Here is a 115,343-nt window from a genome sequence, read left to right on the forward strand (position 1 = left end):
GGACTTGCGCTCGATCACGCCCGGCGCGATCTTTTCGATGGGGGAGCTGTGCTTGGTCTCGATGGCACCCTTGCCGTCGATGGCCACGCCCAGGGAGTTCACCACGCGACCCAGCAGGGCCTCGCCCACCGGGACTTCAAGAATGCGACCGGTGCAGCGGGCGGTGTCGCCTTCCGTGATGTGCTTGTAGTCACCCAGCACCACGGCGCCCACGGAGTCGCGCTCCAGGTTCAGGGCCATGCCGAAGGTGTTGCCGGGGAACTCGATCATTTCACCCTGCATGACATCGGCCAGACCGTGCAGGCGGACGATACCATCGGACAGGCTGACCACGGTGCCCTCGGTGCGTGCTTCCGCCGCGGACTCGTAGTTCTTGATGCGCTGGCTGATCAGTTCACTGATTTCAGACGGGTTGAGTTGCATATTTCGAATCCTCTTAGCGGCTCAGATTGGAGGCCAGGCGCGTCAGGCGCCCACGGACTGAGCCATCGATGACCAGATCTCCCGCGCGGATGATGGCGCCGCCGATGAGGCTGTCGTCCACTTCGCAGACCAAATCCACTTCCTTGCCGAGCCGCTTTTTCAGGGCTGCGGCGATGGACTTCTGCTGCTCCGCGTCCACCGCCTGGGCGGAGATCACGGTGGCTTCCACCTTGTTCTCGGCATCGGCACGCATCACCTCGAACAGGGCGGTGATCTCCGGCAGCAACGCAAGCCGGCCATTCTCAGCCAGCAGACGGATGAAGTTGCGTCCGCCATCATCCACCTTGCCCTCGCACACTTCGGTGAAGGCCTTGGCGATCGTCTCGCGGGTGAGTTTGGGGCTGTCGAGTAAGGCACGCATGTTCGGATCGTGCGCAACCGCCGACATGAAGGCCAGCTGGTCAGACCAGCCGGCCAGATTACCGGCATCACGAGCGACTTCGAACACCGCCTTGGCATAAGGCCTTGCGGCCGTCGTGTTTTCAGACATGGCGGCTCACCTAGATCTGGCTCACCAGGTCTTTGATCACCTGATTGTGGGCCTTGGCGTCGATTTCCTTCTTCAGGATGCGTTCAGCACCGGAGATGGCCAGGGTACCCACCTGCTTGCGCAGTTCTTCGCGCGCACGGGTGACTTCCTGTTCGATCTCGGACTGGGCAGCCGCCTTGATGCGATCACCTTCCTGACGCGCGGTGTCCTTGGAGGACTCCACGATCTCGTTGGCCCGCTTCTGGGCCATGGCGACGATATCTGCGGCCTGCTGCTTGGCCTCCTGAAGAACCTTTTTGGCTCTTTCTTCGGCAAGCTGTTGCTCATGCTTGCCACGCTCGGCAGCGGCGAGGCCATCGGCAATCTGCTTCTGACGCTCCTGCATCGCCTTGATGATGGGGGGCCACACATATTTCATGGTGACCCACACCAGCAGGGCGAAGGTGATCATCTGGCCGAGCAGCGTGAGATTGATATTCACGTTGCTACCTCCCCTTGAGACGGTTTAACGGATGGCATGTGCGGGAAAGATCCGCGCCTTAACCGGTCACCGCACCCAGGAAGGGGTTCGCAAAGGTGAAGAACAGGGCCAGACCCACACCGATCATGGTCACGGCGTCGAGCAGACCGGCCACGATGAACATCTTGACCTGCAGCATCGGCACCATTTCCGGCTGACGGGCTGCGCCTTCCAGGAAACGACCACCCAGCAGACCGAAGCCGATGGCGGTACCCAGAGCACCCATACCCAGGATCAGGCCAACAGCGATGGCGGTCATACCCTGAACGTTAGCGACAGCAAGTGCGAGTTCCATAACTTCCTCCAAATGTGAAAGGTCAAAACAATGCAAGAACAACTTGGTTTGAATGAACCCCGGCCGGTTCAGCACCGACCGGGAAGGCATCATTCATCAGTGGTCTTCGTGGGCCATGCTCAGATAGACGATGGTCAGCACCATGAAGATGAAGGCCTGCAGGGTGATGATCAGCAACTTGAACAGGGACCAGGACAGCCCCAGGGTCCACTGGATGTACCAGGGCAACAGGGCGATCAGGGTGAAGATCAGGCCGCCGGCGTACATGTTCCCGAACAGTCGCAGGGACAGGGAGACGGGCTTGGCAATCTCTTCGACCACCTTGAGGACCAGGTTGAAGGGCAGCAACCACTTGCCGAAGGGATGGAACATCATCTCCTTGGCAAAGCCGGCACCACCCTTGATCTTGATGCTGTAGAAAATGATCAGGAAGAACACCGCGATGGACATGCCGAAGGTGGCATTGATGTCCGACGTGGGATTGATGCGCAGGTATTCGATGCCGATGGCGTGCGCAAGATAGGGGAGCAGGTCATAGGGCAGCAGCTTGAGCGAGTTCATGAGGAAAATCCACACGAACAGGGTCAGCGCCAGCGGGGCGATCAGATCGGAGCGACCGTGGAAGGTGTCCTTCACCTGCTGGTCCACGAAGCCGACGATGATCTCGACGAAATTCTGCAGGGCGCCGGGGACACCGGTGGTGACGCTCTTGGCCACCTGCATAAAAATGTATAGGAACACCCCGCCTGCAAGCAGGGAGAAAAGCATGGTATCCACATGGATCGACCAGAACGACTCGGGATTACCCAGCGTCAGGTGCCCCAGATGGTGCTTGATGTAATCCCCAGCAGATTCGTATTCCATTGACATGGTGTTCGCTCGCTTTTACTCGTTCGCGCCGGACAGCATCGGCAGCAGTGCCAGCCAGAAGGCCAAGAGACCGGCCATGTAAGTCAGGAACATGGGCAGGAAGTCCACTTTCAGCCACACGATTGCAACCACAAACAGGATGACGGTCAGGAGGATCTTCTGTGCCTCCCCGACATAAAAACTTCTCACGATGATCTTCGCCGGCTTCCCTCTCCGGCCAGAAAAGACGCGCAGGGCAAAATAGGCCGTCGAAATAAAACTGATCATGCCCCCCGTCAGTGCAGCCCAGGCGGCCTGTGGTCCGGCCAGCCCGTAGGCGATCAGCCATCCGGCGATCGCCACGATCATCTGCAGCCCGAGGACCGTTCCGGCAGTCCGATTAATCATGACTGCTCCGGGCGAACTGATTGTCTGACTCGCTGATGAAGTTCACCCATTCTTCCCGGCGCCGGACAGGCGCCCACGGTCGACGGCAGCCGCGGATTATAAGAGTCCATGGACGGGGGGTCAATGTATCAGTGACTGTTAATGATCTCATATGGAAGTCCGGGGTCAGCGGATGTGGCCTAGAATCCCGTCCAACTCGTCCAGGCTGTTGTACTGGATCACCAGCCGCCCTTTGCCCTTGGTGTTGTACTGAATATTCACCCGCGCCCCCAGCCGATCAGATAGATCGCTCTCCAACCGGGCCACATCCGGGTTGCGCGGCGGCGGAGGCGCTGCCTCCTGCTGCGCGCTTTTCTGCAGCGACTGCACCAGGCGCTCCGTCTCCCGTACCGACAAGCCCTTCTCCGCCACCTCCCGGGCCGCCGTCACCTGCTCACCCTCAACCAAGGCCAGTAGTGCACGGGCATGGCCCATCTCCAGACGCCCCTCGTCCAGCAGCGCCTTCACGGGCCCTTCCAGGTCCAGCAAACGCAGCAGATTGGTGACGCCGACCCGGGAACGCCCCACCGCCTCGGCGGCCTGCTGGTGGGTCATGCCGAATTCGTGAATCAGCCGCTGCAGGGCATTGGCCTCTTCCAAGGGATTGAGATCCTCCCGCTGGATGTTTTCGATCAGGGCCATGGCGGCGGCCGCCTGATCCGGCACCTCCCGCACCACGGCCGGGATCTCCCGCAACCCGGCCATCTGCGCCGCCCGCCAGCGCCGCTCACCGGCCACCAGCTCGTAGCCGCCGGCCACCGAGCGTACCACCACCGGCTGCACCACGCCCTGAGCACGAATGGACTCGGCCAATTCCTCCAGTGCCTCGGGGCGCATGTTCATCCGGGGCTGATAACGCCCGCGGCTGACCTGCTCCACGGGAATATGACGCAGGCCGTTACCGCCCTCTTCGCGGGCCTCCGACTCGGACCGGGTGCCGGCGGCACCGGCACTGGACAGCAGGACGTCCAGACCACGCCCCAGCCCTGTCTTTCTCTTTGTCATGACTTACTGCTCTCCAGAAACGGACACTGCCTCGACCGCCCCTTCCGGTGCGGCTCCGCGACCCTCGCGGCGCAGGATCTCCCCCGCCAGCGCCAGGTAGGCCAGGGCGCCCCGGGAGGATTTGTCATAAAGGATCACCGGCAGACCATGACTGGGCGCCTCGGCCAGGCGGATATTGCGGGGAATGACGGTGCGATAGACCTTGTCACCGAAATGGCGGGTGAGCTGCTCGGACACCTCGGTGGTCAGGTTGTTGCGCGGATCGAACATGGTGCGCAGCAGACCGTGGATGTGCAACTCGTGATTGACCGACTCACGGATGCTGTCGACGGTCTGCACCAGGGCCGACAGCCCCTCCAGGGCGTAGTACTCGCACTGCATGGGGATGATCACCCCATGGGCCGCCACCAGGGCGTTCACCGTGAGCATGTTCAGGGCGGGAGGGCAGTCAATGAAGATGAAATCGTACTGATCCCGGATCGGCGCCAAGGCCTCCTGCAGCCGGTATTCCCGGCGCAGGGCCGTCATCAGGCTCACCTCCGCCACTGTCAGATCCCCGTTGGCGGGCATCAGGCTGTAACCCACCGGGTCCAGCTTCAGAATGGCCTGTTCCGCGCTGACGCGTTTCATGAGCACATCGCAGGCGCTGTGGGTGAGGTCGTACTTGTCGGCCCCGCTGCCCATGGTGGCATTGCCCTGGGGATCCAGATCGATCAGGAGAACGCGGCGTCGGGTAGCGGCCAGGGAGGCGGCCAGATTGATGCTGGTGGTGGTCTTGCCCACCCCGCCTTTCTGGTTGGCCACGGCGATGATTCTGACCATGTGTGCTAGTCCTTGGTGATCTCGACGAGATGCCGCACGGCCTCAAGGCCCGGCACCCGGAGCGAATGGGTGGCCACCACGCGCCAGCCGGCAGGCAGCGCCTCGGGATCGTCGTCCGCATCCCGCCCCTTCATGGCCAGCAGCTGGCCCCCGGGGGCGCACAGGTGCCCGGCCAGACGGGTAAAGGTGGTGGTAGCGGCGAACGCACGGCTGACGACTGTATCAAAGCCCCCGTCGGGGCGATAGCTTTCCACCCGCGCCTGGACCACGACGGCGTTGGACAGCCCCAGTTCCATCACCGCCTGGCGCAGGAAGCGGGTCTTCTTGCCGCCGGAGTCCAGCAACACCACCTGCCAGTCGGGACGCGCCAGGGCCAGGGGAATCCCGGGCAGACCGGGGCCGGTCCCGATATCGGCGATGCGCGGCCCCTTCACCCGGGGCAGGGCCGCCAGACTGTCCAGCAGATGCAGCCGGACCATGTCCTCGAAATCCCGGACCGCCGTGAGATTGTAGGCCCGGTTCCAGCGCTCCATCAGGCGCAGGTAGCGGCTCAAAGGCCCGGCCAGGGTCAGATCCAGGGACAGTTCGTTCAGGCCACGGTGAAGCAGATCGGCCGCGCCGAACGGCAGGGTATGGGACATGGTGTCGGACATCCGGGGATCAAGCACTGCGCTTCAGGCTCAGGGCCTGCTTCTTCAGGTGCACCAGCAACAGGGAAACGGCGGCGGGGGTCACACCGGGGATGCGGAAAGCCTGCCCCACGGTATGGGGGCGATGGTCCGCCAGCTTCTGACGGACCTCGTGGGACAGGCCACTGACGGCACCGTAGTCCAGATCATCGGGCAGCACTGTGTCTTCCAGGCGCCGGGTCCGGTCCACCTCGTCCTGCTGGCGTTGGATATAGCCGGCATACTTGGCCTGGATCTCCACCTGCTCCGCCACCCGGCCATCCGCCACGGCCGGCCCCGCACCGGGCAGGGACATGAGGTCTTCGTAGCCCACCCCGGGGCGCCGCAGCAGATCCATCAGGGCATAATCCCGACTCAGGGGACCGCCGAACAGGCGCTCGCCATCCTCCGGCGCCAGATCACCGGGGCGCATCGTCACGGTCTCAAGACGCAGGGTTTCCTGCTCGATCGCTTCCCGCTTACGTTCGAAGGCCGTCCAGCGTGCGTCATCCACCACACCCAGCTCCCGGCCCACGGGGGTCAGGCGCAGGTCGGCGTTATCTTCCCGCAAGGTGAGGCGATACTCGGCCCGGCTGGTGAACATGCGGTAGGGTTCCCGGGTGCCCTGGGTGATGAGATCGTCGATCATCACGCCCAGGTAGGACGTCTCCCGACGCGGATGCCAGGGTTCGCGCCCCTGCACCCGCAGGGCGGCATTGATCCCGGCCACCAGGCCCTGGGCCGCGGCCTCTTCGTAGCCGGTGGTGCCGTTGATCTGGCCGGCGAAGAACAGGCCCTGCAGAGGACGGGTCTCCAGGCTGGGGCGCAGGTCCCGGGGGTCGAAGAAATCGTATTCGATGGCGTAGCCAGGCCGGGTGATATGGGCCTGCTCGAAGCCTTCGATGGAACGCACCACCGCCACCTGCACGTCAAAGGGCAGGCTGGTGGAGATGCCGTTGGGGTAGACCTCGTGGGTGCTGAGCCCCTCCGGCTCGATGAAGATCTGGTGGCGTTCCTTGTCGGCAAAGCGCACCACCTTGTCCTCAATGGAGGGGCAGTAGCGCGGCCCCACCCCTTCGATCACGCCGCTGTACATGGGAGACCGGTGCAGGTTGGTGCGGATCACCTCCAGGGTACGGGGCGTGGTCCAGGTGATGTGACAGCTCACCTGGGACGGGTGATCGGAAGGCTTGCCCAGGAAAGAGAACACCGGCACGGGGGTATCCCCGGGCTGCTCGGTCAGGCGGGAATAATCGATGCTGCGGGCATCGATGCGGGGCGGCGTGCCGGTCTTCAGACGCCCGACCCGCAAGGGCAGCTCCCGCAGCCGCTGGGCCAGACGGATGGCCGGTGGGTCACCGGCGCGACCACCGGCGTAGTTGGCCTCGCCCACATGGATGAGCCCGCCCAGGAAGGTGCCCACGGTGAGCACCACACAGGGGGCATCAAAGCGCAGGCCGGCCTGGGTGACGACGCCGGTAACCCGGTCCCCGTCCACGATCAGATCGTCCACCGCCTGCTGGAACAGCTCAAGGCCCGGCTGGTTTTCCACCGCGTGGCGCACGGCGGCCTTGTAGAGGGCGCGGTCGGCCTGGGCGCGGGTGGCGCGCACGGCGGGACCCTTGCGGCTGTTGAGGGTGCGAAACTGGATGCCGCCCAGATCGGCGGCACGGGCCATGAGGCCGCCCAGGGCATCAATCTCCTTGACCAGATGGCCCTTGCCGATGCCGCCGATGGCGGGGTTGCAGCTCATCTGGCCGATGGTGTCGATGTTATGGGTCAGGAGCAGGATCCTGCAGCCCATGCGGGCCGCCGCCAGGGCGGCCTCGGTGCCGGCGTGGCCGCCGCCCACGACGATGACGTCGTATTGTGCCTGGTATTGCATAGTCAAGAGCCGGGCCGGAAGTGAGGAAAACCCCGTTAGTGTAGCGCGGATCAGTCCTCCTCGGGCACTATCAGCGCGGCATCCAGTCCGTCCAGCCCCTGCCGCCCCACCTTGTAACCCGCCAGGCGGGTGGCCGTGGCCAGGGCCTCCGGCACCGAACTGCCGGTGGCCAGGGCATGGATCAGGCCGGCATTGAACACGTCCCCGGCCCCCAGGGTGTCCACCACCCGGGGTGGGCGCCAGGCCGGGGCATGGAACAGACCGTCCCGACTGGCCCAGGCCCAGGAGCCCTCCTCCCCCCAGGTGCAGATCAGCACGGCGCCGGGCACGCGCTTATGCACGCTGCGCAGGAACGGCTCCGGCTCCTCGTAGCCCCGCCCGAGCACGAAGGGGCGGGAAAAGATGATCACATCGGGCTGTCCGAACAACATGTCCACCCCGTCCCGGTCCTTTTCCACCTCCAGGGAGATAGGCTGATGGGACTTCTGCTGGCTGCGCAGGGCCTGGAGCATGCGGCTGGTGGTGTGGGTATCCCGGGCCTGCACGTGCACCCATTGGTACTTGTCCAGGTTCAGCTTGGCCACATGAGGGGCGTCCAGTTCCGGCAGGTTGCGGTAGTGGACGATGGTGCGGGAACCGTTGGCGGCATTGAGGGTGATGTAGGAACAGGGGGTGCGCCCGGTGCGACGGCGGCAGGTTTCCACGTTGATCCCCCGCTCCCCCAGCAAGGACAGGAGGTATTCGCCGTCCGGATCATCGGCCACCACGGCGGCCAGGTCGCACTGGTGACCCAGTTGCTGCAATACATACAGGCTGTTGGCGGTATTGCCGCCGGGACAGGCGCGCTGTTCTCGGGCGCGGATCTCCTCATCCTCCACCGGATAGTGGTCAACGATGTTGATGATGTCCAGGGTGGCGACGCCGATGCCGAGAATATGGGCCATGGTGGATGATGCCCTACGGGCCTGTGATGATGTTGCACACAGGATAGTGAAAGGGAGGCAGCGGGGTAAAGGTATTGCAGCGCAAAAACGTGGACGGGAAGCGGCAGGCCGGCACCCGTGGGAGCCGGCCTGCCGACGAAAGGGTCCATCAGAAGTCGAAACGCACGCCGGCGGCGAAGACCTGGCCGCCGCGAACATCGCCCAGGGTACCCTCGCTGCTGTCATAAGGCTGCTGCCGTCCACCCCGCTTCTCGGTAATCGCGGCGGTTTCCTGCTCGAAATAGTACTCGGCAAAGAACGTCAGGCTGGGATTGAACTGATGATCCACGCCCACGTGGACGATGCTCTCACCGTAGTTTTCCACCTCGGCCACCATCAGCTTGAAGGTGTTCTTGCCCAGGGTGTAGCCGGCATAGACATTGACGGCATTGTTCCCGTCAGTCGCATCATCATCGCTGCTGATACGCTCGAACTTGCCTGCCAGATACAGATTACCGATGGCATGAGCGGCAGAAACACCCACGATTCGAGTATTGTCATTTCCATTCAGCTCATCCATGCCGATGGCCAAGGTGGTATCACCGAAGTTGTAGCTGCCGGTCAGCTGAACGCGATTATCATCATTGTCGCCGTTGTCCTCACTCCAGGCGAAGGCGAAGGACAGGCCGCTCATGTCCGGGCTGTAGTAACTGACAGTGTCACCCTGGCGAAAGGCCGTATAGGTGGCAAACCCGCTGTAGTAGGTGCTGAACATGTCCACCGGGGCGGCAATGGCATTGTAGTAGGGCAGCCACATCTGGCCATAGAGCAGGGTCCCCATCTCGCCCTGGACACCGATCTGGGCCACGCGCACATCCTGCTCCTGGTCCCACGGGTCCTGAACGGCCTTGTTGGCCAGATCCAGGGGCAGTTCCAGCTGACCGATCAGGGTCAGGCCTTCCATCAGGGGATAGTCCGCATTGAAACCGATGTTGGAATAGGCATCCCGCACGCCGGTATAGGAGTCCAGATGCTCCCGGTTATCGGGCCGCACGGACTCCACCTGCACCCGGGCGGAGCCGTAGAAATCAAAGTTGAGGTCACTCGCCTGTACGGCCGCCGGCACGGCCATGGCTGCGGCAACGGATGAGGCGATCAGGGTCTTTCTGTTCATGGGTCAATTTCCAGTCAAGTATATCGATGGTTACACGGGTAGCGAGCGGCCGGAAAAACAGGGGCCACCCGCCACCAAAAACAATCAGGGCAACCAGGTCTCCACCAGATCCCGGTTCTGTTCCACCCAGCGCTTCGCATTCTGGTAGGGATCACCACCCTCCTCATTCATGATCATCAGCGCCGCCATCTGGGCGGGGGTCCAGCTGAAGTTGTCGAGGATGGCGTAGGCCTCGGGCATCTCGTCTTTCAACCCGGCACGCACGATGGTGTGAATGGCTTCCTCGCCGCCATAGATACCCTTGGGATCATCCAGGTATTTCAGCTCCCAGCGGCCTTCCTTCCAGTGGGGGGTCCAGCCGGTGACCACCACCCAGTCATTGTTGCGGACGGCATTGGCCAGCACGCCGGTCATGGTGGCATCGGAACCTTCGATCAGGCGCAGTCTCAGGCCGTATTCGTCGATCACCCGCTCGGTGCTGCTCATCAGGCCCGCGCCGGGGTCGATGCCGATGATGCGACGGTCAAAACGGCGTGCGTGGTCGTTCAGCTCTTCGATGGAGTCAATTTCCACATAGGTCGGGACCATCAGACCGATACGGGTACCCACCAGGCTGGGACCCAGGTCTTCCACCCGATCCTTCACCCGCTCCAGGTAATGCTCATGGGTGGTAGGCAGCCAGGCAGCCACGAAGGCATCCTGGTCACCGGTGCCGACGGACTGCCACATGGCTGCGGCACTGACGGACGTCAGCCGCACGTCGTAACCGGCCTCTTCCAGTACCACCCGGATCACATTGGTACTGGCCACTTCACTGGCCCACTCCACATAGGGGATGTTGATCCGGCCCTTGTCGCCGGCCATGGCCGACAGGGGAGCGAATACCAGGGTTGCCACCAGGATCAGACTGGTGATCGCCGGGATTCCCGGCCTTGTTGTTGAAGTCATCATCTTCCTCCGGAAAATTGCATGGATACTCATAAAGTCCTGAAAAAGCCTCTTGCCGTCACTTCCGCGAAGGGTCCCTATCGCGACCCCCGATGAAGGCCCTCCCGCCGTCATTCCCGATACTTCCAAGTCGTCATTCCCGCCCCAAGTCGTCACGCCCCCCCCAGGTCGTCACTCCCGCGAAAGCGGGAGCCCAGGGTTTTGAACCCGCGACTGGATTCCCGCCTTCGCGGGAATGACGGGCTCAACTGTCGGCCCATGACCGGATTCCCGCCTTCGCGGGAATGACTTATTCAGGACCTCCCTCAAGAACCGTTCCCTGGAAAGGACTGCTCTCTATGAATCCTGAAGAGAGCCCCCCCCGAACTCGAGCCGGGGGAAATATGGCGACGGCTATGCCCCGGGCTTCTGCCCGATGCGCTGGGTCACCCGGTCCAGGATCATCGCCAGGATGACGATGGCAATACCGGCCTCGAAGCCGTTGCCCGGCTGCAGCCGCTGGATTGCCCGCCACACTTCGCCACCCAGACCGCCGGCGCCGATCATGGCGGCAATCACCACCATGGACAGGGCGAGCATGATGGTTTGATTGATGCCCGCCATGATGGTGGGTACCGCCAGCGGCAGCTGGACCTTGAACAACTTCTGCTTCCAGCTGGCGCCGAAGGCATCCGCGGCTTCCACCAGCTCCCGAGGCACCTGACGGATACCCAGAATGGTGAGACGGATGGCCGGTGGCATGGAAAAGATCACGGTGGCGAACATGGCCGACACCTGCCCCAGACCGAAGAAGGGAATCGCCGGAATCAGATAGACGAAGGCGGGCATGGTCTGCATGAAGTCCAGTACCGGCATGGTGGCCCGATGGAAGCGCTCCGACAGACCGCCCAGAATGCCGATAGGCAACGCGATGGCCACCGCGACCGCAGTCGCAAACAGCACCAGGGTGAGGGTCTCGATGGTGGCCTGCCAGAGTTGCAGGTTCCACAGGAACAGCAGGCCGGCCACGGTCCCGATGGCCACCCGACGCCCCGCCGCCCACCAGGCAATGCCGGCAAAGGCCAGGATCACCACCCAGGGGGGCGGAAAACTCAGCAGCATCACCACGCCGTCCACTCCGTCACTCAGGACGGTGCTGATGGCCCGGGTCAGACCGGAGAAGGTATCGGTCAGCCAGTCCAGGCCATCGTCGATATAGTCCGACAGGGGAAACTTGCCAAAGAAAGGAAAATCATGATTCATGACAGTGCTTCACTGGTTCGGTCCGCGGCGGTTTCCGGTGCCGTCGCTACATGATCCGACTGACCGGCCGACAGGGCCGCCAGCACGTTGCTCTTGACGATGGTGCCCAGCAGACGCCCACCGTCGTCCACCACCGCCGCTGGAATACGACTGTCCGCCAACAACCCGATCAGGGTGCTGACCGGCTCATCCGGCCCCACCGTCTGATGGTCCCGCTGGATGTGGGCCGCAATCTGCTTGTCTCCCTGCTCGATCGCCCGCCCCATGTCATCCGCCCACACGTAGCCCTCCAGGGTGCCGTCCCGCTGCACCACGAAGAGGCTGTAGAAACTCTCCTTCTCCATCTTGTGCAGGGCCGTGCGGGGGCCGTCCGAGGGAAGGGCCAACACCCTTGCATCGCGCATGATCCCGCCGGCGGTGAGGATCTGGGTCTTGTCCACATCTTCCACAAAGCGCTCCACATAGCGGCTGGCCGGAGAACTCAGGATCTCTTCCGGGGTCCCGATCTGGACCACCCGCCCATCCTTCATCAGCACGATGCGATCACCAAGCCTGAGGGCCTCATCCAGATCGTGGGTAATGAACACGATGGTCTTCTTCACCCGCGCCTGGAGATTGATCAGCTCCTGCTGCATGTCCCGGCGTATCAGCGGGTCCAGCGCACTGAAGGCTTCGTCCATGAGCAGGATGTCCGGGTCCACGGCCAGTGCCCGGGCCAGCCCCACCCGCTGCTGCATGCCCCCGGAGAGCTGCGCGGGCCAGGCCTGCTCCCAGCCGTCCAGACCCACCAGCTGCAGGGCCTGGTCTGCCCGCTCCTCACGCTCGGCCTGCTCCATGCCGCAGATCTCCAGTCCGAAGGCGGTGTTCTGCAGGATGTTCCGGTGGGGGAACAGGGCAAAGTTCTGGAACACCATGCCGAACTTGCTGCGCCGTAACGCCAGCAGATCCTTGTTGCTCAATACGGTGATGTCTTCCCCATCGATGAGCACCTGGCCCGCCGTCGGCTCGATCAGGCGGTTGAGACAGCGGATCAGGGTGGATTTGCCACATCCGCTCAGGCCCATGACCACCAGGATCTCCCCTTGCGCCACATCAAAACCGACGTCGGCGACACCCAGGGTGAGCCCGGTACGTTGCTGGATCTCCTTACGGTCGTATCCCTCCTCCATGAGCTTCAAGGCCGGGGCCGGCGGGTCGCCGAAGACCTTGGTGAGGTTTTTGACTGCTATTTTGGGTTGCAAGGCTACTGTCCTGTCTTCCCCCCGTAAGGGGTGGGTCGGTGTCAGTGTCTGACGACGGGCATCATCGGATGCCGGAAAAAGAAAAAGGCCGCGGATCAGACCGATCCACGGCCCGCGATATCAAGCAAGGGTCAACGCACGGCGCTGAGAAAATGCATGTGACGCTCGTAGTGCTCCAGAACGTCGTTGATGATGGCGTCCTTGCTCCAGCCCATGACGTCATAGTCCTGGCCGCCTTCGCTCAGATGCACTTCCGCATGGAAATACTTGAGTGCCTCGGCGCGCTGGCTGCGGGTATCGCGCATGACGAAGGTGGGGGGCTCATAGGCACGGGGACGCACTGAGTAAAAGAAGTCGATCTCCTCGCCGTGGCGGACCTCTACCCAGCAGCGTCCATCCTCGCCCACCCCGGTGTGAGCATCCCGATTCTGCTTGCGCAGTTCCTCGGCCACCGCCTCCAGGGCCGGTTTCACGGCCTCCTGGATATAGCGCATGACCTCGTTGCGCCGGGGCTGATGGACGATGGCGCGCAGGCGCGACTGCCAGCTCAGGGGTGAGTGGGGGCCGATGGGCAAGACCCGAGCCTGCAGGCTGATCCGCTTCATGGTGTCGATGCGCAGTGCCCTGAGCAGCCCCCAGCACATGAAGCACATGATGATGGCGAACGGCAGGGCGCTGGCGATGGTGGCCGTCTGCAGGGCCGCCAGGCCGCCGGCGATGAGCAGGGCCGCCGCCACGACACCTTCGATCACGGCCCAGAAGATTCGCTGCCAGGTGGGCGACTCTTCCCGGCCACCGGAGGTGAGGATGTCCACAACCAGAGAGCCGGAGTCCGAAGAAGTCACAAAGAAGGTCACTACCAGGAGTGTGGCCACCATGGCCATGATGGAGGACAGGGGCAGATGCTCGAAGAACTGAAACAGGGCCACCGAGGTATCCGCCGCCACCGCATCCGCCAGCTCGGTGATGCCCTGCTCCATGATCATGTGCAGGGCGGTATTGCCGAAGAAGGTCATCCACATGATGGTGAAGCCCACCGGCACCAGCAACACCCCGAAGGTGAACTCACGAATGGTGCGCCCCCGGGAGACACGGGCGATGAACATGCCCACGAAGGGCGCCCAGGCGATCCACCAGCCCCAGTAGAACAGGGTCCAGCCACCGATCCATGAGGTGGGTTCGTAGGCGTACAGATTGAAGGTCATGGAGAACAGGTTGGACATGTAATTGCCCGTGTTCTGCACCAGGGTCTGCAACAGATAGACGGTGGGTCCGGCCACCAGCACGAAGGCCAGCAGCCCCCCGGCCAGAATCATGTTCAGCACCGAAATCCGGCGGATGCCGCCATCCAGGCCCAGGGCCACGGACAGGGTGGCGATGGCGGTGATGACCACGATCAGGATGACCTGCACCGAGAGGGTATTGGGAATATCGAACAGATAGTTCAGGCCGGAGTTGATCTGCATGACGCCGAACCCCAGGGAGGTGGCGACGCCGAAGATGGTGCCCAGCACGGCAAAGGTGTCCACGGTGTGGCCGATACCCCCATGGATGCGGTCACCGATCAGCGGATACAGGGAGGAGCGGATGGTCAGCGGCAGATCATGGCGGAAGGCAAAATAAGCCAGGGACAGGGCCACCACGCCATAGATGGCCCAGGCATGCACCCCCCAGTGGAAGAGGGTGATACGCATGGACTGGCGGGCCGCCTCGACGGTTTCCGGGTCTCCCACCGGCGGGGTGACGTAGTGCATGACCGGCTCGGCCACGCCGAAGAACATGAGACCGATGCCCATGCCGGCGGAAAACAGCATGGCAAACCAGGAGGCATAACTGTAATCGGGCCGGCTGTGATCCGGACCCAGCTTGATGGTGCCGTAACTGGAAACCGCCACCCCGACCATGAAGACCACGAACCCGGCCACCGCCAGCACATAGAACCAGCCCACAGACTCGGAAATCCAGCCCTGCACGGCACTGAAGACGGTACCGGCCGTCTCGGTGAAGATGGCCGCAAACAGCACGAAGACCAGAGTGAGTACTGCCGAGGTGATGAACACCGGCGGGTTCATGAGGATGCGTGGAGCACGGGCTGAAGATGCACTCTGTTCGGTCATGTAACCTCCCTTCGTGGGTTTGATCGCCGGAATTCAGCGGAAAGCAAACCTCCCGCAAGCCTTTTTTACGCTAACATGAACCTTTGACATAATGCGAACTGGTTAAAAAATAGCCAGCAAGGCCGGCCTTGGCACCGCATTCACCTGGGATTTTGAAGGCATACCCTGTTGAAGGTGCTGAATCAGCGCCCCTATCGTCACTCCCGATACTCTCAGGTCCTCACTCCCGATACTCTCAGGTCGTCACTCCCGCGAAAGCGGGAGACCAGAATACCGACCCCTGCCTGGATTCCCGCCTGCGCGGGAATGACCTGCCAGGGATATCCCTATGGGAACGGCCAGTCGTAGTCGGTGATGACCGGGGCATGGTCCGAGAAGCGCTCGTCCTTGTAGATGCTCACCCCACGGGCCGATGCCGCCACCCCCGGCGTGGCAATCTGGTAATCCAGTCGCCACCCCACGTTCCTCGCCCAGGCCTGCCCCCGGTTGGCCCACCAGGTGTACTGTTCCGGCGCCTGATTCAGGCACCGGAAGGTGTCCACCCAGCCTACCTCATCAAATAGCACATCCAGCCAGGCCCGCTCTTCAGGCAGGAAGCCGGAGTTCTTCTGGTTGCTGCGCCAGTTGCGCAAGTCGATGGGCTTGTGGGCGATGTTCCAGTCCCCGCACAGGATGTATTCGCGCCCATCGGCCCGCTTTTGTCGCATTTGCCCCATGAACGTGTCCATGAAACGGTACTTGGCCGCCTGGCGCGGTTCGCCGGAAGATCCGGACGGCACATAAACGGATGCAATACTCAAGTTACCGAAACGCGCCTCGATATAGCGGCCTTCAGGATCGAACTCCTCGGAATCCATCCCCATCACAATTTCATCGGGTTTGCGCCGGGCATACAGGGCCACCCCGCTGTAACCCTTCTTTCGGGCATCCAGGTAACAGGTGAAATAGCCGGCGGGATGAAAGGCCTCATCGGTCAGTTGATGGATCTGGGCCTTGGTCTCCTGGAGGCAGACCACATCCGCATCCCGGGCCTTGAGCCATGCATAAAAGCCCTTGCGGGCGGCGGCACGAATGCCGTTGGCATTGAGTGTGATGATTCGCATCGGATCGGCAGGGCAGTATTCACGAGGTCCGGGTACAATCCGACAACTTAACACAGCCCCCCGACAGGGGGCGCCCGGCCCTGCTTGTGCCCTCCCACAGGAACTTGTAATTTCTCAATCATGAATACCTATCGCACCCAGTTTCTCCAGTTCTGCCTGGAACGCGGCGTCCTGCGCTTTGGTTCCTTCACCCTCAAATCCGGCCGCACCAGCCCCTATTTCTTCAATGCAGGCCTATTCAACACCGGCCGGGACCTGGCCCGCCTGGGGGCCTTCTATGCCCGCACCCTGGTGGAATCGAACGCCCAAGTGGACATGTTGTTCGGCCCCGCCTACAAGGGCATTCCCCTGGTGGCCGCCACCGCGGTGTCCCTGGCCCAGGAACACGACCACGACTATCCCTACTGTTTCAATCGCAAGGAAGCCAAGGATCACGGCGAAGGCGGCACCCTGGTGGGCGCCCCTTTGTCCGGGCGCGTCATGATCGTGGACGATGTCATCACCGCAGGCACCGCCATCCGTGAATCCGTGGAGATCATCAAGGCCGCCGGCGCGGAACCGGCGGGCGTACTGATCGCGCTGGATCGCCAGGAACGGGGGCGCGGCGCACTGTCCGCCATCCAGGAAGTGGAACGGGATTACGGTCTGCAGGTCCATGCTATTGCGTCCCTGTCGGACCTGATCGTCTTTCTGGAAGACCTGCCGGACATGGCACAGCATCGTGCCGCCGTGCAGGCCTATCGGGAAGAGTTCGGCATCTAGCCGTATAGCCGTGCCGGAGACGCACGGGCAACGGCACCCCTGAACCCCGATGGGAAGAGGCATGCCCAGGATCTCTCCAGCAGCAGGAACCACACTGATACTGACGGCCTTGCTGGCCGCCGGGGTCAGTGGCATTGCCTCCGGCCAGGTCTATCGCTGGGTGGATGAATCCGGCCAGCTCCACTTGAGCGACACCCCTCCCCCGGACAGCGCCCGCTATGACCGCGAAGTCCTCGATCGCCGGGGGCTGGTGATCCAGCGCCTGGAGCGGGCACGGACATCGGAAGAACTGGCGGCCGAACAAGCGGAACGGGAGCGCCTGGAGGCCCTGGAACAACAACGAGCGGAGCAGGAGCGGATCGACCGGATTCTGCTGCAGTCCTTCGGCTCGGAGCGAGAACTGCTGCACGCACGGGATGACCGGGTGGCCCTGATCGAGGCCAACATGAACCTCACCCGGGACAAGCTGGTTAATCTGCGCGAGCAGCTGACACAGACCGAGACCCGCATTGCCGGTCTTGAGGCGGGTGGCAGACCGGTACCGGAAGGCCTGCGGGAACAAACCGATTCCCTGCGCCGCCAGATCCGGGGGCAGGAGGAGTACCTGGAAGAACGCCGACAGGAGCGGGATGCCGTGCTGGACCGATTCGCCCGGGACCTGGCGCGATTTCGGGAGCTGCGTCGGCGACAGGCCGACCCACAGCCCCCGCGCTGAAGACCGTCAGCCCCGGATCAGAGTGCCAACCCCCTTGTCGGTGAGCAGTTCCAGCATCACCGCATGCGGCACCCGGCCATCAATGATATGGGCCGTCTTGACGCCGGACTTCACCGCGTCCAGGGCACACTGGATCTTGGGGATCATGCCGCCGTGAATCACCCCGGCGGCGATCAGTTCGTCCACCTGACGCGCCGTCAGGCCGGTGAGCAGGTTGCCCTCCCCATCCAGCACCCCGGCGGTGTTGGTGAGCAGGATCAGCTTTTCCGCCCCCAGCACCGTGGCCATTTTGCCCGCCACCAGATCGGCATTGATGTTATAGGCCGCCCCATCCTCGCCCACGCCCACGGGGGCGATCACGGGAATGAAGGCCCCCGAATCCAACATGTGCACCACGGCGGGATCGATGGAGGCCACCTCCCCCACGTGGCCCAGGTCGATGATCTCCGAGGCCTCCGGGTCCTCCCCGGCACGGCGATGGGTCAGGCGCCGGGCCCGGATCAGCCCGCCGTCCTTGCCCGTCAGGCCCACTGCGCGGCCACCGAACTGGTTGATGAGACTGACGATCTCCTTGTTCACCAGGCCGCCCAGCACCATCTGCACCACGTCCATGGTCTCCCGGTCCGTCACCCGCAGACCGTCCACGAAACGGGATTCCTTGCCCAGCTGGCTGAGCATCTTGCCGATCTGAGGCCCTCCGCCGTGGACCACCACGGGATTCAGGCCCACCTGTTTGAGCAGGACGATATCTCGCGCAAAGCCACGCTTGAGCGCCTCATCCACCATGGCGTTGCCGCCATACTTGATGACCAGTGTCTTGCCGGAAAAGCGCTGGATATAAGGCAGCGCCTCGGTCAGGACCCGAGCGATGGTCTGAGGGCTGGTGTGGTCCATGGCAGTGTTTTCGGACATTCAGGAAGTCTCCGGTTTCAGACCGGGCTGGTGTTGAAGAAATTCTGAAACAACCCGTTGCCGTCACTCCCGCGCAGGCGGGAATCAAGGGGTTTCAGTATGCTACTGGATTCCCGCCTGCGCGGGAATGACGGCGACGAGAGAGCTCTAGAACGGCAGTTCCAGTTCCGGATCCACCGCCAGCAGGCGGTCACGGAACAATGCCTGGATCCGGGCCAGGGCCTCTGGACTGCTCCCTTCGAAGCGCAGGGTCAGGCAGGGGGTGGTGTTGGAAGCCCGCACCAGCCCCCAGCCATCGTCGAAATCCGCCCGCAATCCGTCGATGCGATTCACCCGGGCACCGTCCGGGTCCGGTTCGGACAAGAAGCGGGCCATGAAGGCGGCATGCCCCTCTTCTCCCCCGGGCGCCACCAGCAGTTCGGGGGTGTGACAGCCCTGGGGCAACTCATCGAACACCCGGGACGGTGGACGAGGGTCACGGGCCAGAAACTCCAGCAGCCGCGCCCCCGCATAGATGGCATCATCCACTCCGAGCCAGCGATCGCGAAAAAAGATGTGACCGCTCATCTCTCCAGCCAGCAGGGCGTCGGTCTCTTCCATGCGTGCCTTGAGCAAGGAGTGGCCGGTGCGCCACATGTCCGGCACGCCGCCAAGTTCCTGCACCCGGGCGGCCAGATGGTGAGAGCATTTCACATCAAACACCACGGTACTGCCGGGGTGATGGGCCAGGACATCGGCGGCAAAGCACATCATCAGGCGATCCGGCCACTGGATGCGCCCCCGACCATCCACCACGCCGAGCCGATCCCCATCACCGTCAAAGGCCAACCCCAGATCCAGGCCGCCGGATTCCACCGCCTGCCGCAGATCCTCTAGATTCTCGGGGCGGGACGGGTCAGGATGGTGGTGAGGGAAATGCCCATCCACCTCGCAGTAGAGGGGCACCACCTCGCAACCCAGCCGCCGGAACACCTCCGGCGCCACCACCGCGGCGGCGCCGTTGCCGCAATCCACCGCCACCCGCAGGGGGCGGACCAGGTGAATGTCGGCGCAGAGCTCATCCAGGTACCGGCCGCAAACATCCGCGGTCTCCAGGGTGCCGCCGGGGGCGGTGGGCAGGCGCCCCTCGTCAATCCGGCGACGCAAACGCTGCACCGTTTCCTGGTGCAGGGTGCGCCCCGCCAGCATGAGCTTGAAGCCGTTGTAGGCAGGAGGATTGTGACTGCCGGTGACCATGATACCGTTGCCGCCGGCCTCCTTGAGTGCGGCGTAATAAGTCACCGGCGTGGGCAGGCAACCCACCTGAATCACCCGCAACCCCGCCGCCAGCAACCCCTCTATCAGCGCAGACTCCAGCTCGAGACTCGACAGTCGGCCGTCACGTCCGACCGCCACCTCCCGCACCTCCAGCTCGCGGGCCTCAGCACCGTAGGCCCGGCCGATGGCCCGGGCGGTATCCGGATTGAGGCGTTCACCCACCACGCCGCGGATGTCATAGGCCCGGAAGATGCCGGGGTCCACATTCATGCTCATGATCTGTTCCTCGGCATGTGCCTGCGCTCCCGGTGTTTGGTCATGTCTGGCCCGGGCTAACCCCTGCCCGAGGACCCAAACCCACCGGTGCCCCGGTGGCTCGCCTCGAAATCATCCACCACCTGGAAACGGGCCTGTACCACCGGCACCACCACCAACTGGGCAATGCGCTCGCCGGGCTGGACGACGAACGGCTCCGCCCCCCGGTTCCAGCAGGAGACCATGAGCGGGCCCTGATAGTCGGAGTCGATGAGGCCGACGAGATTCCCCAGGACGATGCCGTGTTTATGGCCCAGCCCGGACCGGGGCAGAATCATCGCCGCCAGCCCGGGGTCCGCCAGATGCATGGCAATGCCGGTGGGGATGAGATGGGTTTCCCCGGGCTGCAGGGTCAGGGGTCCGTCCAGGCAGGCCCGCAGGTCCATGCCGGCGGAGCCCGGGGTGGCCGGTTCCGGCAAGGGAAAGTCCGTGCCGGCACGGGGGTCAAGGATCTTGATCTGGATGGCGCGCATGATGTCGATGATCGATTGTCAGATGGAAACAGGAATTGTAGGGAAGACAGCCCCCATGAGCATCCCGCAACCGTGGGAGCCGGCCTGCCGGCGAACGGCAACGCCGGGCAAAACCTTCGCAGCCGAGGGCCGCTCCCACGGGGTCAGCCGCCCCCATGCTGTCGGGCAATCAATGCCACCAGCTCACGGGCCAGTTGCAATTTGGACTGTTGCGGCAAAGACAGGGAACCACCTCGCCAGAAGACCGTCAGGGCATTGTCCGCCACATCGAACCCCCGCCCGCCGGAGACATCATTGGCGGCGATCATGTCCAGCCCCTTGGCCTCAAGCTTGCCCCGGGCGTAGGTCTCCAGATCATCGGTTTCCGCCGCAAAACCCACCGTGAACGGCCCGTCCGGCAGGGCCGCCACCGCTGCGAGGATGTCCGGATTCTTCACCAGGGTCAGTTGCAGCTCATCCGCCTGTTTCTTGATCTTGCGCTCCGCCGGCGCCGCCATCCGGTAATCCGCCACCGCCGCCGTGGCAATGAACAGATCCGTCTCACCGGCTCTCGCCATCACTGCCTCATGCATCTGCAAGGCCGTCTCCACCTCGACACGGGTCACCCCGCGAGGGGTATCCAGATGGACCGGGCCACTCACCAGACACACCTGCGCCCCGGCCTCGGCCGCCGCCGCCGCCACCGCAAACCCCATGCGCCCGGAACTTCGGTTGGTGAGATAGCGCACCGGGTCCAGAGGCTCACGGGTCGGACCGGCGGTCACCATCACCCGCACCCCCGCCAGCGCACCGCCGGCAAACAGATCCTCCACCGCCGTGACGATCTGCCCCGGCTCCAGCATGCGCCCCTCCCCCACCTCACCGCAGGCCTGGTAACCGGCACCGGGGCCGAACAGGCGGACGCCCCGTTCCAACAGGGTGCGAACATTGGCCTGGGTGGCGGCATTGGCCCACATGACCCGGTTCATGGCCGGGGCCAGGCAGACGGGGGCCTCAGCGGCCAGACACAGGGTGGTCAGCAGGTCATCGGCCATACCCTGGGCCAGCCGGGCCGTGAGGCCGGCGGTGGCCGGGGCAATGAGAATGACATCGGCCCAGCGGGCCAGACTGATGTGATCCATGCCCGCCTCGGCCTCGGCGTCGAACAGGGCCGTGCGCACGGGATGGCCGGACAGGGCCTGGAAGGTGAGCGGGGCCACGAACTCGGTGGCGTGGGGGGTCATCACCACCCGGACCTCGGCACCGGCATCCATCAGCCGCCGGGTGAGCTCGCAGGCCTTGTAGGCGGCAATGCCGCCGGAAACGCCCAGAAGGATATGTTTGCCTGTCAGTGACATGGGAAGAGTCTACGGAAAAACCCGGCAATCCAGAAGCATTTTGCCGTGTTCCCGGCGCACGAGAGTACCCAGCCTCATATCCACCAAACAGCCCCCCTGATCCGTGCTATACGGGTAGGGGATTCCTTATCGCTTCCGTGAGCCGGGAAGATGCACCATCCGTCCGTTCCGTTCCGACTTTTTGAGCGTCTACGCCGTCATGCCGGGCTGCTCGGCTGCCTGATGGCTTTGCCCCTGCTGTCCTGTGGTTCTTCCAGGGATCAGACCGGTGAGTTCTATACCGACTGGGATCGTGCCGGTGGCTGTGCCGCTGTTCCATTGGTAGCCGACGAGCGTGTGGATGGAACGGGGCGCCGGGTAGATGTGTGCGACAAGGTGGAGGAAGGCTGGATCTGGGTGACCTACGCGGCGGCCTGGTGCGGGGCTAGTCAGACCCAGGCTGCCGCCATTCGTGAACTGCTCCGGTCGGCCGGGCCTTCACTGCAGGTCTACACCGTGCTGACCAGTGCCGATGAACCGTTTCAGCCGGCGGGGGTCGCTGAGGCCCGCCGTTGGGCCGGCCGCTTTGGCCTTCCCCCCGAACGGGTACTGGCAGAAGGGCACAGCATCCGCACCCTGCCACAACACCTGCTGATCGGTCCCGATGGGCGGACTTGGTACCGTTACATCGGTTATCTGCAAGCCACGGAGATGCAGACCATCATCCATGGCTTCGCCACCAGCGAGCGGTTTCCGTTCATACCGCCAAGATGAGCGCAACCCGATGCCCACCGACACCCGCCTGGATTCAGCTTCCTACCACGAAAACATCACGCCCATTCTGGCGGTACTGCGGGATGCCTTCCAGGATCTGGAAGGCCACGCCCTGGAAGTCGGTAGCGGGACCGGTCAGCATGTGGTTGACTTTGCGCGCGAATTCCCCGGGATCACCTGGTGGCCCACCGATATTGACCCGCATCACCTGAAAAGCATCGAGGCCTGGCGGCAGTATGTCTCCCTGCCCAACCTGAACGCACCGGTGCGGCTGGATGCGAGTCAGACTGACTGGGAACTGGGACAATCCAATCGGCCGCCCGGCGATGGCTTTGTAGTCATGGTGTGTATCAACGTGGTGCACATCTCCCCATGGGCCACCACGGCGGGCCTGCTCAGGAATGCCGGCAAGTATTTGATGCCGGGCGGCCTGCTCTACCTCTATGGCCCCTACTCCCGCGATGGGAGGCATACCGCGCCCAGCAACCAGCGGTTTGACCAGTATTTGCGGACGCAGAACCCGGCCTGGGGCGTGCGGGACATCGCCGACATCGAAACTGCGGGGCGGGAACATGGGCTTTCCCTGCAATCCGTGATCGACATGCCGGTGAACAATGTCTCCATCATCCTGGAGCGAGTGTATGACGGAGGGCCGTAAAATCCATCTCTCGGCTCCCTCACCACGGCCATGGATTCCCGCGTGCGCGGGAATGGCGCTCCTGGTGACCACATTGCGGGAGCTGGCCTGATCAACGTGCCATAAGGTCGCCCTGAACACCACCCGGCATGGTTGAACATCCGGTGGCAATCGTGCATACCTTAGCTTTCGCTTATTTTGCCCAAGTTTACAGGAAGCGCCAGCATGCCCCCCCATTACGATCCGGCCCGTTTCGAACGGATCCGCTGGACCATCTACAGCGTCCTCATCGCCGCCTACATGCTGGTGTTCTTCCACCGCTTTGCACCGGCGATGGTCTCCAGCGAACTGAGTGCCGCGTTCGGCGTGACGGCGGCGGCCCTGGGATCGTTATCGGCCATGTATTTCTACATCTATACCGCCATGCAGATCCCCGCCGGGGTGCTGGCGGACACCCTGGGATCCCGCTATGCCGTCACCCTGGGCAACCTGGTGGCCGGCAGCGGTTCCATCGTCTTCGGGCTGGCGGATACCCTGGCCACCGCCAGCGTGGGCCGTTTCCTGGTGGGCCTGGGGGTCTCGGTGGTCTTCGTCGGTCTCATGAAGAGCAACACCGTCTGGTTCAGCGAGCGCAAGTACGGCAGCATCAGCGGACTCACCCTGCTGCTGGGCAATCTGGGCGCCATTGCCGCCACCGGCCCCCTGGCCCTGATGCTGCTCTACGTGGAATGGCGCAGCCTGTTCGTGGCTCTGGGGATCGTCGCCATTGTCCTCGCCCTGCTCTCCTGGTGGCTGGTCAGGGACCGTCCCGAACAACTGGGCTTTCCCTCGGTGCGGGAGATGGAAGGCTTGCCGCCCCATGCCCCCAGAAAACAGCACTGGATCAAGGATCTGCGGGCCGTGCTGGCCAACCGCCGGCTGTGGCCGGGGTTTGTCTATGACTTCGGCATCACCGGCAGCCTGTTCGGCATGCTGGGACTCTGGGCCATCCCCCTGTTGCGGGACGTGCACGGCCTGAGCCGGGGAGATGCCTCGGTCTACACCACCGTGGCCACGGTCGCCTTTGCCGTCGGCTGCCTGCTGGCGGGCAGTTTCTCCGACCGCCTGGGTCGGCGCCGTCCCGTGCTGCAGGCCGGTGCCCTGGTCTACCTGACCGTCTGCCTGGGGCTGCTGTTCCTGCCCTGGGGTCCGGGGGCCTCCGGGCTGACCCTGTTCACCCTCATGGGTCTGAGCGCCGGCTGTTTCGTGGTGGCCTACGCCCATGCCAAGGAAGTGGCGGACCCGGCCCTCTCGGGCATGGCCATCGCCCTGGTCAATACCGGCCTGTTCCTGGGAGCCGCCCTGTTCCAGCCCCTGTTCGGCTGGGCCATGGACCTGGGCTGGGAGGGCCTGGTGAGCGGCGGTGTCCCCGTGTACACGGCGGCCGATTACCAGCGCGGGCTGTGGCTGCTCACCGGCTTTGCCGCCCTGGCTGTCATCGCCTCCTGGCGACTGGTGGAAACCGGCTGTCGGAACATGACCCTGGCCGCGCCGCGCACCTGATCCGGAGATCGACATTCCAGTGCTCATGGAAATACTGCGCGGGCCACCTTCCGTCACGTCATTCCCGCTTGCGCGGGAATGACGTGATCGAAACATCTTGAAGAACAACTGACGGCGAGACACACCCACCCCCGAACCAAAGGAAACCACCATGCTCAAGCGGATTGCAATCATTGCCAGTGTATTCTTCCTGCTGGCAGGCCAGGCCCTGGCGATGAACATCACCTCATCGGACATGGAGCGGTTCATCAGCACCTTTGAACAGCTCATACCCCATATCGATGACCATGAGTTTGATGACGATGATGACGATGATGACGACGATGACGATCTGAATTTCCTGGACATCGACACCATGAAAAGCGAGTTCATGGAAATCCTTGCCGACAACCGGGAAGCCGAGAACATCATCCGTCGCAACGGCTATGCCTCGGTGTCTACCTTCGCGGAACAGTCCGCCTATATCACGCGGGCCTACATCGCCCATATCGGCATGATCAGTATTGACGAGTTCCAGACCGCCCTGCAGGACATGCCCGCCGAAGAGCGCAAGGCCCTGATGGCCATGCCCTTCTTCCAGACCTTCCATGACACCCGGGCACGCTTCGCTGCGGTGCCCGCCGCCCAGATCCGCGCCATCCTGCCCTACCTGGATCAACTCAACGCGCTGTTTGAAATGGAAGAGGACGACCTGGACTGAGCACCCTGGCCTGAAACCGAACACTATCGCCCCGACCGAACCGCACCCGGCGCCGGGTGCCAAGGGACGATAATGCTCAGCGCCCTCTATCTGCCACCGCCTTCAGGACTCATGGCGTCCGACCCGGGCAGCACTCGCACCGGCCGAAACCCGTCTTCCCCCATGCCCATCATGCCCCCCGAGCTTCTGGCGGCTGAACGAACATCCGCTTCAGACCTGAGCCAACTACCTCCACGGGATATCATCAGCGTGCAGGAAGCGCTCTCCCTCAGCGGGCTGCCATCCGTCGGCATCAGCTCAACATTGCCGGAGGAGCAATCGCGGGTCCATTCCATGACATTGCCACTCATGTCATACAGGCCGAAGGTGTTGGCGGCCTTGGCCGCAACGGGATGCGTTCGACCGTCACTGTTGCATCGATACCAGGCCACCTCGTCGACTTGATTGCTCCCGCAGTAGCGCAACTCGGTACCGGCTCGGCAGGCGTATTCCCACTCCGCGGAACTGGGTAGCCGATACTCGTGGCCGGTCTTCCTGCTCAGGTGATAGAGAAACACCTCGGCATCACGATGCGAAACACTATCGACCGGACAATCGGGGCAATCCTTGAAGCGGGAACGCTCCTCATCCATCAAGGCAGACCATTGCGCCTGGGTGATCGGCGTTTTAGCCATGGCAAAGGGTCGCGCGATGGTGATCCTGATCCGTGGCCAGTCGTGCTCCGTGCGGCCGGGATCGGACTCGGGAGCACCCATGAGGAAACTGCCGGCCGGAATCACCACCATCTCCGGACATTCCGGGCAATCCCGGAAATATTCGAAATTGGTTCCCGCCTGACTGGAGGGCGACGGACTGGCCTTCTGCTGGGCTTCCAACTGCCCGCTGAACGCCGGCGAACGCAGCAGATTGGGGTGATACTCATAGACCCAGGTCACGGTGCCGCGACCAGACCAGCCATTGGCCCGTATTTCAACGGTGAACTGATCACCCGGGCAGCCCTGGTCAGGCCACCGAATCGTGGCTTCTCCCTGGGGGTTGCCGATGGAATCCGGGTTGTCTGGAGAAAACCTGCCGGTCGCCGCGCGACCACGATCCGAGACCGGCCGGCTACCGGACCGGTATTGAGCGCTAACGGCGAAACCGCCCGACCGAGGGTCCGTCCCTGGCGACGCCCCGCTCAGGTATTCCACGCCGCTACCGGCGTCGATCACCCGAATTCGACCGTCCCAGGCGCTTCCGTTGAAGACATAACGCGGCGGTTCGTCCCAGTTCATGTCGAAGGCGAGGCCAACCTGACGCAAGTAGCCTTGACTGGACTGTTTAACCTGCGCCCGATCAACAGCACCATCAGATCGAAGACTGAAAGAGAATGTCCTTTGATGGCTATCGCGATTCTGTCCCGAGCGTTCTTCGGCGGAAACCATCACCCAGCCCGGAACGCCGTCGAGCGTGAGCGTTTCACCGTGCTGCGTTGCCCGCTCGGAAATCGACGCGGCCAAGGAAGTTTCCGCCGGATCAAAGCTCGCCAGCAGTTGCGCCAGGGCGCGAAGTTCATTGATACGGGAGGACAGGTAAGGCGCCTCACTCGAACGGGCGACAAGCGCTTCCACCATGATCCGATCGGCACCGAGCAGGTCGATATCATAAGATCGCAACTCCAGTGCCAACTGACTGAAACGCTCCGGCAGCCGATCCCAACCACGGAGGGCTCTGACGGTAAGTTGACCCCTGGCTGCAAGGCCCACCAGCTCTGCCGGCAGATCGGCCTGTCGGGTCTCGGCGCCTTTTTCCCTCGCCGTCACTTCGGCTCGCTCCGTACCGACAGCAGTTTCAATTTCCTGCCCGAATGCACTTGCGGCCAGCCACAACATAGCCAGCGTGATAGCCATCATCATTCGGCAACGGGCGCGATGGCATGCCTTGAACCGGGTCATCATTGATTCTCCCTACGTATGCCGATACTGGGCGAGCAAATCTCGTGCCCTGTCAGTGCCGAAGCCCCTGCCCCAGGGCCTGTATGGCCCCACCCACCAGTTCCACCGCGCCCAGCGTATCCATGCCGGTCATCTGTCGTACCTCCTTGTCGGCGGCGATGGGATCCATCACCGCCCGGTTCATCGCCCGAGACAAACCCCGGTAAAAATCCAGCGACTCCTGGGCGGCCTGACGTTGCCCCGCATCGGGCGCTTGCCGCACCCGTGACTGCAGCAACGGGACCACCTTGGAATCGATATCCTTGGCGGTGCCGCGGTAGATCTCGAAGTTCTGGTTGTCCGTCCCCATGCCGGTGAAACGGCGCATCTCGTGTGCCTTGTGCACGGTCACGCCGCCTGCCTGGGCCGCATGCCGTGGGTTGATGACCGAATTCGGGTCCACCCCGGAACGCACGATGTCACGCACATGCAGCCATGCCGTGTCCTGGTAGGCCTCGGCATGGGCACTGCTGGTGACCATCTGCCAGGACCCCTGCGCGGTTCTCCCTCCGGCATTGCGGGCGTAGACCCGATTGAAACGTCCCTGTACGAAGGCGTTGGCCTCGGCCAGGCTCAGTTGCTGTGCCTGCCCGGTGGCGGGATCGACCCGCCGCAGATGGCTGGCATCGCCCGTGAAACGCATCGCCAGGTCCAGGTCCATGCCTGGCGAGCTATTGCCCGCGTTGCGGATGGGTCGAAACTGCAGGGCATCGGGGGCAATCCCCTGGGCCTGCAGGTCGGCACGCAGATCCCTGACCACCTGGCGGGTGTGCAACCGATCGGTGAAGTTGTAGTCCCTTTGGGCCAGTGGATCGGCGCCCCGCTTCATCCAGAGCTTGGCGTGGGGGGCGTGCTTGATGGCGGCAGTGGTGTCCATTAGCGCCCGGTTGGCGTCGGTCCAGGTGCGGGTCCGCCACATCAGGTCACCGCTGTAGCGCACGCCATCCACTTCGATGTAACCCTGCTGTCGCATGCTCCGTTCAAGGCGGCGGACTTGCGCGAACTGGGCCTGGTGCTGCTCCGCCAGGGCGCGGCCCGCGGCCCGCTCCTCGCGGAAATTCACCTTGCGCTGGGCCTCGCGCCAGGCCTCCCGGCGGGCCTGCCGATGGGAAGCCTGGATCTGCCCCTGTACGTTCAGGGCGGCCTGGGTGGCGGTCTGGACCACCTTGCGTTGCACATAGGTGGAGGCCACGCGCCGGGCGGCGCCCTCGACGCCACCGGCCTGGTAGCCTTCATAGGCGGTCAGGGCATAGTCCGCCTTGGGCGACCAGTAACGCAGGGAGGTGAGCGCCGCGCCCCGGATGGCGCCGTGAACATCACCCTGCTCCGCATAACCGGCGATGCCGCCGCTGGTGATGCCATAGGCCACCGACAGCACGCCGCCTCCGCTGACGAAGGGCGTGGCATACATGGCGTAGGTGGCTGCCTGCTGATAATTCTCCAGGATGTCCACCGCCAGTTGAGCCCAGGCCTCATCCTCCCGGGCGGCGGCACGCTGCTGTTCCGCCCGCGCCTGCAGGTTCCTGGCCACCACATGCCCCACCTGCACCTGCCGCTCCAGATCCATCCCGGTATCCCGCAACTGGCGATCCACCCAGTCCCTCAGGTCGCGGCGTTCTTCCGGCGGCAGGGTATCCACCATGTGCTCGATGCGGTCCAGATTGCGCCGTGACCGCTCCACCCGGGCCGCCATCTCCCGCCCCTGCGCCAGCATCTGCTCCTTGACCAGCTGATCCCAGGCAGTGGGAGTGCGGACGAAATTGCCCGTCCGCAGGGTGGTGATGGCATCCCGCTCTCCCTGCAGATCGGCCCGCTTGATGGTGAGTTGATGGGCCAGAAACCGGCGTTCATCCTCATTGCCGCTGCCGCGCATGGCCTGTTCCAGGCGCTGGATGTCGCCCTGCAGCCAGCCGATGTTGTTCTCGTGAAAGCGCACCCGGGCCTGCAGCGGATCATCCTCCGCCGGGGCCGATGATCCCTCCGGCGCCACCGGGATGTCGATACGCGCCACATCCAGATCACCCACGCCGAAGAGATTGCCCACCGGCAGGCTGTGATCCGTTGGTAACAGGCGCAGGCGGCCCGCCGCCACCAATTCACGCACCGTGAGATATTCGTTCTCATTGTTCGAGGGGAATCCTGGTATCACCTCGGGCATGAGCACACGGCACTCGATACAAGGCGCCACTTCTCCCACCTCATCAATGGGCTGGGGCAGCAGATCCAGGGGTGCGCCGGGCTCCAGCACGACCCTTGCCGTGGGCAGCCAGGATGCCGGGGCCTGCTCAAGACGGGCATCGCGCAGGCCGTATTCACCATGACTGCCGTATCCGTGCTCGGCCCAGCGCTCGTGCATGAAGGTGGGCGTCCAGTGATAACGCCCGCTGCGCAGGATCTCCATCAGATCCCGTAACTCGTGTAATCCGGCTTCCTGTATCCGCCGTATGTCGTGGCGACGTTCCACCTCCAGCACGCCTTGCAGGCCGGCCATCTGCTCTGCAAGCCATTCCAGGGTCTGCTGCCGGTATTGGGTGTATTCCAGCGCGATATCGGGAAAACGTGAATCCGTACCGTCCCCACCCCCATCGGGGCCGAGGCGTAGATGCCCCATCATCGCCTCCAGTTCAAACAGCTGATGGCGCTGAATCTGATCACGCAATCCCCCCGCATTGCCGATCACCGCCCAGTTCGGCACCTGGATCAGGAGGATGCGCGGATCTTCATCCCCACCCGGCTGGATCAGATAGTTCACCAGCTCAATGCCGTACAGCCACGGATAGGGCCAGCGCAGGGCGGGACGGCCATCCACCGTGGTCTGCGTCAGCCCGGTCATGGCATCGTCATACCGCCCCTGCATCCGGTGGGTCCGGACCCAGTCACCGGCGTCCGGGCTCATGAAATGGGGAATCATCCATTCATCAATCCACTGCCATCCGGCCCAGCGCCCCTGCACGATTGTCTCCGCCGGCACCGGATCGTGGATCACGAAGGCCAGCATCAGCGGCGCGGTGATCTGGTCCCGGGAAATGGAACCATCCCATCGCAAATGGCGATGTTCAAAGGCGTAGTGAAACACCGTCTTCAGTTCACCGAAGTCCTCGTGACGGGGGCAACCGCCGGCAAACCCACAGGCCGTCTCCGCCGACCAGCCGGGACGGGGGACGTGACGGACCTCGGCGGGCGGGGCCAGGGATTTCACCAGCTCGACAGCCTGCCGGGTTCTGGCCCGGGCACGCGCCTGTTCCCGCCGCACATCGGGTGGATCGCCCAGGGCATCAATGGCCGCCACCAGCTGTTCCATGTGCCGCTTCACGTCACCGATACGGGCGTTGAGCAACCCCACCCGATGCATGGCTGCGGCAATGTCTGCGTCCTCGCCGTAGGCCATGGCCAGTTCCACGGCAAAATCTGCCTCGTCCAGGCCCTCCAGCAGCGCCGCCATTTCCTGCTGCGCGGCCAGAAACTCCATCAGCAAGGGGTTGAGGGCCTGCAGCCAGGCCAGCACGGTCTCACTGGGATGCTCGAACAACGGTGCCCAGAGACGGCTGAAGGCCGCCTCATCGGCTTCCGACAGAACGCCGTAAAGCATGCGCATGCCCTGCATGGCAAAGATCACCTGCCCTGCCCAGTAGGTATCCCCCAGGGTATTGACGCCCTGGGCCAGGTCGGCGCGGATCAACCCCGCGGGCGGGGCGGGTACGCTGGGGGGCGGCGCAGCAGCGACATCCGGGGTGTCCTTCTCCGGTGGGAACAGCAACTCACGGGTGGCCCGGGCATCCAGACGCAGCGGAGGGTCAAAACCCTCCGGACGTTCCAGCCGGTCCAGCATCGCCGCCTCCATGGGGTCCTGGGCGAACAGAACGGCACCGAACCCCCCGCCCGGCATCGAGGCCGGGGCCTTTTCGAGAGATTCCCAGTCCTCCAGGGTCCAGGTCTGTTCGATATCCAGCGCACCCGCCAGCGCGGAGTCGGCGCCGGATGCTTCCATGCTCAGGGTCGTGATACGACCCATCAGGGCCTGCAGATCCCTGAGATGGCCCAGTTGATCCGCCGACAAGGACAGGCGCCCACTATCGGCATCCTCAACCCAGCGATCAACCTGCGCCTGATCCGCCGCCAGCAGGTCCAGCGAACGGCCATGCAGCGCCATCACCAGACCCTGATGGGCATCCGGCAACAGCCCCCAGGCCCGCAGGGCGCGCACGGTCAGCTTGCCCTGGGCCGCCAGCGTCTGCAGTTCCGGGGCCAGAGCCGGTGTGTCGGCCCTCGCGGGCGCAGTGCACTCCAGGAGCAGGGACAGGGTGCAGGCACCCATCATGCCGACAACAAGCCGTGACATTCCGCGGCGCCGGGACAGCAACAGGGTGTTCATGCCCATCCTCATTTCCCCCTGCCGGCTCGCAGCCGGGCAATGACCCCTTCCGCCTCCGCTTCCTTTCCGGGGGGGACCGGTACCACCACGTTCTGCTGGTCACGATAGACATACACCCCTCGACCACTGCTCACCCCGCGCAATCCGGAATACGTCAGCTCGATCCGGGCAGGACGGCCCTGCTTGCCCCTCTGCAATCGCGCCGACTCAAGCCGTGAGCCCAGTCCCGACCAATGGTGGGCCTGATGGCCGATGCAGACACCCTCCAGCCCCAGCCAGACCTGCGGTAACGCCTGTAACAGACGTCGACGGGTCCACAGGGGCATGAGCAACACGATCAGTGCAAGCAGCACCACCATGCCCGTCAGCACCCCCGCCACCACCAGACCCGCTCCCCGGTCCGGCGCAAACAGCACAAACCCCAGGCCCACCACCACGGCCATCACCGCCACCATCACCAGCCTGGCCAGCTTCTCCCCCCGGCTGCGCCGCATGTCCCGCTGCACGAAATCCCGCCACTGTTCGGGCGCCAGTTGCCAATGGGCCAGCAAACCCTCACCGGCCATGAGTCGCCTGAGCCAGGCGTACTGCCGACCGAAGATCAGGGCCGTGACAAGACCGGTCAATGCCAGCATGCCCCCGATCACGATCAGGGCGTAGACCGCGTCCGGCGCCGAACGCTGCGATAGCCACAGGCTCACCAGGGTCAGCGGCAGGAAAAAAAACAGCAGGCCCAGTCCCGCCCGCATGCCCCTGGCCAAATTGCTGGCCTGGGCAGGCGATTCACGAACCGGCAGCGCGAGCATCACCACCAGGACGATGCCCACGCACGCCCAGAGCAGCGGAAAACCCCGGAAAGGATGGGCCTGCGCCGAGGGTATGTCACCCAGACGCTGCAGCGGATCCACCCATTGCAGGCGGTAGAAATCCAGCGCCTCCCCGTCCCGCAGGGCCAGATGCACCCAGCCGCGCGGAGGATCGGTGACGGGCACCCGGTCCGGTGCCATCCAGGTCCGGTCGCCATCGAAACCCGTTAGCTCTCGACTCCACTCACCGGCCTCGACCTCCAGCATCGCCCCGCCGACCTGGTTCTGGATGAACTCCGCCATCGGCATGAAGGGACGCGACTGCCGGGACTGCTCGATCACGGCGGAAGACAGAAATGGCGACGCCCGCTGCCGGGGGGCATATTGCTGCTCGTGCAACTGTCCCCAGGCAACCGGCTCCACCATCACCAGGGTGGCGGCGGGATACCACCAGAGCGTGACACTCAGGGCCAGAAGCATGGCAACGATCAGACTGCGAAACACGAGCAACATGTGGATGGCCAGCCTCAGTGTGGGGGGGTGATGTCCCGCCAGGTGCCATGCACCGGGTCCAGTTCGTGAAGACCGTCGAGGGTACCCAGATAGACCCGGCCTCCCGCGGCAGTCAGTGCGTAAGGCGGCGGCCCAGGCGGTGCGTAGGCATTGCGTTCCACCCAGGTGCCATCCTCCCGACGCCGCAGGCGCACCAGACGATCGTCCTCGGTCAGCGCCAGTTCCGTGCCGTCGGTCAGGACTACGGCTTCCCCATACAGCGGATGTCGGATGGCGTCGTCGCGCCAGCGATCCTCGCCGGGTGCCAGCGAAAACACCGTGACCTGTCGACGAGTCCACAACATCCCGTCGGCGTCCAGTCCGGGCGCCCCGCGCTCAAGCTGGGCAAACCGGCTGTGCCCCCAAGGCTCACCGGGCCGCAGCCACACCAGGTCATTGGGACCCCAGGCCACCCCATGCCCCCCCGGCAGCCACCGCAGATTCCGTAGCTGATGGCCCAGAGCCCCACCGACCTCGACCGGCGTCCAGCGATCCTGTTCCGGATCCAGGCGGTGGAGCTGGCCGGTGTCGGCATGTATCCCGTACACGACACCCTCCGGGCCGGTGCGCAGGGCACGTACCCCCCCCGGCCCCGGCCATCCCGATGCCGACATTCCCCACTCCCCGGTCCGGCTGTCCAGACGCCGGGGCGGATGCCGTGTACTGCCCAGATAAAGGCGACCCACGGCGTCCACGGCCAGGGACACCGACCCATCGGTGAGGGGAAACGGAGTCTCGATCCGTTGCCAGTCCGCACCGGGATGCGGGCGCCGGTACAACCGATCGCCCATGAGAACGAACAACCCGCCCGACCCCACCGACGCCACTTGGTGGACGATCAGATCATTCCCGAAACGGGCCCGCACCCACTCCTCGCCCTGTCGACGGTACAGTCGTCCCTCCCGGGTCCCGGCCCAGGCGCGGCCCGCCCCGTCGAAGGCCAGGCTGAGCACGGGGATACCCGCCAATTCAGGCACCTTCCGCCAGCTGTCGCCGCCATCCCACGATTCCCGGACCCCGTCGCCGACACCGGCCAGCACCCGGCTGCCATCGGCGGACACCGCCAGGGCGGTTACCTTCACGGCCTGCAGACCCGACAGGCGCTGCCAGCGGACCTCACCGGGGCGCAGACGGTAAAGGCCGCCACCATAGGTTCCAGCATGGAGGGTACCGTCGTCCGCCAGCACCAAAGCCAGCACGTTGCCGTTGCCCAGACCGGACCCGACGGGCTGCCAGGCATCACTGCCGGGCTTGAGCCGCAGGACACCCGCGCCCATGCCGGCGCCATACAGGGCACCGTCTCCGGCGATGACGAACTGTTGCAGGGGCTGATCCGGAAGGCCCCGGACCTGCGGCGGGGAGAACCGGCCATCCGATAACCGCTGCGGCCCCTGGCCGAAGGGCCGGACCACGCAGCGAGCGCCGTGACAGGCCAGCGCGCCGGTGGGCTGATCGCTGAGTCGTTGCCACCCGGTCTGGTCGGATGAGCGCTGGTAGAGGCCGGTGCGTGTGCCGAGGATCAGCGAACGGTGGCTCTCGGCCAGAGCCACCGGTAACGCATCGGGCGCACCGGCGACGCGCCGGAACCGCCAGTCCGGTCCGCAGGCCCGATACAAACCGCCGGCCTGGCTGGTCAGCACCGACACGCAGCCGGTGGATTCCGGCAGGAGGCTCAGTATCGGCTGCGCCTGAACGGCACCAGCACAGAGGAGCAGCATGGACAGCATCGCCAGGCGCAGGGCGGTGACCGGATACCGGAGAGGCACCGAGGCGGTTGGAAAGACCATGTGCAAACGGGACGCTCCCAGGGTCGGAAAAGTATCATGAAGGTTCGAGGCCATACTGCCCCGCCCAGGCGGCGTGCGAAAGTCGACCATCTGTCGTCTTTTGGTGCGCGCGGAAAGGCGCCCCCTCTCCCGCCAAGGAAGGGCACCTGACCGGCTATACTGGAACCGACGCAACGGGCACACGACTGGAAGAGGAAAACCCAATGCATTTTCGGCAACTGTTCGAACCGGATTCTTCCACCTTCACCTACCTGCTGGCCTGTCCCGACACCGGTGTCACGGCCCTCATCGACCCGGTGCTGGAAACGGTGGACAGGGACCTGGAGGTCCTGCAGTCCATGGGGCTGACCCTGGATTACGCGGTGGAAACCCACATCCACGCCGATCACATCACCGGGGCGCGGCGACTTAAACAACTCACCGGCTGCCGGATCGCGGGACCGGCCCTGGACGCGCTGCCCTGCCGGGACCTAGGGCTGCGGGAAGGGGAATCCTTCCAGGTGGGCGGCATCACCCTCCACCCCCTGTTCACCCCCGGACATACCGACACCCATCACGCCTATCTGCTGGATCATCACGGCCTCAAGCTCCTGTTCTCGGGAGATGCCCTGCTGATCGAGAGCTGCGGACGCACTGATTTCCAGTCCGGTGATGCTCATGTGCTGTATCGCAGCATCCATGACAAGTTCTTCACCCTGCCCGACGAGACCTTGGTCTATCCCGCCCATGACTACGAAGACCGGCGCATCACCACCATCGCCCAGGAAAAGCTGCGCAACCCCCGGCTGGGCAAGGGCCGCACGGAGGCGGAGTTCGTGAAGATCATGCACGAGATGGACCTGCCCTACCCCCGCAAGATCGATTTCGCGCTGCCCGGCAACGAACAGTGCGGCGCCTGCCCGGACAATGTGCCGGAACAGATGCGCGCCCTGTGCGAGGCAAGCCGGCAGGGATAGCAGGGAGAGAGGGACAGGGCCACCGGATGATAGGCAGTGCTCAAGCAGGCGAGGCCGCGACGGATGACACGCGGACGACAGCCGGCAGGCCGGGATTTGCCTACACTGGCCGCTGACTTCCCAGCCCATCCTTGCTGCCACGGCATGTGCCGTCCGGGAGACATGATCCGATGCCCGTCCTGCCCCTGATCCTTGCCCGAAACCTCGCCGGGACCCTGGCACTGCTGGTGCTCCTGCTCCTGCCAACCATGGCAACAGCCTCCAACGACATCGAAAAACGGATCTACGAGCAGTCCTACGGGGACGTCAAGGCGGCCTTTGATGAGGTCAAGTCCCGGGTGGATTACGCGGCTACCCAGATGGAGCGATTCCAGCAGGCCATCGACGGTTGGCGGCGAGCCACCACGCGCGAAGCCCAGGACAAAAACATCCAGGGCGTGGAAGACCTGCTGCAGGATCTCAACCAGGATGCCATCGACAAGCTGCTGGCACTGGGACTTGGGGAAGAAGGCTTCAAGGCCCTGAGTCAGTTCCAGGACACCCTCGGATTCAGGATTTCCGACCAAGTGGACCTGCTCTCCTGGTTTCGCAGCAACCGCGCCGAGGCCTTTGGTCATATGTACCGGCTGAGCGAACTGGAACGCACCTACCGGGACAGTGCCGCGGTCAGGCATCTGCGCACGGCCAAGGCGCATCTGGACCGGGGCGAAGCCCACCTGAAGACGGCCGGCGGCATGGTGGAATTCGTCAAGCTGTTCGACCCCACCAGTTCCAACCCGGAAGTCCCCACCGAAAGCCTGCGCCGGATCCGGGACGTATTGACCTACTCGAAAAAATTCACCGATAAGGTTCCGGCGCTCAACGCCATGATCGACTTTTACGTGGAGGCCGCCGATGCCTTCATCGGCGCCCTGGATCGGCTCGATGCACAGATCGCCCAGGCCCGCCAGGGTGCGCTGTGCGGTCAGATGGGCAGGGACAAGGCCGTACAGCGTGCCTTCGAGGCAAGCTGCGGCAGCAACTGCAATTGCGCCGCCTTTCTGGCCGAGGACGATCAGTACCCGGGGCTGAGTCCGATCCGGGTCTGGCAGGGGGTGGAAGACAACAGCCACTTTATCTATCTGGACGAGCGCATGCACGCCCTGGTGGATGGTGGCAGCTTCGCCATCCTTTATGCCTATTACCGGGCCCTGCAAGGCAGCACCGAAGAGCGACACCGCAACCTGGTCACACCCGAACGCCTGGTGAGCATCGCCATGGCGATGACCCGGCCCATCACCCAGCAGCACCAGACCTTCAGCCGGTATTTCGAGATCGTTGACGGACCCGGCAGCGATGAATTCCAGAAGGTCCTGGAAAGGACCGGCAAGACCGACGGCCAACGGTTGACCGCCCAGGACGGCACCAGCTATCTGCTGCGCAGCGGCCGGCGGGACGAATTTGCGGCCCTGAACTTCTTCAGTCAGCCCTTCCGGTCCCTGATCAGCCAATGGGTGGAAGCCCATCAGCACCAGATCGTCATACCGGGACAGGTCACTTCAACCGCGCATGATGTACCGCTTGCCGATGTGGTGGTGCGCATCGATGGCCAGACCCAGCCCCTGGAATGCACGCGATCAGGCTGTCGCTTCTCTGCCGTCGTGACCCGGCGCACGCCTTTTACCCTTCACGCAACCGCCAAGGATCACAAGCCCTTCGAACGCGACCACGTGGAGGCCTACGGCACACTGACCGCTCTGCCGATCCGCCTGGAACCCGACCGCCCTCCCGAAGACTCGCCGCCGTCGGCAACTCAACCGGCCCCCCGGCCCGCAAGCCCGCAACCGGCCGCCGCCACAACCCCGGACGATACCGTGGCGGCACCGACCGCGCCCTCACCCGGGTCGCCGTCCGCCTCCGACCGGGGCGGCGCAAGTGCGGGTGCAGGCACCTCGGCCCAGCGTACCGCGATCCTGACCGCCTCCCTGCAGGGACGGGTGCTTTACGGCAGCCAGGCCACCCTGACCGTCAGCGTCCCCGAACCCCCGCCGCCCGAGCCGGTGGAATGCGTCGAACCCGGACCAGAATCACCCTTTGCGGTTGCCGACGAATCGGGCAACCCGTTCCGCTACTGCGCCGATATCCGGATCGAGGGAATCGATGCAGGAACACGGTCATCCCGGCCTACCGGCCGCCAGCCAGCACCCTATCGTTACGTGTGGCACGGCAGCCCTGACCTTCACTTCGACCAGCCCACCACGGAAAGCCCCCGCACCACCGTGACCTACAATCGCATGGGGCGCGTCCTGGTCTGGGTGCAGGTACTCGCTCGCGAAGGCAATACCTGGCGCCTGCACGCCGAGTCCCAGCCCGTGGCGGTGGATGTGGCCGCACCCGAGTTTGCCCTGCAGTTTTCGCGACCGGACGGCCAGGCCAGGATCGGCGACACCGTGCATGCACGGGTCGTCAGCCGCCCCGCCGTCGCGGACGCACTGGTGGATCATCGCTGGATGGAACCCTCTGCCGGTAATCGTCTTGAATACGGCGGCCACACCGCCGAGATCGCCTTCGTGATCCAGGACGAAAAGCCCGTGCAACTGGAAGTCCATGCCCGGGTCCCTCACCACGGCGACACCCTGGCAACGGTTCGCGGCAGTTACACCGGCAGTGGTTATCGGGTGTCCATCTCCGATCCACGTCGGCCCGGCCCACCGGCCCAGGTCTGGGACGCGGCCAGAGGCGGCCTGGCCCCGGTCCCCGAGGGTGCCGTTGTCACCCATGAGGAGGTTTACCTCAGCGCCCACATAGCGCCCGGGACAGCGGATCAGGTCCGCTACCGCTGGCAGGTCAGCCCCTCGGGCGCCCGGCTGTTCAGCCCCGGCGGTCGGGATACGCGGTTTTCAGCCCATGCCCCGGGGACCTATGCCATCGAGCTCTCCGTGCACGATGCCGAAGGAAGAATGCTGGGCAGTACCCGGCGCACCCTCAGCGTCCTGTCAAATACCCCGCCGGATGATGACGACGAACGAGCCCGGCAGATCCAGGCTCACCTGGACAGCATGCGGGACCACGCCCGCGCGGGACGGCTGGATTCCGCCCTGCGGTCCGTCCAGGACGCACTGGCCATTGATCCGGCCCACACCGAGGCCGGTCGTCACCTGCAACGACTCAGCTATCTGCAGGACACCGTTGATCGCGACCTGGCCGAAGCCTCGCGCCTGATGACAAGCCGGCAGGAGGATGAAGCCCGGGCCATCGTCCAGCGGCTGCGCCGGGCCTATCCGGAATACCCGCCGATCCTGGAGCTGAACCATCAGCTCGAACACCTTCCTCCCCGCACGGAAACCGATGGTGAGGTGCGGTATTTCACCGCGGGTGAACCGATCACCCTTGACTACGACACGCTGCCCGGCCATCCGCAGGACTGGCTCACCCTGATTGAAAGCAGCCAGCCGGATAACCGTTATGCACAGTGGTTTTATACCCAGGGCCAAACCGCCGGAACAGCCATCTTCAATCCATTGCCGCCGGGTAAGTATGAACTGAGGATCTACCATGACTGGCCCGCGGGAGGCTATGAGGTCCGGCAGCCACACCCCATCGTGGTGCAATGACCTCGGCGGCGGTCGCCGTGGGCGGTGAGGATGCGACGGGACCGCTGCTATCATGTCGGCAGAATCCTCCCGGCAAGGTCTGTGCGCACATGATCAAACACTGGACATGGCTCCTGCTGCTACTACTCCTGGTAGCCGCCACATCCCAGGCCTCCAGCCTGCGTTTCGACGGCGTGCTCATCCGCGAAGGCAGCCCCGCCTGGCTGCTGCTGGAGCACATGGGCGAGCCCCGCTACCGCAGCAGCCAGGAAACCTGCGTGCGGCGGGATCGCCGCGGCTGCCTGGAATGGCGGGCCTCGGAAACCTGGTTCTATCGCCACAATGACCTCAACTACACCATCACCGTCAGCGGCGGGCAGATCCTCAAGATCGAGTGGAGCCGGTTCTGACGCCGGGACGCCAAAGCCCCCCTCTCGTCACTCCCGCGAAGGCGGGAGTCCGGAATTTTCAGGCTGTGAATGGATTCCCGCTTGCGCGGGAATGACGTATTCAGAGCGTCCTTAACCGAAGCCGAAGCCGAAGCCGAAGCCGACCCATCGAAACCCAGGTAGCGTGATGACACGATCACTGACATTTCTTTTCAGCCTGCTCATCGTCTTGATGACGGGGCTCACCGGATGCTTCTCGGCATCGGACTCCGATCCGGGCAGCCGGGCCGGGGCGGACACTTCCCTGATCGTGAAGGATGTCCGGGTCCATGACATGGACGGCCGCCTGGCGTTTCAGGGCGATGTGGACCTGGCGCCGGAGCTGGCCCGCATCAAGCGCGGTGAGCGCGATCCCCATCGCAATGACGGCAGCGTCTTCCAGAACCGGGAAGGCAGGCTGCCGGCCAGGGAAAGGGGGTATTACCGGGAATACGTGGTGAGAACGCCCGGCATCCGACATGCAGGACCCCAGCGCCTGGTGATCGGCCAGGGAGGGGAGGTCTACTATACGGCGGACCATTACCGCACGTTTACAAGGATACGCTGATGCTGCCCGAACAAATCGTGGAGGCCGTCCTGGACGGCACTAAACCCATCCTCGAAGCCCCGCTGGAGGGGGAGATGGAGGCCCTGATGGAGGCCCTGCGGGCCCGCGGCCTCCGTGCGGTGCGGGTAGACCAGGCACCAGTATTCGACAAAGACACCCTGCTGCATGCCCTCTATCAGAGTTGCGCCCTGCCCGCCTGGTTCGGCTTCAACTGGGATGCCCTGGCCGATACCCTCGGCGATGACGACATCCATGAAGCAAAGTCGGTGGTCCTGGTGTTCGGATATTTCTCCACCCTCCGGCAGAGAAGCCCCGACACCTGCGACACCTTCCTGGACATTCTGGCGGAAGCCACCGACCTGCCTCACAGCTGGGTCAGGCAGGCATTGCTGCTGAATTGACCGGCAAGCTCACCCCTCCAGCCGGGCCGCCAGGGGTCGGTACTGAAGGGCGTAGAACATCTCCAGGTAGCGCCGGGTCTCCGCCCGCTCCAGGTTGGTGACGTATTTCCAGAAGCCGTAGATCCGCGACAGGGTCATCATGCGCTCGGCGTAGAGTTTCCAGGTGTAGCGGGCCTCCACCCGACGTATGCCGGCCTCGGAGATCCGCGCCCAGTGACCGGGGTCTTCGGCGCATCGCTGGAAGAACTCCAGCAGGGTCCGCGCCGCCTCGTCGCCGTGGTTGGGGTCGATGTGGTAACCGGAACGGCCGTCTTCGATGATCTCCAGGGGGCCACCATAGAGGGTGGCGAAGGTGGGCAGGCCGGAGACCATGGCCTCGATCACCGTCAGGCCGAAGGCCTCGAACAGGGCCGGTTGCACGAACACGCCCTTGCGGTCGGCGATGAAGCGGTACAACTCGCCGGACAGCACCTTGTCCAGACGCACCCCCAGCCACCGCACCTGGCCTTCCAGTCCGTGTTCGTCGAACAAGTGGTGCATGTGGGCGATCTGCTCCTGCTCTTCCCGGTCCGATGAGCGGGCGCCATCCACATAGCCGGCGATCACCACCAGGTTGGCCTTCTCCCGCAGGTCGGGGTTGTTGGCGTACCAGGACACCAGCCCGGTGATGTTCTTGATGCGATCCAGACGGGCCATGGTGAAGATCACCGGCTTGTCCGGATCCGCCAACACCCCACGCCCTTCCGGATGGGGGCCGCCGAAGAGCATCTCCCCCAGCTCCTCGTGCAGACCCCGGATGCGTCGCTCGGTTTCCTGATGGGAGAAGTAGACCTCCGAATCCGCCCCCGGGGAGACGATGTTGAAACGGGGGTCGAAGACATCCACGCCCTTCACCACCCGGTAGAGGTCGGGCAGAGTGAAGGCGTCATAGCTCTCGTACTGACCGATGGCATGGTCGGTGCCGGCGATCTCCTGGTAGGTACTGGTGATGATGAAATCCGCCGCGTTCATGGCGATCAGGTCGGCGGTGAACTGACAGGAGAAGTGGTACTGCTCTTCGTTGTCCTTCCAGTACAGGTCCGAGTAGAGGTACTTGGTCTTTTCCAGGGCATGGGCGATGTTGCACTGGGTGACCTGCATGCGCGCGGACAGTAGGGTGGCCACCAGGTTGCCGTCGGAGTAATTGCCCACGATCAGGTCCGGGCGGCCGCCCAGTTCGGCCTTGACCCGGGTCTCCACGTCATCGGCATAGCGTTCCAGATAGGGCCAGATCTCGAAGCGGGAGATCCACTGGGACATCACTTCGCCGTCGCGGCTACGGAAGGGCACCCGCAGGATCTTGGCATTCTGGGTGCCGGAGATGGCCTCCTCCGGCTGGTCGCAGGTGGTGCCCCGGGCTTCGGGAATCAGCCGGGTCATCACCAGGATGCGGGGCTGGATGTCCAGGCCTTGCTCTTCCAGGCGTCGGTGCATCTCCCGCTCCAGGGCGCGCACCTGGTCGAGGATGTAGACCACTTGCCCCCCGGTGTCCGGCAGCCCCAGCACGTTGGCTTGGCCGAAAAAGCCATGGGGCGACATGATCAGCATGCTGAAGATCATGGGGATACGGGCCAGGAAGCGCTCCAGGGTCTCCGGTGACGGGGCTTCCAGCAGATCCGAAAGCAACCGCAGGCTCTCCAGCACCCGGCCCACGTCCTTGCCCCAGCCGGGCTCCAGGCCCAGGACCTGCAGGGCGTGGGCCACTTCCGTCCAGGGGACGTCGTGGCTGCGTGTCTGCAACCGTTTTTCGGCAGCGCGGATGGCGGAGCGCAAGGCATCCACGTCCCTCAGGCGGTCATTGATCATCAGTTGCTGGCCGTTGCTGCGGTGTTCGCGCAGGAACAGGAACAGCTTGTGCAGACCTGCGCCATCCCGGTCGAAGAGCTGACTGGAGAGCTTGCGGTTGAGAAACTCCAGCCCGCGGCCGATGGAGCGGGATTCACGCATGCTGGGGAAATTGCGCTGGAAGGCGCCGATGTCGAACTCGAGGGGCTTGTCATGGAGCCGATGGGGACTGACCAGGTGTTCCTTGAAGGCGAGGAACTCACTGACGGTCAGGGGTTCCACCGCCAGTTCGTCGGCATGGATGCGTAGGTACCACCAACGGCCCACCCGGGGGCGCACGGAAAGGCAGACCCAGGGCGCGGCGATGACGGCCTCCTGGACATCCTCCACCAGTTGCACCAGCGGACTGTGCTCCGGCGGCGGCTCGGCATGTTCAGCCGCCAGAGTCCGGTATTCATCCTGAAGGTCGGAGCGCAGGACGAAGGCCCGTCCCATGCCCTGAAACCGCCGCAGCAGCAGGTAGGAAAATTCCCGATGAGTCGTAATGTCGTTGCGTAGGGATTCCAGCATGTATGCCCCCTTAGATTTGTGCCATCCACCAGACCGATGTTATTGTACAAAAACACTTTGTGCAAAAAGATACGCCCATGGCCATGGTGCAAACCGACCCCCACACCTCCGCTTCTCCCGCCGGCAGCGATGACCGGGTGCAACATGTCATTCGGCATCTGCGGGTGCTGTTTCGTTCCCTGCAGGCCCATTCCCGGCGCATCAGCACCGACTGCGGGGTGAGTGCGGCCCAGCTCTGGGCACTGTGGGAAATGCACCTGGAGCCGGGCCTGAACGTGAGCGACCTGTCCCAGCGCCTGTCCATCCATGCCTCCACCGCATCCAACATGCTGGACAAGCTGGAACGCAAGGGTCTGATGGAGCGCCGTCGGGCGGACAAGGACCAGCGGGTGGTCAGCCTGTATCTGACCGAGTCCGGGCAGACGCTGCTGGACAATGCCCCGGCCCCGGCCCAGGGCGCCCTGAACCGGGCCCTGCGCGCCATGCCGGCGGCGGAACTGGCCCGACTGGAAGCCGGCCTGGGCATCTTGCTGGATACCATGGAGGCCCGCGATGACCAGGCCGCCCTGCGCCCCATCGCCGACGACTGAATCCCCGCCACCCCTTCCGGGAGACCCCATGACCCACGCCAGCATCAATTTCCAGCGACTGCAGCAGGATATCCAGGATCTCTCCGCCATCGGCCGGGATGCCGACCGGGGCATCCATCGCATGGCCTTCAGCGAGGGGGACCTGGCCGGGCGGCGCTGGTTCAAGGAGCGCATCCTGGCCGCCGGCCTGGACTTTTACGAGGACGGCGCCGCCAACCTGTACGGACGCCTGGACTGGGATGGCGGCCGTCCCAGCGTAATGATGGGCTCCCATCTGGACACGGTCCCCGGCGGTGGCCCCTTGGATGGTGCCCTGGGGGTGCTGGTGGGGCTGGAGGTACTGCGCACGGTGCAGGAGGCCGGCGTCGCCCTGCGCCATCCCCTGGAGGTGGTGAACTTCACCGATGAGGAAGGGCGTTTCGGCGGCCTGTTCGGCTCCCAGGCCATGGCGGGGCAACTCAGTCCGGCCCAGATCCACAATGCCCGGGATCTGGACGGCATCAGTCTCACCGAGGCCATGGCGGCCTGGGGTCTGGATGCCAATGCCGCCCTGTTCGCCCGCCGCTCCAAGGAATCCATCCACGCCTACCTGGAGATGCACATCGAGCAGGGGCCGGTGCTGGATCGCGGCGATATCAGCGTCGGCGTGGTGGAGGCCATCACCGGCCTGTTCAAGTGGGAGGCGCAGCTCAAGGGCCAGACCAACCATGCGGGTACCACCCCGATGGACATGCGTAACGACACCTTCCAGGGGCTGGCGGAGTTTGCCGGCGAAATCGACCGCATCCTGGAGGAACACGGCAGCCCCCACAGCCGGGCCACCATCGGCCGGGTGGAGCTGCGCCCAGGCGCCGCCAATACGGTGCCGGGTCACACCAGTTTTTCCCTGGACGTACGGGACACCGACCCGGACACCCTCAAGGGGCTGTCCGATGCCTTCCGCCGCACCCTGTCCGCCATGGCCCGTCGGCGGGGTCTGATGTTCGAATTCGAAGTGCTCTCGGAACTGCCGCCCCAGCGCTGTGATCCGGGCCTGGTGCAGTTGCTGTCGGACAAGGCGGATGCCCTGGGTTTCCGCCATCTGCGCATGCCCAGCGGCGCCGCCCACGATGCCCAGATCATGTCCTGCATCGCCCGCACCGGCATGGTGTTCGTGCCCAGCCTGGAAGGGCGCAGCCATTCCCCTGCCGAGTGGACCAACTGGGAAGACATTGAACGGGGCGCCAATCTCATGCTGCAGGCGGTGCTGTCGCTGGCGGCCCAGGACACGGAGACACTGCGATGAACGACAAGACCTCCGGCCGCGATCCGGCCTACGACAATATCGACCCGCTGCGTGAGCAGTACCGGGAAACCCTGATCAGCAACCGCGCCCTGGCGCGGGCCCTGGTCTCTCATCACGCAGCCCTGCTGTGCATCGACCTGCAGTACCTGGATGCGGCCCGGGGCTGGGGGGTGTTCGCCGATGCCCAGCGCTCCGGCCTGCCGCCGGAATCCCAGGACTACTACTTCGACCGCCTGGACCGGCTGGTGCTGCCCAATGTACGTCGGCTGCAGGATGGCTTCCGGTCCCTGGGGCTGGAGGTGATCCATACCCGTATCCAGTCCCTGACCCATGACGGGCGTGACCGCGGACCGGGACACAAGCGCCTGGGCCTGCATGCGGCGCCGGGGTCCAAGGAGGCGGAGTTCCTGGAGATGGTGGCACCCCAGGGGGACGAGATCATCATCAACAAGACCGCCAGCGGGGTGTTCACCGCCACCAATCTGGAATACGTGCTGCGCAACCTGGAGGTGACGGCGCTGTTCGTCGTCGGGGTGTACAGCAACGAGTGTGTCTCCACCGCCATCCGGGATGCCTGTGATCTGGGTTTCTACGTCACCCTGATCGAGGACGCCGTGGCCACCGTGACCCCGGAACTGGACCGGGCCACGATTCTCACCATGAAGGACCGCTATGCGCGGGTGATGAGCACGGAGCAGGCACTGGTGGAGATTGCCAAGGTAGAAGGGGCCGCCTGACATGGATATTCCCTCCCCCCCCTCCTCCCTCTCCCTGGGGGAGAGGGGCTTTCAAGATGCATCAGGAGATACGCAACGATGGTAGTCGACGCCCAGCTGCAAAAGCCGCTCAGGCCCAAGGACGGCACCGCCGGCATCGAGCGGCCCAAGGCACTCATGGAAAGCATCGCCGAAGACCCCCGGCACCTGGTGACACTCTCCAGCCGCCATGTGGTCTCATCGCGCCAGTTCGACCGGGATACCCTCACCCAGCTGTTCCGCCTGTCGGCCCAGTACGAGAGTACCCCGGCGCTGATGCATCTACCCCTGCAGGGCAAGATCCTCATCAGTGCCTTCTACGAACCCAGCACCCGCACCCGCCTCTCCTTCGAGAGCGCCTGGCACCGGCTGGGCGGCGACATCATGTCCATCACCGACCCCAAGAGTACGGGCATGGCCAAGGGAGAATCCCTGGCGGACATCGCCGAGATGTTCAACAACTACGGCGACGTGATCGTACTGCGCAGCAACCAGGACCGGGCGATCTACGAGATGCTCGACACCCTGCGCATCCCCATCGTCAATGCCGGCAACGGTATCGACGAGCATCCCACCCAGGCCATGGCGGACCTGTACACCATTTTCAAATGGAGGCCGCAGTTGCTGGACCCGGACCTATTGCCGGACCGGCGGGTCCGGGTCGGGATCATCGGCGTCCCCAACCGCATGCGTACCGTGCGCAGCCTGCTGCTGCTCCTGGCCCGCTTCTCCAGCGCCTTTGAAGAGGTGGTGATCCTCACCGATGAAGCCCGGCCCTTCGATCCGGGCCAGCAGGAAGAACTGGCCGAACAGGGCCTGTCGGTGCGGGTGGCCCAGGACCTCGGCGCCGAGTTGCCCGGTCTGGACGTGGTGTACATCAACGCCATTGCCTGGGTGGGCGACAGCTACGAGGCCATGGGCGCCGACCTCAAGCTCTCCACTGACTCTCCCCTCAAGGCGGGGGCCATCATCCTGCACCCCCTGGCGCGGGGGGAGGAGCTTTCCACGGACCTGGATGACACCTCCCACAACTGGTACTTCGCCCAGGCCCGGGGCGCGGTCTTCATCCGCATGGCCCTGCTCACCTGCATCGTCCGTCGCATCAGCGAAGTGATGGACACCCCCTGATCCCTCCCGCGTGGGGGCCGACCGGCCCTCACGCAGACCTCGAATTCACAGCCTCAAGGAGTTGCCCATGTGTGGTATCGCCGGCGTCATTCATGCCGACCCGCAAAAACCCGTTGACCCCCGAAATCTCGTGGCCATGGCCGCCATCCAGCACCATCGCGGCCCCGACGGCTTCGGTTACAAGGTGCAGGACGATCGCGGCGTGGGCTTCTCCCATGCCCGCCTCACCATCATCGACCTGGACGAAAACCGAGGACGCCAGCCCTTCCTGTCCGAGGACCGTCATCTGATGCTGGCGGTTAACGGTGAACTCTACGACTACAAGCGCATCCGCACCGAGCTCACCTCCCGGGGTGCAAAATTCCGCACCAAGAGTGACTCCGAGATGGTGCTGCACCTGTATCAGCGCCAGGGCCTGGAGGACATGCTGCCCCACCTGCGGGGCGAATTCGCCATCGCCCTCTATGACCGTCAGCGGGACCGCCTGATGCTCATCCGCGACCGTTTCGGCGTCAAACCCCTGTACTGGACCGAGGTCAACGGCAGCGTGGTGTTCGGCTCCGAGCTGAAGGTGCTGTTCGCCCATCCGGACGTGCCGCGCCGGTTCGAGTCCCAGGGCCTGTACCACCAGCTGATGCAAACCATGGTCCCCGGCAGCACCGCCTTCGAAGGCATTCATCAGGTCAAGCCGGGCCATGTGGTCACCATCGAGCGTCGTCACGGCAAGTTCCAGATCCGCGACGACCGCTACTGGGACATGGACTTTCCCCTGCAGTCGGAACGGGGCGAGGAAAAGGACGAGGATTTCTACATCGAAGGGATCCGGGAAAAGCTCATGGAGGCGGTGCAGTTGCGCCTGGAGGCGGACGTGCCGGTGGCCTGCTATCTCTCCGGCGGCATCGACTCCTGCATCACCCTGGGCCTGTCGGCCGCCCACCAGCAGTCGGCGGTCAAAGCCTTCACCATCGGCTTCGACAACGCCGACTACGACGAGACCGCCATCGCCCAGGAGATGGCTCGTAGCGTGGGGGCGGACCAGGACATCATGCGTCTGGATGCCGGCCACCTCTACGACAATCTGGTGGAAACCCTCTGGCACGCGGAACGCACCATCTACAACACCCTCGGGGTGGCCAAGCTCCTGATGAGCCGCCATGTGAACCGAGCCGGTTACCGGGTGGTGGTCACCGGGGAGGGTTCCGATGAACTGTTTGCCGGCTACCCCTCCTTCCGTCGGGACATGTTCCTGCACGGCCTGGACACCCTGTCTCCGGCGGAGCGGGCCGGGTGGGAACAGCTGCTGGCGGAGAGCAACCAGCTCTTCAAGGGTGCCATGCTGGCGGAAAATGAACTGCATGACCCGGCCCTGGACGCTCTGGTGGGTTTCACCCCCTCCTGCCTGCAGCCCTGGCTGGCCAGTGCCGCTCACGCCCCGGGCCTGATGGCCGCCCACCACCGGGACGCAGTCAGGGGCTACGAGCCGGGCCGCGCCATTGCCGAGGCCCTGGACGGCGACATGATCGAAGGCCGCCATCCCCTGGACAAGGCCCAGTACGTCTGGATCAAGACCATGCTGGAAGGTCAGATCCTCACCTGGGGCGGTGACCGGGTGGACATGGCCAATTCCATGGAGGCGCGACCACCGTTCCTGGACCACCATCTGGCGGATCTGGCGGTGCACCTGCCGCCGTCCATGCGCATCAAGGGCCGGACCGAGAAGTACGTGCTGCGGGAGGCCATGAAGGGACTGCTGCCCAAGGTGCTGTATGAGCGCGAGAAGTTCGCCTTCATGGCCCCACCGGCCCACACGGACCCGAAGAAGTGGGCGGCAATGAAGGCCCTGGCGGATCAGTACCTGTCGGATCAGGCGATCCAGGATGCGGGCCTGCTGGACCCGGCCGGGGTGAAGACACTGTTCGCGCTGCACGAGGACCCGGACACCTCCACCTCCACCCAGGTGCAGCTGGACGCGGTGATCAACCATATGATCGGGGTGCAGGTGCTGCACAGCCACTTCGTGGCCCAGGACATCCCCGCCCTGGCCCGGCGCCGGGCGGAAGAACTGGGCTGGAGGGTCTGATCAGGGCTTCTCCCTCGGGAGAAGGGCCGGGGATGAGGGGGAGCCCCCTGCCGTCACTCCCGCGAAAGCGGGAGTCCAGAATGCCCGGGCCGTGACTGGATTCCCGCCTGCGCGGGAATGACGACCTCAACCTTGTCGTCACTCCCGCGAACGCGGGAGTCCAGAATTTCCGGGCCATGACTGGATTCCCGCCTGCGCGGGAATGACCAGATTAAGAGGGCGCCGACCCGATAGGGAAACACCCATACGACAAGGAAAACCCATACGACAAGGAGACACCCATGGAACACGTCCTTGAGTACTTCACCCAGGTGGAATGGCAGCACCTGATCTTCGCTTCCCTGCGCATCCTGCTCATCCTCATCATTGCCTGGGTGGTGATGTCCCTCATCCGGGCCGGCCTGGGGCGCATGGAAAAACGCCTGGTGGAGCGGGGCAAGAAGCAGGGCGACGTCCCCTCCGAGGCCCACAAACGGGCCGAGACCCTGGTTCGGCTGCTGCGCCAGGCCATCGTCATCCTCATCTGGATCATGTCCCTGCTGGTGATCCTCAACGAGATGGGCATCTCCATCGCCCCCATCCTGGCCTCCGCCGGTGTGGTCGGCCTGGCCGTGGGCTTCGGCGCGCAGAATCTGGTGCGGGACGTGATCAGCGGGTTCTTCATCATCCTGGAAAACCAGGTGCGGGTAGGTGACGTGGCGGTGATCAACGGCACCGGCGGACTGGTGGAGGCCATCAACTTCCGCACCCTGCAACTGCGGGACCTGGAGGGCAAGCTGCACATCATCCCCAACGGCACCATCACCTTCATGACCAACGTGACCCACGGCTGGTCGGCCTATGTGTTCGATATCCCGGTGGCCTACAAGGAGGATACCGACCGGGTGGTGGCGCTGATCCAGCGGGTGGGCGCCGAGATGCGGACCGATTCCAGACTCCGGCGCAGCATGCTGGAAGACGTGGACGTGTTCGGGGTGGACAAGTTCGATGACTCGGGGGTGGTCATCAAGGGACGGATCAAGACCCTGCCCATCAAGCAGTGGGAGGTGGGACGGGAGTTCCTGCGACGGGTGAAGCAGACCTTTGACGCCGAGGGCGTGGAGATCCCGTTCCCCCATCGGACGCTGTATTTCGGCGCCGCCAGCCCGCCGGTGGTGGCACAGATGCTCAACCGCGCCGAGGCGGCCCCCGTTCCCCCTGCACCCCCCTCCAGCGGGAAAACTCTCACGCCGGGGAAAGATGAACCGGATCTGCCCCGACCCCTGTCTGGATTCCCGCCTGCGCGGGAATGACGACCTCAACACTTGCCGTCACTCCCGCGAACGCGGGAGTCCAGAATTTCCGGGCCGTGACTGAATTCCCGCCTGCGCGGGAATGACGACCTCAGCCTTGTCGTCACTCCCGCGAACGCGGGAGCCCAGAATGCCCGGTCCCTGCCTGGATTCCCGCCTGCGCGGGAATGACGACCTCAGCCTTGTCGTCACTCCCGCGAAAGCGGGAGTCCAGAGGTTCGGGTCCGGGAATCTGAACCGGGATTCGATCACCAGTCCTGTCGGGACGCCTGATAGAATTCCCGATCCTCCGTGGTCGCTCCATGCAGGGTGCAGACCTTCGCGGCGAAATCCGCCGCGCGCGCCAGGATGGTTTCCCAGTCCCAGCCCTGCAGGATGCCGGTCAGGGTGACGGCACTGAAGGCATCCCCTGCCCCCACGGTATCCACCAGTCCCGCCACCGGCGGCGCCGATCGCTGGTGGCACTCACCCTCGCGGGTGAGCACCATCGCGCCCTCCGACGCCCGGGTGACGATCACCGCCGACAACCCGTACCGTTCAAGGGTGCGACGGGCCTGAACCAAGGGGTCCGGCTCATCGGGCACCGGGGACAACGCCACCAGTTCATCCTGGTTGAGCTTGACCCAGTGGGCATGGGCCATCCAGCCCTGCACCGTGTCACGATCCCACCAGGGGGCGCGCAGGTTCACATCCATGAACACCGGGGCCGACAGGCGCTCCCGCAGTGCTTCCAGGGCCTGCCGGGAGACAGGGTCGCGCAGGGCCAGACTGCCGTGATAGAGCACGCCGGCCGGTGCCGGAGCCACTGCCAGGGCCTGAGCGGTATCGATGTGGTCGTAGGCCTGGCCGGAGAGGATGTCGTAGCTGGGCTCACCGCCCTTGAGGGTCACCCTGACCTGGCCGGTGGGATGTCCGGGGTCCACCTGCAGCCCTTCCCGGCACATGCCCCAGCGGGTCAGGGTCTGCAACACCTGACGGCCCAGGGCGTCATCGCCCACGGCGCCGACGAAGCGCGGATCAGTCCCCAGTCCCTTGAGATTCCAGGCCACGTTGAAAGGGGCACCCCCCAGGATGGAGCGGTCCTCGAAGCAATCGAACAGGACTTCGCCGAAGATCACGGCCCGGGTCCGGGATGTCTGGGTCACAGGAGGCCTCCCGCCGTCAGTAAGTGGCCCTTCAGCTTAGGCGGGGGGGGTGGCCGTGTGCAACCCGGTGGATTACTGGCAGAAGAGTTCCATACGGGTATGGGCCATCTGCACCGTCTCAGGGATCACCAGCTCCACCCCCACCGGCAGGTGATCGGAATAGTTCAGGTTGTAGACATGGACCTGCTCCAGCCCCAGCCCCGGTGTCACCAGGATGTGGTCGAAGGCATGTATGGGCCGCCAGCTGGGATAGGTCTTGGCGCTGGCCAAGGGCTCCTGCAGTCGGGTATGGCTGACCAGACGCCGCACTTCCTGGGAATGGGCCGGGGTGTTCATGTCGCCCATGACCACCACGTGCTCATGATCGCGCAGCACTTCGGCGATGTACTGCATCTGCAGCATGCGGGCCTTACGGCCCAGGGACAGGTGCACCAGCATGATGACCAGGGAGTCTTCGCCATGGTGGGCGCCGAAGTGGGCCTCAAGGGCGCCCCGTCCGGGGATGCGCCCGGGCAGGCGGTGCTCCACCACCGAGTGGGGCCGGAAGCGGGATAACAGCCCCAGGCTGTGCTTGGCCAGCTTGCCCAAGTTGCGGTTGGTCTGGCTGTACCAGTAAGGGAACTCTCCCCGATGGGCCAGGTATTCGGCCAGGTTGACAAAGTTACTGCGCAGGCTGCCGGCATCCAGTTCCTGCAACCCTACCAGATCAAACCCCGAAATGAAGCGGGCGATGCTGTTCAGGTTGCCCATGCGCCCCTCGTAGGGCAGCAGATGCTTCCAGCTGTTGGTCAGGTAATGGTGGAAGCGCCCCGAGGCGATACCCACCTGGACGTTGTAGCTGAGAATCCGCAGCCGCTGCCCCCCCGCCACCGGCGGGGTACTGGGGCCGATGGACAGGGTGTCCACCACGGAAGGGTGATCATGTCCGTGATTGCCTTGCATGCATCCTGACTCAAAGCGTGCCATAGGAATGCAGCCCGCCCAGGAACATGTTCACCCCGACGAAGGCGAATGTGGTGATGAGAAGGCCCAGGATGGCCCACCAGGCCATGGGAACACCGCGCCAGCCCTTGGTGAAGCGCAGATGCAGCCAGGCAGCATAGTTCAGCCACACGATCAGGGCCCAGGTCTCCTTCGGGTCCCAGGACCAGTAGGCACCCCAGGCCTCCGCCGCCCACATGGCGCCCAGCACCGTGGCAATAGTGAAAAAGGCAAAGCCGATGGCGATGGACTTGTACATGACGTCATCCAGCACCTCGCGGCTGGGCAGCCGCCGGACCAGCAGGCCGTCGGGCCGGCGCCGCTCGCCCCGGTCCCGCATCAGATAGGCCACCCCCAGCATGGCAGCGATGGCAAAGCCGCCGTAGCCCACGAAGTTGGTGGGCACATGGACCTTCATCCACCAGCTCTGCAGGGCGGGCACCAACGGCTGCACCACATGGGCCTCTCGGTCCAGGGTGTACCAGAGCAGGAAGGCCACGGCGGCGCTGACCACCATCATGACAAACCCGCCCATGCCCAGGTTGCGGGTGCGGCCCTGGTAATAGAGATACATCAGCACCGTGACGATGCAGAATAGAACAAAGACCTCCCACAGATTGCTCACCGGGATATAGCCCCAGGTGGGATCGTGCAGGTAGGTTTCACGCCAGCGCACCAGCAGGCCCGCCAGGCCGAAGGCGGCGGCGCACCAGGCCAGCACACTGCCCACCCGGGCGGCAAAGTCGGTGCGGGCGATGGGACCCAGCAGGGCGCCCACGGCCACCAGCAGGATCAGGGGACTGGCCCATTCCAGGCCCGGGACCAGGCCGCTACGCCCCAGCCAGAGGCCGGCAAGCCCCAGGGCCCCGGTCACCACGGCGGTAATCAGGGCCGGTAGCACACCGCGGCCAGCCTCGCGCCGGAACAGCGATGCCAGATAGGCGGTGGTGGACATGTAAAGCAGGGCGCACATCCACATCACCGCCGCTTCGCCGGAGACCAGGTACTTGAGGAAGAAATTGGTCTGCGCACTGGCCAGGGTGTCGCCGTAGCTGAACACCCCCAATAGGCTCATGCCGGTCACCGCCAGGGCATAACCCTTGAACGATTTCCAGAACCAGCCCAACCACAGGCCGGTAGCGGCAGTGACCACCAGGGTGCCGGACTGGTAGATGTCCATGCGGTTGCCGTAGGCGGCCAGGACGAAGACCGTGGCCACCACCACGCCGGCCGCCCAGATCCAGTCCGCCGGTGACAGGCGGCGGAAGAAACCGGGATATTCGGCGCTCATGGAGTCTTGGGTGACGGACATGTGCTTACCTCGCAATCAGAATCATGGTCAGGCGCGGGCATCCTGATCCGCGGGCGTGGGCCGTGGCTCACCCAAAACGGCCCGGGATATTTCATCAAATTCCCTGTTGAAATCCGATGTGCTGCGGTTGCTGGTCCCTGCCAACACCAGACCCGAACCGTCGGGACGAGGCTGCACCCAGAGCCAACAGCGGCGATGACTCACGTACAGAAGCAGAAAGATGCCCAGGATCAACATGACACTGCCGGCATAGACCACCACCTGCCCGGGTGCCTTGGTGATCATCAGGCCGGAAGCCTGGATGTGCTCAAAATCATTCAGGTGCAGGAAAAACGGCGAGCCGTAGAACGGCAGGGCATTGATGGCCCGCAGCGCATCGGCCAGAAAGTGGTCATCCGCCTCGCTGACCACCTCGATGCCCTCTTCCGCCAGCACCCGCAGGTAGATGGCATCCAGACCGGAATTGAGGACCCGGAGAAAGACATCCGCCAGCTGGTCCCACTGCCCGGCCGGGGCCTGTTCCTGCACCTGGGCAATGACCTCCTCATAGCCGCCGACGGCAAACGTCTCCAGCAAGTCGCGCATGGTCTCGGCCACCTGGCTACGGATCTGTTCGTCCACGCCTGTGAATTGTCCGGCGGCGGCCCGGGTGGACTCATCAACCACAGCGGCCACCACGGCAGGGTCCGTCAGCTTGGCCAGAAAGCGCATGAAACGGTCCACGCCGCCCTGTGGGTCCAGAGGAATGTAGAGGAAGCTGAAGGGTTCTGCCGGGTTCTGCCTGACGCCGCTGAGCAGATACCGGCGGCCATCCCGCTCCACAGGCTGCTGGAAGTTGCGGTGAAACCAGCCGGCACCGCTGCTGTCCCGGACCACGTACTCGAAGCTCGGCCCCATGTCCATGCGCTCGCGCACGCCGTCTTCCTCGATCAGAGTCGGGTTGGTGTCCTTGAAATCGGTGAATTCCACCCGCAGACGGGTGCCGTCCCCTGCGGTCTGGGAATAGGTACCGAAAACGCGGGCATCGAAGGGCATGGGACGGTCGGCCCCCCGGCCCAGGGGATACATGCCCAGATTCAGGTGAGAGCCGCCATCACGGAAGCTGGCCTGGTAGATGGTATAACCCCGGTGCACCAACGGATGGTTCACGCTGATGGTATGCGCCAAGGGTTCATCCAGCAAGTCATCATGGATGATCAGATCGGTCTCAAAGGCGCGTTCCTGACCGGTGGCATGACGCTCCACCCGGAACGCCTTCACCTCGATGTGAAACGGCAGCTCCTGCACCACGTAGCCGTCCCGCATCGTCACGAAGGCCACGTCCACCCGCTGCCCTTCGGGGATCTCCACCGAACCCCGGAACGACGGATTGGAAACGGAGACCCGGCTCTGCGCAGGGATCTCGGAGACAGGCACCTGTCGGGTTTCGACCTCCAGCCGGCCGGTGAATTCCGCCAGCATCAGCGGCAGACGGCCATCCACCAGGCCACCGATGCAAATGACCACGATGGCCACATGGGTGAAGAAGTACCCCAGGCGGCCGGCACTGCCGCGCATGGCCGACAATACCCGGTGATCACCATGATCTGCCTGACGCACCCGGTAGCCACGGGCCCTGAACACGGACTCGGCACGAGACATCAGCGCCGTCGGCGTCTCGGGGTGGGTATCCCGCTGCACGTTATGCTGGAAGCTGCGCAGGGATTTTTCCTTGACCCCCAGCCGGAATTGACGCATGTCACGGATCATGGCCGGGGTGCTGCGATAGACGCAGACACTGGTGGAGATCACCAGAAAGACGAGGATGAGCAGATACCAGCCGGCGGAGTAGACGTGGTAGATCCCCAGTGTGCGAAACAGCTCATGCCAGAAGGGACCGTAGTCCAGCAGATAGGTCTCATAGGATTGATTCTGCTGGAGGACGGTGCCGACCACCGAAGCCACGGCCAGGGCGACCAGCAACGTGATGGCCAGGCCCATGGACCCAAGAAAACCCATCAGGACGGCAAAGGTGGAACGCCGGCCTGGCGGCGTCGGGTCGGTGGGTGTGCTGCTCATGTCTCTCGGGTCGGAAAGTGGTTGCCTGTTTGACCCTGCAAGGCACACAAGTTCGTGTCACAGGGCACAAAAACCACGTGATCAGCAGGTCTTGTTGTCCTGGGTCAAATACCTTCCGGACTCAAGACATGCCGGACAGAATCAAAAAAGGGTGGCCGCTGGGCCACCCTTTCGAGTGTTTTACCGATCTCGCCTTACTTGGACGGCAGGCTGGCGATGTACTCGGCCACGGCAGACATTTCCTCGTCGGTCATGCGGCCGGCCACGTTACGCATCATGCGGCCCGGATCATTGGCACGCAGACCATCACGGAACTGCTTGAGCTGATCCAGGGTATACACGCCGTGCTGGGCGGACACGCTGGGGAACACGGCGGCGGGGTTACCCTTGCCGTTGGGGCCGTGGCAGGCCACACAGGCGGCCACACCCGTGGCAGTGTTGCCACCGAAGTAGATCTGCTTGCCCAGGGCCAGTTTTTCCGCAGCGGCGGCGGTGCGGCCAGGCGCCGGGGTCTGGCCGGCGAAGTAGGCGGCCAGGTGGGGCAGGTCTTCCTCTTCCAGGGCGGCCACCTGGGGATTCATCAGGGCGTGGCTGCGACGGCCGGCCTTGTAGTCCTGCAACTGCTTGAGCAGATAGGCCTCGTCCTTGCCGGCGATCTTCGGCCATGCCGGGACCACACTATTGCCGTCAGCCTGGTGGCAAGCCACGCAGGGGCTGGAAAGTTCCTTGCCGCGCACCGGGTCACCGGATTCGGCCAGCAGCGACGCCGACATGCTCATACCCAGTGTGGCGACGGCGATAAGGACAAGTTTTTTCATCGTGGGTTGACTCCTGAACCTGAAACAAAAGCGCTTCGTTGGTAACCTGACACTGACTCGCGCGTCGGGCGCAGCCTCAAAATAGCCGCAATGTATATCATACTAACTCCACCGTCGCAAAAGTCGACGAAGGTCAACCAGCCATTAGAACACAGCGAGTCACGTCACCCATGAACCCGGCTTACCACCAGGCGGAATTCCTCACCAGCGCCGCCAGCCTCAAGGGCCTGCCACCGGAGCAGGGCCACGAAGTGGCCTTTGCCGGCCGATCCAACTCAGGCAAGTCCAGCGCCATCAACACATTGTGCCGGCAACGCGCCCTGGCACGCACCAGCAAGACGCCGGGCAGAACCCAGCTGATCAACTTCTTTGCCCTCGACGGGGAACGCCGACTGGTGGATCTGCCCGGTTACGGCTATGCCAAGGTACCGGAAGCGATGCGGCGGCGCTGGGGGCAGTTGATGGAGAACTATCTGGCCCAGCGCGCCTGCCTGCGGGGGCTGGTGCTGGTCATGGATATCCGTCATCCCCTGACGGACCATGACTGGCAGATGATCGGCTGGGTCCATGCCCGGCATCTGCCCCTGCATGTGCTGCTGACCAAGTCCGACAAGCTCAAGCGGGGGCCGGTCATGGATACGGTACGTCAGGTGGTGCGGGCGCTGGGCAACGAAGGGGTGGAGGCGACGGTGCAACCGTTTTCATCGCTGAAGAAGCAGGGGGTGGATGATGCCCATTCCGTGCTGGATGGCTGGCTGTTCAGTGAGGGAGGGCTCGCCCACCCTGAGCAGGAGGCATAAAAAAGCCCCGGCGGCCATTGGGGGTTGGCATGAACCGGGGCAGGGTCCGGCTCGACTTGGGGGAGTTCGAGCCATCCCGCTCAGGGAGGTAAGCGGGAAGCGCCGGGCTGCAGCGCTTGATGAATGGGACTCCCGTCGCCGCCTATAGTTCACAAAATTAATCGGGTAAGGAAAATTTTTCGGCAACTGCAGGAAAAAAAGCCCCGGAGCACTTGCGTGGTCCGGGGCCAGCTTGGGCTCGACTTGGGGGAGTCAGAGCTACCCGCCTAGGGGGTTAGACGGGGAGCACCCATGGAAAAGGTGCTCACTGATTAAAGACTATATGCCCGTCAGGAAGTTCTCAGTTCCGGCAGGAGTTTGCGGATCTGTGAAAGATCTCTCAAAAAAAGGGCTAATGAGAGCATATTCAGCGCCATTTTCACTCCAACCCTGTAGAAATGCCCGGCCCGGACCAGCCCCTTCATTCATTGCCGGTCCTCACCCCCGGGCGGGGGCCCCGCCCCGAATGTGTCATTCCCGCGCACGCGGGAGTGACGGACGGCACTGACGCAAGGGCTGGGCTCCCGCCTTCGCGGGAGTGACGGAAGAAGCGGGAGTGACGGAAGGGGACTTGTTCAGTGTTTCCTAGGCGTGGGCGGCGTCCCAGTTGTCCCCCACCCCCACTTCCACCAGCAGCGGGACATCCAGCTCGGCGGCACCGCACATCAGCGCGGTGATCCGCTCCCGGGCCGATGCCACCGCGGCTTCATCCACCTCGAACACCAGCTCGTCATGCACCTGCATGATCATGGTGACACCGGGAGATTCCGCCTGAATCCATCCGTCCACCGCCAGCATCGCCCGCTTGATGATGTCCGCGGCGGTGCCCTGCATGGGCGCATTGATGGCCACCCGCTCCGCCTGGGCGCGCACCTGGGCATTGCGGGCACGGATATCCGGCAGATGGAGACGACGCCCGAACAGGGTTTCCACATACCCCTGCTCCCGGGCCTGCTCACGGGTGCCGTCCATGTAGGCCTTCACCCCCGGATAGCGGGTAAAATAACGGTTCACATAGTCCTGGGCCGAACCCCGGTCGATCCCCAGCTGCCGGGCCAGCCCGAAGGCGGACATGCCGTAAATCAGACCGAAATTGATGGCCTTGGCGGCACGCCGCTGCTCCGTGGTCACTGCGTCCACCGCCACCCCGAAGACCTCGCCGGCCGTGGCTCGATGGATATCCTGCCCATCGGCAAAGGCCTGCAGCAGCCCCCGGTCACCGGACAGGTGGGCCATGATGCGCAGTTCGATCTGGGAGTAGTCCGCCGCCAGGATCCGGCGCCCCTCGGGCGCAATGAAGGCCTGCCGGATGCGGCGGCCCTCCGGGGTACGGATGGGAATGTTCTGCAGATTGGGCTCCGAGGAAGACAAGCGCCCGGTGGAGGCCACCGCCTGATGATAGGAGGTGTGCACCCGCCCGGTATCCCGATCAATCCGCTCCGGCAGCTTGTCAGTGTAGGTGGATTTGAGCTTGGACAGCCCACGATGCGCCAGGATCAGGCGCGGCAGAGGGTAGTCCAGGGCCAGCTGTTCCAGGACATCCTCGGCGGTGGAGGGCTGGCCCTTGGGGGTCTTGCGGATCACAGGCAGCTGCTGGCGCTCGAACAGGATCTCTTGAATCTGCTTGGGCGAACTCAGATTGAAGGTACAACCGGCCAGATCATGGGCCTCCCGCTCGATCCGGCCCATGCGGTCGGCCAGCTCATGGCTCTGGGTAAACAACAGTTCCGGGTCCACCCGCACACCGGCCCGTTCCATGCGGGAGAGTACCGGCACCAAGGGGATCTCCAGGGTTTCGTAGATCCGCCGCTGCCCCTCCAGGTCCTTGAGCCGGGCCCAGAAATGGTGGTGCAGCCGCAAGGTGATGTCCGCATCCTCGGCCGCATAGGGGGCGGCCTCGTCCAGCCGCACCTGGGAGAACGGGATCTGCTTCGCCCCCTTGCCGGCCACGTCCTCGTAGTGGACGGTCTTCAGCCCCAGACAACGCTCAGCCAGGCTGTCCATGTCATGGCGCCCGGCGGTGCTGTTGAGCACGTAGGAGGCCAGCATGGTGTCATGCTCGATGCCACGCAATTCGATGCCGTGATTGAGCAGGACGTTGCGATCGTATTTCAGGTGATGCCCCAGCTTGGGGCGGTTCCGGTCTTCCAACAGGGGGCGCAACTTCTCCAGGGTCTCGTCCAGGGGCAGCTGGTCCGGGACATCCCCATAGTCGTGGGCCAGGGGCAGATAGGCCGCCTCGTGGGGGGTCACGCTGAAGGACAGCCCCACCACCCGGGCCTGCATGTAGTCCAGGCTGGTGGTTTCGGTGTCGAAGGCGAACAGCGGCGCCTCGGCCAGCCGCTTCACCCAGCGCTCCAGCTGCCCCGCTTCCAGGATGGTTTCATAACGGACCTCGGGTGCCGATGCATTGTCGGGCTCAGGGACCGGTTCGCCCCCTTCCAGCTCGGCCTGCCATTGGCGGAACTCCAGATGGGCCAACAACTCCCGCAATTGTGACGTGTCGGCCCCCTGCAACTGAAGGTCCAGAGGCCCCCGGTCCAGTGCCACGTCGCAGCGCACGGTGACCAGCTCCCGGGACAGGGGCAGCCACGCCAGGGCGGTGCGCAGGTTCTCCCCCACCTTGCCCTTGATCTCATCGGCCCGGGCCATGATCTCGTCCAGACCGCCATGGGCCTTGAGCCATTTCACGGCCGTCTTCGGCCCCACCTTGTCCACCCCGGGGACGTTGTCCACGGTATCCCCCACCAGGGCCAGGTAATCCACGATGCGCGCCGGGGGGACACCGAACTTCTCCTCCACCCCGGCCTCGTCCATCACGGTGCCGTTCATGGTGTTGACCAGGGTCACCCCCGGCTCCACCAGCTGGGCCAGGTCCTTATCGCCGGTGGAAATGATCACCTCCATGCCCGCCCGGCGGGCCTGACGGGTGAGAGTCCCGATGACGTCATCGGCCTCCACCCCGGGCACCACCAGCATGGGGATGCCCATGGCCTGCACCAGCGCGTGCAGGGGCGCCACCTGGGCCGACAGCTCGTCCGGCATGGGCGGGCGATGGGCCTTGTACTCGGCATAGAGATCATCGCGGAAGGTCCGGCCCTTGGCATCGAAGATCACGGCCATGTGGCTGGGCTGATACTCCCCGATGAGCTTGCGCAGCATGCCGGCCACACCGTAGACCGCACCGGTGGGCTCGCCGCGGGAGTTGGTCAGGGGGGGCAGGGCGTGGAAGGCGCGGTAGAGGTAGGAAGATCCGTCCACCAGGATCAGGGGAGATGACGTGTTCACCAGGCGGGTTCTCAGCAGTTTTCCAAGGCAGGCCTGAAAGGGTACCCGTGCGCACGGGATCAGGCCAGCACTAGCCAGTGGCCGCCCGGGGGTCTAACCTTGCCGGAGCACACAACAATGAAAAGGGGCCGACATGAAGAGCCACGAACGCGCCAGCCATCCGGGACTGCAACCCATGGACGACACCATGCTCACCCGGGAGAGCTGGAAGATATTCCAGATCATGGGAGAGTTCGTGGAAGGGTTCGAGCGCCTGGCTCGCATCAAACCGTCGGTGAGCATCTTCGGCTCCGCCCGCATCCCCCCCGGACACCCCACTTATGCACTGGCGGAAGATATCGCCCGACAGCTCTCCGACGCAGGCTTTGCCGTGGTCAGCGGCGGCGGTCCCGGCATCATGGAGGCGGCCAACAAGGGCGCCTTTGCAGGGAAATCCCCCAGCATCGGCCTGAACATCCAGCTTCCCCATGAGCAGACAGCCAACGCCTATCAGGATGTCTCGCTGGATTTCCGGCATTTCTTCTCCCGCAAGGTGATGTTCGTGAAGTATGCCTCTGCTTACGTGGTGCTGCCGGGGGGCTTCGGCACCCTGGACGAACTGGCGGAGATCCTCACCCTGGTGCAGACCAACAAGACCCGGCGCATCCCCATCATCCTGGTGGGCAGCAGCTTCTGGCAGGGTCTGCTGGCCTGGTTTGAAAATACCCTGGTGGCGGAAGGCACCATCGGCGACGAAGATCTGAACCTCTACACCCTGGTGGATGACGCCAAGTCCGTGGTGGATGCCATCTTCAACTTCTACGAATTCGGAGGGCTGGAACCGACCTCCGAAGAAAAAGAGAGGCTGATGGACCTATGAACGGCTACCGCATCCTGCCCATTGTTCTTGCCGCCCTCCTGTTCTGGCCGGCCGCCCTCCCCCTGTCGGCCCAGGAGCAGGCCGCACCGCCCCCACCGCCGCTGCTGGACGACAGCGACATCGCCACCCGGGAACTGATGGAGCCCACGGTGACCATCATCGAGCGGGAGGGGGAACGGATCGAGGAATACCGGCTCCATGGGGAGCTGTACATGATCCGGGTGACACCGGCCAACGCGCCCCCCTATTACCTGGTGGACACGGACGGAGACGGCCAGCTGGAAACCCGCATGACGGAGCTGGATGCCAAGATCCTGGTGCCGGCCTGGGTGATCTTCCGGTTTTAGTCGGTTTGTCTCACAGGCGGGGAAAGCATGGCTTGACCTGAATGCTGAAGGTCGCGATCCGACTGCCCTCACAGGACATTTCCCAGTGCGATGGGGCGACGACCTCGCACCGATGCGGGCTCGCCGCGTTCGATCATGGAGACCAACCAATCAAAGAAGCGCGCGAGAAGCCGATGCATGCCACGCAGGTGATAGAGACAAATTTGGGTGCCCTGTGTCAACCAGTCCACCGTAGCCGGATGAAGTCGCTGATGACGACGGTCAAGGGGGCGGTGAAAGGACAATGCACTTCAGTGACGGGACTGGGACGCGCCTCTGCCCGCCCGGTCACGGAAAAAGCGAGCATCAAGCAGATGGATCGCTTGGAGGGCAACGCCCGAATGACCAGTTTGTCATGGGCAGTGACAAGCTTCCGGAGTTGGTACCCTTGGCCGGTGCAATCCATGCGCAGGAATTTCCCCGTTGAATCCAGTAACCGGAATGTTCAGTGCGTCGATCAGCCTCATCTTTGTCGGGCTGTTCTGGATTTCCCCCTTGTGGGCGCAAGAGCGAGTGGTGCTGAGCCAAGAACAAAGGGACCATGTCGCCTCCCGAGGCATCGTGCGGTATTGCGTGGATCCCGATTGGGCGCCGTTTGAATACATCGATGCCGCGGGAGAACATCGGGGTATCGGAGCCGACCTGCTCAGGCTGGCGGCTGGGCGGGTCGGACTGACCCTGCAGGTCCATTCAACGCCAACCTGGGAGGCGTCCCTGGCGGCATCGCAACGGGGGGATTGTGACCTTCTCAGCCTGCTTAACAGGACGCCGGCCCGGGAGTCGTGGCTGCACTTTACAGCCCCCCTGCTGATCGATGAAAACGTCATCATTACCCGGGAGGATCACCCCTATGTGGTCAGCCTGGATCGCTTCGACGGCAAACGCCTTGCCGTTCCGGCCGGCACCGCCGTGGAGGAATGGGTGCGTCGGGACTTTCCTCGTCTGCAATTGATTCTCACGCAGACCGAGAACGAGGCCTTTCAGCTGGTGTCCGACCGCCGGGCGGACATGACCATCCGTTCCCTGATCGTGGCCGCCTACACCATCCGCCAGGACGGCTGGTTCAATCTCCGCATTTCCGGGATGCAGGCCGATTACGTCAATCTCCTGCGTATTGGTGTGCGTCGGGATGATCCCATGCTACATGCCCTGCTAGATGCCGGGGTGCGCAGCATAAGTCAAAGCGAACGGGAAGCCATCATCAACCGTCATATCAATGTGGTCAGGCATGAGGTGGAGGTGATAGAAAAGTCCATTTTCTGGCCGTTGTTGGGTGTGTTGCTGGTGGTGTTGCTGACCAGCGGGTTCTGGATCCTGCGCCAGCGTGCCCTGAACCAGCGATTAAGCCAGCTCAATCTGCTGCTGGAAAAGGCGGCCACCACTGATCAACTCACGGGTCTGAACAACCGCGCTCGTCTGATGCTTTGTTTCGAGGAAGACAGCCAGCGTGCCCTGCGCGGTGGACGTCCCTATTCACTGGCATTGTTCGATATTGACCATTTCAAGCACGTCAATGATAGCCGGGGGCATGTGATCGGTGATCAGGTGCTCCGGGAAGTGGCCGCCCTCATGATCCGCAACGGGCGCGGTAGCGACCGCCTCGGCCGCTGGGGGGGAGAGGAGTTCATGCTGCTGTTCCATGACAGCGACGTTCAGGCGGCCATGGAGGCGGCGGAGCGCATTCGCGCCGATGTGGCGGCGCATGCCTTCTCCCATGGCGAAGGGGTCACACTTAGCGTTGGCGTGGCCCAATGGAAAGCGGGCGAGAGTCTGGTGCAGCTGATGGACAGGGCGGACAAGGCCCTGTATCGGGCCAAGCAGGAAGGTCGTAACCGCGTCTGCCCGGAACAGAGACATGAATCCGGGCGATAAACCTGATGATCGGATACTTTCTTAATGGATGAGGGCCAGTAGATCGGTACGATCGCCGGCAACCTGGCGCTGGGCATCGGGCAGGTTGAGAGATAGCAGCAACGCTGCATAGTGGCCACCGGAAGAGAAGCCAGCAGGGCACCGGGGACGGCTCTCCCAGTGTGGAAGGGTCCAGCACGGTCAAATCGAGTTAATTTCCTTCCAGCGGGCCATCCTCGACTCGAACCCCATGTAGGAGGCATGAACCCGTCGGATGAAGGGATCGTCCGCCGTCATCTCCAGCAGCATGTCCCGGCTCAGTTGCTTCAGACTCTCCAGCACGGTATCCGGGAAGCGCCTGAGCTGAACCCCATGTTCACTCACCAACCGGTCCAGGGCCTGCTGGTTGCGGGCCATGAATTCATGGAGCATCTGCTCGCCGACCAGACGACAGGCCTGGGCCACGGCGATCTGAAGGTGCTGGGGCAGGGCCTCGTAGGCATCCCGGTTGATCAGGGCCTCCACCTGCGAACTGGGGGCCTGCCAACCCGGGTGGTAGTAATAGGGGGCCTGACGATGCAGGCCCAGCGCCATGTCCTCGTGGGGTCCCATCCACTCGGCTGCATCCAGCAGCCCCGACTCCATGGCCTCCGGCAGGTCATCACCAGGCAGGCGGATCACCTCGGCCCCGGCGCGCCGCAGGACGTCGGCCCCCAGCCCCACGGCACGGAGGCGTAGCCCCCGGAAATCTTCAATGAACTCGATCTCGCGCCGGAACCACCCCCCCATCTGGGCACCGGTATTGCCGCAGGGGAAGGGGATCACGTCAAAAGGACGATACAGATCCCGCCAGAGGGCCAGACCACCGCCCTCGTACAGCCAGGCCTGGGTCTCCAGCGCATTCATGCCGAACGGTACTGCGGTAAAAAACTGCGCAGCCCCGCTCTTGCCCCGCCAGTAATGGGCAGCACCGTGGCCGATCTCGGCGGCACCACGGGAGACGGCACCGAAGATCTCGAAGGGCGGCACCAGATCATCTGCCGCAAAGATCCGGATTTGAATGCGACCTTCTGACAGCTCATGGATGGTCCGTGCCAGCAACTGCGCGCCGGCGCCCAGGCCGGGAGACTCATGGGGCCAGGCGGTGATCATGCGCCAGTGAAAGCGACGGCCGGTATCCGGCGCCGAATGGTCACTGCCCTGAGGCATACCGCAACCGCTCAGGGCGCCGCCGGCAGCCAGGGCAGTGAGGGCGGCCTTGCCCAGGAAATCCCGTCGATGCATGGATGACCTCGGTTCTGTTGTTCAAAGTGTCAGATGGGTTCCAGCTTGGCAAAACCCACCACCAACCACTTGCTGCCCTGGCCGCCGACAAACCGTACCTGGACCCGGGCCGACTTGCCCTGCCCTTCCAGGTCGGTGATCACGCCCTCCCCGAACTTAGGATGAGTCACGCGGGCACCCACCGCCAGCCCACCCGCCTGCGCCGGTGCGCGGAACGGGGACGGTCGCGCCTGGGGCCGGGCGGGACTCTCGGGTATCGGACGCCGGATCATGGCCCGGGGCCGGACATCTTCCAACAGCTCGGTAGGCAGTTCCCCAACGAAGCGGGAGGGGGCGTTATAGGTCTCCCGGCCGTGCAGCCGACGGGTCTCCGCGTAACTCATCACCAGCCGGCGGCAAGCGCGGGTGATGCCCACATAAGCCAGACGCCGCTCCTCCTCCAGACGCCCGGGCTCATCCAGGGACATGCGGTGGGGAAACAGCCCCTCTTCCATGCCCACCAGGAATACCAGTGGAAACTCCAGCCCCTTGGCGGAATGCAGGGTCATGAGCTGAACGCAGTCCTCCCAGGGGTCTGCTTCCCCTTCCCCCGCCTCCAGGGCGGCATGGGAGAGAAAGGCGGTCAGGGGCGACATGTCCCCATGGGCCTCGGCATCGGGCACGAAGCCCCTGGCGGCGCTGACCAGTTCATCCAGGTTGTCCAGCCGGGTCTGGGCCTTTTCGCCCTTCTCCTGGGCGTAGTGCTCCCGCAGACCGGAATGGGCCACCACATGTTCCACCTGCTCGTGGAGTTCGATCCCCTGGCCGGCCTGCTGCATGGCTTCGATCAGCTGCGTGAAGCCGCGCAAGGCATTGCCGGCACGGGCGGTCAGGGTGCCCTGTGCCAGCAGGTGGCCGGCGGCGACCCACAGACTGCTGCCCTGTTCGCGGGCCTGCCCCCGGATCAGGGCCAGGGTCCGCTCCCCCAGTCCCCGGGCCGGCTGGTTGATGATCCGCTCCAGGGCGGTGTCATCCTCCCGGTTCTCCACCAGACGCAGATACCCCAGGGCGTCCTTGATTTCCGCCCGTTCGAAAAAGCGTAGCCCGCCATAGACGCGGTAGGGCACGGCGGCCTGGATCAGCACTTCCTCGAACACCCGGGACTGGGCATTGGACCGGTAGAGAATGGCCACGTCGCGGCAGGCGCCGCCCGCCGCCCGCCAGGCACGGATCTGCTCCAGCACGAAGCGGGCCTCGTCATGCTCGTTGTAGGCCGCATAGAGGGTGACCGGAGCACCGGCGGTATCTTCGGTCCACAGTTCCTTGCCCAGACGCTCACCGTTGTTTCGGATCAGGGCGTTGGCGGCTGTGAGGATGGTCCTGGTGGAGCGGTAATTCTGCTCCAGACGTACGGTGCGGGCACCCGGAAAGTCACGGCAGAACTTCTGGATATGCTCGATGCGGGCACCGCGCCAGCCGTAGATGGACTGGTCATCGTCACCGACGGCAAATACCGGCGTGCGCCCTCCCGCCAGCAGCCGTAGCCAGGCATACTGGATCGCATTGGTATCCTGGAACTCGTCCACCAGGATATGGCGGAAGCGATGGCGATAGTGTTCCAGCAGATCAGGGGTATCCCGCAGCAATTCCAGGCTGCGCAGCAGCAGCTCGGCGAAATCCACCACACCGGCGCGACGGCAGGCGGCCTCATAGGCGCTGTATATACGGATCATCTGCCGGTTCACCGGATCGCCGGTGTCCTGCATGTGTTCGGGCCGCACCCCTTCGTCCTTGCGGCTGTTGATGTACCATTGCATCTGCCGGGGCACCCAGCGGGCCTCATCCAGCTCCAGGGACTTGAGCACCCGTTTCACCAGACGGAACTGATCCTCCGAATCCAGAATCTGAAAGGCTTGCGGCAGACCGGCTTCACGCCAGTGGGTACGCAGCAGGCGGTGGGCCAAACCGTGGAAAGTCCCCACCCACAAGCCTCGGGGGGAAAGGCCCAACAGAGCTTCCAACCGCCCACGCATCTCGCTGGAGGCCTTGTTGGTGAACGTCACGGCGAGGATACTGTGGGGCGAGAGCCCCTCCACCTGGATCAGCCAGGCCACCCGATGGACCAGCACGCGGGTCTTGCCGCTGCCGGCGCCGGCCAGCACCAGCAGGGGACCACAGGGACTACCCACCGCTTCGCGCTGGGCTTCGTTCAGTGATTCAAGCAAGGGGGCAGCATCCATCCCGGGGAGTCTATCAAAACCTGCGACCGGGCGAATCCGGGGTTATCCTCTTGGATAGAACGCCGGAAAGGTCTACATATATAGGGACCCCCGAAACCATAAACTCACGCTATTCACGCCACCAGCGGACGCGCCGATGACCAAAGCGACCCAAACCCGCGACATGCAGGCCCAATGGAACACCTCCCACCTGGATGCCGGGAATGCCGCCTACCTGGACCAGCTCTACGAAACCTACCTGGAAGATCCGCAACAAGTCCCGGAGGCCTGGCGAGCATATTTCGAAGACATGACCCGAGCCGGCCGGGAACCCCAGGTCATTCACAGCCGGATCCGCGAGGAATTCCGCCAGATGGCCGAGGCCGGCACCCAGCGCGGCCTGCCCATGGGCAGCCTGGAACATGAACGCAAGCAGGTCCGCGTACTCCAGTACATCAACGCCCACCGCTTTCTGGGCCACCTGCAGGCCGACCTGGACCCGCTGGGCCTGTACGAACCCAACACCGTCCTGCCGGAACTGACCCTGGAACACCACGAACTCTCGGAAGACGATCTGGACACCGTCTTCAATACCGGCTCCCTGTTCGGCCCCAGGGAAGCCTCCCTGCGGGAGATCACCCGCATCCTCAAGAGCACCTACTGCAAGACCCTGGGTGCCGAATACATGCACATTACCGAGACCACGGAAAAACGCTGGCTGCAGGAACGCCTGGAGCCGGTGCGCGGTGAACCCGGCTTCACCGCCGATCGTAAGCGCTACATCCTGGACCGCCTTACCGCCGCCGAAGGCCTGGAGCGCTATCTCCACAATCGCTACGTAGGCCAGAAGCGCTTTTCCCTGGAAGGGAGCGAGAGCCTGATTCCCATGCTGGACGAAATGATCCGGCGCGGCGGTGAACAGGGGGTTCGGGAGATGATCATGGGTATGGCCCACCGGGGCCGCCTGAACGTGCTGGTGAACATCCTGGGCAAATCCCCGGCGGAACTGTTTCAGGAGTTCGAGGGCACCGGTCGCCGCCATCCGGGCACCGGTGACGTGAAATACCACATGGGTTTTTCCTCCGACATCGAGACCCCCGGCGGCCCCATGCACCTGGCCCTGGCCTTCAACCCCTCCCACCTGGAGATCGTGGGTCCGGTGGTGGAAGGCTCGGTGCGTGCCCGTCAGACCCGCCGCGACGACCGCGATGGTGACGAGGTCCTGCCCGTGGTGATCCACGGCGATGCCGCCTTTGCCGGTCAGGGTGTGGTGATGGAAACCCTGAACATGTCCCAGACCCGGGGTTTCTCCACCAAGGGTACGGTGCACATTGTCATCAACAACCAGATCGGCTTCACCACCAGCACCCTCAAGGACGCCCGCTCCACCCCCTATTGCACCGACGTGGCCAAGATGGTGAACGCCCCCATCCTGCACGTGAACGGTGATGACCCGGAAATGGTGCTGTTCGCCACTCAAATCGCCCTGGACTACCGCATGACCTTCAAGAAGGATGTGGTCATCGACCTGGTCAGCTACCGGCGGCATGGTCACAACGAGGCCGATGAGCCTTCCGCCACCCAGCCCGTCATGTACCAACGCATCAAGTCCATGCCCACCACCCGCGCCCGCTATGCGGAACGCCTGGAACAGCAGGGGATCCTCGACGGAGAAGAGGCCCGGGCCATGGAAACCTCCTGCCGCGCCCGCCTGGATGCCGGTGCCAGCCTGATGCCGTTCCTCATCGACAAGTCCGAGTCTTCCTACGACAAGGCGGTGGACTGGAAACCCTTCATCGACCAGGATTGGCGCGAGCCCACCGAGACCCGGGTCAGCATGGATACGCTGCGTGGGCTGTGGCGCCGCATGGTGGACCTGCCCGAAGGCTTTGAAATGCACCCCCGGGTGGCCAAGATCATGGACGACCGGCGCAAGATGGCCGCCGGCTCCCTGCCCCTGGACTGGGGTTTTGCCGAAATCTCCGCCTACGCCAGCTTGGTTACCGAAGGGTATCCGGTGCGACTGACGGGACAGGACAGCGGCCGCGGGACTTTCTTCCATCGTCACGCCGTGCTGTTCAATCAGCGTGACGGCAACCGCTGGATTCCACTACGCAATCTGGCCGAGAATCAGGAAGAATTCCTGGTCATCGACTCGCTGCTCTCGGAAGAAGCGGTACTGGCCTTCGAGTTCGGCTATGCCACCGCCGCCCCCAACACCCTGACCCTGTGGGAGGCCCAGTTCGGCGACTTTGCCAACGGCGCCCAGGTGGTGATCGATCAGTTCATCAGTTCCGGTGAGCAGAAGTGGGCACGCCTGTGCGGACTGGTGATGCTGCTGCCCCACGGGTACGAAGGCCAGGGTCCGGAACACTCATCCGCCCGCCTGGAGCGCTATCTGCAGCTCTGCGCCCAGCACAACATGCAGGTCTGCGTCCCCTCCACCCCGGCGCAGATATTCCACCTGCTGCGGCGTCAGATGATCCGCCCCTACCGCAAGCCGCTGATCGTGATGACCCCCAAGAGCCTGCTGCGCCACAAACTGGCGGTAAGCGCCCTGGAATCCCTCACCGAGGGGCGCTTCGAGAACGTCATCGACGAGGTCGACGAACTGGACCCGCAGGGCGTCACCCGGATCATCCTCTGCGCCGGCAAGGTCTACTACGACCTGCTGGAACGCCGCCGCACCGAGGAAAAACACGGCATCGTCATCCTGCGCCTGGAGCAGCTCTATCCCTTCCCGGAAGAAGAGCTGAGCGGGATTCTGGCGCAATATCCCAATGCCACCGAGTTCTACTGGGTCCAGGAAGAGCCGCTCAACCAGGGTGCCTGGTACTCCAGCCAGCATCACATCCGCACGCTGCTGGGCGAAGACCGCCACCTACAGCATGTCACCCGGCCTGCATCCGCGTCACCGGCAGTGGGCCACCTGGACGTTCACGTAAAACAGCAGGAAGCTCTGATCGAACGGGCCCTGCGCCAGAACTGACCTGGCCACCACCAGGGCGAGAGACACACAGAGGGCCAACGGGCGCGGACCGCGCCCGCGCCCCAAGGCCGGAACCAATAAGGACACACACGCCATGAGTACTGAGGTCAAGATCCCGCAACTCCCCGAGTCCGTCTCGGATGCCACCATCGTCACCTGGCACAAGCAACCCGGCGACGAGGTCAAGCGGGACGAGATACTGGTCGACATCGAAACCGACAAGGTCGTGCTGGAGGTCCCCGCCCCCCAGGACGGGGTGATGGGAGAGATCATCGAACAGGAAGGTGCGATCGTCACCGCCGGGCAGGTGATCGCCCACTTGGAAAAGGCCGGCAAGGGCGGTAAGGCAGGCGGCAAGAAGAAGGCCGGCAAGGATGACGATGGCAAGGACGCCGGGAAGGCCGCGAAGAAACCGGACACCGCCACCGCCGGGCGTGATGCCGCCGATGACGGCGACGACCCGGCCTTGAGTCCGGCGGTACGTCGCCTGGTGAACGAACACAGCCTGGACCCCGCCGAGATCGAGGGCACCGGCAAGGGCGGACGCCTGCTCAAGGAAGATGTGCTCAAGTACCTGGAGACCCTGGAGGCCGAAGCCGCCCAGGCGCCCGCATCGGCGGCTCCGGCCCCCGCAACCAAGGCCGCCCCGGCCCCCGCCAGCGCCCCGCCGCCGGCCCCGTCTACCGGCCCCAGCGGCGCCCGCCCCGAAAAACGTGTGCCCATGACCCGTCTGCGGGCGCGCATTGCGGAGCGTCTGGTGGAAGCCCAGCAGAACGCTGCCATGCTCACCACCTTCAACGAAGTGAACATGAAGCCGGTGATGGACCTGCGGGCCCAGTACAAGGACCGCTTCGAGAAGCGCCACGGCGTGCGCCTGGGCTTCATGTCCTTCTTCGTCAAGGCGGCCACCGAAGCCCTCAAGCGGTTCCCCGAAGTGAACGCCTCCATCGACGGCAAGGACATCGTCTACCACGGGTATTTCGATATCGGCATCGCCGTCTCCGCCCCCCGGGGCCTGGTGGTCCCCATCCTGAGGGATACGGACACGCTCACCATGTCGGATGTTGAACGCACCATCAACGACTTCGGCAAGAAGGCCGAGGCGGGTAGCCTGGGCATGGAAGACCTCACCGGCGGCACCTTCACCATTTCCAACGGTGGCGTCTTCGGCTCCCTGCTGTCCACCCCCATCATCAACCCGCCCCAGAGTGCCATCCTGGGCATGCACCGCATTCAGGAGCGGCCCATGGCCGAGAACGGCCAGGTGGTGATCCGGCCCATGATGTACCTGGCCCTGTCCTACGACCATCGCATCGTCGACGGTCGCGAGGCCGTGCAGTTCCTGGTGACCATCAAGGACATGCTGGAAGACCCGGCCCGCCTGCTGCTGGAAGTGTAGGGACCACCGGACCTGAACCATGCCCGTGTTCGCCTGCCCTGTGCGCGGCCACGGGCCACATGAACACAAGACAAGAAGATCGGGAGCCAGACCATGGCACAGCAGGATTATGACGTAGTAGTAATCGGCGCCGGCCCGGCAGGCTATGTGGCCGCCATCCGTTGCGCCCAGCTCGGACTCAAGACCGCCTGTATCGACCGCTGGCGGGATGACGCAGGCAAGGAACGCCTGGGGGGCACCTGCCTGAACGTGGGCTGCATCCCCTCCAAGGCCCTGCTGGAATCCTCGGAGCTGTATGAGCACACCCGCAAGCACCTGGGCACCCACGGCGTGCATGTGGGCGATGTGGAACTGGACCTGGCCGGCATGATGTCCCGCAAGGACCGTCTCATCGGCAACCTCACCCAGGGCATCCAGGGCCTGTTCAAGGCCAACAAGGTCACCTGGCTCAAGGGCCAAGGGCAGCTCCAGGGGGAGCGCAAGGTATGCTTCACCTCCCACGACGGCAAGGAGGAGATCCTGGAACCGGAACACGTCATCCTGGCGCCAGGCTCCCACTCGGTGGAACTCAAGTGTGCCCCCTACGACGGCAAATACATCGTCGACTCCACCGGCGCCCTCGCCTTCGACGAAGTGCCCAAACGTCTGGGCGTGATCGGCGGCGGCGTCATCGGCCTGGAACTGGGCAGCGTCTGGCGCCGCCTGGGCGCTGAAGTGGTGGTACTGGAAGCGCAGGATCGCTTCTTGTCCTTCTGCGACGACCAGGTCTCCCAGGAAGCCCTGAAGATCTTCAACAAGCAGGGGCTGGACATCCGCCTCTCCGCCCGCGTCACCGACACCCAGGTGGACGAGGACAAGGGCACCGTCACCGTCATGTACGAGGACGAAGACGGCCGTCATGAAGAGCGCTTCGACCGCCTGGTGGTCTGTGTCGGCCGCCGTCCCTCCACCGACGGACTGGTCAGTGGGCCGGTGGAACTGCTCATCGACGAGCGCGGCGCCATCCATGTGGACGACTATTGCAAGACCACCCTGCCCAACGTCTATGCGGTGGGCGACGCGGTGCGCGGCCCCATGCTGGCCCACAAGGGCTCCGAGGAAGGGGTCATGGTGGCCGAACGCATCGCCGGTATGGGCGGCACCCTCAACTACGAGACCATCCCCAGCGTGATCTATACCCTCCCGGAGATCGCCTGGGTGGGCAAGACGGAGCAGGAACTCAAGAACAAGGGCATCCCCTACTCCGTGGGCGTGTTCCCGTTTGCCGCCTCCGGCCGGGCCCGCGCCATGGAAGATACCACCGGCTTCGTCAAGCTGCTGGCCCACGCCGAGACCGATCGCCTGCTGGGCGCCCACATGATCAGCTCCCGTGCCTCCGAGCTGATCGCCGAGTGCGTCATCGCCCTGGAATTCGGCGCCTCCAGCGAAGACCTGGGCCGCACCGTCTTCGCCCACCCCACCCTCTCCGAGGCCGTGCACGAAGCCGCCCTGGCCACCCTGGGCCACCCGCTGCACATCCCGCCCGGCAAGAAGGGCTGAACCCTCCCTCCTGACAGCCCCGCTCCCTCCCGGGAGCGGGGCCTTATCCTGCCTGCATGACCGCCACCTTCTCCCTGCTCACCCAGCTGCTGCCCCTTTACATCACCATCGTGCTGGGCTGGCTGGCCGGGCGCTATCTCAACGCCAGCGGCGGCCATATCGCCGGGATCATGCTCTACATCATCACCCCGTCGGTGATCTTTGCCGGGGTCATGCACGCCCCCCTGAGCCCCGGCGTCCTGTTGCTGCCGGTGATGGTCTTCGCCTTCTGCACCCTGATCGCCCTGAGCCACCTGTACCTGGCCCGGCGCTGGCTGGGGGACAACACTGCCGCGCTCATTCCCCTGTCGGTGGGCACCGGCAACAGCGGCTATTTCGGCATTCCCGTGGCCCTTTTGCTGTTCGGTGCGGAGGGCGTGAGCCTGTACATCCTGTGCATGCTGGGCACCACCCTGTTCGAGCATTCCGTGGGCTTCTACCTGGCGGCGCGGGGGCGCTTCAGCGTCCGCGACTGCCTGGTCAAGGTCTCCCGCCTGCCCTCCCTTTACGCCTTCCTGCTGGGCGCGGCCCTGAACCTGAACGGCGTCGGCATCGCGGGCGTGCTGCAACCCCTGTTCGACAACCTCCGCGGGGCCTACAGCATCCTGGGCATGATGATCATCGGCATGAGCATCCTCAGCTTCCGGGGCCTGGCGGGCAACCCCCGCTTTACCCTCCTGGCCTTTGCCGGTAAATTCATCAGCTGGCCCCTGCTGGCCCTGGCCTTTGCCTGGGTGGACGCCCACTGGCTGGGCATCTATGACCTGGCCGTTCATCAAGCCATCTTCCTGCTCTCCATCACCCCCATCGCCGCCAACACCGTGGTCATCGCCACCCTCCTGGACATCCACCCCAGGCAGGCCGCCGGCACCACCCTGCTCAGCACGATCTTCGCGCTGGGATTCATCCCGGTGATGGTGACGTGGCTGATGCCGACGGGGTAGCCGGGGGGCGCTGTTTACTGAGGGAGAGTTTTCGGCAAGGGATCTCCTGAATCAGAGATTGACGTCGCGACCATGATGCGCCGGGGCGATGAATCCGGCACGAACCAGGAAATTGCCGAAGTGCTCGCCGGGCTCGCGCCCGGCGGCGAAATGGGCAAACGCCCCATCCAGGTATTCCAGGATGTCGGCCTCGTTGGCGTTATCCAGCGCCAGTCGGTTGAGCCGCGAGCCGTCAAAGCCGGCGCCCAGGTACAGGTTGTAACGGCCGGGCGCCCGGCCCACTAGGCCGATCTCGGCCAGGTAGGGCCGGGAGCAGCCATTGGGGCAGCCGCTGATACGCACGGTGATGGGCTGCTCCTCCACGCCATGCCGGGCGGCCATCTCCTCGATGCGGCGGACCAGATCCGGCAGATAACGCTCGGCCTCGGCCATGGCCAGGCCGCAGGTGGGTAGCGCCACGCAGGCCATGGCGTTCAGGCGCACCGGCGAGGCCTGGCGATGCTCATCAAGCCCGTGGGCGGCGAGGGTCTCCTCGACCCGCGCCCGATGGCTGGCACTCACCCCGGCCAGCACCAGATTCTGATTGGGTGTCAGCCGCACATCGGCCACCACGCCCTCATCGATCAGCACCCGCAGGCCCTGGCGTTGCTGGGGAAACAGCCGGCCGGACAGGATGAAGAGGTTGAGCTGCCAGGAGCCGTCCACGGCCTCGGTCCAGCCATAGCGGTCGCCACTGTGGATGAATTCGAAGGCGCGCGCGGGCTCAAGGGTGGCCTGCAAGCGCCCCTGGAGTTCCTGGCGCAGCCAGTCCAGCCCTCTATCCTCGATGGTGTATTTGAAGCGCGCATGTTTGCGCTCCTTGCGATCGCCAAAATCACGCTGGATGGTCACCACCGTCTCGGCCAGCTCGAGCAACTGCCCCGGCGGGATGAAACCGATCACATCACCCAGGCGCGGGAAGGTCTTGGGCTCGCCGTGGGTGCAGCCCAGCCCGCCCCCCACGGTGACATTGAAGCCCACCAACCGCCCTTCCTCTTCGATGGCGATGAACCCCAGGTCCTGGGAGAAGATGTCCACATCGTTGATCGGTGGGATGGCGACCCCGATCTTGAACTTGCGCGGCAGATAGGTCTCACCGTAGAGGGGCTCGGCCTCCGGCTCGGTCTCGCTGTCGGCGACCTTCTTGCCGTCGATCCAGATCTCCCGCCAGGCGCCGGTCTTTGGGGTGAGGTGCGCGCTCAGGCGCTGCGCCCATTGCAGGGCCTGGGCGTGCACCTCACTGGCCTCGGGCTGGACGTGGCACATGACATTGCGGTTCACATCGCCGCACGCGGCCAGCGAGTCCATCAACACCGCGTCGATGCCGCGCATCAGGGTCCTGAGGTCTTCCTTGGCCACGCCATGGAACTGCACCGCCTGACGGGTGGTGAGCCGGAGGGTGCCGTTGGCCACGCTACCGGCCAGCTCGTCCAGGGCCTGCCACTGCTTTGGGTTGATCACCCCGCCGGGCACCCGCACCCGGATCATGAACTGATACGCCGGCTCCAGCCGGGCCTCCCGGCGCTCGTTGCGCGTGTCACGATCATCCTGCTGATAGATGCCGTGGAACTTCGTGATCACGGTGTCCGCCTCCGCAAGGGCACCGGTGACCGGATCCTCAAGTCCCTCAGCCACGGAGCCACGCAGGCGACGGCTGTCGCGCTTGATCTTTTCCACATCCAGGCCAGACATCTTCAGTACACCTCCTTTTTGTAGCGCCCGGCGGACTTCATCTCGGCAAGGCGTTCCTCGGCCACCTCGGCGCTCACCCCGGCGTGCTCGGCGATCACCCCGGCCAGCGCCCGATGGACGTCCTTGGCCATGCCCTGCCCGCTGCCGCAGATGTACACATGGGCACCCGATTCCAGCCAGTCGAAGACCTCCCGGCCCTGCTCGGCGAGCCGGTGCTGCACGTAGACCTTATCGGCCTGGTCCCGGGAGAAGGCCACCGAAAGCCGGGAGAGCGTGCCTTCGCGCAGGTGGCGCAGCCACTCCAGCTGGTAAAGAAAGTCCGTCTGGCGATGCTGCTCGCCAAAAAAGAGCCAGTTCTTCCCTCCGTGACCCAGGGCGGCGCGATGTTCGACAAAGGCCCGGAAGGGTGCCACCCCGGTACCGGGGCCGATCATGATGACGGGCGTCTCGCCGCCCTCGGGCAGGCGAAAGTTCGGGTTGGCCTCCACGTACACCGGCAGGCCATCGCCCGGTCGCAGCGAGCGAGTCAGCTGCCAGCTGGCAGCGCCGGCGCGCAGTCGATTGTCGGTCTCGCCGCCTTCGAGCTTGACGGTCAGGTGCACCTCGTCTTCATCCACCAGCGGGCTGGAGGCAATGGAGTACAGACGGGGGGCGATGGCGCGCAGGCAGGAGACGAACGGGTCAGCATTGAGTTCGCAAGGGTATTCGTCAATCACGTCCGCCACCTGGCGCGTCTTGCACCAGGCGGCAAACGCGTTACGGTCCTCCAGCAGCTCAGCGAGCTGCGTGACCCCGCCCAGCTCGGCATAGCGCTCCACGAAGGGCCGCGCCACCTGGGTCAGCTCCAGTCGGTGAGTGAGCCATTCCACCAGCGGGCGGGTCTCGCCGCCACGCTCGACGGCCTCATCACCGTTAAGCCCGGTGCGCTCTAGGATCTCATCGACCAAGTGGGGGGCATGGCTTGGCCACACGCCCAAGGAATCCCCAGGCTGGTAGCTGAGCCCGCTGCCTTCAAGGGACAGAGCGAGATGATGGACGCTCTTGGCCGAGGGCGACACGGTCAGCGGCGAGACCTCCAGTAATTCAGCGGTAAACGGGTTGCGACGCCCATGCACCATGGCAGCGGAGGCCGGGATGGCGCTGTCACGGACCACCTGCAACCGCGGCTGTGTGGCCTTTGTCGGTTCCAGCAGCGGTGTGACCGCCTCCAGGATCCTGGGCTGCCAGACGTCCTCGGACGCATCGAGATCCACATCGCAGTCAACCCGATCGAGGATGCGGTGGGCCCCCGCCCTCTCCAGCGCGGTATCCAGATCGCGCCCCACCTGACAGAAATCCGGATACGAGGAATCCCCCAGGGCAAAGACGGCAAAGTTCAGGCCGTCGAGCTTCGGGGCCCGATCCGAGGTCATGAGCTTGTAAAAGGCCTCGGCCTCCTCGGGTGGATCGCCTTCCCCGTGGGTGCTGATCACCAGCACCAGGAGTTTCAGCTTGGTGATCCGCCGCGGCTGGATGTCGGCCAGGCTGGCAAGGTCCACCGCCCATCCCTGAGCACGCGCCTGGGCCGCCAATCGCTCGGCCACGCCGCGCCCGTTGCCGGTCTCTGTGCCATACCAGAGGGTCAGCGTCGCGGCTGCGTCGGCTTCATTGGCCGGTACGGATTGCGGCAGCGCCTGCCCGCCTGCCGAGGCGAGCCCGGCAAAGTATCCGGATGCCCACAACAGCTCCGGGGCGTCGAGACGAGCGACGAGGCGATCGAGTTCGGCTTGCAGCACCTGCTGCCGTTCCGGGGATAGTGCCATGGTGATTCATCACAAACTGGAATAAGTACAGTTCACGCTATCGAGCCAATGGTCGCATGGGAACGATTATTTGGTTCTAGAGTTATTCCCCCCTTTTTTGTCGGTGGCCTTCAACACGGCACGAATGCGTTCAATGTGGACTTGGGAATCGGCAGCCCGCTGGGAGATCGATGAGGGAGAGCTCTTGCCTTCACCTTCATTCTTGGCCATGGTCACGAGCAGATTCTGGCGCTCCTCGAACATTCTCAGTGCCACCCAGAGCGTTTCTTCAATCCTTTCTGTTTGTTGAGCCAGTAGGGACGAGGCGGTAAACGCATGACCCGTATGACAGCGGTACCTGAGGAGTTTTCCTTCCGCTATTTGCCATAACACCCCACCACAGTCCGGACAATTGTAGGGAACCTGATCACCGAGCGCCTCAACAGACGGTAAATCGCTTAACACCCTCTGTGCAATCTTTGCCTCGATCATGATGTCCTCGGGAACCTGCCTGCTCTCCGGTAGATCTCTCGTTAAGAGATCAGATAGCAGCACCCCCATCTCGACAACAGGCAAACAATAATCGACTTCAACATTCGCTATCACCGATCGCGGCATATCCGGATAAGACGCATCCTCCGGATCTTGTGCAATGCAGACTCCGCCGCATCTTTTGATCGCCATCGTACCGCTGGTACCATCATCCAGATATCCTGTAAGGATGATCCCTATGACTCGGTTCCCATAAGCCACTGCCGCAGAACGAAACAAGGGATCAATCGCAGGCCGTGAACGGTTTTCCCTGGCACCCTTGGTCACCAGGATCTTCCCCTCCACAATCAGCATATGTTGGTCTGATGGCGCCAGATAAATATGACCACTCTTGAATACCTGTTCGTCGTGTGCATGCACACAGGTGAGACTGCCGCTCTCATTTAACGCCTTGACGAGCGCATCTCCGGTGGTGTCTGCGCCCATGTGCATGACGATGAAAATGGGCGCTGGAAAATCCTCTGGAAACTGCGCCACGAGTTTCCTTAAGGCTGACATGCCCCCAGCGGACACTCCAATCACGATAAGCCTTGAATTCCTGTCTTGAGTCATTCCACCACCGTCCGATTGATTGGATTCAAGCTTCATGCATGGATGCCATCAGGTATCCTGAGCGCCTGTGGAACGCTCAGCCATCTCTCACCCTGCCCCCATCGTGGCCCACCGAGCTTTCCAGACCCATATCCTGGCACTCAATGGGGACGAAAGGTAGCCGCATCACAGCGCGCCTGGAAGGAGATGACTCGATCACCACCGTGCCCCTTTCAGGAATCGCAAAACAGGATATACCTCACTCGGAGATGTATCATGGATGGGTCGTACCCGATCGACCTTCCTCCAGCGCGTGTCCTTCCAGCAGCGCTCCGGACCCTTCAGGGGAGCCCCTTCCCATGCGCGCATTCCAGTGGAACGCCAATTTCGTCACCGGCCTCTCGACGGTTGATGAGCAGCATCAACACCTGGTTGAACTGATCAACCGCCTGGGCACCCTGCTGGGGTCCAACAAGGTGCATCGGCAGGATCTGGAAACGCTGTATGGGCAGCTGGTGGATTACGCTGGCTACCATTTCAGGGAAGAGGAAGGGCTGATGGTGACCATGGGCCTGGATGCCCGCCATGTGGATGCCCATGTCCAGATGCACCGGGATTTTCTTGAGGAAGTCACCCGGCTACATGAATCCCTGGTTCAAGACACCCCGCAGGCGGGAAAATTCCTGCTCGACTACCTGATCCACTGGTTGGCCTTTCACATCCTGGGGCAGGATCAGCACATGGCCCGGCAGATCGAGGCAATACGCAAGGGCGTCGCCCCCGAAGCCGCCTATGCCGACGTGGAAAAGGCCAGCCATGAATACATCGAGCCGCTGCTGACCGCCGTAAGCCACCTGTTTGCCCAGGTATCGGAACGCAACCGACAACTGGATCACCTCAATCACTCCCTCGAGGCCCGGGTGGCCGCCCGCACCCTTGAACTCTCGGAGGCCAATCGCCAGCTGGAAGTGCTATCGCGCACGGATGTGCTCACCGGCCTACCCAACCGGCGCCACGCCATGCAGCACCTGGAGGCCCTGTGGGAAGAGTCCGACCGATTGGGGAAACCCCTGGCCTGCATGATGATCGACGCGGATCACTTCAAGGAAGTGAACGATACCCACGGTCATGAGGCCGGCGATCGCGTACTGATCGAACTGGCCAGGACCTTGCGGCACGCGCTTCGCAACGATGACATCGTCTGCCGGCTGGGCGGCGATGAGTTTCTGGTCCTCTGCCCAGCCACCCCTTACCAGGGCGCCATGCACATCGCCGAGCAGATCAAGGATGCGGTGGCCGCCCTGAGGGTCCCCACGGGCCATGATGCCTGGCAGGGCAGCGCCAGCATTGGCGTCGCCGTGCGCAGCCCAGCCATGAAAGACCCGGATGACCTCATCAAACTGGCGGACGACAGCGTCTATCTGGCCAAACGAGCAGGCAAGAATTGCGTGCGTTCCGCCAACGACGTGCCCCCTGCCCCCGAGAAATAAAGGGGACAGACCCCTTTTCCCTTCTTTTCCCTTTTCCCGAAGCCCCTGCAAACCCGCACCTCGGTGCTATTCTCAATCGTGGAACCATGGATCCCGAGTCTTTCATCCATCACGACACAGGAGGCGATCATGGCCCATCGCCAGGTAGTGATCTGCGCCCCGACGCGTACCGCCATTGGGACCTTCAACGGCTCCCTGGCCAAGATTCCCGCCACCGATCTGGGTGCCACGGTTGTACGCGCAACCCTGGAGCGGTCCGGGCTGTCGCCAGAGGCCGTTGATACCGTCATCCTGGGCAATGTCATCCAGGCCGGATGCAAGATGAATCCTGCCCGCCAAGCCTCGATCCATGGCGGGATACCGGCCCAGACACCCGCGCTCACAGTCAACCGGGTCTGTGGCTCGGGTGTTCAGGCGATTGCCAGCGCCTTTCAGGAGATAGCACTCGGCCTCGTCGACACGGCCATTGCCGGCGGCATGGAGAACATGGATCGTGCCCCCTACCTGCTCATGCAGGGCCGTACCGGGTATCGCCTCGGCCATGGTCAGTTACTGGACGCGGTGCTCAGTGACGGTCTCAATGACGCCTTTTCGGGTGAGCATGCCGGCTGGCACACCGAGGATCTCGCCGAGCAATATGGCATCAGCCGAGAGGTGCAGGACGCGTGGGCGGTGCGCTCTCAGCAGCGTTTCAGCCAGGCCCAGGCAGCCGGTCATTTCGCCGCCGAGATCACGCCGATCGACCTCTCGGATAAAAAGACCACCCGGCAGTTTGATGCCGATGAGCACAACCGTGGTGATACCACGATGGAAGGCCTGCAGAAGCTGCGCCCTGCCTTCCGCAAGGATGGCACCATCACCGCCGGAAACGCCCCCGGCATCAATACCGGCGCTGCGGCCATGGTTATCGCTGGGGAAGACGCCGCTGCCAGGCACGGCCTGACCCCGGTGGCACGCATCGCCGCTTATGGTGTTGGCGGTGTGGAGCCCGGCATGTTCGGCATGGGGCCAGTGCCGGCGGTCAAGCAGTGCCTGCAGCGGGCGGGATGGTCGACGGATGAGGTGGAGCGCTGGGAGATCAATGAGGCGTTCGCCGCGATCGCCGTTGCCGTCCTGCGTGATCTGGGACTCGACGAGGAGCGGGTCAATGTGGAGGGTGGAGCCATCGCCCATGGCCACCCGATCGGCGCTACGGGGGCAGTCCTCACCACCCGACTGCTCCATTCCATGCAGCGCGACGGCCTGACCCGTGGCGTGGTCACCATGTGCATTGGTGGTGGCCAGGGGGTGGCCCTGGCACTGGAGCGGAACTGAGCAGGACGTGGCTTGCGGCGATAGCGCTGACGAGTCGACCGCTTCTTCCCGGTGATCCCTGATGAGATTGACGTCGCGACCATGGTGCGCCGGGGCCACAAACCCCGAGCGCACCAGGAAATTGCCGAAGTGCTCGCCGCGCTCACGTCCGGCGGCGAAATGGGCAAAGGCCCCATCCAGGTATTCCAGGATGTCGGCCTCGTTGGCGTTATCCAGCGCCTGTCGGTTGAGCCGCGAGCCGTCAAAGCCGGCGCCCAGGTACAGGTTGTAACGGCCGGGAGCAGCCGTTGGGCCAGCCGCTGATACGCACGGTGATCGTGGGCGCGACCCGCACATCGCCCACCCTGGCGGACATCTTATTCCCGTCGCGGCGCAACGAGTGACAAGACCCGCCCGGTTTATTGGCCCGAAGGAGATCCCCGCCTTGCTACCCAGCAGGATTGACCAAGGTCAAGGGCTGCCGGGTCAGAGACTCGCGACAATCCTCCACGATATCTGACCCTCCCCTTTAACTCCCTGCCTACGGTGCCCGCATGCCCACCTTCATGAAACAGACCTGGCACCACTACAGCACCGCCCCGCATCGGCTGATGTTCCTGCCCGGCATGATCCAGCTGGTACTGACCGTCATCTACTGGGGGATCGAGCTGGCCGGGCGATACACCACCTGGTGGTCGCCCCTCACCCTGAACGTGCCTGGCTTTGCCCTGCACCCCTTTCTCATGCTCTATGGGATCTTTCCGTTCTTCATGTTCGGATTTCTCATGACCACCTATCCGCGCTGGATGAACGGTAACGAAATCCCCCGGTCCCGCTACGTGCCGGCCTGGGCCGCACTCACCGGCGGCATGGCGCTCTTCTATCTTGGGCTGTTCACCCAGGGCGCGTGGGTCACAATAGGCATCGTGCTCTATCTGGCCGGATGGGCCTGGGCCATGGCGGCCCTATGGGCGGTGTATCTTCGCGCCCCCACCACCGACCGCACCTACGAGACCTGGCTCAACGCGGCCCTGATGCTGGGGTGGCTGGGAGCCGCAAGCTGGCTGGTCTGGAGGCTCGAGGGTTCCCAATTCTGGTACGCCTTCTCCCTGCAGTCGGGATTCTGGCTGTTCCTGATCCCGGTGCTGGTGATCGTTGGCCATCGCATGATCCCGTTTTTCTCCAACTTCGTGCTCAAACCCTACACCATGGTGCAGCCCCGCTGGTCCCTGCCACTCATGGCCATCGCTGTGGTCGGCCATGTGATCCTGACCTTAACGGGACACTGGCAATGGCGGTTCATCCCCGACTTCGCGCTCGCCTTCCTGGCGCTGCATCACGCCTGGCACTGGGGTTTCCGCCGCGCCCTGGATCACCGCCTCCTGGCCGTGCTGCACATCGCCTGGGCCTGGTTGGCCGTGGGCATGCTGTTCTTTGGGGTGCAGAGCCTGATACTGATGTTGACCGGCCAATGGTGGTTTGGTCACTCCCCGCAGCACGCACTGGCCCTGGGCTTCATCACCTCCATGACCCTGGGCATGGCCACCCGGGTCACCCTGGGGCACTCGGGGCGCGCCCTCCAGGTCAATGGCTTCACCTGGGCCTGTTTTCTCTCACTCTCCGGGGCCACCCTCACCCGCGTGATGGCCGACCTGCCCTGGCTGCCCTCGGGAGCCATCGGGCCCATGAACCTGGCCACGGCCCTCATCTGGCTGGCCTTCATCACCCCGTGGGCGCTCTACTACGGCCCCATGCTCTGGCGCCCCCGGGTGGATGGCCGGCCGGGGTGAGTTGTGGAAGTACACCTGTACTACTGCATTTGGGCACCCATGGCGTCATGGGGGTGATCATTCAGGACGTACCTGCCCCCCGCAGAGCATGCACCCGGGCGTCGATGCTGAACCGTTGCCACAGCGACCCGCTGGAGTGCGTGGGACACCGCACAGACCTTGCTCGCACATAACGCTAGTCTTTCCTGGCAGGTAGGCTTTCGGGAAGTGACCCAAGGCTGAGCGCGGCGCCGGCTTGCCGACCAACCGGCATGGCGACCATCTCCCTTTCCCATAGGGGCTCGCCTGCACGCACTGACTGTCACAGCCACTGCGTATCGCTGTTCCCCCCTTTGCGAATGAAAGACAAGCTGATGAACCGTACTGAAGCCCTGAGCGCTAAGACATCCCCCCACATACCAATCCCCGATCTATGCGAAAGCTTTTTGGAGTTCATCGGTAGCGACACCTTCCCCTGCGTGGGCGCCAGGTTGGCCTTGGCCCAAGGCTCGATCGAAACCCATGAGTTCGGTGTATTGGGTGACCCCGACAATGACCGGGTGATACTCGATGGGCTTGCCCAGTTTATTGACAAGATCGAAGCGAGTACTGACGACAAGAATATAGTGCATTCTTACGTCGCCATATTCCGCGGACCGATCGATATGAGTGAGCTAGGTTTTGAGTCCTTGATGTGGTCACAGTTATGGCAAGTCCACAAGCTTGATGTCTTGGCGGGCCACCTTCCTGCCGAGGATGTCAGCAGTGATGCTGAAAGCCCGCTTTTCAGCATGAGCATTGCCGGGCATCCGTTCTTCCTGATTGGGCTCCACCCGCATGCCTCGCGACTCGCCAGGCGTTTCAGCCATCCGGTGCTGGTGTTCAATTCTCACCGCCAGTTCCAGAAGCTGAAAGAGGATGGACGCTATGAGAAGATGCAGGCGGCCACTCGGTCACGCGATATGGAGTTGCAAGGCTCTGTGAATCCCAATCTGGCGGCCTTCGGCGATGCGAGTGAGGCCCGGCAGTACAGTGGCCGTGAGGTGGAAGCCAGTTGGCGGTGCCCGTTTGATTTCAAGCCAAAACCGTGAAATCGGGTGTGGCCACAGTGAGAATTCCGCCCTGCTCGGCGCAGACGGTCGAGCTGTCCATGGGTGATGAGTTGGTCATTATCGATCCCGAAGGCCAGCAGGTGAGCGACCTGGTCGCCTTTGGGCGCTCGGATCATGGGGAGTATCTGTCTTCCGGTCGATCTCTTGACTATGCCTCCCGCCTATGGCTCACCACGGGCGACGTCCTCTACTCCAACCGCAGCCGCCCCATGTTCACGATTCTGGAGGACACCTGCGGCCGACACGACTTCACTTTGACCCCCTGCTCGAAAGACACCTTCAGGATCATATATGGGGAGACCGAGGGACGTCCGGGCTGCGAGGGCAATCTGGCGGCGGCCTTGGCCCCCTACCACATCGGAGTGGATCGCATACCCATCGCATTCAACGTGTTCATGCATGTGGCGATAGACGCCACAACCGGAGCGTTTCGCGTACTCCCGCCACTTAGCAAGGCAGGGGACTTCATTCGCCTACAGGCCGAGATGCCCTTATTGGTGGCGATGACCGCATGTTCCGCCGGGCAGTCGAACAACTTCTGCTTCAAGCCGATCGATTTCAGGGTTGTGCGCTTTGACCTGAATCCGTGACGAATTCTCGCCAAATTTCATGATTAATCTTCAAAAACCGCCCGCAGAACCGGGACAGCCATCATTCCCTGCGGCCCTACTCCGTCCAGGCCGCACGGTTTCCCTGTATTCCATGTCGCCCCGCTGGGTGATTCTGGATTCGAGCCTAGCCGATTTTGTGACGCATGTCCTGTTTCAGGTCATGTCTGCCATCCGGGACGACCGGGCAACTGGGTTTGGCCATTGCCCTGCGGATCGACCATGCGAAAATGGAGGCGGCTCCCCCTCATGTACTCACCGGCGTACAGATCTCCACCAGGAAACCTTCCGGATCACAGACATAGGCCACCGTTTGCCCCCAGGGCATCTCTTCCGGTGTCTGTCTGAGGGTGGCTCCGGCGGCGAGTGCCCTGTCCAGGGCGGCTTGTACGTCGTCGGTCACCACGGCGATCTCAAAGCAGGGCTGCTCCGGATCCGGGGCCTGTGGGGTCTTGCCCAGGGTCCGGATCAACTGGCGGGATGAAAAGGCCAAGGTGGTCGTGCCGGTGGCCAGCTCTGCAAAGTCTCCTGACTCGTGCACGAAGCGGGTGTCAAAGCCAAAGGCCTGGTTGTAGAAGGCGACCGCCCTGCGGACGTCCTCGACGTACAAAATGGTGTATCCCAGTTTCATGGTGATGCCCCCATCAACTCTGCGATGATCGAGCGTATCCCAACTTGGATAGTTTCAGGAACCACGGCATGGCAAAACGCAAGCACCCCCGCCGGGGTGGACCTACACACTGCCCCTGTGGCTCCGGCCTTAACCGCGAAGGCTGCTGCGGTCCCTTTCTGGACGGTGAATCCATCCCCCAAACCGCTGAAGCCCTGATGCGCTCGCGCTACACGGCCTTTGTGGAGCGGCATACGGACTATCTGCTGGACACCTGGCTGCCGGGGACCCGTCCTTCGGTGCTGGAACTGGAGGCAGGCCAGCAGTGGCTGGGTCTGAGCGTCCGCGCCACTTCAGGGGGCGGGCTGGAGGATGAGACCGGTCAGGTGGAATTCGTGGCCCGGTCCCGGATTGGCGGAAAGGGTGTCCGCCTGCACGAGCGCAGTCGCTTTGTGCGCATCGATGGGCGCTGGTATTACGCGGACGGTGATTTGCTGACCTGATCCAGCCCTTCCAGCGCCGGCTACCCCACCACCACCCGATCCTTCCCCCCGGACTTGGCCGCGTAAAGTGCCTCGCCTGCCCCCAGCAACAGGGCCACGAACGCTTCCCCGCCATAGCGGCACATGACATCCCCCCGGCGCACGGTGTCGGCCAGGGCCTGGCCCATGCGGATCAGGACCTTCACCCACAGGGTGGCCGCCAATCACTCGGCTAGCAGCACCTGCTGCCGCTCTGGGGATAGCGCCATTGGGACTCATCACAAACAGGAACGCATACGATTCACGCTAGCGAGCCACTGCCACCATAGCAACGACTTTTTGGTCCTACCTTTATTGAGTTCCATGCAGTACCTCACATGACCATGGAGCGCCGGAAAAGCAGCAATACCTATCCATGGCCAGCATTCGTCGGCGGGCCGGCGCCCACCGGTACCCTCGTTTTCTGCTTAACTCGTAGTGAGCGCAAACGAGGAGGTGGAGCCATGGCCAGCATGATGAAGGCCGCCGTGTTCGTGGAACCCGGCCGCATTGAAATCAAGGACAAACCGATCCCCGCCGTGGGACCCAATGACGCCTTGATACGCATCACCACAACCACCATTTGCGGCACCGATGTGCACATCCTCAAGGGTGAGTATCCGGTCGTCAAGGGCCTGACGATAGGTCACGAACCGGTGGGGATCATCGAGAAGCTGGGGGCGAATGTGCAAGGATACGCGGAGGGGCAGCGTGTCATTGCGGGGGCCATCTGCCCCAGTTTCACCTCCTACGCCTGCCAGGACCATTGCTGTGCCCAGGATGGTGGACACCATGCCCATGGCTACAAACCCATGGGTGGCTGGCGCTTCGGCAACACCATTGATGGCGCCCAGGCGGAGTACCTGCTGGTGCCCGATGCACAGGGCAACCTGACCCCGGTGCCGGATGGACTGACCGACGAGCAGGTACTCATGTGCCCGGACATCATGTCCACCGGCTTTGCCGGGGCCGAGTCGGCGGATATCCGCATCGGTGATATCGTCGCCGTCTTTGCCCAGGGTCCCATCGGCCTGTGTGCCACTGCCGGTGCCCGCCTGCGCGGTGCCGGCATGATCATTGCCGTGGATGGTGTTGATGAGCGCCTGCAGATGTCACGGCAGATGGGGGCCGACGTGACGCTGGATTTTCGCAAGGTGGATGTGGTGTCGGAAATTCTGAAACTGACCGGTGGTCGCGGCGTGGACGCCTCCATCGAGGCACTGGGCCTGCCGTCTACCTTTGAAGCGGCGCTGCGGGTACTCAAGCCGGGCGGCACCCTGTCCAGCCTGGGCGTCTACTCCAGCGACCTGACCATTCCCCTGGATGCCTTCTGTGCCGGCCTGGGTGACCACAAGATCGTGACCTCCCTCTGCCCGGGCGGCAAGGAACGCATGCGTCGACTGATGCAGATCATCGCCAACGGCCGCCTGGATCTGGGACCGATGGTCACCCATCGCTACCACCTGGATCAGATCGTGGACGCCTACGACCTGTTCTCCCATCAGCGCGACGGGGTGCTCAAGGTGGCCATCAGCACCCATTGACCCGCGGAAGGCTCGTGTCATGCAGCGGCTACTTCGTCAGCACCTCACTGCGGAACTTGAGCAGCGCCACGCGCCACCAGTCCAGGGTGTCGTCCAGGTTGCGCCCGGTCACGCCGAAATCCAGGTTCACGTTCATCTCCAGCACGGGATCACCCTCATTATCCAGATAGGCCTTGCCGAAACGGGCGATCCTGTTCCACTGGTTCATGTCTTCCAGCGTGTACTGGCCATTGGTCTGCCAAGCACTGGTGAACTGAATGTTCTTGCAATTGAGGTTTTGCGAGCACCCGTAGAACATGATGGTATAACCCGTACCGTCGATGCGCCCGCGGATCATGGGATCACCCGCGCTGTCGGTGGTCAGGGTCGCCGAACCGTACCCCTGGGCAAGCTGGCGGATCTTTTCCGGATCCTTCGCATCCACGATCTCGGACGCCGACAGGGTACCGATCGTGGCCAGCAAAATTGCACTCATCAACAATGGTTTCAGCATGGGCATTTCCTTCAAAGGGCCATCATGGACTTACCGGGAGCGGCATCCCACGGACAAGGCCGTTCAAATAAGATGATATACCGTCTCGCACCAAAACCACTCAACCATTCACCGACTGATCCGGCCCTGTCATCGTACGGCGTCTTTGGGTTTCAGAACCCGAACCAACCCGAACAATCACTCCGGTGATCAGTGCTGTACGGAGGACTCGTCATGTCAGGTCCAATTTGTAAAGCGCTTGTGGCATTCATCATCGTTCTGGCCTTTTCCGACGGCCTCAAACCCGCGGTGGCGCAATCCGACCCACCATTGAGCGCTGAACATTCGGACCCGGGAAGGCTGGGCTGGATGACCGGTTTTCCGCCGCCCCCCGAAAAGCTGATCACACACCCCGAGTCCGATTACTTCGGCTTTCCCAAGCTCCGCTGGACGGTGTGCCACATACGCGAGCTACTGCCGACCAAGCAAGTCAGCCGCGGCATCGGTGCGCCGGTACCACTGACGTACGCCCTTGACGATAGCATTGATGCCGTGCGTTTCACACCGCTTGATGGTGATGAGCCAATGACATGGAAGGCGTCGCTATCGGCCAATTACACCGACGGCATGCTCATCATCCATAAGGACCGGGTGGTTTACGAACGGTACTTCGGCTGTCTCGACGAAATGAGCCAGCACGCGGCGATGTCCATGACAAAGTCTCTGACGGGACTGCTGGCCGAGATTCTCGTGGCGGAGGGGGAGCTTGATGACACCGCCAAAGTGGCCGACCTTGTCCCGGAACTCTCCCGCAGTGCGTTTGGCGAGGCCACCGTGCGTCAGGTCATGGATATGACAACGGCTCTCGATTACAGCGAAGACTATGCCGACCCCGAGGCCGACATATGGGCCTATTCCGCCGCCGCGAGTCCGCTGCCGAAACCCGAGGGGTATGAAGGCCCCAACGGTTATTTCGAGTATCTTCAAACCGTGGGGCAGGACGGGGTTCATGGACAGACTTTCGGGTACCGGACCATCAACACGGATGCCCTCGGCTGGATCATCTCGCGACTGACGGGCAGGAATATCGCGGAATTGCTGTCAGAGCGCATCTGGAGCAGGATGGGCGCCGAGCAGGATGCCTACATGACCATTGACGGCAAGGGCACTCCCTTCGCGGGCGGGGGATTAAGCGCGGGCCTGCGTGACCTGGGGCGAATCGGCGTGCTGATGCTCAACGGCGGCGAGATCAACGGGCAACAGCTGTTTCCCAAAGAGGTTGTGGCGCGCATTCGCGCCGGTGGCGACAAGGAAGCCTTTGCAAAAGCGGGGTATGCCACCCTTGACGGCGGCAGCTACCGTAGCATGTGGTGGATTTTTCACAACCCGCATGGTGCCTTTGCGGCACGCGGCGTCCACGGGCAAACCATCTATGTGGATCCGACCGCCGAGATGGTGATCGTGCGTTTTTCGTCTTTCCCCACGGCAGGCAATGCCAAGATCGATCCGAACTCGCTGCCCGCCTATCAGGCCGTGGCCGAGCATCTGATGAGACATTGATCATCCGCCGGACTCGCTTCGGCGCAGATACTCCCGTACCTGCCCCAGCAGCCAGTCGGTAACCTGACCCTCCCGATAGTGTCGGGATTTGAGGGCCACGTATTCATCCATCCGTACGGCGGTGGCATGCTTCGGGATCACCAGTCGCCCCGTCTCCAGGTAGTCGGCGGCCAGGGGCTGGGGTAGCCAGGTCCAGCCGATGCCTTCCGCCGCCATGTCGCGCATCAGCTCAAAATGGCTCACACCGACCTGCCTGGCGGTCTGCCCGTCCGTCACCCGCAGCCCCTGGGCGGTGAAGTGCGCCTGCCCGATGAAGGGATAGTCCCTCAGATCCTGTTCCGAGACCTGCTGCAGCAGGGTCAGGGGATGGCCGGCGGCGGCCACCATCATCACCTGCACCGGACTCAGCACCACGGCCTCCGACGCTGATGGTCTGGAGGATACGCGCCGCAGGCCGATCCCCAGGTCCACTTCGCCGCTGGCGATCATGGCGTCCAACTCTGCCATGGTGGACAACCCAAAGCACAAATCCAGATTCGGGAAGCGTCGCGACAGGCGGATGACGATCTCCCGCCAGAAGGCCTCGGGCAGAGCATCATCCCGGGCGATGCGCAGTATCCGCTCTTCCCCCTGGAAATGACGACGACAACGCTGCTCCAGGGACTGGGCCAGGGAGACGATGCGCTGACAGTCGTCCAGCAGGTCCGCGCCGATGGGAGTCGGCTTCACCTGATTGCCGCTGCGTTCGAACAGCGTCACCCCCAAATGGTCTTCCAGCGCAGCAATCCCCATGCTCACCGCACCCCGGCTTTTGCCCAGGGTGCGAGCCGCAGCGGCAATGGAGCCATGGCGGCAAACGAGCACGAATTCTTGGATCTGGGCCAGGGTCACGGGCGGTCCTCCAGCAGGGTTACGGGCGCTTATGAGTCAGTTTTTCCGACGCTCAGCGATTATGCCCGATCGCACCCGCCGGGTAGCATCCCCGGTCCCGCAACCTTTGGAGACGCGCCATGAGATTGGCATGGATGTTCCTAATGCTGGCCATCGTGACCGAGGTATCCGGTGTCAGCACCATGAACTTTCTGAGTGAGGGTGCCGGCATCACCGGTTATTTGATCATGTATGTATGCATCATTTTTTCCTATATTTTTCTAGGCTTTGCGGTGAAAAAGATCCCCGTGGGGGTGGCCTTCGCCATGTGGGAGGGGCTTGGCATCACCCTGATCACGGCCCTGTCCCTGCTGGTGTTCGGCAGTACCCTGTCTACCCAGGAGCTGATCGGCCTGGGTCTGGCCGTGGTGGGGATCATCATGATCAATGCCGGCGAAAAGCGTCCTGAAGCGTCAGCCTGATTGACCAAAAACCCGTCTGACCAAAACCAAGAAAGAGGCATCATCCCATATGTCAGCCACACATCTGCTGCCCTTCACCCTGGTGGCCCTCGCCGCGGCCCTGGATGTGGCGGCCAACCTGCTGCTGACCCTGTCCAACGGCTTTCGCAAAAAGCTCTGGGGGGTGCTGGCCATCCTGCTGGTACTGGGCGCGTTCACGCTCCTGGCCCAGGCGATCCGCTACATGGACCTGGCGATTGCCTATGCCACCTGGGGGGCCCTGGGCATCTTGGGCACCGCCCTGGGAGGACTCTGGTGCTTCGGCCAGCGGCTCAACACCATCGGCTGGGCAGGCATCCTGCTGGTGGTGACGGCCATCGTGGTCATCAAGACCGGCTGATGGCAGGCCCCCGGTACTGGCATCCGCCGGCCGTTGGCCTCAAAATCCGCACCAGCCCAAGCAACCGTTCCGACGCCCATGCCCGATATTGTGGTGATGTTCTTCCTGCTCGGCCTGGTGGCCGGCCTGGTGAAATCCGACCTGACCGTTCCCAAGGCCGCTTACGACACCCTCAGCCTGCTGCTGATGCTCACCATCGGCCTGAAGGGGGGCATGGCGCTGCATGGCAATGTCAGTCTATCGGTGATTCAGGATCTGCTGGCGGTGGCGGTGCTGGGGGCGCTGATTCCGCTGATACTCATGCCGCTGCTGATGCGGGTGATCCGGCTGTCGGTGGCCGACAGTGCCAGCATGGCCGCCCACTACGGCTCGGTGAGCGCGGGGACCTTTGCGGTGGCGTTGGCCTTTGCCGAAGGACTGCAGCTACCCATCAGCGCCGAAGTGACCCTGTATCTGGTGATGATGGAGTTGCCGGCCATCGTCGTGGCCATCATCCTTTACCGGCGCTACTGCGGCGCCCAGGCGGCCGCCAGCATGCGCGGGCTGTGGCATGAAACCCTGACCAATCGGGGGGTGATCCTGCTGGTGGGCGGGGTGATCATCGGGCTGCTCTACGGCCCCCAGGAAGGTGCAGCGGTGACGGATCTGCTCACCAACGCCTTCATGGTCGTGCTGGCCCTGTTCCTCTTGGAGATGGGCCTGACGGCCGCCGAGACCCTGCGCCCCATCCCCTGGCAGCACTGGCGCCTGCTCTGCTTTGCCGTGATCGCCCCGTTCCTGCTGGGCGCCATCGGCCTGGTCACGGGCCTGCTGCTGGGACTGCCCGCCGGCTCCGTGCTGATCCTCACAGCGCTGACCGCCAGCGCCTCTTATATCGCCGCGCCGGCGGCCATTCGTGCCGCCATTCCCGATGCCAACATCGGCCTGGCCATGCTCGCCGCGCTGGGGCTCACCTTCCCGGTGAACGTGATCGTGGGGATCCCCCTGTATTACCAGCTGTTGCAGTGGTTGGGGGTGTGATGGTGTCTGGCAAGGAATGCAGCGCGGCCGTCAGTCGGTTGCGACACCCTCCTCGGCGTGCAGTGGCCTGACCCGGAGCCGGATGCCGTCGCGGGCAAAGGCCAGCACCCGGTCCCCCGCCTTTACATCATCAGGCCCTTGGGCGGCATAGGTGGTATCCCCCACCCTCACCCGGCCCCGGCCCGCCACGAAGTCCGTGGCGGCGATGTATTCCCGGTTGAGCAAGGCATCTATTTCCCGATTCATCACCGGGGCATCGCCCTGGGCCGCCCTGCCCCGTCGCTGCAGCCAGAAACCCAGGCCGCAGGAGCCGAGCATGGTCACGGAAAAACCCATGAGATGCCAGGCAAAGGGCAGATCCGGCAGCAGGGCCACGAAGAAGGCCGAGATCATGGCGCCCAACCCGATCCAGAGCAGGAATACCCCGGGGATCAGGATCTCCAGCCCCATCAGGATCACGCCGGCAATCAGCCAGAACCAGGGATTGGTCAGTACGGTCTGCAGCATCCCCCTGCCCTATTTGCCCGATGAGCCGGAGGGCAGGGCCTTGTTGTCCGCCCCCATCTGCTGCACCAGTTCGGTGATACCTGCCACGGCCCCGGTGATACCGGAGGCCTCCAGGGGCATCAGGACCAACTTGGAGTTGTCGGCCTTGCCGATCTGCTGCAGGGCCTCCACATACTTGATGCCAAGGAAATACTGCACCGCCTGGATATTCCCGGCGGCGATGGCCTCGGACACCACGCGGGTTGCCTCGGCCTCGGCCTTGGCCTCGCGCTCGCGGGCCTCGGCTTCCAGGAAGGCCGCCTGCCGTTCCCCCTCGGCCCGCAGGATGGCGGCCTGCTTTTCCCCTTCCGCCTGCAGGATCTCCGCCTCCCGTCTGCCGGTGGCCTCCAGCACCTGGGCCCGGCGCTTGCGTTCGGCGGTCATCTGCATGTTCATCGCCTTCTGCAGTTCCGGCTCCATTTTCAGGTCACGGATCTCGATACGGACGATCTTCACGCCCCAGGGATTGGTGGCATCGTCGACGATGCCCATCAGGACATCGTTGATCTTGCTGCGGTTGGACAGGGTATCGTCCAGGTCCATGGAGCCGATGACCGAGCGCAGGTTGGTGGTGGTGAGATTGACGATGGCCTCTTCCAGGTTGCGCACCTGATAGGCGGCAGAGGCGGCATCATCGATGCGGAAAAAGACCACCCCATCGGCCACCACGGCCACGTTGTCCTTCGTGATCACCGTCTGTGCCGGCACATCCAGCACCTGCTCCATCACCGTCAACTTGCGGCCGATGCTGTCGATGAATGGCACGATGATGCTGAGACCCGACTCCAGGGTCCGGGTATAGCGGCCGAACCGCTCCACGGTCCATTTCTCTCCCTGTGGCACCGCCTTGACCGCCTTGGCAATGAAAATGATGGTAACCACCACAATGGTGGTGGCGAAGACTCCAAAGGCTTCCATGGTCATCCCCCAGGTTGTTATATGTGCCGGATACCGGCCAGTATCGCGGATCGACGTTCAAAAGACACCCATGCTCATGGGGAGGCCATCGGCTCGGCATGACCCTTCATCGCTCATTCCGGCCCGGAAAGGGTCAGTGAGAGACTCAAAACCCTGGACTCCCGCCTTCGCGGGAGTGACGACCGGGAGTCCAGGCGGGAGTGACTGCAAGATGCCGGCTCAGGGCTTGCCTAGTCCTTCTTCGTTGTAGGGCCTCGCCGGGCAGTGCTCCGGGCACGGGCCGCCGCCGACTGGGTAGCGGGGGTGCGCTTGGCCTTGGCGGCCGCGAGGCCGGTCTTGGCGCCGGGCGTACGGGGCTTGGCTGCAGCCGTTCCGGAGCGCCGGGCCGGTGCGGGCTGGCGGGGGGAGGCAACCTGTCCGGCGGGTGCACTGACCACGTCAGCCGTCGCATCGCTGGTCTTGCGCGAGGCCGAGGCGCTCGGCGGCGGCTCGTCCTTCTTGGTGGCCGGGTCATCCTGGGCCGGTTTGGCGGGGACGGCGGCAACCGGAGCGGGGGCCTGGGCCTTGGGTGCGGACTTCACTTCAGGCATGGGCTGGGGCTTTGTGTCCGGCTCGGGGCTGGGGTCGGGCTTGGCAACAGCCGGGACGGGGTTGGTTGGGGCGGGCTCAGGGGCGGGCGGCCTGGGCTTCTGTGCCGCCGCCTTCTGCGCGGCCCTGGCCTCGGCTTCCGCCCTGGCTTTAGCTTCTGCCTTGGCTTTTGCCTCCACCTTGGCCTTGGCTTTGGCTTCCGCCTTGGCTTTGGCCTCCGCTTTGGCCTTGGCCTTGGCCTTGGCTTGAGCCTTGGCAGTGGCAATGGCCTCGTCGACCCGGGCCTTGACGCCGCCGGCCTGATACTCGGACTCAGTGGGGATCACCGCATAGGGCAGTTCCAGGTGCCGGCAGACCGAACCCAGAAACACATTGGAGTCATGTAGTGCCGTCAACCCCCTGCCGGCGGCCTCCATGCGCAGGACGCAGGTGACGGCCTGATCGGACTTTCGGCAGAGAACGAAATCGAAGTACTCATGTGCGATGCGCTGACGGGAGGCCTGCTTGAGGGGCTGGTCGGGATTGGGCTTCAGCTCCAAGACATTGGCGGCCATGACCTTGGGAAAGACGTAGTGATCGGCGCCCAGGCCCTCTTCCAGGGCCTTGAACAGGCCTTTTTCTTCGGTATTCAGTATGGATTCGGATTTGCCGTAGCAGTCCGGTCGGGGGGCGGGCAGGGAGACACGGGCGTTGTACTGCTGATAGAACAGCAGCGCGGCAATCAAAAACAGGACAATCAGGGAAAACTCCACCATCGCTGATACCCCTCCATCAGATTGGATGATCTGTTCCGGGATACGGACGGCAGGTTACTCAATGACGCAGTGATACCGCCTTCCCGGTACAACTGTTCGACTGCATGACAATGCCTGAGACTTCCGATTGTGGAGCGGTATGCCATCGTATTACAAGGGCATAAAAGGGGTTTTGGGTCATAAAAACCACAACCTTTGCCCTGAATCCTGAGCGGCGTGGCGCAACCCGACCTGAACAACGAGCCGGGCTGCGCCTGCACACGGACGCAAAAACCTTAGAGGGTGGGGTAGTCGATATAGCCTTCCGGGCCCGGGGTGTAGAAGGTATCCGGGTTCGCCTCCGCCAGGGGGGCGTTACGTCGGAAGCGCTCCACCAGATCCGGGTTGGCAATGAAGGGCGTGCCGTACACGGCGGCATCCGCCTTGCCCGACTTGACCAGGGCCTCGCCTGTTTCCCGGGTCAGACCGCCACCGGCCAGGTAGGCATCGCCCTTGAACCTGGGCCGCAGCAGGCCGTGATAGTCCACCTCGGTACCGAACAGGGCCACGTGCAGATAGGCCAGGCGGTAGTAGTCCAGCTGCTCCACCAGATAGCCGTAGGTCTCCTGGGGGTTGTCGTCGCGGATGTCATTGAAGCCCATCTCCGGGGCCAGCTTGATGCCGATGTAGTCGCCACTGCGCACGGAGGTCATGGCTTCCAGGATCTCCAGGATAAAACGGGCCCGGTTTTCCACGCTGCCGCCGTACTGGTCGGTGCGCCGATTGGTACCGGAGCACAGGAATTGCTCCGGCAGATAGCCGGAGGCGGCATGCAGCTCCACCCCGTCAAAGCCGGCCTCGAAGGCCAGAGAGGTGGCCACGCGGAAGTCCTCAATCACGTCCTGGATCTCGCTGACCTCCAGGGCACGAGGTGTGACATGGGGCTTCATACCGTCCTGGGTGAAGGACTGACCTTCCGGGCGCACGGCGGAGGCGGACACGGGGGTGGCGCCGGCGGGGAGGAAAGAGGGATCGGAGATGCGCCCCGCATGCATGACCTGCAGCACCATGCTGCCACCGGCGGCGTGAACCGCCTCCGTCACCCGGGCCCAGGCATCCACGTGCTCCTCGGTGAACATGCCGGGGGTACGCAGGTAGCCCTTGCCCATGGGGCAGGGGTAGGTACCCTCGCTGATGATCAGGCCGGCAGAGGCCCGCTGGGCGTAGTAGGTTGTCGCATGCTCGCCGGGCACGCCCTCATCGTCTGCCCGGGAGCGGGTCATGGGCGCCATGACGATGCGGTTCTTGAGGTCCAGGGCGCCGGCATAGAGGTTGGAAAACAGATCGATCTCTTTCTTGGGCATGGGACGTCTTCTCTCCTGGGTTCTGGATGCAATGACGGACTGTTTTGATGGGGTGGAGTGTAGCAAGGGCGGCAAAAGAGGGGCGTATGGAAAATTCCGCTACGCCGGCGGCTGAAGTCGCTTGAGCGTCTCCAGCAGAAGGTCCACATGGGCCGGGGTATGGGCTGCGCTCAGGGTCACCCGCAGACGGGACGTACCTGAAGGCACCGTGGGCGGGCGGATGGCCGGCACCAGCAAGCCCCGGGCCAGCAGGCCCTCGCTCAGGGCCACGGCGGTGGCCGCGTCGCCCACCAGGAGCGGCTGGATGGGGGTGTCGCTGTCCATGAGTGCCAGTCCCAGTTCCGCTGCCCCGGCCCGGAATCGCTGCACCAACCGGCGCAGATGCTCGCGCCGCTCCGGCTCCGCATGCACCAGGTGCAGGGCGGTCCGGGCCGCCTCGGCCACGGCGGGGGGCATGGCGGTGGTAAAGATGTAGGTGCGGGCCGCCTGGATGAGGGTCTCGATCAGATCTTCGCTACCGGCCACGAACGCCCCGGCGGTGCCCAGCCCCTTGCCCAGGGTGCCCATGAGGATGGGGACCCGGGCCTGATCCAGGCCCTGGTGTTCCAGCGTGCCGGCCCCGGTGGCACCCAGCACACCCAGGCCATGGGCATCATCCACCATGAACCAGGCCCCGGCCTGCGCACACAGATCGGCCAGGGCGGGCAGGGGGGCGATATCACCGTCCATGGAAAACACCCCGTCGGTGCTCACCAGGGTCTCACGCTCAGGGTCATGGGCCAGCAGACGGGCCAGGTCGTGGGCATCAGCGTGTCGGTAGCGTTGCAGCCGGGCCTCGCTGATGCGGGCGGCGTCGATGAGGGAGGCGTGATTGAGGCGGTCCTGCAGCAGCCGGTCACCCCGGCAGAGCAGGGCCTGGGCCACGCCCAGGTTGGCCATGTAGCCGGTGGAGAAGAGCAGGGCGCGGTCACGGCCGGTGAAGGCGGCCAGCTCCTCTTCCAACTGATCATGGGCGCGGGTGTGGCCGTTGACCAAGTGGGCAGCCCCGGCCCCCACGCCATAGCGGTCGGCACCGGCCTTGAAGGCGGCGATCACCGCCGGGTGGTTGGCCAACCCCAGGTAGTCGTTGCTGCAGAAGGCCAGCACCGGTCGGCCGTCGATGAGCTGCTCCGGCTGCTGGGGGCCGTCCAGCCGCCGCCGCTGCCGGTAACGATGTTCCGCCCGGCGTTGCTGGAGCAGGGGAGTAAGGTCTTTCATCAAGAATGCTCCCGGTCACCGCAGGGTGACCAGCTCCTCCGCGCTGGTGGGGTGCAGGGCCACGGTGTCATCCAGATCCTGCTTGGTGGCGCCCATGCGCACCGCCACCGCAAATCCCTGCAGCATCTCATCCGCCCCCGGCCCGATGATATGCACGCCCACCACCTTCTCCTGCGCCCCCACCGTCACCAGCTTCATGGCCGTGGGGACCTTGTGGTCGGTCATGGCGTGGTACATGGAGGTGAAGCGGGTGGCATACACCTTCACCGCACTGCCGTGGGTGGCGCGGGCCTCGTCCTCCGTCAGGCCCACGGTGCCGATGGGAGGATGGCTGAACACCACCGAGGCGATGTTTTCATAGGACAGATGGCGATCCGGCCGGCCGCCGAACAGCCGATCCGCCAACCGCCGGCCGGCCGCGATGGCCACCGGGGTGAGGGCGACGCGGCCGGTAACGTCCCCGATGGCATAGACCCCCGCCACGTTAGTGTTCTGGAAGGCGTCGGTGGGAATGAAGCCCTGTTCATCCAGGTTTATCCCGACTGCCTCCAGGTCCAGCCCTGCGGTGGCCGGGGTCCTACCGATGGCCCAGATCACCTGATCGAACACCCCGCGGCATTCCCCCTGATCGCAGCGCAGCTCCACGCTGTCCGGGTGGGCGATGAGCCGGGATACCTGGGTGCGGGGAAATAGGTTCACGCCTGCCGCCAGCATCTGCTCCATCAGCGTATCCCGCACCATGGCGTCGAAGTGGCGCAGCAGGGTCTCGCCCCGCAGGTACATGGAGACCTCCGAACCCAGGGCCTGCAGCATCCCCGCCAGTTCCACCGCAATGTAGCCCGCCCCCACCACGGCGACACGCCGGGGCTGGGCCTGCAAGGCAAAGAAACCGTCCGAGGTGATGCCCAGCTCCGCACCGGGCTGATCCGGCACCGTGGGCCGCCCCCCCACCGCGATCACCACGTGATCCGCCGTCACCCGCCGCCCGTCCACTTCCAGGGTGCGCTCCGCCACGAACCGGGCGGTGCCCTGGATCAGGTCGACACTGGAGTCCTCCAGATAGGTGCGATACCAGGTGTTGATATCGGCAATGTAGGCATCCCTTTTGGTCACCAGTGCGGTCCAGTCAAAGCCCTCCCGAGCCAGCCTGAAACCGTAGCCGGGGGCATCCTCCAGCCGATGGGCCGTCTCGGCGGCGTACCACATCACCTTTTTCGGCACGCAGCCCACATTGACGCAGGTACCACCCAGGGGGCCTTTCTCCACCACGGCGCAGCGCGCGCCGTGGTGGGCCGCCCGCTCCACCACGGACAGGCCGCCGCTGCCGGCGCCGATGGCGATGAGGTCATAATGATCTTGCATGGATGCTCTCCTGCTCCGTTCGGCTTTGCTACACTTTAGCCCCTGGCAGATAACGGACCAAGCCCGCTTTGAAACCCGTGAACCCGGATACCGCCGCCGCCCCACTGAATCTGCGTGACAGGCTCGTCCAGTATGCACTGCTGACGCGTCTGCACCGTCCCATTGGCATCCTCCTGCTCCTCTGGCCGACCCTCTGGGCCCTGTGGATCGCGGCAGAGGGCATGCCCGACCTGCTGATCCTGTTCGTGTTCGTGGCCGGTGTGGCCCTGATGCGGTCCGCCGGCTGCGCCATCAATGACTTTGCCGACCGAGACATCGACGGCCATGTCTCCCGGACCCGGGACCGGCCCCTGGCCAGCCGGCGCATCAGTGGCCGGGAGGCGGTGGGCGTGACGGTGGCCCTCTCCCTGACGGCCTTCGCCCTGGTGCTGCTGATGAACCCCCTGACCATTGCCCTGTCGGTGGTGGCTCTGGCACTGGCGGTCAGCTACCCCTTCATGAAGCGATTCCATCATCTACCCCAGGTGCATCTGGGGGCCGCCTTCGGCTGGGCCGTCCCCATGGCCTTTGCCGCCCAGACGGGGGCGTTTCCGCCGCCGCTGGCCTGGCTCCTGTTCCTGGCCACCATCCTCTGGACCACCGCCTACGACACCATGTATGCCATGGTGGACCGGCCGGATGACCTGAAGATCGGCGTCAAGTCCAGCGCCATCCTCTTCGGCGAGGCCGACCGCCTGATCATCGGCATCCTGCAGGCCCTGACCCTGGTGGCCCTCGCCCTGGTGGGCCTGCAGGCCGGCCTGGGCGGGTTCTTCTACCTGGGACTCGGGATCGCGGCCCTGCTGGCCCTCTACCAGCAGTACCTGATCCATGGCCGGGACCCCGGGGGCTGCTTCCAGGCCTTTTTGAACAACAACTGGTTCGGCCTGGCCATCTTCGCGGGCATCATCGGGGCCTACCTGTTCGGCGCCGGCTGATCAGGCTGCCCGCGCCAGTACCCACACATCCACACGCTTCACGCCGTGGACCTTGAGGGCCACGGCGATCTCGCGCAGGGTCGAACCGGTGGTCATCACGTCGTCCACCAGGGCCACGTGCCCGGCCTCGAAACCCGGATGCACCCGGAAGGCGCCGCGCAGATTGTCCCGCCGCATGGTGGCCGCCAGGGTCTGCTGGGGTGGCGTGGCCCGTACCCGCATCACGGCGCCATGGTGCAGCGGGCATCCCAGCGCCCGCGCCAGGGGGCGGGCCAGCTCCAGGGCCTGATTGAAGCCACGCTCCCGCAACCGGTGACGGTGCAGGGGGACCGGGATCACGCAGTCGGGGACGTTGATCCGAGGGGCCAGGGCTTCGGCCATCAGTTGCCCCAGCAGACGTCCCTGGGGCAGGCGGGCACTGAACTTGAAATCGGCGATCAGGCCGTCCACCGGCGGGGCATAGAGCAGGGCGGCCCAGGTGGCGTCAAAGGGGGGAAGCCGGCGCAGGCAGTGACCGCAGAAGGGAGCCGGGTACTCCAGGGGCAGGCCGCAGCGTGCACAGGCCTGTTCGGGGCGTGGCAATTCCGCCCGGCAGGCGGCACACAGGTCCAGCCCGGCATGGCCGGGGGCCGCGCACAGCAGGCAGGTGGACGGATAGGCGGTTTCCAGCAGGGCGCCCCGCAGCCCCCCGAACCAGGATGCAATCATGGTCACGATCCCTGTCACCTTGTGGATTGATACGGTATATTGGCCCGATAGCCTACCAGATCAGGGTATTCACGATACCCGCTCGATACAGCGCAAGAGCCCTTTCAGGCACGGATCCGGTCCCATGTCCCATACCGCCGCCCCCCGCACCGTCTCCGCCCGCGCCTGCGCCGGATCGGCCAAGCTGTTCAACTACGGCAACATCATTGCCGTGACCGTCGCCGGCGTGCCCCTGTTCCTGGTCACCGGCGACGTGGGCATGGCCACCATCATCGCCGCGATCATGGGCATCGTCCCGCTGGTGCTGTGGTTCGGCGGCTCCATGCTGGTCTACGCCCTCAACCGTCATCATCCGGAACCCCGGGTGGGGCACTACACCCAGCAGGCAGCCTATCGCTATTACGCCCTGATGGGCTCGCTCATCGTGATCGGCACCTTCTTCCCGCCGCAGATCCTCTATTACCGGCTCTACTGGCTGTTGGCCGCCGCGATACTCATCCCTTGGTCGATCCGGGACATCATCCGGATCAACCGCGAACAATGGCACGACGTTGCAATTCCCGAGGAACCTGACCATGGCTGATACGCGCCACGACTGGGAGATGGACGAGATCCTCGCCCTCCTGGAACGCCCCTTCAACGACCTTCTGTTCGAGGCCCACACCATCCATCGGGGCCGTTTCAATCCCAATCACATTCAGGTAAGCCGTCTGCTGTCCATCAAGACCGGCTCCTGTTCCGAGAACTGCGGCTACTGCTCCCAGAGCGCCCACCACGACACCGCGGTGGAAAAGGAGCAGCTCATGCCCGTGGCCGAGGTACTGGCCGAGGCGCGCAAGGCCAAGGATGACGGCGCCACGCGGTTCTGCATGGGCGCCGCCTGGCGCAATCTCAACGACCGCAACCTGGAACAGATCATCGAGATGGTCAAGGGCGTGCGGGCGCTGGAACTGGAAACCTGCATGACCCTGGGCATGCTCACCGAGATGCAGGCCCGGCGCCTGAAGGAATCGGGCCTGGACTACTACAATCACAACCTGGACACCTCCCCGGAATATTACGGCGAGGTGATCACCACCCGTACCTATCAGGACCGACTGGACACCCTGGCCCATGTGCGCGAGGCCGGCATCAACGTCTGCTCCGGCGGCATCCTGGGCATGGGCGAATCCCGCCGCGACCGAGCCGGCCTGCTGCAGCAATTGGCGAATCTGCCTCGACATCCGGAATCCGTGCCCATCAACAACCTGGTACAGGTGGAAGGCACACCGCTGCATGGCGTGGAGCCGCTGGACCCCTTCGAGTTCGTGCGCACCGTGGCCGTGGCACGGATCATCATGCCCCATTCCCATGTGCGCCTGTCCGCGGGACGCAGCGAGATGAGTGACGAGATGCAGGCCCTGTGCTTCTTTGCCGGTGCCAACTCCATCTTCCACGGCGACAAGCTGCTCACCACCCCCAACGCCACTGAAAGCCACGACGAGACCCTGTTCCGGCGTCTGGGGCTGAGCTCGCAGGTGGTGGAGGAAAGGCACGCCCACAGCAGCGTGCACGCGGCCTGATGACGATGATCCGCGCCTTTGAAGGCCATCGGCCTCGGATCGCCGCCGGCGCCTGGGTGGATGAGACGGCGGTGGTGATCGGGGATGTGACCCTGGGCGAGGACAGCTCCATCTGGCCCCTGTGCGTGCTGCGGGGGGACGTGAATCGCATCCGCATCGGGGCCTGCACCAATATCCAGGACGGCAGTGTGCTGCATGTCACCCATGAGGGTCCCTATACCCCCGGCGGACGGGATCTGATGGTAGGTGATGAGGTCACGGTGGGACACAAGGTGATCCTGCATGCCTGCACCATCCATGACCGGGTCATGGTAGGCATGGGGAGCATCGTCATGGACGGCGTGGTGATCGAGTCGGAGGTACTGCTGGCCGCCGGCAGCGTGGTGCCGCCCGGAAAGCTGCTGGAGAGCGGTTACCTATGGCGGGGTAGCCCGGCCCGGCGGGTGCGGCCGCTCACGGAGGAGGAAAAGGCTCACCTGCGATATTCGGCGGAACATTACGTACGGGTGAAGAACCGGCACGCCGGGGGCAGGTAGTCACAGGCGCCCCCTCATCCCCGGCCCTTCTCCCCCGGAGGGAGAAGGGAGGAATGCGATCACGTCAGCCTGCCGGAAAGCTCCGGAAGGCCGGCACCGGTTACATGGCCAGGGGGATCAGGGTCAGTTCCACCCGACGGTTCAGAGAACGACCATGGGTGGTGCCGTTGTCCGCCACCGGGCGATGGGGGCCAAAGCCGATGGTGTCCAGACGGACGCGGGAGATCCCCTGGCCTTCCAGGTAACGGGCCACGCTGTCGGCCCGGCGCTGGGACAGGTCCATGTTGTACTGTACGCTGCCGGTGCTGTCCGTATGACCGGCCACTTCGATGGCGGTCTGATCGTACTTCTTGACCACCAGGGCCACGGAGTTGAGCACTTCGTAGAAGTCCGGCTTCACTTCCTCACGATTGACGTCGAAGGTGATGTTGCCCGGCATGTTGAGGATCAGGTTGTCACCCACGCGGGTGACGCTCACGCCGCTGCCTTCCAGACGCTGACGCAGCTCCAGCTCCTGGCGGTCCATGTAGTTACCCACGGCGGCACCGGCCAAGGCACCGATACCGGCGCCGATCATGGCACGCTTGGTCCGGTCACGACGGGTCGTGACGTTGCCGATCAGGGCGCCTGCGGCGGCGCCTATGGCGGCCCCCTTGGTGGAGGTACTGACCTTCTGTTCGCCAGTATAGGGATCCAGGGTGGTACAACCTGCCAGCACCATGGCGGCGGCCAGGGGCAGGATCAGCAGTGATTTGCGCATGTCGAACCTCGTTGGGGTTACTGTGGCTTTCCAGCCTGATGTTTTACTTGATGTCGCGGTTTTAGCATCCGGCGGATGAACGGCTCATGAACCGGGTCGCAGGGCCGCCATCACCAGGGCGGCATCGGGGCGACGGCCACGCCATAGGGCAAAGGCCTCCGCCGCCTGCTCCACCAACATGCCCAGGCCGTCCCGGGTCCAGCCGGCCCCGTGTGCCTGCCCCCAGCGCACGAAGGCGGTGGGACTGTCGCCGTACATCATGTCGTAGCACCCCCCCCCCGGCGCCAGCAGGTCCTTAGGCAGGTCCGGCACCTGATCGTTCAACCCCGCCGCAGTACCGTTGATCACCAGATCGAAATGACGCCCGGCCAGTCCATCCAGACCGCCGCCGGAGACCGGCCCCAGGTCGGCAAAGTCCCGCGCCAGGGCCGATGCCTTTTCCGCGGTGCGGTTGGCGATGTGCAGACTCTCGGGATGCTCTGCCAGCAACGGGGCCAGCACGCCGCGCACGGCGCCACCGGCCCCCAGCAGCAGGATACGGGCCCCCGCCAGGGCCGCGCCCGGATTGCGCTTCAGATCGCCGACCAGTCCCACACCGTCGGTGTTGTCGCCGAACAGTCCCTCCGGCGTCACCTTCAGCGTGTTGACGGCCCCGGCCCGGCGGGCCCGCTCACTGAGCCGGCCCGCCAGCTCGAAGGCCTCGTGCTTGAACGGCACGGTAATGCTGAACCCCCGATAGCCCTGGGTCATCAGACGACGCAGGGTACCGGCAAAGTCGTCCGTCGGTGCCAGGATGGCCTCGTAGCTGAGGTCCTGGCCTGTCTGCCGGGCGAACAGGCTGTGGATCTGGGGCGACTTGCTGTGTCCGATGGGATTGCCGATGACGGCGTAACGGTCCATGGCCGGAGCTCCTTGGGATGATCAGTCCATCCACTCCACCGCCTGGCGGGCATAGTAGGTAAGGATGCCGTCGGCGCCGGCCCGCTTCATGCAGACCAGGGCCTCCAGTACGCAGGCCTTCTCGTTGATCCAACCGTTCTGGCCCGCCGCCTTGAGCATGGCGTACTCGCCGCTCACGTGATAGGCAAAGGTGGGGACACCGAAGGTCTCCTTCACCCGCCGCACGATGTCCAGGTAGGGCATGCCGGGCTTGACCATCACCATGTCGGCCCCTTCCTCCAGGTCCATGGCCACTTCGTGCAGGGCCTCGTCGGAGTTATGGGGGTCCATCTGGTAGGTATACTTATTGCCGGCGCCCAGGTTGGCGGCGGAGCCCACGGCATCACGGAAGGGGCCGTAGAAACTGGAGGCGTACTTGGCGGAATAGGCCAGGATGCGGGTATGGATGTGACTGCCTTCCTCCAGCACCTCGCGGATGGCGCCGATACGGCCGTCCATCATGTCGGAAGGGGCCACCACGTCGGCGCCGGCCTCGGCATGGGACAGGGCTTGCTGGGTCAGTACGTCGACGGTCTCATCGTTCAGCACGTAACCGGTCTCGTCGATGAGTCCGTCCTGGCCGTGGGTGGTGAAGGGATCCAGGGCCACATCGGTGATCACGCCCATCTCCGGCACGGCGTCCTTGAGCGCACGCACGGCGTTCTGGGCCAAACCGTTGGGGTTGTAGGCCTCGGCAGCGTCCTCGCTCTTTTTCTCCATGGGCACCACGGGGAACAGGGCCATGGCGGGGATACCCATGCGGGCGCAGGCGCGGGCCTCCTCCACCAGCAGATCAATGGACAGACGCTCCACACCGGGCATGGAGGGCACCGGCTCCCGCTGACCCTTGCCTTCCAGCACGAAGACCGGATAAATGAAGTCATCCGGGGTCAGCCGGTTCTCGCGCATGAGGCGGCGAGAGAACTCGTCGCGACGCATGCGACGGGGACGAACCAGGGGATAATAACCTTTGAACTGGGACATTGATCGCTCCACGCTGTGATCGGAGGCTGGATGAATTAACCGCACACAGGATAGCGGATTCATCCCCGCCGGGCACGGCCCCGCTGTCGCTTGCCGGGTCCGTAGTGCGGACAAAGCAAAGCAGCTATGCTATCGGTCATGAAAAACACATCCCTTGATACCGTCGTCATCGATACCGGCGCTTCGCCCCGGTCCTGCGTCATCTGGTTGCACGGCCTGGGGGCCGATGGCCATGACTTCGAACCCATCGTGCCGGAACTCAGCCTGCCGCCGGGCCTTCCGGTGCGCTTCCTGTTCCCCCATGCCCCAATGCGGCGGGTGACCATCAACAACCACATGCCCATGCGGGCCTGGTATGACTTTCTCAGCCTGGACCCGGGCCGGGGCGAGGACCATGCCCAGGTGGCCGAAGCGGTCTCCCTGATCCAGGCCATGGTGGAAACGGCCCGCCGGGATCACGACCGGGTGCTGCTGGGAGGCTTTTCCCAGGGCGGGGCGGTGGCCCTGCTGGCGGGGCTGTCGGAAGGCCCGGCGGTAGACGGCATCTTTGCCCTCTCCACCTACATGCCCGACGCACGGCAGGCCGGTGTGGGGCTGTCCCAGCGGGCCCGGGGGATGCCGGTGTTCATGGGCCACGGCAGCGCTGACCCGGTGATCCCGGTGGACTTCGGTCGCCACACTTCAAAACTGCTCGACGACCTGGGGGCGGTGGTGCAGTGGCACGAATATCCTATGCCCCATAGCGTCTGCGCTGACGAGATCCGGGATCTGAGCAGCTGGTTTGCAGGTCTGCTGGCCTGAATACGGCAAAGGTCGCACACGGCTTCTCAGGTCCCAAAGAGGCTTATTCGCCGGTACCTTCAGGGGACTCGGGCACCGGCAGGGTAAAGATGAAACGGCTGCCCTTGCCGGGCTCGGTTTCCACCCAGATCCGCCCCCCCAGCCGCTGCACGATGTTCTTGCAAATGGCCAGCCCCAGGCCGGTGCCTTCCGGCTTGTCGGTGAGGGCATCGCCCACCTGACGGAATTTCTCGAACAGGGTGGGCAGTGCATCCGCCGGGATCCCCGGACCATTGTCCTCCACCTCGACCCGTACACCCCCGTCCCGGGCCGGTCGTAGCCGCAGCACCACCCGACCGGTCTGCGGCGGCGTGAATTTCACCGCGTTGGACAGCAGATTGATGACCACCTGCATCAGTCGATCCCGATCCGTGGGCAGGTAGACCGGGGCCTGCGGAAGCTCCAGGGCCAGGGCCACCCCCTTGTCCCGGAACAACTGGCCCGTGGTGGTGGCCCCCTCGGACAGGATCTCCACCAGGTCCAGCCGGTGAATGTGCCAGCGCATGGCCCCGGACTCCAGTTTGGCCAGATCCAGTACCTGATTGATGAGCCGGGTCAGACGCTCGCTCTCGCTGATGATGATGCCCAGAAATTCCTGGCGCTTTTCCGCCGCCAGATCCGGATGATCATGCAGGATCTCGGTAAAGGAGCGGATGGAGGTCAGCGGGGTACGCAGCTCGTGGGTGACGGTGGAGATGAAGTCGTCCTTCATGCGATCCAGCTGCTGCAGCTGGGCATTGGCGGCCCGCAGCTCGGCGGTGGCCGCCTCCAGTTCCCGTGACTTGGCCTCCAGCTGCTGGCTGTAGGTGATCACCTGGCTCGCCTCGTCGAGGATTTCCATCACCTCTTCCAGGCTGACCACGTCGCCCTTGGCCACGTTGGAGACCATCACCCGGGCGGAGGCGGTACCGATGGAACCGGCCAGCATGCGTTCACACATGAGGATCAGTTCGCCGTCCGCCTCCCGCATCCGGCGAAAATCCAGTCCCCGGGTGCGGGCATACTGATGAAAGGCCCTGACCGCCCGCTCCTCGCCCACGAACCGTTTCAGCAGGTCCAGCAGATCCCGCACGGTGGCGGTGCCCCGCCAGAAACGGGAGCTGCCGTAACGATCGGCGGAGAGCCGGAACACATCCACAAACAGATTGGCCTGGATGCGCTCCATGGTGCTCTGGCGGGTGAGCAGGGAGACGGTCACATAGGCCCCCACGTTCACCAGCATGGACCAGATCAGGGCGTGGGTGATGGGGTCCAGCCCTTCCAGTCCGAACAGGGCATAGGGCTTGAGCAAGGCGATGCCCAGCCAGCCTTGGTGAATGAAGTCCATGGGCAGCCAGCCCGACTGGGCAAAGGCCGGCAACAGCAGGGTGTAGAGCCAGACGGCAAAACCGGCCACCAGACCCGCCAGCGCCCCCTTCTGGGTGGCCCCTTTCCAGAAGATGCCGCCGATGAGGGCCGGGGCAAACTGGGCCACGGCGCAGAAGGACACCAGCCCCATCCCCACCAGGGCGACCATGTCGCCGGTGATCCTGACATAGCCGTAACCCAGCAGGATGCCCACCAGGATGCCCCAGCGCCGCAGATGCAGCAGCAGGCGGGTGAGGTCCTTGCGCTGCTGCAGCTTTAGCCAGCGGATGCGCAACAACACGGGCATCACCAGGTCGTTGCAGAGCATGGTGGCCAGGGCCACCGTCTCGACGATGATCATGGCTGTGGCCGCCGACAACCCACCCAGGAAGACCATGAGTGCCAGCCACTGCAGGTCCTGGGACAGGGGCAGGGCCAGCACGAAGCTGTCCGGGTGGATCGAACCCTGGCCGAACATGAGCACCCCGGCAAAGGCAATGGGCAGCACGAAGAGGTTGATCAGGAACAGATACAGGGGAAACAGCCAGGCGGCCTTGCTCACATGGCGCTCATCCACGTTCTCCACCACCGCCACCTGGAACTGGCGCGGCAGGACCAGGATCACCACCATGGACAGCAGGATCAGCGCCACCCAGTTACCGTAGTCCGCCAGCTCCCCGACGCGAAATAGCTCGGCCAGGTCCGGGTGCTGCGCCGCCTGCCCGAACAGATCCCCCGGCCCGCCGAAGATCAGGAAGGTCACCACCAGGCCGGCGGCCATGAAGGCCACCAGCTTGACGATGGACTCGAACGCGATGGCCGCCACCATGCCCTGGTGATGCTCGGCGGTATCGATGTGCCGGGTGCCGAACAGGATGGCGAACAGGGCCAGGATCAGCGCTACGTAGAAGGCGGTATCCATGTAGAACGGGACACTGTGCATCAGATCCTGGGCCGTCACCTCCGGGTACATGACCATCACCGTGAAAGTATCGGAGACTGCCTTGAGCTGCAGAGCGATATAGGGGATCAGCCCCACCAGAGCGATGACAGTGACCAACCCCCCCAGCAAGGGGCTCTTGCCGTAGCGGGAGGCCACGAAATCCGCGATGGAGGTGATGCGGTTGACCTTGGAGATGCGCACCATCTTGCGCAGCACGATCCACCAGACCGCCGCCATGAGGGTGGGTCCCAGATAGATGGGCAGGTAATGGATGCCGCCCTGGGCCGCCAGACCCACGCTGCCGTAGAAGGTCCATGAGGTGCAGTACACCGCAATGGACAGGGCGTAGACATAGGGGTTGTTGATGACACTGCGGCCCTGGTCCGCCCGGCGGTCCCCCCAGTAGGCAATGCCGAACAGGATCAGCAGGTAGCCCAGGGAGACGCCGATGACCAGCCCCATGTTCACCGGGTGTCCTCCTCCCGCCCCGTTGCCGGGTCATCCGGCTCGTCCCCGCGGGTCCGGAGCACGATCAACAGCACTACCAGGATCACGACCAGCCAGGCCAGATACAGATACAGGAACAGGACCGGAATGCCCAACAGGGTGGCTGGCACGTCGAAGACCGCCAGCAAGGGGGGGAAGAACAGGGCCAGACCCAGCATGAAGGCGGCCACATACCGCTCCCGGGCGCCGCTGGGCGGGGTCATCCGCAGGCCCCGATCACCCTGGGTATCCTCCGGCGACAGCGGCGGCTTCATGGCCTCACGCCCCCACGGCTGACCCGTTGCCGTTCTGGTGGGTCAGGGTATGTTCCCGCTGACGCAGCTGGGCGGCCATGTTGGAAGAGCGCATGACCTCGCCGAAGGTCTTGAAGCCCTGGGACTGCAGACGCTCGATGAGACGCACCAGCAGTGCGGCGGTGGCGACGGCATCCCCCAGGGCGGTGTGACGCCCCGAGATCTGGATGCCGTAACGCTCCAGCAGGGCGTCCAGGGAATGATCTTCCTCCTCGTCCTCCACCATCACCGACAACAACAGGGTATCCAGTACCGGATTGGGGAAGCTGATGCCGCACCGGGCTTCCTTCATGCTGATGAATTTCATGTCGAAGGCGGCATTGTGCGCCACCATGACCGCATCGCCCACAAAGGCCTTGAATAGGGGCAGCACCTCGGTGACGGGGGGCTTGTCCTGCACCTGATCGTCCGTGATGCCGTGGAAACGGATGGATGCAGCCGGGATGGAAAAACCCGGGTTGATCAGGCGCTCGAAGGTCTCGCCGGTGAGCACACGACCCTTGACCACGCGAATGCCGGCAATGGAGATGATCTCGTCGCCCCCCACCGGGTCCAGGCCGGTCATCTCGCAGTCAAAGACCACGAACGTCAGGTCCTCCAGCAGGACATCGGCCAGTTCCGGGGTGCCTTCGTGTTCGCGCATGATGCCGAAGTCGTAGAACTCGGGCCTGGGCGGCAGGCGCTCGCCCTCGGGCAGGAACTGGGGTCGCTTGGGCACGATCAGGGGCAGGCGCAGCAGCGCCTCGCCGGGCAGTCCCGCCTGCTGGCTCCACAGCTCGATGCCATGGCGGTCCAGCACGTCGCGCACGGTGCGGTGGCCCAACTCTTCGCCGCAGGAGATGTCCAGCCACTGGTCGAGCTGCTTGGCCGGCACCACCTCGCCCTTCCAGGAAAGATCCAGGTAGATACGGCGGTCCCCCAGCAGGGTTTCCACGTGGAAGGTGTCGGCACCGGAGAACGTGTGCAGCTCCCGCAGCAGGCACTCCAGCACCCGCACCAGGGAAAGGCTGTCCCCTTGCACCCACAGGGGCTGACCCACCGGGACCAGACGCAGGTTCGGCAGATCCTCCAGACGGCGGGCCACGCAACTGATCAGGTCGGAGCTGAAGATGTCGGACATGGGCCAGCGACCCAGGGCATGGCCCCGGAAGATGGCGGCCAGATCTTCCAGGCGACGGCTGAGCTGCTCGCTTTCACTGCGCATCACATGCTCGAACTGACGCCGGACCCCGGTGGACATCTCCGGATGGGCGTCCACGGTCTCGGCCGCGGCCCGCAGGTTGCCTACCGCGCCGCGCAGCTCCATGGTCAGGGCACGGCGGATGGCATCCACGTGGGTCAGGGTCTCCACGTCGGCGGAGATGTCTACCAGGGTGATGAGATAGGCGCTGGTTTCGCCCCGCGGATCCAGGATCAGGGCCATACGCCCCTGCAGGATGCGGGTGGCCTCCGCATTGGTGCAGACGAAGGATTCAGACAGATCGGCCTGGGACTCGCCCCGGGTGCAGCGGCGCCATTCCAGGCGGTCCAGGGTATGCATCACCGGTGCCTTCGAGATGACATCGAACAGGGGCCGCCCCAGGCCGACCCGCTCGGGCTCGTTGAGGATGGTGATGGCCGACTGGTTGTAGAGCAGCATCTGGTGGTTGCGGTTGCACACCAGCACGCCTTCGGTCAGACCCTGAAGGATGACTTCCAGCCAGGTCTTCTGCTCATTGATCTGCGCCGTGGCGGATGCCATGGCGCTGCGGATCTCCCGCCGTGAGGCGCGCAAGGCCACCGCCAGGGCACCGACACTGTCCGGCAGGCTGCCCATGGCGTGACGGGCGGGCAGGCTGATCTCCGCTTCGGCAGAACGGGATTCCAGCAAGGCGCGGACGTCCCGACTCAGTACCCGTGCCGGGCGAAACACCAGGCGCCGCAGGGCGAACCATGTCAGGTAGATGGGGGCGACAAAGATCAGTGCCGCCAGCAAGGGCAGCCCGAACAACTGGGTCGGCAACGCCCCCTGAGTCAAGGCATCGAAATTGGCCACCACCACCATGCCCAGATAGGCAAAGAGGACCTGGGACCAGAGGAGCAGTGCAACAAGGGTGCGCTTGTCCACGGGGCCGCCAACCTAGCTGTCGGTGTCCGGCATGTAGGCGCGCACCCGTTCCACCACCTCGCGGGTGGAGAAGGGCTTGGTGATGTAATCATCAGCCCCCATGGCCAGGCCCTTTTCCTTTTCGATCTGACGCCCCTTGGCGGTAAGCATCAGAATACGAATGTCCTTCCACTCGGGATTGGCACGAATGGTCTGGCAGACATCGTAGCCATCCCGCTTGGGCAGCATCACATCCAGCAGGATCACATGGGGAGGATGCTGCCGCACGGCTTCCAGTGCGCTTTCGCCATCCCGGGCCACGCGCACGTCGAAACCGGCTTCTTTCATCAGGAATTCCAATGAGAGGACGATATTGGGTTCATCGTCCACCACCAGCACGGATTGGGGCGCCATCTCATCCTCCTTATTATCCTTCTTGAAACCGGCACGAACGGCCTGCCTCAATATCTTTTTAACCTATGGCTATAAGCTCAAAATAGCACAGGCGACTGATAGCGTCATGACGCAAGCGCGTCATGCCCCCTTGGCGGGGGCGTAACGGGATCCATTCATGGAAATCGCCGGGGGCGATCAGGCCTCGGCAAGGCGCTCCCGGGCCGCGGCGATGCGAATCCGGACCTGGCGGGGCGCGGTACCGCCGTGCAGGTCGCGGGCAGCCAGGGAACCCTCCAGGGTCAACACATCGTGCACATCGGCCTGGATGATATCGGCAAAGCCTCTGAGCTCATCCAGGGACATGTCGGCCAGATCGCGGCCGGTCTCCACCCCCAGGCGCACGGCCCGGCCTACTACTTCATGGGCATCCCGGAAGGGCATGCCCTTGCGGACCAGATAATCGGCCAGGTCGGTGGCGGTGGCAAAGCCGCGACGGGTGGCGGCGCGCATGGCGTCGGCCCGAACCTGGATATGGGGCACCATGTCGGCAAAGGCCCGCAGGCTGCCGGCCAGGGTATCGATGGTATCGAACAGGGGCTCCTTGTCCTCCTGATTGTCCTTGTTGTAGGCCAGCGGCTGGGCCTTCATCAGGGTCAGCAAAGCAATGAGGTTGCCGTTGACCCGCCCCGTCTTGCCCCGCACCAGCTCCGGCACATCCGGGTTCTTTTTCTGCGGCATGATGGAAGAGCCGGTACAGAATCGATCCGGTAGATCCACGAAACCGAACTGGGCGCTGGCCCAGAGGATCAGCTCCTCGGAGAAACGGGACAGGTGGGTCATGATCAGGGCCCCGGCGGCACAGAACTCGATGGCAAAATCCCGGTCGCTGACCGCATCCAGGGAGTTGTCCGTCACCCGGTCGAAACCCAGCAACTCGGCGGTGTAATGGCGATCCAGGGGGTAGGGGGTGCCGGCCAGGGCGGCGGAGCCCAGAGGCAGGACATTGACCCGGCGGCGGCAGTCCACCAGACGGTCATGGTCCCGCTCCAGCATCTCGAACCAGGCCATCATGTGATGACCGAAGGTCACCGGCTGGGCGGTCTGCAGATGAGTGAAGCCGGGCATCACCGTCTCGGCCTCGCGCTCCGCCAGATCCAGCAGCCCCCGCTGCAGGCGCCGGATCTCCCCCAGCAGGGCATCAATGGCTTCACGCAGGTAGAGGCGAATATCCGTGGCCACCTGGTCATTGCGGGAGCGGCCCGTGTGCAGCTTCTTGCCCACGTCGCCGATGCGCTCGATGAGGCGAGCCTCCACGTTCATGTGGACATCCTCCAGGCTCACGGACCATTCGAATTCTCCCCGCTCCACTTGGGCCAGGATGTCCTCCAGCCCGGCGACGATGCGCCGGCATTCGTCCTCGGTCAGCACCCCGACCCTGGCCAGCATGCGGGCATGGGCGCAGGATCCCTGGATGTCATGCCGATAGAGGCGGCGATCAAACTCCACCGAGGCGGTGAACGCCTCCACGAAGCTGTCGGTAGGCTCCGAGAAGCGGCCGCCCCAGAGTTTGTCTTGTGATGCCTTGGCGTTCATAGAAGGTGCATATCTCCGGATAACTGGCAAGGAGTATACCATTGAGATACTGTAGGGGATGCAATGGCCCTCGCCCAGTGGACCTGGGGCCGGGGAACCCCTTATGTCCATCCCATGCAAGGCAGCACACCGCGAACATCCATGAGGCCCAGGCATTCATCAACTCCAGCCGGAGAGGACCCGGGGACGACATCCGGATTCCTCCCCAACTTCTGCGAGAGCCGGACCGTGTTCGTGGTCGTGCTCATGGGGCAGTTGCTGGCCTTTCTGCTGACCCTCTCCTCCGGCAGCAGCCGGCACGGCTTCTGGGTCAATCTCGCCCTGATCTCCCTGTTCGTGCAGTGGGTTGCCCTGGGTACGGTGCTGATCCTCTGCGCGACCCGTCGCCTGCTGGACCGCCTCAGCGCATTTTCAGCTGCCGCCGCGGCCTGGCTGGCCACGCTGAGCATCACCCTCGTCCTGTCTCTCCTGTGCCTGTGGATCGGTCGCCACCTGGACTGGAGCCTGCTCAATTCCGGCCTTTCGGCCGGTGAGTTCCTGACCCGCACCCTGGCCATCAGCGCCATCGTCAGCGCCGTCGCGCTGCGTTATCTGTACGTACAGAAACAGTGGAAGAACAACGTGGAAGCCGAGGCGCGCTCCAGAGTGCAGGCGCTGCAGGCGCGGATCCGGCCTCATTTTCTCTTCAACAGCATGAACACTATCGCCAGCCTCACCCGAACTCGCCCGGAGGTCGCCGAGGCCACCGTGATGGACCTGGCAGACCTGTTCCGGGCCACCCTGTCCAGCAAGGATATGGTCAGCCTTCAGGATGAAGTGGAGCTCTCCCAGAACTACCTGCGCATCGAAGCCCTGCGCCTGGGAGACCGTCTTCAAGTGGATTGGCACATGGAGCCTTCGATTGCCATGGACTATCCCGTTCCCAGCCTGAGCCTGCAGCCCCTGCTGGAAAATGCCATCTACCACGGTATCGAACCACTGACCGAAGGTGGCTGCGTGCGGGTGGACATCCGGCAACAAGGAGAGCGGCTCGATATCACCATTGAAAATCCCATGCCTTCGGAACAGGAGCGCCGCCGGCGACCCGGGAATCGGTTTGCCCAGGAAAGTATCCGCCAGCGCCTGGACCTGGCCTATCAGGGCAAGGCGCGCATGGAGACGCATCAGGCCCGGGACCATTACCGGGTGGATATCTCGCTGCCAAGGAGATTGCCGTGAAGATCATGATCGTGGATGACGAGCTTCCGGCGCGGGAACGGCTGAGTTCACTGTTGGAAGGCATGGATGAATACCAG

100 protein-coding genes (2 of these 100 cut by a window edge) are annotated in these 115,343 nt (G+C 64.1%); 44 read left to right on the forward strand and 56 right to left on the reverse strand.

The window, feature by feature from the left end; translation table 11 throughout:
- The 17 genes from atpA to LQ956_RS05545 form a co-directional block, all read right to left on the reverse strand.
- Window positions 1-423, reverse strand: the beginning of a protein-coding gene (atpA, locus tag LQ956_RS05465; protein ID WP_238620510.1) for a F0F1 ATP synthase subunit alpha. The gene continues 1,119 nt to the left of window position 1, outside the view; 423 of the gene's 1,542 nt are visible here — the first part of the coding sequence; the start codon lies at window positions 421-423; its stop codon lies off the left edge, out of view.
- Window positions 424-436: 13 nt separating this feature from the next.
- Entirely contained in the window at window positions 437-973 is a 537-nt protein-coding gene (locus tag LQ956_RS05470; protein WP_238620511.1) for a F0F1 ATP synthase subunit delta, read from the reverse strand.
- 10 nt (window positions 974-983) lie between these two features.
- On the reverse strand, window positions 984-1,454 hold the full coding sequence (locus LQ956_RS05475; protein ID WP_238620512.1) for a F0F1 ATP synthase subunit B: 471 nt from the start codon (window positions 1,452-1,454) through the stop codon (window positions 984-986).
- Window positions 1,455-1,512: 58 nt separating this feature from the next.
- Window positions 1,513-1,788, reverse strand: a complete 276-nt coding sequence (gene atpE, locus LQ956_RS05480; protein ID WP_008932344.1) for a F0F1 ATP synthase subunit C — start codon at window positions 1,786-1,788, stop codon at window positions 1,513-1,515.
- Window positions 1,789-1,884: 96 nt separating this feature from the next.
- Window positions 1,885-2,658, reverse strand: coding sequence for a F0F1 ATP synthase subunit A (gene atpB / locus LQ956_RS05485; protein WP_238620513.1), 774 nt, complete (start codon window positions 2,656-2,658; stop codon window positions 1,885-1,887).
- A 15-nt stretch (window positions 2,659-2,673) separates the two neighbouring features.
- Window positions 2,674-3,045: an ATP synthase subunit I gene (locus LQ956_RS05490; protein ID WP_238620514.1), complete on the reverse strand. Its 372-nt coding sequence runs from the start codon at window positions 3,043-3,045 to the stop codon at window positions 2,674-2,676.
- Window positions 3,046-3,210: 165 nt separating this feature from the next.
- On the reverse strand, window positions 3,211-4,089 hold the full coding sequence (locus LQ956_RS05495) for a ParB/RepB/Spo0J family partition protein (protein WP_238620515.1): 879 nt from the start codon (window positions 4,087-4,089) through the stop codon (window positions 3,211-3,213).
- Window positions 4,090-4,092: 3 nt separating this feature from the next.
- Entirely contained in the window at window positions 4,093-4,911 is an 819-nt protein-coding gene (locus LQ956_RS05500) for a ParA family protein (protein ID WP_238620516.1), read from the reverse strand.
- 5 nt (window positions 4,912-4,916) lie between these two features.
- A complete protein-coding gene (gene rsmG, locus LQ956_RS05505) occupies window positions 4,917-5,552 on the reverse strand; it encodes a 16S rRNA (guanine(527)-N(7))-methyltransferase RsmG (RefSeq protein ID WP_238630196.1) in 636 nt (211 codons plus the stop codon).
- A 19-nt stretch (window positions 5,553-5,571) separates the two neighbouring features.
- Window positions 5,572-7,464: a tRNA uridine-5-carboxymethylaminomethyl(34) synthesis enzyme MnmG gene (gene mnmG / locus LQ956_RS05510; RefSeq protein WP_238630195.1), complete on the reverse strand. Its 1,893-nt coding sequence runs from the start codon at window positions 7,462-7,464 to the stop codon at window positions 5,572-5,574.
- 50 nt (window positions 7,465-7,514) lie between these two features.
- On the reverse strand, window positions 7,515-8,408 hold the full coding sequence (locus tag LQ956_RS05515; protein ID WP_238630194.1) for a PfkB family carbohydrate kinase: 894 nt from the start codon (window positions 8,406-8,408) through the stop codon (window positions 7,515-7,517).
- A gap of 148 nt (window positions 8,409-8,556) precedes the next feature.
- Window positions 8,557-9,561, reverse strand: coding sequence for a porin (locus LQ956_RS05520; RefSeq protein WP_238629936.1), 1,005 nt, complete (start codon window positions 9,559-9,561; stop codon window positions 8,557-8,559).
- Window positions 9,562-9,645: 84 nt separating this feature from the next.
- On the reverse strand, window positions 9,646-10,509 hold the full coding sequence (locus tag LQ956_RS05525; protein WP_430733417.1) for a glycine betaine ABC transporter substrate-binding protein: 864 nt from the start codon (window positions 10,507-10,509) through the stop codon (window positions 9,646-9,648).
- Between the two features lie 393 nt (window positions 10,510-10,902).
- The gene (locus LQ956_RS05530) at window positions 10,903-11,751 is read right to left on the reverse strand and encodes an ABC transporter permease (protein ID WP_238620521.1); all 849 of its coding nucleotides are present in this window, start codon (window positions 11,749-11,751) and stop codon (window positions 10,903-10,905) included.
- A complete protein-coding gene (locus LQ956_RS05535) occupies window positions 11,748-12,920 on the reverse strand; it encodes a quaternary amine ABC transporter ATP-binding protein (protein WP_238629938.1) in 1,173 nt (390 codons plus the stop codon). Before LQ956_RS05535 ends, LQ956_RS05530 begins: the two co-directional genes overlap by 4 nt.
- Window positions 12,921-13,123: 203 nt before the next feature.
- Window positions 13,124-15,109 (reverse strand): BCCT family transporter, encoded by a 1,986-nt coding sequence (locus tag LQ956_RS05540; RefSeq protein WP_238620522.1) that lies wholly within the window; start codon window positions 15,107-15,109, stop codon window positions 13,124-13,126.
- 326 nt (window positions 15,110-15,435) lie between these two features.
- A complete protein-coding gene (locus LQ956_RS05545) occupies window positions 15,436-16,212 on the reverse strand; it encodes an exodeoxyribonuclease III (RefSeq protein WP_238629935.1) in 777 nt (258 codons plus the stop codon).
- 120 nt (window positions 16,213-16,332) lie between these two features.
- On the opposite strand from LQ956_RS05545, the gene pyrE reads away from it, so the two are divergent.
- The gene (gene pyrE, locus LQ956_RS05550) at window positions 16,333-16,974 is read left to right on the forward strand and encodes an orotate phosphoribosyltransferase (protein ID WP_238620524.1); all 642 of its coding nucleotides are present in this window, start codon (window positions 16,333-16,335) and stop codon (window positions 16,972-16,974) included.
- Window positions 16,975-17,035: 61 nt separating this feature from the next.
- Complete coding sequence (locus LQ956_RS05555; RefSeq protein WP_238620525.1) at window positions 17,036-17,689, forward strand: DUF4124 domain-containing protein; 654 nt, start codon at window positions 17,036-17,038, stop codon at window positions 17,687-17,689.
- 6 nt (window positions 17,690-17,695) lie between these two features.
- On the opposite strand, the gene argB is transcribed toward LQ956_RS05555, so the two are convergent.
- The 4 genes from argB to coaBC all read right to left on the reverse strand — a co-directional run bounded on the left by argB (window position 17,696) and on the right by coaBC (window position 21,983).
- Window positions 17,696-18,601: an acetylglutamate kinase gene (gene argB, locus LQ956_RS05560; protein ID WP_238620526.1), complete on the reverse strand. Its 906-nt coding sequence runs from the start codon at window positions 18,599-18,601 to the stop codon at window positions 17,696-17,698.
- A gap of 147 nt (window positions 18,602-18,748) precedes the next feature.
- Window positions 18,749-20,134 carry a phosphomannomutase/phosphoglucomutase gene (locus tag LQ956_RS05565; protein ID WP_238629934.1) on the reverse strand — a complete coding sequence of 462 codons (1,386 nt, stop codon included), beginning with the start codon at window positions 20,132-20,134 and terminating at the stop codon, window positions 18,749-18,751.
- Between the two features lie 56 nt (window positions 20,135-20,190).
- Window positions 20,191-20,646: a dUTP diphosphatase gene (gene dut / locus LQ956_RS05570; protein ID WP_255721883.1), complete on the reverse strand. Its 456-nt coding sequence runs from the start codon at window positions 20,644-20,646 to the stop codon at window positions 20,191-20,193.
- A 143-nt stretch (window positions 20,647-20,789) separates the two neighbouring features.
- Complete coding sequence (gene coaBC, locus LQ956_RS05575; RefSeq protein WP_238629933.1) at window positions 20,790-21,983, reverse strand: bifunctional phosphopantothenoylcysteine decarboxylase/phosphopantothenate--cysteine ligase CoaBC; 1,194 nt, start codon at window positions 21,981-21,983, stop codon at window positions 20,790-20,792.
- Between the two features lie 222 nt (window positions 21,984-22,205).
- On the opposite strand from coaBC, the gene LQ956_RS05580 reads away from it, so the two are divergent.
- The 4 genes from LQ956_RS05580 to LQ956_RS05595 all read left to right on the forward strand — a co-directional run bounded on the left by LQ956_RS05580 (window position 22,206) and on the right by LQ956_RS05595 (window position 25,615).
- Window positions 22,206-22,736, forward strand: coding sequence for a TlpA family protein disulfide reductase (locus LQ956_RS05580; protein ID WP_238620529.1), 531 nt, complete (start codon window positions 22,206-22,208; stop codon window positions 22,734-22,736).
- Window positions 22,737-22,746: 10 nt separating this feature from the next.
- Window positions 22,747-23,394, forward strand: coding sequence for a DUF938 domain-containing protein (locus LQ956_RS05585; RefSeq protein WP_238629932.1), 648 nt, complete (start codon window positions 22,747-22,749; stop codon window positions 23,392-23,394).
- Between the two features lie 204 nt (window positions 23,395-23,598).
- Window positions 23,599-24,915 (forward strand): MFS transporter, encoded by a 1,317-nt coding sequence (locus tag LQ956_RS05590; protein WP_238629931.1) that lies wholly within the window; start codon window positions 23,599-23,601, stop codon window positions 24,913-24,915.
- Window positions 24,916-25,066: 151 nt separating this feature from the next.
- A complete protein-coding gene (locus LQ956_RS05595) occupies window positions 25,067-25,615 on the forward strand; it encodes a hypothetical protein (RefSeq protein ID WP_238629930.1) in 549 nt (182 codons plus the stop codon).
- An 86-nt stretch (window positions 25,616-25,701) separates the two neighbouring features.
- Here the strand turns inward: LQ956_RS05595 and LQ956_RS05600 are convergent, their stop codons facing one another.
- From LQ956_RS05600 to LQ956_RS05615, 4 genes are read right to left on the reverse strand one after another with little or no spacing between them, the layout of a single operon-like run.
- Window positions 25,702-27,552 (reverse strand): formylglycine-generating enzyme family protein, encoded by a 1,851-nt coding sequence (locus tag LQ956_RS05600; RefSeq protein WP_238629929.1) that lies wholly within the window; start codon window positions 27,550-27,552, stop codon window positions 25,702-25,704.
- Between the two features lie 49 nt (window positions 27,553-27,601).
- Window positions 27,602-31,960, reverse strand: coding sequence for a hypothetical protein (locus tag LQ956_RS05605; RefSeq protein WP_238629928.1), 4,359 nt, complete (start codon window positions 31,958-31,960; stop codon window positions 27,602-27,604).
- A gap of 8 nt (window positions 31,961-31,968) precedes the next feature.
- Window positions 31,969-33,279: a hypothetical protein gene (locus LQ956_RS05610; RefSeq protein ID WP_238629927.1), complete on the reverse strand. Its 1,311-nt coding sequence runs from the start codon at window positions 33,277-33,279 to the stop codon at window positions 31,969-31,971.
- A 14-nt stretch (window positions 33,280-33,293) separates the two neighbouring features.
- Complete coding sequence (locus tag LQ956_RS05615; protein WP_238629926.1) at window positions 33,294-35,105, reverse strand: NHL repeat-containing protein; 1,812 nt, start codon at window positions 35,103-35,105, stop codon at window positions 33,294-33,296.
- A 203-nt stretch (window positions 35,106-35,308) separates the two neighbouring features.
- On the opposite strand from LQ956_RS05615, the gene LQ956_RS05620 reads away from it, so the two are divergent.
- The 5 genes from LQ956_RS05620 (at window position 35,309) to LQ956_RS05640 (ending at window position 41,030) form a co-directional block, all read left to right on the forward strand.
- Entirely contained in the window at window positions 35,309-36,061 is a 753-nt protein-coding gene (locus LQ956_RS05620; RefSeq protein ID WP_238620537.1) for an MBL fold metallo-hydrolase, read from the forward strand.
- A gap of 170 nt (window positions 36,062-36,231) precedes the next feature.
- On the forward strand, window positions 36,232-39,654 hold the full coding sequence (locus LQ956_RS05625; protein WP_238629925.1) for a hypothetical protein: 3,423 nt from the start codon (window positions 36,232-36,234) through the stop codon (window positions 39,652-39,654).
- A gap of 89 nt (window positions 39,655-39,743) precedes the next feature.
- Window positions 39,744-40,043, forward strand: coding sequence for a DUF2845 domain-containing protein (locus LQ956_RS05630; RefSeq protein ID WP_238620539.1), 300 nt, complete (start codon window positions 39,744-39,746; stop codon window positions 40,041-40,043).
- Window positions 40,044-40,209: 166 nt separating this feature from the next.
- Entirely contained in the window at window positions 40,210-40,629 is a 420-nt protein-coding gene (locus LQ956_RS05635) for a guanyl-specific ribonuclease (RefSeq protein ID WP_238620540.1), read from the forward strand.
- Window positions 40,629-41,030: a barstar family protein gene (locus tag LQ956_RS05640; RefSeq protein ID WP_238629924.1), complete on the forward strand. Its 402-nt coding sequence runs from the start codon at window positions 40,629-40,631 to the stop codon at window positions 41,028-41,030. Before LQ956_RS05635 ends, LQ956_RS05640 begins: the two co-directional genes overlap by 1 nt.
- 9 nt (window positions 41,031-41,039) lie before the next feature.
- Here the strand turns inward: LQ956_RS05640 and LQ956_RS05645 are convergent, their stop codons facing one another.
- The gene (locus LQ956_RS05645) at window positions 41,040-43,424 is read right to left on the reverse strand and encodes a sucrose synthase (protein WP_238620542.1); all 2,385 of its coding nucleotides are present in this window, start codon (window positions 43,422-43,424) and stop codon (window positions 41,040-41,042) included.
- Window positions 43,425-43,501: 77 nt separating this feature from the next.
- On the opposite strand from LQ956_RS05645, the gene LQ956_RS05650 reads away from it, so the two are divergent.
- The 6 genes from LQ956_RS05650 to LQ956_RS05675 all read left to right on the forward strand — a co-directional run bounded on the left by LQ956_RS05650 (window position 43,502) and on the right by LQ956_RS05675 (window position 50,554).
- Entirely contained in the window at window positions 43,502-44,014 is a 513-nt protein-coding gene (locus LQ956_RS05650; RefSeq protein WP_430733416.1) for a MarR family winged helix-turn-helix transcriptional regulator, read from the forward strand.
- A gap of 28 nt (window positions 44,015-44,042) precedes the next feature.
- Window positions 44,043-45,299, forward strand: coding sequence for a Zn-dependent hydrolase (locus LQ956_RS05655; protein ID WP_238620543.1), 1,257 nt, complete (start codon window positions 44,043-44,045; stop codon window positions 45,297-45,299).
- Window positions 45,296-46,036, forward strand: coding sequence for a cysteine hydrolase family protein (locus tag LQ956_RS05660; RefSeq protein ID WP_238620544.1), 741 nt, complete (start codon window positions 45,296-45,298; stop codon window positions 46,034-46,036). The genes LQ956_RS05655 and LQ956_RS05660 overlap by 4 nt, the downstream gene beginning before the upstream one ends.
- A 78-nt stretch (window positions 46,037-46,114) precedes the next feature.
- Window positions 46,115-47,182 carry an aspartate/ornithine carbamoyltransferase family protein gene (locus tag LQ956_RS05665; protein ID WP_238629923.1) on the forward strand — a complete coding sequence of 356 codons (1,068 nt, stop codon included), beginning with the start codon at window positions 46,115-46,117 and terminating at the stop codon, window positions 47,180-47,182.
- Between the two features lie 67 nt (window positions 47,183-47,249).
- Window positions 47,250-49,262 carry an asparagine synthase (glutamine-hydrolyzing) gene (gene asnB, locus LQ956_RS05670; protein ID WP_238620546.1) on the forward strand — a complete coding sequence of 671 codons (2,013 nt, stop codon included), beginning with the start codon at window positions 47,250-47,252 and terminating at the stop codon, window positions 49,260-49,262.
- A 281-nt stretch (window positions 49,263-49,543) separates the two neighbouring features.
- The gene (locus LQ956_RS05675; RefSeq protein WP_238629922.1) at window positions 49,544-50,554 is read left to right on the forward strand and encodes a mechanosensitive ion channel family protein; all 1,011 of its coding nucleotides are present in this window, start codon (window positions 49,544-49,546) and stop codon (window positions 50,552-50,554) included.
- A gap of 248 nt (window positions 50,555-50,802) precedes the next feature.
- On the opposite strand, the gene LQ956_RS05680 is transcribed toward LQ956_RS05675, so the two are convergent.
- From LQ956_RS05680 to LQ956_RS05700, 5 genes are all read right to left on the reverse strand, one after another.
- Complete coding sequence (locus LQ956_RS05680) at window positions 50,803-51,699, reverse strand: carbohydrate kinase family protein (RefSeq protein WP_238620548.1); 897 nt, start codon at window positions 51,697-51,699, stop codon at window positions 50,803-50,805.
- A gap of 72 nt (window positions 51,700-51,771) precedes the next feature.
- Window positions 51,772-52,641 (reverse strand): endonuclease/exonuclease/phosphatase family protein, encoded by an 870-nt coding sequence (locus LQ956_RS05685; RefSeq protein WP_238620549.1) that lies wholly within the window; start codon window positions 52,639-52,641, stop codon window positions 51,772-51,774.
- A gap of 10 nt (window positions 52,642-52,651) precedes the next feature.
- Entirely contained in the window at window positions 52,652-53,992 is a 1,341-nt protein-coding gene (gene ccsB / locus LQ956_RS05690; RefSeq protein WP_238629921.1) for a c-type cytochrome biogenesis protein CcsB, read from the reverse strand.
- A 27-nt stretch (window positions 53,993-54,019) separates the two neighbouring features.
- Window positions 54,020-56,050, reverse strand: coding sequence for a cytochrome c biogenesis protein ResB (locus LQ956_RS05695; RefSeq protein WP_238620551.1), 2,031 nt, complete (start codon window positions 56,048-56,050; stop codon window positions 54,020-54,022).
- A 194-nt stretch (window positions 56,051-56,244) separates the two neighbouring features.
- A complete protein-coding gene (locus tag LQ956_RS05700; protein ID WP_238629920.1) occupies window positions 56,245-56,868 on the reverse strand; it encodes a c-type cytochrome in 624 nt (207 codons plus the stop codon).
- Between the two features lie 170 nt (window positions 56,869-57,038).
- On the opposite strand from LQ956_RS05700, the gene yihA reads away from it, so the two are divergent.
- On the forward strand, window positions 57,039-57,668 hold the full coding sequence (gene yihA, locus LQ956_RS05705; RefSeq protein WP_238620553.1) for a ribosome biogenesis GTP-binding protein YihA/YsxC: 630 nt from the start codon (window positions 57,039-57,041) through the stop codon (window positions 57,666-57,668).
- 624 nt (window positions 57,669-58,292) lie between these two features.
- Here yihA and polA read toward each other — a convergent pair.
- Complete coding sequence (polA, locus tag LQ956_RS05710) at window positions 58,293-60,995, reverse strand: DNA polymerase I (RefSeq protein ID WP_238629919.1); 2,703 nt, start codon at window positions 60,993-60,995, stop codon at window positions 58,293-58,295.
- A gap of 133 nt (window positions 60,996-61,128) precedes the next feature.
- Between polA and LQ956_RS05715 the strand changes: the two genes are divergently transcribed.
- From LQ956_RS05715 to LQ956_RS05725, 3 genes are all read left to right on the forward strand, one after another.
- Window positions 61,129-61,854, forward strand: coding sequence for an LOG family protein (locus tag LQ956_RS05715; protein ID WP_238629918.1), 726 nt, complete (start codon window positions 61,129-61,131; stop codon window positions 61,852-61,854).
- Window positions 61,851-62,201 carry a DUF2782 domain-containing protein gene (locus tag LQ956_RS05720; protein ID WP_238629917.1) on the forward strand — a complete coding sequence of 117 codons (351 nt, stop codon included), beginning with the start codon at window positions 61,851-61,853 and terminating at the stop codon, window positions 62,199-62,201. The genes LQ956_RS05715 and LQ956_RS05720 overlap by 4 nt, the downstream gene beginning before the upstream one ends.
- A gap of 462 nt (window positions 62,202-62,663) precedes the next feature.
- Window positions 62,664-64,112, forward strand: coding sequence for a diguanylate cyclase (locus LQ956_RS05725; RefSeq protein ID WP_238629916.1), 1,449 nt, complete (start codon window positions 62,664-62,666; stop codon window positions 64,110-64,112).
- A 180-nt stretch (window positions 64,113-64,292) separates the two neighbouring features.
- Here LQ956_RS05725 and LQ956_RS05730 read toward each other — a convergent pair whose 3' ends face one another.
- Both LQ956_RS05730 and uvrD read right to left on the reverse strand, forming a co-directional pair.
- On the reverse strand, window positions 64,293-65,375 hold the full coding sequence (locus tag LQ956_RS05730) for a TRAP transporter substrate-binding protein (RefSeq protein WP_238629915.1): 1,083 nt from the start codon (window positions 65,373-65,375) through the stop codon (window positions 64,293-64,295).
- Window positions 65,376-65,404: 29 nt separating this feature from the next.
- Window positions 65,405-67,594 (reverse strand): DNA helicase II, encoded by a 2,190-nt coding sequence (gene uvrD / locus LQ956_RS05735; RefSeq protein WP_238629914.1) that lies wholly within the window; start codon window positions 67,592-67,594, stop codon window positions 65,405-65,407.
- 136 nt (window positions 67,595-67,730) lie between these two features.
- Between uvrD and LQ956_RS05740 the strand changes: the two genes are divergently transcribed.
- From LQ956_RS05740 to LQ956_RS05755, 4 genes are all read left to right on the forward strand, one after another.
- Window positions 67,731-70,562 carry a 2-oxoglutarate dehydrogenase E1 component gene (locus LQ956_RS05740; protein ID WP_238629913.1) on the forward strand — a complete coding sequence of 944 codons (2,832 nt, stop codon included), beginning with the start codon at window positions 67,731-67,733 and terminating at the stop codon, window positions 70,560-70,562.
- A 94-nt stretch (window positions 70,563-70,656) separates the two neighbouring features.
- Entirely contained in the window at window positions 70,657-71,961 is a 1,305-nt protein-coding gene (gene odhB, locus LQ956_RS05745) for a 2-oxoglutarate dehydrogenase complex dihydrolipoyllysine-residue succinyltransferase (protein WP_238621181.1), read from the forward strand.
- A gap of 93 nt (window positions 71,962-72,054) precedes the next feature.
- Complete coding sequence (gene lpdA / locus LQ956_RS05750; RefSeq protein WP_238621180.1) at window positions 72,055-73,500, forward strand: dihydrolipoyl dehydrogenase; 1,446 nt, start codon at window positions 72,055-72,057, stop codon at window positions 73,498-73,500.
- A gap of 56 nt (window positions 73,501-73,556) precedes the next feature.
- On the forward strand, window positions 73,557-74,483 hold the full coding sequence (locus LQ956_RS05755) for an AEC family transporter (protein ID WP_238621179.1): 927 nt from the start codon (window positions 73,557-73,559) through the stop codon (window positions 74,481-74,483).
- Between the two features lie 51 nt (window positions 74,484-74,534).
- On the opposite strand, the gene LQ956_RS05760 is transcribed toward LQ956_RS05755, so the two are convergent.
- From LQ956_RS05760 to LQ956_RS05770, 3 genes are all read right to left on the reverse strand, one after another.
- Window positions 74,535-76,214, reverse strand: a complete 1,680-nt coding sequence (locus tag LQ956_RS05760; protein WP_238629912.1) for an NADPH-dependent assimilatory sulfite reductase hemoprotein subunit — start codon at window positions 76,212-76,214, stop codon at window positions 74,535-74,537.
- A 2-nt stretch (window positions 76,215-76,216) separates the two neighbouring features.
- Entirely contained in the window at window positions 76,217-78,016 is a 1,800-nt protein-coding gene (locus LQ956_RS05765; protein ID WP_238621177.1) for an assimilatory sulfite reductase (NADPH) flavoprotein subunit, read from the reverse strand.
- 66 nt (window positions 78,017-78,082) lie between these two features.
- The gene (locus LQ956_RS05770; protein ID WP_238629911.1) at window positions 78,083-79,135 is read right to left on the reverse strand and encodes a chemotaxis protein CheB; all 1,053 of its coding nucleotides are present in this window, start codon (window positions 79,133-79,135) and stop codon (window positions 78,083-78,085) included.
- 302 nt (window positions 79,136-79,437) lie between these two features.
- Between LQ956_RS05770 and LQ956_RS05775 the strand changes: the two genes are divergently transcribed.
- From LQ956_RS05775 to LQ956_RS05800, 6 genes are all read left to right on the forward strand, one after another.
- On the forward strand, window positions 79,438-80,568 hold the full coding sequence (locus LQ956_RS05775; protein WP_238629910.1) for a GGDEF domain-containing protein: 1,131 nt from the start codon (window positions 79,438-79,440) through the stop codon (window positions 80,566-80,568).
- Window positions 80,569-80,697: 129 nt separating this feature from the next.
- Complete coding sequence (locus LQ956_RS05780) at window positions 80,698-81,882, forward strand: thiolase family protein (RefSeq protein ID WP_238629909.1); 1,185 nt, start codon at window positions 80,698-80,700, stop codon at window positions 81,880-81,882.
- 129 nt (window positions 81,883-82,011) lie between these two features.
- Window positions 82,012-82,185, forward strand: a complete 174-nt coding sequence (locus LQ956_RS05785; protein ID WP_238629908.1) for a hypothetical protein — start codon at window positions 82,012-82,014, stop codon at window positions 82,183-82,185.
- Window positions 82,186-82,415: 230 nt separating this feature from the next.
- Window positions 82,416-83,651 carry an NnrS family protein gene (locus LQ956_RS05790; RefSeq protein ID WP_238629907.1) on the forward strand — a complete coding sequence of 412 codons (1,236 nt, stop codon included), beginning with the start codon at window positions 82,416-82,418 and terminating at the stop codon, window positions 83,649-83,651.
- A 338-nt stretch (window positions 83,652-83,989) separates the two neighbouring features.
- Complete coding sequence (gene gntA, locus LQ956_RS05795) at window positions 83,990-84,721, forward strand: guanitoxin biosynthesis heme-dependent pre-guanitoxin N-hydroxylase GntA (RefSeq protein WP_238629906.1); 732 nt, start codon at window positions 83,990-83,992, stop codon at window positions 84,719-84,721.
- Between the two features lie 17 nt (window positions 84,722-84,738).
- Window positions 84,739-85,332, forward strand: a complete 594-nt coding sequence (locus LQ956_RS05800; protein ID WP_347402213.1) for a DUF1989 domain-containing protein — start codon at window positions 84,739-84,741, stop codon at window positions 85,330-85,332.
- A 265-nt stretch (window positions 85,333-85,597) separates the two neighbouring features.
- Here the strand turns inward: LQ956_RS05800 and LQ956_RS05805 are convergent, their stop codons facing one another.
- Window positions 85,598-85,981, reverse strand: a complete 384-nt coding sequence (locus LQ956_RS05805; protein ID WP_238621170.1) for a VOC family protein — start codon at window positions 85,979-85,981, stop codon at window positions 85,598-85,600.
- Between the two features lie 68 nt (window positions 85,982-86,049).
- Here LQ956_RS05805 and LQ956_RS05810 point away from each other — a divergent pair, with 68 nt between their 5' ends.
- A complete protein-coding gene (locus LQ956_RS05810; RefSeq protein ID WP_238621169.1) occupies window positions 86,050-86,463 on the forward strand; it encodes a YchJ family protein in 414 nt (137 codons plus the stop codon).
- Window positions 86,464-86,483: 20 nt separating this feature from the next.
- Here LQ956_RS05810 and LQ956_RS05815 read toward each other — a convergent pair whose 3' ends face one another.
- Entirely contained in the window at window positions 86,484-86,666 is a 183-nt protein-coding gene (locus LQ956_RS05815) for a diguanylate cyclase domain-containing protein (RefSeq protein WP_238629905.1), read from the reverse strand.
- A 279-nt stretch (window positions 86,667-86,945) separates the two neighbouring features.
- On the opposite strand from LQ956_RS05815, the gene LQ956_RS05820 reads away from it, so the two are divergent.
- The gene (locus LQ956_RS05820; protein WP_238629904.1) at window positions 86,946-88,025 is read left to right on the forward strand and encodes an NAD(P)-dependent alcohol dehydrogenase; all 1,080 of its coding nucleotides are present in this window, start codon (window positions 86,946-86,948) and stop codon (window positions 88,023-88,025) included.
- A gap of 28 nt (window positions 88,026-88,053) precedes the next feature.
- On the opposite strand, the gene LQ956_RS05825 is transcribed toward LQ956_RS05820, so the two are convergent.
- Entirely contained in the window at window positions 88,054-88,518 is a 465-nt protein-coding gene (locus LQ956_RS05825; protein ID WP_238621166.1) for a YbjN domain-containing protein, read from the reverse strand.
- 213 nt (window positions 88,519-88,731) lie between these two features.
- Here LQ956_RS05825 and LQ956_RS05830 point away from each other — a divergent pair, with 213 nt between their 5' ends.
- Complete coding sequence (locus LQ956_RS05830) at window positions 88,732-90,057, forward strand: serine hydrolase domain-containing protein (protein ID WP_238629903.1); 1,326 nt, start codon at window positions 88,732-88,734, stop codon at window positions 90,055-90,057.
- On the opposite strand, the gene LQ956_RS05835 is transcribed toward LQ956_RS05830, so the two are convergent.
- A complete protein-coding gene (locus LQ956_RS05835; RefSeq protein WP_238621164.1) occupies window positions 90,058-90,948 on the reverse strand; it encodes a LysR family transcriptional regulator in 891 nt (296 codons plus the stop codon). It abuts the gene before it with no gap.
- Between the two features lie 119 nt (window positions 90,949-91,067).
- On the opposite strand from LQ956_RS05835, the gene LQ956_RS05840 reads away from it, so the two are divergent.
- From LQ956_RS05840 to LQ956_RS05850, 3 genes are all read left to right on the forward strand, one after another.
- Entirely contained in the window at window positions 91,068-91,409 is a 342-nt protein-coding gene (locus tag LQ956_RS05840; protein ID WP_238621163.1) for an SMR family transporter, read from the forward strand.
- 49 nt (window positions 91,410-91,458) lie between these two features.
- Window positions 91,459-91,788, forward strand: coding sequence for an SMR family transporter (locus tag LQ956_RS05845; RefSeq protein ID WP_238621162.1), 330 nt, complete (start codon window positions 91,459-91,461; stop codon window positions 91,786-91,788).
- A gap of 78 nt (window positions 91,789-91,866) precedes the next feature.
- Window positions 91,867-92,808 carry a sodium-dependent bicarbonate transport family permease gene (locus tag LQ956_RS05850; RefSeq protein WP_238621161.1) on the forward strand — a complete coding sequence of 314 codons (942 nt, stop codon included), beginning with the start codon at window positions 91,867-91,869 and terminating at the stop codon, window positions 92,806-92,808.
- 30 nt (window positions 92,809-92,838) lie between these two features.
- Here the strand turns inward: LQ956_RS05850 and LQ956_RS05855 are convergent, their stop codons facing one another.
- The 6 genes from LQ956_RS05855 to gorA all read right to left on the reverse strand — a co-directional run bounded on the left by LQ956_RS05855 (window position 92,839) and on the right by gorA (window position 99,577).
- Window positions 92,839-93,315 carry an NfeD family protein gene (locus LQ956_RS05855; protein ID WP_238621160.1) on the reverse strand — a complete coding sequence of 159 codons (477 nt, stop codon included), beginning with the start codon at window positions 93,313-93,315 and terminating at the stop codon, window positions 92,839-92,841.
- 9 nt (window positions 93,316-93,324) lie between these two features.
- A complete protein-coding gene (locus LQ956_RS05860) occupies window positions 93,325-94,272 on the reverse strand; it encodes an SPFH domain-containing protein (protein WP_238621159.1) in 948 nt (315 codons plus the stop codon).
- Between the two features lie 230 nt (window positions 94,273-94,502).
- A complete protein-coding gene (locus LQ956_RS05865) occupies window positions 94,503-95,615 on the reverse strand; it encodes a DUF2726 domain-containing protein (RefSeq protein ID WP_238629902.1) in 1,113 nt (370 codons plus the stop codon).
- A gap of 275 nt (window positions 95,616-95,890) precedes the next feature.
- Window positions 95,891-96,958: an alkene reductase gene (locus LQ956_RS05870; protein WP_238621157.1), complete on the reverse strand. Its 1,068-nt coding sequence runs from the start codon at window positions 96,956-96,958 to the stop codon at window positions 95,891-95,893.
- 99 nt (window positions 96,959-97,057) lie between these two features.
- The gene (gene bioF / locus LQ956_RS05875) at window positions 97,058-98,215 is read right to left on the reverse strand and encodes an 8-amino-7-oxononanoate synthase (protein WP_238621156.1); all 1,158 of its coding nucleotides are present in this window, start codon (window positions 98,213-98,215) and stop codon (window positions 97,058-97,060) included.
- 15 nt (window positions 98,216-98,230) lie between these two features.
- On the reverse strand, window positions 98,231-99,577 hold the full coding sequence (gene gorA / locus LQ956_RS05880) for a glutathione-disulfide reductase (protein ID WP_238629901.1): 1,347 nt from the start codon (window positions 99,575-99,577) through the stop codon (window positions 98,231-98,233).
- Between the two features lie 68 nt (window positions 99,578-99,645).
- Here gorA and ubiA point away from each other — a divergent pair, with 68 nt between their 5' ends.
- Window positions 99,646-100,554, forward strand: coding sequence for a 4-hydroxybenzoate octaprenyltransferase (gene ubiA / locus LQ956_RS05885; protein WP_238629900.1), 909 nt, complete (start codon window positions 99,646-99,648; stop codon window positions 100,552-100,554).
- Here ubiA and LQ956_RS05890 read toward each other — a convergent pair whose 3' ends face one another.
- Window positions 100,555-101,262 (reverse strand): ComF family protein, encoded by a 708-nt coding sequence (locus LQ956_RS05890; protein WP_238621185.1) that lies wholly within the window; start codon window positions 101,260-101,262, stop codon window positions 100,555-100,557.
- A 124-nt stretch (window positions 101,263-101,386) separates the two neighbouring features.
- Between LQ956_RS05890 and LQ956_RS05895 the strand changes: the two genes are divergently transcribed.
- From LQ956_RS05895 to LQ956_RS05905, 3 genes are read left to right on the forward strand one after another with little or no spacing between them, the layout of a single operon-like run.
- Entirely contained in the window at window positions 101,387-101,845 is a 459-nt protein-coding gene (locus tag LQ956_RS05895; RefSeq protein ID WP_238621153.1) for a hypothetical protein, read from the forward strand.
- Window positions 101,838-102,824, forward strand: coding sequence for a biotin synthase BioB (gene bioB, locus LQ956_RS05900; RefSeq protein WP_238621152.1), 987 nt, complete (start codon window positions 101,838-101,840; stop codon window positions 102,822-102,824). Before LQ956_RS05895 ends, bioB begins: the two co-directional genes overlap by 8 nt.
- A 5-nt stretch (window positions 102,825-102,829) precedes the next feature.
- A complete protein-coding gene (locus LQ956_RS05905) occupies window positions 102,830-103,360 on the forward strand; it encodes a gamma carbonic anhydrase family protein (protein ID WP_238621184.1) in 531 nt (176 codons plus the stop codon).
- A gap of 100 nt (window positions 103,361-103,460) precedes the next feature.
- Here LQ956_RS05905 and LQ956_RS05910 read toward each other — a convergent pair whose 3' ends face one another.
- The 3 genes from LQ956_RS05910 to hemB form a co-directional block, all read right to left on the reverse strand.
- Window positions 103,461-104,120 (reverse strand): YiaD family glycine zipper/OmpA-like lipoprotein, encoded by a 660-nt coding sequence (locus tag LQ956_RS05910; RefSeq protein WP_238621151.1) that lies wholly within the window; start codon window positions 104,118-104,120, stop codon window positions 103,461-103,463.
- Window positions 104,121-104,204: 84 nt separating this feature from the next.
- Window positions 104,205-105,020: a shikimate dehydrogenase gene (gene aroE / locus LQ956_RS05915; RefSeq protein ID WP_238621150.1), complete on the reverse strand. Its 816-nt coding sequence runs from the start codon at window positions 105,018-105,020 to the stop codon at window positions 104,205-104,207.
- A gap of 21 nt (window positions 105,021-105,041) precedes the next feature.
- Window positions 105,042-106,043, reverse strand: coding sequence for a porphobilinogen synthase (hemB, locus tag LQ956_RS05920; protein WP_238621149.1), 1,002 nt, complete (start codon window positions 106,041-106,043; stop codon window positions 105,042-105,044).
- A gap of 138 nt (window positions 106,044-106,181) precedes the next feature.
- On the opposite strand from hemB, the gene LQ956_RS05925 reads away from it, so the two are divergent.
- Window positions 106,182-106,844 (forward strand): alpha/beta hydrolase, encoded by a 663-nt coding sequence (locus LQ956_RS05925; protein ID WP_238629899.1) that lies wholly within the window; start codon window positions 106,182-106,184, stop codon window positions 106,842-106,844.
- Window positions 106,845-106,887: 43 nt separating this feature from the next.
- On the opposite strand, the gene LQ956_RS05930 is transcribed toward LQ956_RS05925, so the two are convergent.
- The 5 genes from LQ956_RS05930 to argH form a co-directional block, all read right to left on the reverse strand.
- Entirely contained in the window at window positions 106,888-109,635 is a 2,748-nt protein-coding gene (locus LQ956_RS05930; protein WP_238629937.1) for an ATP-binding protein, read from the reverse strand.
- Window positions 109,636-109,637: 2 nt separating this feature from the next.
- On the reverse strand, window positions 109,638-109,934 hold the full coding sequence (locus tag LQ956_RS05935; protein ID WP_238621147.1) for a hypothetical protein: 297 nt from the start codon (window positions 109,932-109,934) through the stop codon (window positions 109,638-109,640).
- Between the two features lie 4 nt (window positions 109,935-109,938).
- Entirely contained in the window at window positions 109,939-112,080 is a 2,142-nt protein-coding gene (locus tag LQ956_RS05940; RefSeq protein WP_238621146.1) for a 3'-5' exonuclease, read from the reverse strand.
- 12 nt (window positions 112,081-112,092) lie between these two features.
- A complete protein-coding gene (locus LQ956_RS05945; RefSeq protein ID WP_238621145.1) occupies window positions 112,093-112,473 on the reverse strand; it encodes a response regulator transcription factor in 381 nt (126 codons plus the stop codon).
- 177 nt (window positions 112,474-112,650) lie between these two features.
- Window positions 112,651-114,048, reverse strand: coding sequence for an argininosuccinate lyase (gene argH, locus LQ956_RS05950; protein ID WP_238621144.1), 1,398 nt, complete (start codon window positions 114,046-114,048; stop codon window positions 112,651-112,653).
- A 228-nt stretch (window positions 114,049-114,276) separates the two neighbouring features.
- On the opposite strand from argH, the gene LQ956_RS05955 reads away from it, so the two are divergent.
- Window positions 114,277-115,266 carry a sensor histidine kinase gene (locus LQ956_RS05955; protein WP_238621143.1) on the forward strand — a complete coding sequence of 330 codons (990 nt, stop codon included), beginning with the start codon at window positions 114,277-114,279 and terminating at the stop codon, window positions 115,264-115,266.
- Window positions 115,263-115,343, forward strand: partial view of a LytR/AlgR family response regulator transcription factor gene (locus tag LQ956_RS05960; protein ID WP_238621142.1) — the 5' portion only. Its footprint extends 657 nt past the window's final position; 81 of the gene's 738 nt are visible here — the first part of the coding sequence; its start codon is at window positions 115,263-115,265; the stop codon falls past the right edge of the window. Before LQ956_RS05955 ends, LQ956_RS05960 begins: the two co-directional genes overlap by 4 nt.

This window comes from Ectothiorhodospira lacustris, assembly GCF_022227845.1.
GTDB classification, from domain to species: Bacteria; Pseudomonadota; Gammaproteobacteria; order Ectothiorhodospirales; family Ectothiorhodospiraceae; genus Ectothiorhodospira; species Ectothiorhodospira lacustris.

Excerpts from the sequence above, each read along its gene's own strand:
- LQ956_RS05470 (WP_238620511.1), bottom strand. The coding sequence starts at position 973 with ATGTCTGAAAACACGACGGCCGCAAGGCCTTATGCCAAGGCGGTGTTC.
- atpE (WP_008932344.1), bottom strand. The coding sequence starts at position 1,788 with ATGGAACTCGCACTTGCTGTCGCTAACGTTCAGGGTATGACCGCCATC.
- atpB (WP_238620513.1), bottom strand. The coding sequence starts at position 2,658 with ATGTCAATGGAATACGAATCTGCTGGGGATTACATCAAGCACCATCTG.
- LQ956_RS05490 (WP_238620514.1), bottom strand. The coding sequence starts at position 3,045 with ATGATTAATCGGACTGCCGGAACGGTCCTCGGGCTGCAGATGATCGTG.
- LQ956_RS05495 (WP_238620515.1), bottom strand. The coding sequence starts at position 4,089 with ATGACAAAGAGAAAGACAGGGCTGGGGCGTGGTCTGGACGTCCTGCTG.
- LQ956_RS05500 (WP_238620516.1), bottom strand. The coding sequence starts at position 4,911 with ATGGTCAGAATCATCGCCGTGGCCAACCAGAAAGGCGGGGTGGGCAAG.
- rsmG (WP_238630196.1), bottom strand. The coding sequence starts at position 5,552 with ATGTCCCATACCCTGCCGTTCGGCGCGGCCGATCTGCTTCACCGTGGC.
- mnmG (WP_238630195.1), bottom strand. The coding sequence starts at position 7,464 with ATGCAATACCAGGCACAATACGACGTCATCGTCGTGGGCGGCGGCCAC.
- LQ956_RS05515 (WP_238630194.1), bottom strand. The coding sequence starts at position 8,408 with ATGGCCCATATTCTCGGCATCGGCGTCGCCACCCTGGACATCATCAAC.
- LQ956_RS05520 (WP_238629936.1), bottom strand. The coding sequence starts at position 9,561 with ATGAACAGAAAGACCCTGATCGCCTCATCCGTTGCCGCAGCCATGGCC.
- LQ956_RS05525 (WP_430733417.1), bottom strand. The coding sequence starts at position 10,509 with ATGACTTCAACAACAAGGCCGGGAATCCCGGCGATCACCAGTCTGATC.
- LQ956_RS05530 (WP_238620521.1), bottom strand. The coding sequence starts at position 11,751 with ATGAATCATGATTTTCCTTTCTTTGGCAAGTTTCCCCTGTCGGACTAT.
- LQ956_RS05535 (WP_238629938.1), bottom strand. The coding sequence starts at position 12,920 with ATGGAGGAGGGATACGACCGTAAGGAGATCCAGCAACGTACCGGGCTC.
- LQ956_RS05540 (WP_238620522.1), bottom strand. The coding sequence starts at position 15,109 with ATGACCGAACAGAGTGCATCTTCAGCCCGTGCTCCACGCATCCTCATG.
- LQ956_RS05545 (WP_238629935.1), bottom strand. The coding sequence starts at position 16,212 with ATGCGAATCATCACACTCAATGCCAACGGCATTCGTGCCGCCGCCCGC.
- pyrE (WP_238620524.1), top strand. The coding sequence starts at position 16,333 with ATGAATACCTATCGCACCCAGTTTCTCCAGTTCTGCCTGGAACGCGGC.
- LQ956_RS05555 (WP_238620525.1), top strand. The coding sequence starts at position 17,036 with ATGCCCAGGATCTCTCCAGCAGCAGGAACCACACTGATACTGACGGCC.
- argB (WP_238620526.1), bottom strand. The coding sequence starts at position 18,601 with ATGTCCGAAAACACTGCCATGGACCACACCAGCCCTCAGACCATCGCT.
- LQ956_RS05565 (WP_238629934.1), bottom strand. The coding sequence starts at position 20,134 with ATGAGCATGAATGTGGACCCCGGCATCTTCCGGGCCTATGACATCCGC.
- dut (WP_255721883.1), bottom strand. The coding sequence starts at position 20,646 with ATGCGCGCCATCCAGATCAAGATCCTTGACCCCCGTGCCGGCACGGAC.
- coaBC (WP_238629933.1), bottom strand. The coding sequence starts at position 21,983 with ATGTCACTGACAGGCAAACATATCCTTCTGGGCGTTTCCGGCGGCATT.
- LQ956_RS05580 (WP_238620529.1), top strand. The coding sequence starts at position 22,206 with ATGGCTTTGCCCCTGCTGTCCTGTGGTTCTTCCAGGGATCAGACCGGT.
- LQ956_RS05585 (WP_238629932.1), top strand. The coding sequence starts at position 22,747 with ATGCCCACCGACACCCGCCTGGATTCAGCTTCCTACCACGAAAACATC.
- LQ956_RS05590 (WP_238629931.1), top strand. The coding sequence starts at position 23,599 with ATGCCCCCCCATTACGATCCGGCCCGTTTCGAACGGATCCGCTGGACC.
- LQ956_RS05595 (WP_238629930.1), top strand. The coding sequence starts at position 25,067 with ATGCTCAAGCGGATTGCAATCATTGCCAGTGTATTCTTCCTGCTGGCA.
- LQ956_RS05600 (WP_238629929.1), bottom strand. The coding sequence starts at position 27,552 with ATGATGACCCGGTTCAAGGCATGCCATCGCGCCCGTTGCCGAATGATG.
- LQ956_RS05605 (WP_238629928.1), bottom strand. The coding sequence starts at position 31,960 with ATGAACACCCTGTTGCTGTCCCGGCGCCGCGGAATGTCACGGCTTGTT.
- LQ956_RS05610 (WP_238629927.1), bottom strand. The coding sequence starts at position 33,279 with ATGTTGCTCGTGTTTCGCAGTCTGATCGTTGCCATGCTTCTGGCCCTG.
- LQ956_RS05615 (WP_238629926.1), bottom strand. The coding sequence starts at position 35,105 with ATGGTCTTTCCAACCGCCTCGGTGCCTCTCCGGTATCCGGTCACCGCC.
- LQ956_RS05620 (WP_238620537.1), top strand. The coding sequence starts at position 35,309 with ATGCATTTTCGGCAACTGTTCGAACCGGATTCTTCCACCTTCACCTAC.
- LQ956_RS05625 (WP_238629925.1), top strand. The coding sequence starts at position 36,232 with ATGCCCGTCCTGCCCCTGATCCTTGCCCGAAACCTCGCCGGGACCCTG.
- LQ956_RS05630 (WP_238620539.1), top strand. The coding sequence starts at position 39,744 with ATGATCAAACACTGGACATGGCTCCTGCTGCTACTACTCCTGGTAGCC.
- LQ956_RS05635 (WP_238620540.1), top strand. The coding sequence starts at position 40,210 with ATGACACGATCACTGACATTTCTTTTCAGCCTGCTCATCGTCTTGATG.
- LQ956_RS05640 (WP_238629924.1), top strand. The coding sequence starts at position 40,629 with ATGCTGCCCGAACAAATCGTGGAGGCCGTCCTGGACGGCACTAAACCC.
- LQ956_RS05645 (WP_238620542.1), bottom strand. The coding sequence starts at position 43,424 with ATGCTGGAATCCCTACGCAACGACATTACGACTCATCGGGAATTTTCC.
- LQ956_RS05650 (WP_430733416.1), top strand. The coding sequence starts at position 43,502 with ATGGCCATGGTGCAAACCGACCCCCACACCTCCGCTTCTCCCGCCGGC.
- LQ956_RS05655 (WP_238620543.1), top strand. The coding sequence starts at position 44,043 with ATGACCCACGCCAGCATCAATTTCCAGCGACTGCAGCAGGATATCCAG.
- LQ956_RS05660 (WP_238620544.1), top strand. The coding sequence starts at position 45,296 with ATGAACGACAAGACCTCCGGCCGCGATCCGGCCTACGACAATATCGAC.
- LQ956_RS05665 (WP_238629923.1), top strand. The coding sequence starts at position 46,115 with ATGGTAGTCGACGCCCAGCTGCAAAAGCCGCTCAGGCCCAAGGACGGC.
- asnB (WP_238620546.1), top strand. The coding sequence starts at position 47,250 with ATGTGTGGTATCGCCGGCGTCATTCATGCCGACCCGCAAAAACCCGTT.
- LQ956_RS05675 (WP_238629922.1), top strand. The coding sequence starts at position 49,544 with ATGGAACACGTCCTTGAGTACTTCACCCAGGTGGAATGGCAGCACCTG.
- LQ956_RS05685 (WP_238620549.1), bottom strand. The coding sequence starts at position 52,641 with ATGCAAGGCAATCACGGACATGATCACCCTTCCGTGGTGGACACCCTG.
- ccsB (WP_238629921.1), bottom strand. The coding sequence starts at position 53,992 with ATGTCCGTCACCCAAGACTCCATGAGCGCCGAATATCCCGGTTTCTTC.
- LQ956_RS05695 (WP_238620551.1), bottom strand. The coding sequence starts at position 56,050 with ATGAGCAGCACACCCACCGACCCGACGCCGCCAGGCCGGCGTTCCACC.
- LQ956_RS05700 (WP_238629920.1), bottom strand. The coding sequence starts at position 56,868 with ATGAAAAAACTTGTCCTTATCGCCGTCGCCACACTGGGTATGAGCATG.
- yihA (WP_238620553.1), top strand. The coding sequence starts at position 57,039 with ATGAACCCGGCTTACCACCAGGCGGAATTCCTCACCAGCGCCGCCAGC.
- LQ956_RS05715 (WP_238629918.1), top strand. The coding sequence starts at position 61,129 with ATGAAGAGCCACGAACGCGCCAGCCATCCGGGACTGCAACCCATGGAC.
- LQ956_RS05720 (WP_238629917.1), top strand. The coding sequence starts at position 61,851 with ATGAACGGCTACCGCATCCTGCCCATTGTTCTTGCCGCCCTCCTGTTC.
- LQ956_RS05730 (WP_238629915.1), bottom strand. The coding sequence starts at position 65,375 with ATGCATCGACGGGATTTCCTGGGCAAGGCCGCCCTCACTGCCCTGGCT.
- uvrD (WP_238629914.1), bottom strand. The coding sequence starts at position 67,594 with ATGGATGCTGCCCCCTTGCTTGAATCACTGAACGAAGCCCAGCGCGAA.
- LQ956_RS05740 (WP_238629913.1), top strand. The coding sequence starts at position 67,731 with ATGACCAAAGCGACCCAAACCCGCGACATGCAGGCCCAATGGAACACC.
- odhB (WP_238621181.1), top strand. The coding sequence starts at position 70,657 with ATGAGTACTGAGGTCAAGATCCCGCAACTCCCCGAGTCCGTCTCGGAT.
- lpdA (WP_238621180.1), top strand. The coding sequence starts at position 72,055 with ATGGCACAGCAGGATTATGACGTAGTAGTAATCGGCGCCGGCCCGGCA.
- LQ956_RS05755 (WP_238621179.1), top strand. The coding sequence starts at position 73,557 with ATGACCGCCACCTTCTCCCTGCTCACCCAGCTGCTGCCCCTTTACATC.
- LQ956_RS05760 (WP_238629912.1), bottom strand. The coding sequence starts at position 76,214 with ATGTCTGGCCTGGATGTGGAAAAGATCAAGCGCGACAGCCGTCGCCTG.
- LQ956_RS05765 (WP_238621177.1), bottom strand. The coding sequence starts at position 78,016 with ATGGCACTATCCCCGGAACGGCAGCAGGTGCTGCAAGCCGAACTCGAT.
- LQ956_RS05770 (WP_238629911.1), bottom strand. The coding sequence starts at position 79,135 with ATGAAGCTTGAATCCAATCAATCGGACGGTGGTGGAATGACTCAAGAC.
- LQ956_RS05775 (WP_238629910.1), top strand. The coding sequence starts at position 79,438 with ATGCGCGCATTCCAGTGGAACGCCAATTTCGTCACCGGCCTCTCGACG.
- LQ956_RS05780 (WP_238629909.1), top strand. The coding sequence starts at position 80,698 with ATGGCCCATCGCCAGGTAGTGATCTGCGCCCCGACGCGTACCGCCATT.
- LQ956_RS05790 (WP_238629907.1), top strand. The coding sequence starts at position 82,416 with ATGCCCACCTTCATGAAACAGACCTGGCACCACTACAGCACCGCCCCG.
- gntA (WP_238629906.1), top strand. The coding sequence starts at position 83,990 with ATGAAAGACAAGCTGATGAACCGTACTGAAGCCCTGAGCGCTAAGACA.
- LQ956_RS05805 (WP_238621170.1), bottom strand. The coding sequence starts at position 85,981 with ATGAAACTGGGATACACCATTTTGTACGTCGAGGACGTCCGCAGGGCG.
- LQ956_RS05810 (WP_238621169.1), top strand. The coding sequence starts at position 86,050 with ATGGCAAAACGCAAGCACCCCCGCCGGGGTGGACCTACACACTGCCCC.
- LQ956_RS05820 (WP_238629904.1), top strand. The coding sequence starts at position 86,946 with ATGGCCAGCATGATGAAGGCCGCCGTGTTCGTGGAACCCGGCCGCATT.
- LQ956_RS05825 (WP_238621166.1), bottom strand. The coding sequence starts at position 88,518 with ATGCTGAAACCATTGTTGATGAGTGCAATTTTGCTGGCCACGATCGGT.
- LQ956_RS05830 (WP_238629903.1), top strand. The coding sequence starts at position 88,732 with ATGTCAGGTCCAATTTGTAAAGCGCTTGTGGCATTCATCATCGTTCTG.
- LQ956_RS05840 (WP_238621163.1), top strand. The coding sequence starts at position 91,068 with ATGAGATTGGCATGGATGTTCCTAATGCTGGCCATCGTGACCGAGGTA.
- LQ956_RS05845 (WP_238621162.1), top strand. The coding sequence starts at position 91,459 with ATGTCAGCCACACATCTGCTGCCCTTCACCCTGGTGGCCCTCGCCGCG.
- LQ956_RS05850 (WP_238621161.1), top strand. The coding sequence starts at position 91,867 with ATGCCCGATATTGTGGTGATGTTCTTCCTGCTCGGCCTGGTGGCCGGC.
- LQ956_RS05855 (WP_238621160.1), bottom strand. The coding sequence starts at position 93,315 with ATGCTGCAGACCGTACTGACCAATCCCTGGTTCTGGCTGATTGCCGGC.
- LQ956_RS05860 (WP_238621159.1), bottom strand. The coding sequence starts at position 94,272 with ATGGAAGCCTTTGGAGTCTTCGCCACCACCATTGTGGTGGTTACCATC.
- LQ956_RS05865 (WP_238629902.1), bottom strand. The coding sequence starts at position 95,615 with ATGGTGGAGTTTTCCCTGATTGTCCTGTTTTTGATTGCCGCGCTGCTG.
- LQ956_RS05870 (WP_238621157.1), bottom strand. The coding sequence starts at position 96,958 with ATGCCCAAGAAAGAGATCGATCTGTTTTCCAACCTCTATGCCGGCGCC.
- bioF (WP_238621156.1), bottom strand. The coding sequence starts at position 98,215 with ATGAAAGACCTTACTCCCCTGCTCCAGCAACGCCGGGCGGAACATCGT.
- gorA (WP_238629901.1), bottom strand. The coding sequence starts at position 99,577 with ATGCAAGATCATTATGACCTCATCGCCATCGGCGCCGGCAGCGGCGGC.
- LQ956_RS05890 (WP_238621185.1), bottom strand. The coding sequence starts at position 101,262 with ATGATTGCATCCTGGTTCGGGGGGCTGCGGGGCGCCCTGCTGGAAACC.
- LQ956_RS05895 (WP_238621153.1), top strand. The coding sequence starts at position 101,387 with ATGTCCCATACCGCCGCCCCCCGCACCGTCTCCGCCCGCGCCTGCGCC.
- bioB (WP_238621152.1), top strand. The coding sequence starts at position 101,838 with ATGGCTGATACGCGCCACGACTGGGAGATGGACGAGATCCTCGCCCTC.
- LQ956_RS05905 (WP_238621184.1), top strand. The coding sequence starts at position 102,830 with ATGATCCGCGCCTTTGAAGGCCATCGGCCTCGGATCGCCGCCGGCGCC.
- LQ956_RS05910 (WP_238621151.1), bottom strand. The coding sequence starts at position 104,120 with ATGCGCAAATCACTGCTGATCCTGCCCCTGGCCGCCGCCATGGTGCTG.
- aroE (WP_238621150.1), bottom strand. The coding sequence starts at position 105,020 with ATGGACCGTTACGCCGTCATCGGCAATCCCATCGGACACAGCAAGTCG.
- hemB (WP_238621149.1), bottom strand. The coding sequence starts at position 106,043 with ATGTCCCAGTTCAAAGGTTATTATCCCCTGGTTCGTCCCCGTCGCATG.
- LQ956_RS05925 (WP_238629899.1), top strand. The coding sequence starts at position 106,182 with ATGAAAAACACATCCCTTGATACCGTCGTCATCGATACCGGCGCTTCG.
- LQ956_RS05930 (WP_238629937.1), bottom strand. The coding sequence starts at position 109,635 with ATGGGGCTGGTCATCGGCGTCTCCCTGGGCTACCTGCTGATCCTGTTC.
- LQ956_RS05935 (WP_238621147.1), bottom strand. The coding sequence starts at position 109,934 with ATGAAGCCGCCGCTGTCGCCGGAGGATACCCAGGGTGATCGGGGCCTG.
- LQ956_RS05945 (WP_238621145.1), bottom strand. The coding sequence starts at position 112,473 with ATGGCGCCCCAATCCGTGCTGGTGGTGGACGATGAACCCAATATCGTC.
- argH (WP_238621144.1), bottom strand. The coding sequence starts at position 114,048 with ATGAACGCCAAGGCATCACAAGACAAACTCTGGGGCGGCCGCTTCTCG.